This is a genomic window from Streptomyces sp. F001 (genome assembly GCF_004187715.1).
Classification (GTDB): domain Bacteria; phylum Actinomycetota; class Actinomycetes; order Streptomycetales; family Streptomycetaceae; genus Streptomyces; species Streptomyces flavusporus.
This window is the reverse complement of sequence record NZ_QZWF01000003.1, coordinates 283,496-394,933: the sequence shown is the minus strand read 5'-3', so window position 1 is coordinate 394,933 and position 111,438 is coordinate 283,496. Positions and strand designations below refer to the sequence as shown.

At 70.0% G+C, this 111,438-nt stretch carries 110 protein-coding genes, 3 tRNA genes and 8 pseudogenes (2 of these 121 only partly in view); 46 read left to right on the top strand and 75 right to left on the bottom strand.

Annotated features, from left to right (window positions below):
* Window positions 1-511: the 3' portion of a TetR family transcriptional regulator gene (locus StrepF001_RS15075; protein WP_129798742.1), read on the top strand. The gene continues 68 nt to the left of window position 1, outside the view; the window shows 511 of its 579 coding nt (coding positions 69-579); its start codon lies off the left edge, out of view; it ends in the stop codon at window positions 509-511.
* Between the two features lie 34 nt (window positions 512-545).
* Here StrepF001_RS15075 and StrepF001_RS15065 read toward each other — a convergent pair.
* Window positions 546-4,818 (bottom strand): annotated as a pseudogene (locus tag StrepF001_RS15065) (PAS domain-containing protein).
* Between the two features lie 350 nt (window positions 4,819-5,168).
* Complete coding sequence (locus tag StrepF001_RS15060) at window positions 5,169-5,702, bottom strand: SSI family serine proteinase inhibitor (protein ID WP_129798741.1); 534 nt, start codon at window positions 5,700-5,702, stop codon at window positions 5,169-5,171.
* A 180-nt stretch (window positions 5,703-5,882) separates the two neighbouring features.
* Between StrepF001_RS15060 and StrepF001_RS15055 the strand changes: the two genes are divergently transcribed.
* Window positions 5,883-5,973: transfer RNA gene (locus tag StrepF001_RS15055), tRNA-Ser, on the top strand.
* Between the two features lie 63 nt (window positions 5,974-6,036).
* On the opposite strand, the gene StrepF001_RS15050 is transcribed toward StrepF001_RS15055, so the two are convergent.
* Window positions 6,037-7,581 (bottom strand): site-specific integrase, encoded by a 1,545-nt coding sequence (locus StrepF001_RS15050; protein ID WP_129798740.1) that lies wholly within the window; start codon window positions 7,579-7,581, stop codon window positions 6,037-6,039.
* Window positions 7,578-8,162: a hypothetical protein gene (locus StrepF001_RS15045; protein ID WP_206306862.1), complete on the bottom strand. Its 585-nt coding sequence runs from the start codon at window positions 8,160-8,162 to the stop codon at window positions 7,578-7,580. Before StrepF001_RS15045 ends, StrepF001_RS15050 begins: the two co-directional genes overlap by 4 nt.
* A 160-nt stretch (window positions 8,163-8,322) precedes the next feature.
* Here StrepF001_RS15045 and StrepF001_RS15040 point away from each other — a divergent pair, with 160 nt between their 5' ends.
* From StrepF001_RS15040 to StrepF001_RS15000, 10 genes are all read left to right on the top strand, one after another.
* The gene (locus StrepF001_RS15040; RefSeq protein WP_240797511.1) at window positions 8,323-8,562 is read left to right on the top strand and encodes a helix-turn-helix domain-containing protein; all 240 of its coding nucleotides are present in this window, start codon (window positions 8,323-8,325) and stop codon (window positions 8,560-8,562) included.
* Window positions 8,562-8,933, top strand: a complete 372-nt coding sequence (locus StrepF001_RS15035) for a helix-turn-helix domain-containing protein (RefSeq protein ID WP_129798738.1) — start codon at window positions 8,562-8,564, stop codon at window positions 8,931-8,933. Before StrepF001_RS15040 ends, StrepF001_RS15035 begins: the two co-directional genes overlap by 1 nt.
* 68 nt (window positions 8,934-9,001) lie before the next feature.
* Entirely contained in the window at window positions 9,002-9,790 is a 789-nt protein-coding gene (locus tag StrepF001_RS15030; RefSeq protein ID WP_129798737.1) for a phage antirepressor KilAC domain-containing protein, read from the top strand.
* An 85-nt stretch (window positions 9,791-9,875) separates the two neighbouring features.
* Window positions 9,876-10,202, top strand: coding sequence for a hypothetical protein (locus StrepF001_RS15025; protein ID WP_129798736.1), 327 nt, complete (start codon window positions 9,876-9,878; stop codon window positions 10,200-10,202).
* 124 nt (window positions 10,203-10,326) lie between these two features.
* On the top strand, window positions 10,327-11,994 hold the full coding sequence (locus tag StrepF001_RS15020; protein ID WP_129798735.1) for a hypothetical protein: 1,668 nt from the start codon (window positions 10,327-10,329) through the stop codon (window positions 11,992-11,994).
* Between the two features lie 223 nt (window positions 11,995-12,217).
* Entirely contained in the window at window positions 12,218-12,664 is a 447-nt protein-coding gene (locus tag StrepF001_RS15015; RefSeq protein ID WP_129798734.1) for a hypothetical protein, read from the top strand.
* Between the two features lie 138 nt (window positions 12,665-12,802).
* Entirely contained in the window at window positions 12,803-13,597 is a 795-nt protein-coding gene (locus StrepF001_RS15010) for a hypothetical protein (protein WP_129798733.1), read from the top strand.
* A complete protein-coding gene (locus StrepF001_RS15005) occupies window positions 13,587-13,928 on the top strand; it encodes a hypothetical protein (RefSeq protein WP_129798732.1) in 342 nt (113 codons plus the stop codon). The genes StrepF001_RS15010 and StrepF001_RS15005 overlap by 11 nt, the downstream gene beginning before the upstream one ends.
* Window positions 13,925-14,395: a hypothetical protein gene (locus tag StrepF001_RS45615; RefSeq protein ID WP_165396277.1), complete on the top strand. Its 471-nt coding sequence runs from the start codon at window positions 13,925-13,927 to the stop codon at window positions 14,393-14,395. The genes StrepF001_RS15005 and StrepF001_RS45615 overlap by 4 nt, the downstream gene beginning before the upstream one ends.
* A gap of 218 nt (window positions 14,396-14,613) precedes the next feature.
* Complete coding sequence (locus StrepF001_RS15000; RefSeq protein WP_129798731.1) at window positions 14,614-15,018, top strand: hypothetical protein; 405 nt, start codon at window positions 14,614-14,616, stop codon at window positions 15,016-15,018.
* A gap of 188 nt (window positions 15,019-15,206) precedes the next feature.
* Here the strand turns inward: StrepF001_RS15000 and StrepF001_RS14995 are convergent, their stop codons facing one another.
* The 8 genes from StrepF001_RS14995 to StrepF001_RS14960 all read right to left on the bottom strand — a co-directional run bounded on the left by StrepF001_RS14995 (window position 15,207) and on the right by StrepF001_RS14960 (window position 21,928).
* Window positions 15,207-16,358 carry an XRE family transcriptional regulator gene (locus tag StrepF001_RS14995; RefSeq protein WP_129798730.1) on the bottom strand — a complete coding sequence of 384 codons (1,152 nt, stop codon included), beginning with the start codon at window positions 16,356-16,358 and terminating at the stop codon, window positions 15,207-15,209.
* The gene (locus tag StrepF001_RS14990) at window positions 16,348-16,980 is read right to left on the bottom strand and encodes a hypothetical protein (protein ID WP_129798729.1); all 633 of its coding nucleotides are present in this window, start codon (window positions 16,978-16,980) and stop codon (window positions 16,348-16,350) included. The genes StrepF001_RS14995 and StrepF001_RS14990 overlap by 11 nt, the downstream gene beginning before the upstream one ends.
* Window positions 16,981-17,626: 646 nt before the next feature.
* Window positions 17,627-18,751 (bottom strand): hypothetical protein, encoded by a 1,125-nt coding sequence (locus StrepF001_RS14985; RefSeq protein WP_129798728.1) that lies wholly within the window; start codon window positions 18,749-18,751, stop codon window positions 17,627-17,629.
* A gap of 87 nt (window positions 18,752-18,838) precedes the next feature.
* Window positions 18,839-19,945, bottom strand: a complete 1,107-nt coding sequence (locus StrepF001_RS14980) for a methyltransferase domain-containing protein (protein ID WP_129798727.1) — start codon at window positions 19,943-19,945, stop codon at window positions 18,839-18,841.
* Window positions 19,942-20,919 carry an ATP-grasp ribosomal peptide maturase gene (gene tgmB, locus StrepF001_RS14975; protein ID WP_240797510.1) on the bottom strand — a complete coding sequence of 326 codons (978 nt, stop codon included), beginning with the start codon at window positions 20,917-20,919 and terminating at the stop codon, window positions 19,942-19,944. Before tgmB ends, StrepF001_RS14980 begins: the two co-directional genes overlap by 4 nt.
* Window positions 20,916-21,143: a putative ATP-grasp-modified RiPP gene (gene tgmA / locus StrepF001_RS14970; RefSeq protein ID WP_129798726.1), complete on the bottom strand. Its 228-nt coding sequence runs from the start codon at window positions 21,141-21,143 to the stop codon at window positions 20,916-20,918. Before tgmA ends, tgmB begins: the two co-directional genes overlap by 4 nt.
* A 132-nt stretch (window positions 21,144-21,275) precedes the next feature.
* Window positions 21,276-21,524, bottom strand: a complete 249-nt coding sequence (locus StrepF001_RS14965; protein WP_129798725.1) for a hypothetical protein — start codon at window positions 21,522-21,524, stop codon at window positions 21,276-21,278.
* Window positions 21,521-21,928: an ATP-binding protein gene (locus StrepF001_RS14960; RefSeq protein ID WP_129798724.1), complete on the bottom strand. Its 408-nt coding sequence runs from the start codon at window positions 21,926-21,928 to the stop codon at window positions 21,521-21,523. The genes StrepF001_RS14965 and StrepF001_RS14960 overlap by 4 nt, the downstream gene beginning before the upstream one ends.
* Window positions 21,929-22,234: 306 nt before the next feature.
* Here StrepF001_RS14960 and StrepF001_RS14955 point away from each other — a divergent pair, with 306 nt between their 5' ends.
* Both StrepF001_RS14955 and StrepF001_RS14950 read left to right on the top strand, forming a co-directional pair.
* Complete coding sequence (locus tag StrepF001_RS14955; RefSeq protein WP_129798723.1) at window positions 22,235-23,545, top strand: hypothetical protein; 1,311 nt, start codon at window positions 22,235-22,237, stop codon at window positions 23,543-23,545.
* 10 nt (window positions 23,546-23,555) lie between these two features.
* A complete protein-coding gene (locus StrepF001_RS14950) occupies window positions 23,556-24,128 on the top strand; it encodes an N-acetyltransferase (RefSeq protein WP_129798722.1) in 573 nt (190 codons plus the stop codon).
* 128 nt (window positions 24,129-24,256) lie between these two features.
* Here the strand turns inward: StrepF001_RS14950 and StrepF001_RS14945 are convergent, their stop codons facing one another.
* The 10 genes from StrepF001_RS14945 to StrepF001_RS14905 all read right to left on the bottom strand — a co-directional run bounded on the left by StrepF001_RS14945 (window position 24,257) and on the right by StrepF001_RS14905 (window position 30,641).
* Window positions 24,257-24,730 (bottom strand): hypothetical protein, encoded by a 474-nt coding sequence (locus StrepF001_RS14945; protein WP_129798721.1) that lies wholly within the window; start codon window positions 24,728-24,730, stop codon window positions 24,257-24,259.
* A gap of 185 nt (window positions 24,731-24,915) precedes the next feature.
* A complete protein-coding gene (locus StrepF001_RS14940; RefSeq protein WP_240797509.1) occupies window positions 24,916-25,140 on the bottom strand; it encodes a hypothetical protein in 225 nt (74 codons plus the stop codon).
* Window positions 25,141-25,284: 144 nt separating this feature from the next.
* On the bottom strand, window positions 25,285-27,399 hold the full coding sequence (locus StrepF001_RS14935; RefSeq protein ID WP_129798720.1) for an FtsK/SpoIIIE domain-containing protein: 2,115 nt from the start codon (window positions 27,397-27,399) through the stop codon (window positions 25,285-25,287).
* 107 nt (window positions 27,400-27,506) lie between these two features.
* Window positions 27,507-27,824: a hypothetical protein gene (locus StrepF001_RS14930; protein ID WP_129798719.1), complete on the bottom strand. Its 318-nt coding sequence runs from the start codon at window positions 27,822-27,824 to the stop codon at window positions 27,507-27,509.
* On the bottom strand, window positions 27,821-27,997 hold the full coding sequence (locus tag StrepF001_RS14925) for a hypothetical protein (protein WP_129799110.1): 177 nt from the start codon (window positions 27,995-27,997) through the stop codon (window positions 27,821-27,823). Before StrepF001_RS14925 ends, StrepF001_RS14930 begins: the two co-directional genes overlap by 4 nt.
* The gene (locus tag StrepF001_RS14920; protein WP_129798718.1) at window positions 27,994-29,127 is read right to left on the bottom strand and encodes a hypothetical protein; all 1,134 of its coding nucleotides are present in this window, start codon (window positions 29,125-29,127) and stop codon (window positions 27,994-27,996) included. The genes StrepF001_RS14925 and StrepF001_RS14920 overlap by 4 nt, the downstream gene beginning before the upstream one ends.
* Entirely contained in the window at window positions 29,124-29,705 is a 582-nt protein-coding gene (locus StrepF001_RS46440) for a hypothetical protein (protein WP_206306861.1), read from the bottom strand. Before StrepF001_RS46440 ends, StrepF001_RS14920 begins: the two co-directional genes overlap by 4 nt.
* A gap of 104 nt (window positions 29,706-29,809) precedes the next feature.
* A complete protein-coding gene (locus tag StrepF001_RS14910; RefSeq protein ID WP_129798717.1) occupies window positions 29,810-30,001 on the bottom strand; it encodes a hypothetical protein in 192 nt (63 codons plus the stop codon).
* A complete protein-coding gene (locus StrepF001_RS45610) occupies window positions 29,998-30,165 on the bottom strand; it encodes a hypothetical protein (RefSeq protein ID WP_165396275.1) in 168 nt (55 codons plus the stop codon). Before StrepF001_RS45610 ends, StrepF001_RS14910 begins: the two co-directional genes overlap by 4 nt.
* Complete coding sequence (locus StrepF001_RS14905; protein WP_129798716.1) at window positions 30,162-30,641, bottom strand: hypothetical protein; 480 nt, start codon at window positions 30,639-30,641, stop codon at window positions 30,162-30,164. The genes StrepF001_RS45610 and StrepF001_RS14905 overlap by 4 nt, the downstream gene beginning before the upstream one ends.
* Before the next feature lie 191 nt (window positions 30,642-30,832).
* Between StrepF001_RS14905 and StrepF001_RS14900 the strand changes: the two genes are divergently transcribed.
* Window positions 30,833-31,114, top strand: coding sequence for a hypothetical protein (locus StrepF001_RS14900; RefSeq protein ID WP_129798715.1), 282 nt, complete (start codon window positions 30,833-30,835; stop codon window positions 31,112-31,114).
* A gap of 398 nt (window positions 31,115-31,512) precedes the next feature.
* Window positions 31,513-31,585: transfer RNA gene (locus tag StrepF001_RS14895), tRNA-Arg, on the top strand.
* 81 nt (window positions 31,586-31,666) lie between these two features.
* Here StrepF001_RS14895 and StrepF001_RS14890 read toward each other — a convergent pair.
* From StrepF001_RS14890 to StrepF001_RS14830, 13 genes and pseudogenes are all read right to left on the bottom strand, one after another.
* Window positions 31,667-32,911, bottom strand: coding sequence for a site-specific integrase (locus StrepF001_RS14890; RefSeq protein ID WP_206306860.1), 1,245 nt, complete (start codon window positions 32,909-32,911; stop codon window positions 31,667-31,669).
* A complete protein-coding gene (locus StrepF001_RS14885; protein WP_129798713.1) occupies window positions 32,899-33,105 on the bottom strand; it encodes a helix-turn-helix domain-containing protein in 207 nt (68 codons plus the stop codon). Before StrepF001_RS14885 ends, StrepF001_RS14890 begins: the two co-directional genes overlap by 13 nt.
* Entirely contained in the window at window positions 33,102-34,382 is a 1,281-nt protein-coding gene (locus StrepF001_RS14880; protein ID WP_129798712.1) for a replication initiator, read from the bottom strand. Before StrepF001_RS14880 ends, StrepF001_RS14885 begins: the two co-directional genes overlap by 4 nt.
* Before the next feature lie 153 nt (window positions 34,383-34,535).
* Window positions 34,536-34,793 carry a SpdD protein gene (locus tag StrepF001_RS14875; RefSeq protein WP_129798711.1) on the bottom strand — a complete coding sequence of 86 codons (258 nt, stop codon included), beginning with the start codon at window positions 34,791-34,793 and terminating at the stop codon, window positions 34,536-34,538.
* 26 nt (window positions 34,794-34,819) lie between these two features.
* Entirely contained in the window at window positions 34,820-35,014 is a 195-nt protein-coding gene (locus StrepF001_RS14870) for a hypothetical protein (protein ID WP_023588145.1), read from the bottom strand.
* A 9-nt stretch (window positions 35,015-35,023) separates the two neighbouring features.
* Complete coding sequence (locus tag StrepF001_RS14865; RefSeq protein WP_129798710.1) at window positions 35,024-35,215, bottom strand: mobile element transfer protein; 192 nt, start codon at window positions 35,213-35,215, stop codon at window positions 35,024-35,026.
* On the bottom strand, window positions 35,215-35,406 hold the full coding sequence (locus StrepF001_RS14860; protein WP_129798709.1) for a hypothetical protein: 192 nt from the start codon (window positions 35,404-35,406) through the stop codon (window positions 35,215-35,217). The genes StrepF001_RS14865 and StrepF001_RS14860 overlap by 1 nt, the downstream gene beginning before the upstream one ends.
* Window positions 35,407-35,425: 19 nt before the next feature.
* Window positions 35,426-36,082: pseudogene (locus StrepF001_RS14855) on the bottom strand (DUF2637 domain-containing protein).
* A gap of 81 nt (window positions 36,083-36,163) precedes the next feature.
* Entirely contained in the window at window positions 36,164-37,537 is a 1,374-nt protein-coding gene (locus tag StrepF001_RS14850; protein ID WP_129798708.1) for an FtsK/SpoIIIE domain-containing protein, read from the bottom strand.
* A 5-nt stretch (window positions 37,538-37,542) separates the two neighbouring features.
* The gene (locus tag StrepF001_RS14845; protein ID WP_129798707.1) at window positions 37,543-37,893 is read right to left on the bottom strand and encodes a hypothetical protein; all 351 of its coding nucleotides are present in this window, start codon (window positions 37,891-37,893) and stop codon (window positions 37,543-37,545) included.
* A gap of 132 nt (window positions 37,894-38,025) precedes the next feature.
* Window positions 38,026-38,754, bottom strand: a complete 729-nt coding sequence (locus StrepF001_RS14840) for a GntR family transcriptional regulator (RefSeq protein ID WP_129798706.1) — start codon at window positions 38,752-38,754, stop codon at window positions 38,026-38,028.
* A 92-nt stretch (window positions 38,755-38,846) separates the two neighbouring features.
* Entirely contained in the window at window positions 38,847-39,284 is a 438-nt protein-coding gene (locus StrepF001_RS14835) for an ATP-binding protein (RefSeq protein ID WP_129798705.1), read from the bottom strand.
* 280 nt (window positions 39,285-39,564) lie between these two features.
* On the bottom strand, window positions 39,565-40,305 hold the full coding sequence (locus tag StrepF001_RS14830; protein WP_129798704.1) for a GntR family transcriptional regulator: 741 nt from the start codon (window positions 40,303-40,305) through the stop codon (window positions 39,565-39,567).
* A 101-nt stretch (window positions 40,306-40,406) separates the two neighbouring features.
* Between StrepF001_RS14830 and StrepF001_RS14825 the strand changes: the two genes are divergently transcribed.
* A complete protein-coding gene (locus StrepF001_RS14825) occupies window positions 40,407-41,513 on the top strand; it encodes a DUF1152 domain-containing protein (RefSeq protein ID WP_129798703.1) in 1,107 nt (368 codons plus the stop codon).
* Window positions 41,510-41,764 carry a hypothetical protein gene (locus StrepF001_RS14820; RefSeq protein ID WP_129798702.1) on the top strand — a complete coding sequence of 85 codons (255 nt, stop codon included), beginning with the start codon at window positions 41,510-41,512 and terminating at the stop codon, window positions 41,762-41,764. Before StrepF001_RS14825 ends, StrepF001_RS14820 begins: the two co-directional genes overlap by 4 nt.
* A 40-nt stretch (window positions 41,765-41,804) precedes the next feature.
* On the opposite strand, the gene StrepF001_RS14815 is transcribed toward StrepF001_RS14820, so the two are convergent.
* The 4 genes from StrepF001_RS14815 to StrepF001_RS14800 all read right to left on the bottom strand — a co-directional run bounded on the left by StrepF001_RS14815 (window position 41,805) and on the right by StrepF001_RS14800 (window position 47,003).
* A complete protein-coding gene (locus StrepF001_RS14815) occupies window positions 41,805-43,625 on the bottom strand; it encodes an IS481 family transposase (RefSeq protein ID WP_129798701.1) in 1,821 nt (606 codons plus the stop codon).
* A gap of 595 nt (window positions 43,626-44,220) precedes the next feature.
* Complete coding sequence (locus StrepF001_RS14810; RefSeq protein WP_165396274.1) at window positions 44,221-45,144, bottom strand: response regulator; 924 nt, start codon at window positions 45,142-45,144, stop codon at window positions 44,221-44,223.
* A gap of 123 nt (window positions 45,145-45,267) precedes the next feature.
* Window positions 45,268-46,506 (bottom strand): IS701 family transposase, encoded by a 1,239-nt coding sequence (locus tag StrepF001_RS14805; protein WP_129798699.1) that lies wholly within the window; start codon window positions 46,504-46,506, stop codon window positions 45,268-45,270.
* 122 nt (window positions 46,507-46,628) lie between these two features.
* Window positions 46,629-47,003, bottom strand: coding sequence for a VOC family protein (locus StrepF001_RS14800; RefSeq protein WP_129798698.1), 375 nt, complete (start codon window positions 47,001-47,003; stop codon window positions 46,629-46,631).
* A gap of 899 nt (window positions 47,004-47,902) precedes the next feature.
* Between StrepF001_RS14800 and StrepF001_RS14795 the strand changes: the two genes are divergently transcribed.
* From StrepF001_RS14795 to StrepF001_RS14780, 4 genes are all read left to right on the top strand, one after another.
* Window positions 47,903-48,235, top strand: a complete 333-nt coding sequence (locus tag StrepF001_RS14795; protein ID WP_129798697.1) for a trypco2 family protein — start codon at window positions 47,903-47,905, stop codon at window positions 48,233-48,235.
* 569 nt (window positions 48,236-48,804) lie between these two features.
* The gene (locus StrepF001_RS14790) at window positions 48,805-51,765 is read left to right on the top strand and encodes a tetratricopeptide repeat protein (RefSeq protein WP_165396273.1); all 2,961 of its coding nucleotides are present in this window, start codon (window positions 48,805-48,807) and stop codon (window positions 51,763-51,765) included.
* A gap of 397 nt (window positions 51,766-52,162) precedes the next feature.
* Window positions 52,163-52,648, top strand: a complete 486-nt coding sequence (locus StrepF001_RS14785; RefSeq protein WP_129798695.1) for a DUF4265 domain-containing protein — start codon at window positions 52,163-52,165, stop codon at window positions 52,646-52,648.
* Between the two features lie 503 nt (window positions 52,649-53,151).
* The gene (locus tag StrepF001_RS14780) at window positions 53,152-53,619 is read left to right on the top strand and encodes a hypothetical protein (RefSeq protein ID WP_129798694.1); all 468 of its coding nucleotides are present in this window, start codon (window positions 53,152-53,154) and stop codon (window positions 53,617-53,619) included.
* Here the strand turns inward: StrepF001_RS14780 and StrepF001_RS14775 are convergent.
* From StrepF001_RS14775 to StrepF001_RS47905, 5 genes are all read right to left on the bottom strand, one after another.
* Window positions 53,591-54,532, bottom strand: coding sequence for an IS5 family transposase (locus StrepF001_RS14775; RefSeq protein ID WP_206306859.1), 942 nt, complete (start codon window positions 54,530-54,532; stop codon window positions 53,591-53,593). The genes StrepF001_RS14780 and StrepF001_RS14775 overlap by 29 nt on opposite strands.
* A 610-nt stretch (window positions 54,533-55,142) precedes the next feature.
* The gene (locus StrepF001_RS14765; protein ID WP_129798693.1) at window positions 55,143-56,462 is read right to left on the bottom strand and encodes a cupin domain-containing protein; all 1,320 of its coding nucleotides are present in this window, start codon (window positions 56,460-56,462) and stop codon (window positions 55,143-55,145) included.
* 9 nt (window positions 56,463-56,471) lie between these two features.
* Complete coding sequence (locus tag StrepF001_RS14760; RefSeq protein ID WP_129798692.1) at window positions 56,472-56,810, bottom strand: hypothetical protein; 339 nt, start codon at window positions 56,808-56,810, stop codon at window positions 56,472-56,474.
* Window positions 56,811-57,099: 289 nt separating this feature from the next.
* Complete coding sequence (locus tag StrepF001_RS14755; protein ID WP_129798691.1) at window positions 57,100-58,788, bottom strand: ISL3 family transposase; 1,689 nt, start codon at window positions 58,786-58,788, stop codon at window positions 57,100-57,102.
* Window positions 58,789-59,026: 238 nt separating this feature from the next.
* Window positions 59,027-59,152: a DUF5959 family protein gene (locus StrepF001_RS47905; RefSeq protein ID WP_276322827.1), complete on the bottom strand. Its 126-nt coding sequence runs from the start codon at window positions 59,150-59,152 to the stop codon at window positions 59,027-59,029.
* Between the two features lie 263 nt (window positions 59,153-59,415).
* Between StrepF001_RS47905 and StrepF001_RS14750 the strand changes: the two genes are divergently transcribed.
* Window positions 59,416-59,940, top strand: coding sequence for a DUF5959 family protein (locus StrepF001_RS14750; RefSeq protein WP_240797507.1), 525 nt, complete (start codon window positions 59,416-59,418; stop codon window positions 59,938-59,940).
* A gap of 104 nt (window positions 59,941-60,044) precedes the next feature.
* On the opposite strand, the gene StrepF001_RS14745 is transcribed toward StrepF001_RS14750, so the two are convergent.
* A complete protein-coding gene (locus StrepF001_RS14745; protein WP_129798690.1) occupies window positions 60,045-60,881 on the bottom strand; it encodes a protein kinase in 837 nt (278 codons plus the stop codon).
* 114 nt (window positions 60,882-60,995) lie between these two features.
* Between StrepF001_RS14745 and StrepF001_RS14740 the strand changes: the two are divergent.
* Window positions 60,996-61,949, top strand: a pseudogene (locus StrepF001_RS14740) (hypothetical protein); the annotation flags it as partial.
* Here StrepF001_RS14740 and StrepF001_RS14735 read toward each other — a convergent pair.
* The 9 genes and pseudogenes from StrepF001_RS14735 to StrepF001_RS14685 form a co-directional block, all read right to left on the bottom strand.
* Window positions 61,927-62,460 (bottom strand): NUDIX hydrolase, encoded by a 534-nt coding sequence (locus StrepF001_RS14735; protein ID WP_129798689.1) that lies wholly within the window; start codon window positions 62,458-62,460, stop codon window positions 61,927-61,929. The pseudogene StrepF001_RS14740 and the gene StrepF001_RS14735 sit on opposite strands and share 23 nt — an antisense overlap.
* A 241-nt stretch (window positions 62,461-62,701) precedes the next feature.
* On the bottom strand, window positions 62,702-63,685 hold the full coding sequence (locus StrepF001_RS14730) for a tetratricopeptide repeat protein (protein WP_165396272.1): 984 nt from the start codon (window positions 63,683-63,685) through the stop codon (window positions 62,702-62,704).
* Window positions 63,686-64,076: 391 nt separating this feature from the next.
* Window positions 64,077-67,091 carry an FG-GAP-like repeat-containing protein gene (locus StrepF001_RS14725; protein WP_129798688.1) on the bottom strand — a complete coding sequence of 1,005 codons (3,015 nt, stop codon included), beginning with the start codon at window positions 67,089-67,091 and terminating at the stop codon, window positions 64,077-64,079.
* 372 nt (window positions 67,092-67,463) lie between these two features.
* Window positions 67,464-68,195: a ferritin-like domain-containing protein gene (locus StrepF001_RS14720; RefSeq protein WP_129798687.1), complete on the bottom strand. Its 732-nt coding sequence runs from the start codon at window positions 68,193-68,195 to the stop codon at window positions 67,464-67,466.
* Window positions 68,196-68,344: 149 nt separating this feature from the next.
* The gene (locus tag StrepF001_RS14715; RefSeq protein ID WP_129798686.1) at window positions 68,345-69,739 is read right to left on the bottom strand and encodes an FAD-binding oxidoreductase; all 1,395 of its coding nucleotides are present in this window, start codon (window positions 69,737-69,739) and stop codon (window positions 68,345-68,347) included.
* A 307-nt stretch (window positions 69,740-70,046) separates the two neighbouring features.
* On the bottom strand, window positions 70,047-70,304 hold the full coding sequence (locus StrepF001_RS14710) for a hypothetical protein (protein WP_129798685.1): 258 nt from the start codon (window positions 70,302-70,304) through the stop codon (window positions 70,047-70,049).
* 1,087 nt (window positions 70,305-71,391) lie between these two features.
* Window positions 71,392-71,883, bottom strand: a complete 492-nt coding sequence (locus tag StrepF001_RS14695) for an RNA polymerase sigma factor (RefSeq protein WP_129798683.1) — start codon at window positions 71,881-71,883, stop codon at window positions 71,392-71,394.
* 44 nt (window positions 71,884-71,927) lie between these two features.
* Window positions 71,928-72,521: a class F sortase gene (locus StrepF001_RS14690; protein WP_129798682.1), complete on the bottom strand. Its 594-nt coding sequence runs from the start codon at window positions 72,519-72,521 to the stop codon at window positions 71,928-71,930.
* Window positions 72,518-72,933: pseudogene (locus StrepF001_RS14685) on the bottom strand (sortase-dependent protein). The gene StrepF001_RS14690 and the pseudogene StrepF001_RS14685 overlap by 4 nt, the downstream one beginning before the upstream one ends.
* Window positions 72,934-73,103: 170 nt before the next feature.
* On the opposite strand from StrepF001_RS14685, the pseudogene StrepF001_RS14680 reads away from it, so the two are divergent.
* The 7 genes and pseudogenes from StrepF001_RS14680 to StrepF001_RS14650 all read left to right on the top strand — a co-directional run bounded on the left by StrepF001_RS14680 (window position 73,104) and on the right by StrepF001_RS14650 (window position 82,728).
* Window positions 73,104-73,995, top strand: a pseudogene (locus StrepF001_RS14680) (DUF2797 domain-containing protein).
* A gap of 211 nt (window positions 73,996-74,206) precedes the next feature.
* Complete coding sequence (locus StrepF001_RS14675) at window positions 74,207-74,947, top strand: response regulator transcription factor (RefSeq protein ID WP_206306858.1); 741 nt, start codon at window positions 74,207-74,209, stop codon at window positions 74,945-74,947.
* Window positions 74,944-76,527, top strand: coding sequence for a HAMP domain-containing sensor histidine kinase (locus StrepF001_RS14670; RefSeq protein ID WP_206306857.1), 1,584 nt, complete (start codon window positions 74,944-74,946; stop codon window positions 76,525-76,527). Before StrepF001_RS14675 ends, StrepF001_RS14670 begins: the two co-directional genes overlap by 4 nt.
* Window positions 76,528-76,541: 14 nt before the next feature.
* Window positions 76,542-77,987: a bifunctional glycosyltransferase family 2/GtrA family protein gene (locus StrepF001_RS14665; protein WP_129798680.1), complete on the top strand. Its 1,446-nt coding sequence runs from the start codon at window positions 76,542-76,544 to the stop codon at window positions 77,985-77,987.
* Window positions 77,984-80,119, top strand: a complete 2,136-nt coding sequence (locus StrepF001_RS14660; protein WP_129798679.1) for a glycosyltransferase family 39 protein — start codon at window positions 77,984-77,986, stop codon at window positions 80,117-80,119. The genes StrepF001_RS14665 and StrepF001_RS14660 overlap by 4 nt, the downstream gene beginning before the upstream one ends.
* Window positions 80,120-80,217: 98 nt before the next feature.
* Window positions 80,218-81,736, top strand: a pseudogene (locus tag StrepF001_RS14655) (MFS transporter).
* A gap of 230 nt (window positions 81,737-81,966) precedes the next feature.
* Complete coding sequence (locus tag StrepF001_RS14650; RefSeq protein ID WP_129798678.1) at window positions 81,967-82,728, top strand: TetR/AcrR family transcriptional regulator; 762 nt, start codon at window positions 81,967-81,969, stop codon at window positions 82,726-82,728.
* On the opposite strand, the gene StrepF001_RS14645 is transcribed toward StrepF001_RS14650, so the two are convergent.
* On the bottom strand, window positions 82,729-83,199 hold the full coding sequence (locus StrepF001_RS14645) for a PPOX class F420-dependent oxidoreductase (RefSeq protein WP_129798677.1): 471 nt from the start codon (window positions 83,197-83,199) through the stop codon (window positions 82,729-82,731).
* Between the two features lie 88 nt (window positions 83,200-83,287).
* Here StrepF001_RS14645 and StrepF001_RS14640 point away from each other — a divergent pair, with 88 nt between their 5' ends.
* Both StrepF001_RS14640 and StrepF001_RS14635 read left to right on the top strand, forming a co-directional pair.
* Complete coding sequence (locus StrepF001_RS14640) at window positions 83,288-83,590, top strand: metalloregulator ArsR/SmtB family transcription factor (RefSeq protein WP_129798676.1); 303 nt, start codon at window positions 83,288-83,290, stop codon at window positions 83,588-83,590.
* Complete coding sequence (locus tag StrepF001_RS14635; RefSeq protein ID WP_129798675.1) at window positions 83,587-83,979, top strand: VOC family protein; 393 nt, start codon at window positions 83,587-83,589, stop codon at window positions 83,977-83,979. Before StrepF001_RS14640 ends, StrepF001_RS14635 begins: the two co-directional genes overlap by 4 nt.
* A 28-nt stretch (window positions 83,980-84,007) precedes the next feature.
* On the opposite strand, the gene StrepF001_RS14630 is transcribed toward StrepF001_RS14635, so the two are convergent.
* The 3 genes from StrepF001_RS14630 to StrepF001_RS14620 form a co-directional block, all read right to left on the bottom strand.
* Window positions 84,008-84,835, bottom strand: a complete 828-nt coding sequence (locus tag StrepF001_RS14630; protein WP_129798674.1) for a YceI family protein — start codon at window positions 84,833-84,835, stop codon at window positions 84,008-84,010.
* A 91-nt stretch (window positions 84,836-84,926) separates the two neighbouring features.
* On the bottom strand, window positions 84,927-87,449 hold the full coding sequence (locus StrepF001_RS14625) for an MFS transporter (protein WP_129798673.1): 2,523 nt from the start codon (window positions 87,447-87,449) through the stop codon (window positions 84,927-84,929).
* Between the two features lie 27 nt (window positions 87,450-87,476).
* A complete protein-coding gene (locus StrepF001_RS14620) occupies window positions 87,477-87,965 on the bottom strand; it encodes a MarR family transcriptional regulator (protein WP_129798672.1) in 489 nt (162 codons plus the stop codon).
* Window positions 87,966-88,160: 195 nt separating this feature from the next.
* On the opposite strand from StrepF001_RS14620, the gene StrepF001_RS14615 reads away from it, so the two are divergent.
* Complete coding sequence (locus tag StrepF001_RS14615) at window positions 88,161-88,355, top strand: hypothetical protein (protein ID WP_165396270.1); 195 nt, start codon at window positions 88,161-88,163, stop codon at window positions 88,353-88,355.
* Window positions 88,356-88,376: 21 nt separating this feature from the next.
* Here StrepF001_RS14615 and StrepF001_RS14610 read toward each other — a convergent pair whose 3' ends face one another.
* From StrepF001_RS14610 to StrepF001_RS14565, 9 genes are all read right to left on the bottom strand, one after another.
* On the bottom strand, window positions 88,377-89,120 hold the full coding sequence (locus StrepF001_RS14610) for a hypothetical protein (RefSeq protein ID WP_129798671.1): 744 nt from the start codon (window positions 89,118-89,120) through the stop codon (window positions 88,377-88,379).
* Between the two features lie 39 nt (window positions 89,121-89,159).
* Complete coding sequence (locus tag StrepF001_RS14605; RefSeq protein ID WP_129798670.1) at window positions 89,160-90,071, bottom strand: RNA polymerase sigma factor SigF; 912 nt, start codon at window positions 90,069-90,071, stop codon at window positions 89,160-89,162.
* A 502-nt stretch (window positions 90,072-90,573) separates the two neighbouring features.
* The gene (locus tag StrepF001_RS14595) at window positions 90,574-91,419 is read right to left on the bottom strand and encodes an RNA polymerase sigma factor SigF (protein WP_206306856.1); all 846 of its coding nucleotides are present in this window, start codon (window positions 91,417-91,419) and stop codon (window positions 90,574-90,576) included.
* Window positions 91,420-91,567: 148 nt separating this feature from the next.
* Window positions 91,568-91,861 (bottom strand): Dabb family protein, encoded by a 294-nt coding sequence (locus StrepF001_RS14590; RefSeq protein ID WP_129798667.1) that lies wholly within the window; start codon window positions 91,859-91,861, stop codon window positions 91,568-91,570.
* Complete coding sequence (locus StrepF001_RS14585; protein ID WP_129798666.1) at window positions 91,858-92,037, bottom strand: hypothetical protein; 180 nt, start codon at window positions 92,035-92,037, stop codon at window positions 91,858-91,860. Before StrepF001_RS14585 ends, StrepF001_RS14590 begins: the two co-directional genes overlap by 4 nt.
* A gap of 167 nt (window positions 92,038-92,204) precedes the next feature.
* Window positions 92,205-92,289 (bottom strand) — tRNA-Ser (locus StrepF001_RS14580).
* A 67-nt stretch (window positions 92,290-92,356) separates the two neighbouring features.
* On the bottom strand, window positions 92,357-92,842 hold the full coding sequence (locus StrepF001_RS14575; RefSeq protein ID WP_129798665.1) for a nucleoside deaminase: 486 nt from the start codon (window positions 92,840-92,842) through the stop codon (window positions 92,357-92,359).
* A 56-nt stretch (window positions 92,843-92,898) separates the two neighbouring features.
* A complete protein-coding gene (locus StrepF001_RS14570) occupies window positions 92,899-93,438 on the bottom strand; it encodes a hypothetical protein (protein WP_129798664.1) in 540 nt (179 codons plus the stop codon).
* A gap of 303 nt (window positions 93,439-93,741) precedes the next feature.
* Complete coding sequence (locus tag StrepF001_RS14565) at window positions 93,742-93,972, bottom strand: hypothetical protein (RefSeq protein WP_224737178.1); 231 nt, start codon at window positions 93,970-93,972, stop codon at window positions 93,742-93,744.
* A gap of 95 nt (window positions 93,973-94,067) precedes the next feature.
* Here StrepF001_RS14565 and upp point away from each other — a divergent pair, with 95 nt between their 5' ends.
* Window positions 94,068-94,703 (top strand): uracil phosphoribosyltransferase, encoded by a 636-nt coding sequence (gene upp, locus StrepF001_RS14560; RefSeq protein ID WP_129798663.1) that lies wholly within the window; start codon window positions 94,068-94,070, stop codon window positions 94,701-94,703.
* 27 nt (window positions 94,704-94,730) lie between these two features.
* Here upp and StrepF001_RS14555 read toward each other — a convergent pair whose 3' ends face one another.
* The 7 genes and pseudogenes from StrepF001_RS14555 to StrepF001_RS14530 all read right to left on the bottom strand — a co-directional run bounded on the left by StrepF001_RS14555 (window position 94,731) and on the right by StrepF001_RS14530 (window position 98,222).
* The gene (locus tag StrepF001_RS14555; protein WP_129799104.1) at window positions 94,731-95,345 is read right to left on the bottom strand and encodes a LytR C-terminal domain-containing protein; all 615 of its coding nucleotides are present in this window, start codon (window positions 95,343-95,345) and stop codon (window positions 94,731-94,733) included.
* Between the two features lie 134 nt (window positions 95,346-95,479).
* Window positions 95,480-95,776 carry a type II toxin-antitoxin system VapB family antitoxin gene (locus StrepF001_RS14550; protein ID WP_004943146.1) on the bottom strand — a complete coding sequence of 99 codons (297 nt, stop codon included), beginning with the start codon at window positions 95,774-95,776 and terminating at the stop codon, window positions 95,480-95,482.
* A 171-nt stretch (window positions 95,777-95,947) separates the two neighbouring features.
* On the bottom strand, window positions 95,948-96,082 hold the full coding sequence (locus StrepF001_RS49530; RefSeq protein WP_263495087.1) for a hypothetical protein: 135 nt from the start codon (window positions 96,080-96,082) through the stop codon (window positions 95,948-95,950).
* A gap of 70 nt (window positions 96,083-96,152) precedes the next feature.
* Window positions 96,153-96,464, bottom strand: a complete 312-nt coding sequence (locus StrepF001_RS14545; RefSeq protein WP_240797506.1) for a hypothetical protein — start codon at window positions 96,462-96,464, stop codon at window positions 96,153-96,155.
* A gap of 102 nt (window positions 96,465-96,566) precedes the next feature.
* Window positions 96,567-97,244: an HdeD family acid-resistance protein gene (locus tag StrepF001_RS14540; protein WP_129798662.1), complete on the bottom strand. Its 678-nt coding sequence runs from the start codon at window positions 97,242-97,244 to the stop codon at window positions 96,567-96,569.
* Between the two features lie 133 nt (window positions 97,245-97,377).
* Window positions 97,378-97,487 (bottom strand): annotated as a pseudogene (locus StrepF001_RS47900) (Fe-S cluster assembly protein HesB); the annotation flags it as partial.
* 24 nt (window positions 97,488-97,511) lie between these two features.
* A complete protein-coding gene (locus tag StrepF001_RS14530; RefSeq protein WP_129798661.1) occupies window positions 97,512-98,222 on the bottom strand; it encodes a siderophore-interacting protein in 711 nt (236 codons plus the stop codon).
* A gap of 78 nt (window positions 98,223-98,300) precedes the next feature.
* Here StrepF001_RS14530 and StrepF001_RS14525 point away from each other — a divergent pair, with 78 nt between their 5' ends.
* The 10 genes and pseudogenes from StrepF001_RS14525 (at window position 98,301) to StrepF001_RS14480 (ending at window position 111,040) form a co-directional block, all read left to right on the top strand.
* On the top strand, window positions 98,301-100,364 hold the full coding sequence (locus StrepF001_RS14525; protein WP_129798660.1) for a penicillin acylase family protein: 2,064 nt from the start codon (window positions 98,301-98,303) through the stop codon (window positions 100,362-100,364).
* Window positions 100,357-100,965 (top strand): GNAT family N-acetyltransferase, encoded by a 609-nt coding sequence (locus StrepF001_RS14520; RefSeq protein ID WP_129798659.1) that lies wholly within the window; start codon window positions 100,357-100,359, stop codon window positions 100,963-100,965. The genes StrepF001_RS14525 and StrepF001_RS14520 overlap by 8 nt, the downstream gene beginning before the upstream one ends.
* Window positions 100,962-101,435: a cupin domain-containing protein gene (locus tag StrepF001_RS14515; RefSeq protein ID WP_129798658.1), complete on the top strand. Its 474-nt coding sequence runs from the start codon at window positions 100,962-100,964 to the stop codon at window positions 101,433-101,435. The genes StrepF001_RS14520 and StrepF001_RS14515 overlap by 4 nt, the downstream gene beginning before the upstream one ends.
* A gap of 149 nt (window positions 101,436-101,584) precedes the next feature.
* Window positions 101,585-103,400 (top strand): annotated as a pseudogene (locus StrepF001_RS14510) (copper resistance protein CopC).
* 227 nt (window positions 103,401-103,627) lie between these two features.
* On the top strand, window positions 103,628-104,938 hold the full coding sequence (locus tag StrepF001_RS14505) for an ABC transporter substrate-binding protein (protein ID WP_129798657.1): 1,311 nt from the start codon (window positions 103,628-103,630) through the stop codon (window positions 104,936-104,938).
* Window positions 104,935-105,918 carry a sugar ABC transporter permease gene (locus StrepF001_RS14500; RefSeq protein ID WP_129798656.1) on the top strand — a complete coding sequence of 328 codons (984 nt, stop codon included), beginning with the start codon at window positions 104,935-104,937 and terminating at the stop codon, window positions 105,916-105,918. Before StrepF001_RS14505 ends, StrepF001_RS14500 begins: the two co-directional genes overlap by 4 nt.
* Window positions 105,915-106,802: a carbohydrate ABC transporter permease gene (locus tag StrepF001_RS14495; RefSeq protein WP_129798655.1), complete on the top strand. Its 888-nt coding sequence runs from the start codon at window positions 105,915-105,917 to the stop codon at window positions 106,800-106,802. The genes StrepF001_RS14500 and StrepF001_RS14495 overlap by 4 nt, the downstream gene beginning before the upstream one ends.
* Before the next feature lie 27 nt (window positions 106,803-106,829).
* A complete protein-coding gene (locus StrepF001_RS14490; RefSeq protein ID WP_129798654.1) occupies window positions 106,830-108,143 on the top strand; it encodes a glycoside hydrolase family 36 protein in 1,314 nt (437 codons plus the stop codon).
* On the top strand, window positions 108,140-110,161 hold the full coding sequence (locus StrepF001_RS14485) for a beta-galactosidase (RefSeq protein ID WP_129798653.1): 2,022 nt from the start codon (window positions 108,140-108,142) through the stop codon (window positions 110,159-110,161). Before StrepF001_RS14490 ends, StrepF001_RS14485 begins: the two co-directional genes overlap by 4 nt.
* An 84-nt stretch (window positions 110,162-110,245) precedes the next feature.
* Complete coding sequence (locus tag StrepF001_RS14480; protein ID WP_129798652.1) at window positions 110,246-111,040, top strand: DNA-formamidopyrimidine glycosylase family protein; 795 nt, start codon at window positions 110,246-110,248, stop codon at window positions 111,038-111,040.
* On the opposite strand, the gene StrepF001_RS47895 is transcribed toward StrepF001_RS14480, so the two are convergent.
* Entirely contained in the window at window positions 111,024-111,209 is a 186-nt protein-coding gene (locus StrepF001_RS47895; protein WP_240797505.1) for an Lrp/AsnC ligand binding domain-containing protein, read from the bottom strand. The genes StrepF001_RS14480 and StrepF001_RS47895 overlap by 17 nt on opposite strands.
* A gap of 166 nt (window positions 111,210-111,375) precedes the next feature.
* Here StrepF001_RS47895 and StrepF001_RS14470 point away from each other — a divergent pair, with 166 nt between their 5' ends.
* Window positions 111,376-111,438, top strand: the 5' end (the start) of a protein-coding gene (locus tag StrepF001_RS14470) for an AzlD domain-containing protein (RefSeq protein ID WP_129798651.1). Its footprint extends 204 nt past the window's final position; the window shows 63 of its 267 coding nt (coding positions 1-63); its start codon is at window positions 111,376-111,378; the stop codon falls past the right edge of the window.

Below are 111,438 nucleotides of genomic sequence, written 5' to 3'. Positions count from 1 at the left end.
CCACGGGATCGCCGGTGCCCGCATCGACCGCATCGCGAGCGAGGCCAGGGCGAACAAGCAGCTGATCTATGCCTACTACGGCAACAAGGCGGAGCTGTTCGCATACGTCCTCGAGAAGAAGATGCTCGACCTCGCCATCTCCGTCCCCATCGACCCGGACGACATCGAGGGCTGGATCGACCGCCTGATGGACTACCACGCCGCCCACCCCGAGCTGCTGCGCCTGCTCTTCTGGGAGGGCCTGGAGTACGGCACGGCCGAACTCCCCGACGAGGCCGAGCGCCAGGACCACTACATCCGCAAGGTCGCCCTGGTCCGGGACGGCCAGGACCGCGGCGTCATCACCGACGCCATCCCGGCCCCCGACCTGCTCTTCCTGCTGACCGCCCTCGCCAACTGGGCCGTCGTCGTCCCCCAGATCAAGCGCATCGTCGTCGGCGCCGACGACACCGACCGCGACCGCCTGCGCACCTCGATCAAGGAGGCGGCGCGCCGGCTGACGGCACGGTGAAGCCACCGACCCCGCTTCTGGCGAGCCACAAGCCTCAGTTCGTGCCGATCCGTGCCAGCAGGTCCACGATCCGGCTCTGCACCTCGGAGCTGGTGGACCGCTCCGCGAGGAACAGCACCGTCTCGCCCGACGCGAGCCGCGGCAGGTCGGCCTGGTCGACGGCGGCCGTGTAGACGACCAGCGGGGTGCGGTTGAGCTGCCCGTTCGCGCGCAGCCAGTCGACGATCCCGGCCTGGTGCCGGTGCACCTGGAGCAGGTCCATCACAACCAGGTTCGGCCGGAACTGCCCCGCCAGCGTCACCGCGTCCGTGTCGCTCGCCGCCCGCGCCACCTGCATCCCGCGCCGCTCCAGCGTCGCCGTCAGCGCCAGCGCGATCTCCGCGTGCTCCTCGATGAGCAGCACGCGCGGCGGGTGCTGCTCGCTGTCGCGCGGCGCGAGCGCCTTCAGCAGGACGGCGGGATCGGCGCCGTACGCCGCCTCGCGCGTCGCCTGCCCGAGCCCGGCCGTGACCATGACCGGCACCTCGGCGGCCACGGCGGCCTGCCGCAGCGACTGCAGTGCGGTCCGGGTGATCGGCCCGGTCAGCGGGTCGACGAACAGCGCCGCCGGGAACGCGGCGATCTGCGCGTCCACCTCCTCGCGCGAGTGCACGATCACCGGCCGGTAGCCGCGGTCGCTGAGCGCCTGCTGGGTCGACATGTCCGGCGCGGGCCAGACCAGCAGTCGGCGCGGGTTGTCCAGCGGCTCGGGCGGCAGTTCGTCGTCCATCGGCTGCAGCCGCGGGGTGTCGGCGACCTCGACGGCTCCGCCCGGACCGTCCAGCGGTTCCGGTCCCTCGGCGGCGTTCTCGTCCGGTGCGCCTATCGCGTACGAGCGTCCGGCCTCCTCACTGGCCTGAGCCCCCGCCTGCGCGGCGAGCCGGGACTGCCCCGCAAGGGACGGCTGCTGCTGTACGGGGGGCTGCTCGGCCGGCGGATGCGGACGGGCGGACTGCTCCGGGCGCGCGCCGGCCGGGTCCGGCGGCGTACCGAGCTTGCGGCGTCGTCCTCCGCTGGTGGACTGCTGCGGGGGAGGCGTGGCGCCGCCCGACGGCTGCTGCACCTGCGCCGCCTGCCGCGTGAACGGCACACCCTGCCCCAACGTCCGCACACTGATCGCCCGGCCCTGCGTGGAGTTCGGATCCGCGGGCGCGGCGGCGGCCTCGGCGGGCAGCGGCTGCGCGACCCGCGCCTGCTGTGCGGGAGCCGCCTCTGGGGGGAGGGGTGCCGGAGGCGGGGTCTGCGGCGCGGGTTGGGCTGCGCCGTTGGGCGGGTCTGGGGCGGGCTGCGGCCTGAGGCTGAGGGGTCGGCTGCGGAGCGGGGGCGGGGCCGGGGGACGGGGTTTCCGGCGGTGTTTCGGCGGTACGGCGGCGCTCGCGCCCTGCGGAGGTACCGGGGCGCCCGTGCGGCGGTGTCGTCGGAGTCGGCCGTGCCGGGCCACTGCTGCGGGGCCGGGGTGTCGTGCCCGGGGGTCGCCTCGGCGGGAGGGGCCGGCCCTGTGCCGTGCCGTTCTGCGCAGGAGCGGCCTGGCCCGGGAGAGGCTGCGCGACGGGCTGGGCGTCCGGCGCGGCAACGGGTGGGACCGGGGCCTGAGCGGGCGCGTGCTGTGCAGGCACGGCTTGGCGCAGGCCGGCGGGTGCGGTCTGGGTTGCTTGAGCACCCTGGGCTGCAGCTGCAGCCTGGGGCGCCTGTGCCGGAGTCACCTGGCCCGGACTCCCCTGACCTGGGGTCATCTGGGCCGGAATGGCCTGCGGGGACGTCACGGTCGCCGCCTCCGCCGGCTGGGCAACGGCCCGTCGCCGTCGGCCCGTCGGTGCGCTCGCGGGGTGCGGCTGGGGCGGCGTGTGGTCCTCGGACTGGTCGTGCGGCACGGCGTCGTGCCGACCGTGGTCGTCGGCGTACCCGGCACCACCCGGGGTGCCCTGCCCCGGAACCTGCACGGCCTGCGTCTGCGCCTGCGCCTGCGCCTGCGGCTGACCCGGCACCTGGGCGACCGCAGCCGGCTGCTGCTCGCCGGACGACCGGTCCGCCTCCGCCGGCGGCAGCGCGAAGACCGTACGCGGCTCTGCTTCCTGCGCGGCGGCACGTTCCTGGGCGGCGGCGAGAGCGCGCCGACGCTGCCCGGTCGGCTGCTGGTCCTCGACACCTGAGCCGGCCGGGGCCGGTGATGCCGCTGCCGCGGGCAGCGCCGGCGGCAGGGCGTGCTGTTCCCCCGCCGCGCGCCGGGCCCGCCGTCCGCCACCGGGCGCGGGCACGCCCTGCGGCGGAACGGTCCCGCCCAGCCCCGTGCCCACGGCCGCGGCGCCCGCGGCGTGCTCGGCAGCCATGACGACGGCACCCTCGGCAACACCGCCTGCCCCGGCCTCCGGTGCACCGTCCACCACGCCGGCGTCCTCGGCCGGCCGCCCGCGCCTGCGCCCCGTACCGCCGGCGACCTCGCTCGCCTCGACCGGCGCTTCCAGGGCCTGGGGTGCGGCAGCACGCCTGCGCCGCCGCCCGGTGGGCGCGGCCGCCTCCGTCTCGGGCCCGGCTCCCGGTACGTCGCTCTCCAGGAAGGCGTCCACGGAGGCCCGCCGGGCCCGCCGCCGCCCCCCGCCCGAGGTCTGCTCGGACGAACCGGAACCGGCCTCCTCGCCGGCGGCCTCGGGCGCGGCCGGCGCGGACACGGCCCCCGCCCCACCCCCGAGCGGAACCTCCAGGACGTACGCACTGCCGCTCATCCCCGGCACCTCGTGCGTCTGCAGCACACCACCGTGCGCCCGCACGATCCCGCGCACGATCGGCTCGTGCACCGGGTCTCCCCCGGCGTACGGGCCGCGCACCTCGATCCGTACGACCTCACCGCGCTGCGCCGCCGCCACCACGACGGTGTTGTCCATGTAACCGCCCGCCGAGACGGGCGAGTTGCCGGTCGCGTCGACCCCGGCGACATCGGCGACGAGGTGCGCGAGGGCGGTGGCGAGAAGCTTCGGGTCGACCTCGGCCTCGATGGGCGGCGCGTGCACGGCGAACTGCATCCGCCCCGGCCCGATGAGCTCGACGGCCCCGTCGACACCGGCGGCCACGACGCTGTCGAGCATGACCTTCGTACGGGTGATGTCCTCGGTCCCGGCGTCCAGCCGCTGATAGCCGAGGACGTTGTCGATGAGCTGGGTGATCCGCGAGTACCCGGCCGAGAGGTGATGCAGCACCTGGTTGGCCTCGGGCCACAGCTGCCCGGCGTCGTCCGCGGCCAGCGCCGCCAGCTCGCGGCGCAGCTCGTCGAGCGGCCCGCGCAGCGATCCCCCGAGCAGCGTCAGCAACTGATCGTGCCGCCCGGCCAGCGCCTCGTACCGGTCCTTCTCCCGCTCGGCGAGCGCGGCGTACCGGTCCTCACCGGCCGCCAGCTCCTCCTCGTGCCGTTCGCGCAGCTCCTCGAGCTCGGTGACGTGCTGCTGGCGCAGGGCGGTGAGGTCGGAGGCATGCTCCTCGGAGACCCGCTCGAGCTCTTCCGCGTGCTGCTTCTCCGCGGCCGCCTTCTCCTCGGCGAGCGTGTCGTACGGCCGCCGGTCGGTGAACGTCATCACGGCGCCGACCAGCTGGTCGCCGTCGCGAACGGGTGCGGTGGTCAGGTCGACGGCCACCTTGTCGCCGTTCTTGGACCACAGCGCCTGCCCGCGCACCCGGTGCTTGCGCCCGGAACGCAGGGTGTCGGCGAGCGGGGACTCCTCGTACGGGAAGGGCGAGCCGTCGGCCCGCGAGTGCAGGAAGAGCGGGTGCAGTTCCTTGCCGCCGAGCTCGCCGGCGCGGTAGCCCAGTATCTGCGCGGCAGCCGGGTTGACGAGCACGATCCGCCCGTCGGTGTCGGTCCCCACGACGCCCTCGGAGGCGGCCCGCAGGATCATCTCCGTCTGCCGCTGCGAGCGGGCGAGCTCCGCCTCCGTGTCGACGGTCCCGGAAAGATCCCGCACGACGAGCATGAGCAGCTCGTCGCTGCTGTAGCCGTAACTGTCGTAGGCCTGCTGGCCGTTTTCCAGATTCGCGCTGGTGACCTCGACGGGGAACTCGCTCCCGTCCGTCCGCCGGGCGATCATCCGGGTCGGCTTGGTACGCCCGCGGGGATCGATGTGATCGGGCCGCCGCATCGAACCCGGGATGAGCTTCGAGTCGAACTGCGGCAGCAGATCGAGCAGCCCGCGCCCGACGAGCGCGGTGCCCGGCGCCTCGAAGGCCTCGAGCGCGATGGTGTTCGCGTTGACGACGGTCCCGTTGGCGTTGACCAGTACCAACGCGTCGGGCAGCGCGTCGAGTATGGCTGCGAGGCGAGCAGCGCCTCGGGATGGCCTGCTGCTCACGAGACGCTTCCTCCCTGTTACCGCACCTTGCCGACCGCTCGGGCCATCTTGCCAACCTGCCCGCGACGTGTCACGCGAGGGAGTCTAAGGGCTGGGGTTGCGCTCGCGACGCCGGATGAGAGAGAGCTCGCACGACGAGGCGACGTCCGACGGACGACGAACCAGTGCGGATCCCCCGCCCGTGCACGCCCACGGCACGTGCCCTCCGCGAGACCTTTACAGCACTGTCGTTTCCGCCGGTTTCCCCTGCTTCCGCCGACCGGCCCTGCTGCCGGAACCAGCCGCTACGCAGTGCCGCTGGGCCCCGCCTCCGACGGCATCTCCGGCAGCAGCGGCACGAGCCGGTTCCAGCGGGCGATCTCGCACCCGTTGCGGCGGTCGAACGTGGCGTCGACGGGGCGTCCGGCCCACGTTCCGGTGACGTGCGCGGTGGCGGGCCCGCCGTACTGCATGGTGCACACGCTGCCCGACGGCACGGGCGCGAAGGCGCCCACGCCCCACCGCGTCTCCCGGTCGAGGACCCGACACGCCCCGCTCACATCCGGATGACCGCCGCCCTCCGGATGACACCGCAGCTCGTACGTCCCGTCCGCGCGCCCGCCGGAATCCCGGACGGTGACGGTGAGGTGATCACCGTCCCGGCCGCGGTCAGGGACGGGCGGAGGTGCTGCAGGGGAAGGAGCGGCCGGTGTGCCGGGCGGGGCGCCGGCGGCTGCCGGCGCCGCGGCGAGGGCGGTGAGCGCGGCGGGAGGCACGGCGGCGATGGCGAGCCGCCGGAGCCCCGGGCGGGCGGGAGTGAGGGGGGTGACCTGCAACATGACCTGACTAACGCGGTACGCCCCCGGATGTTGCGCACCCGCCGTTGCCCGCCGGACGCGCGGCTAAGCCCTTTGCTCTGCGACCCGCCTGCCTAGTACCGTGGGGGGCGATTGGTGACAGCACGCTCGACTGTGTCATCATCTGCACGAACCACTCGCGCTCGCGCGGGCGGTTGTGCTGGAGGCGTCGCCTAGTCCGGTCTATGGCGCCGCACTGCTAATGCGGTTTGGGTCTTAAAGCCCATCGAGGGTTCAAATCCCTCCGCCTCCGCCCACTGACCAGGGAGTTCGGCTGATTTCGGCTGGACTCCCTGAGTCGCGTTCAGGGCCATTTTCAACCCCCTGATGGCACGGTGATGGCACCAACGGCTGAGAGCGGTGCAGCGGGCACTTCTGCGGCCTGTCCCGAGGCCCGGTTCGCACGCGGGATGAACGCCGCGATCCGACGCGTGGCATCCGCCGCCATCTCCTCGGCGACGACCGCGTACACGTCCTTGGTGAACGCCACGGAGGCGTGCCCCAGGACCTCGCTCACGAACTTGTCGTCGACCCCGGCCGCCAGGAGCATCGTCGCCGCGCCGTGTCGGAGGTCGTGGAAGCGGATGGGCGGCAGCGGCATCAGCAGCGCCACGCGCACCGCGGCCTGTGTCGTCCGGAACTTCCGCGCGATCCGCTCGACCGACCAGCCCTCGCCGGCCTTCTCCCGGATGTTGGCGTGCCGCTCGATCAGAATCCGGTGACGGCTCGACAGATACTCCGGCTTGAGCTCCGCCCCGTCCTCGTAGACGTACACCCGCCCCGAGTCCTGGTACGCCTCGCCCCACTGCAACCGCTCTTCGAGCTTCCGCTTCCGCCACGCCTTGTGGACCCGGACGGTCTCCTCGTCGAGGGGGACCTGTCGCCAACCGGCCTCGGTCTTGGTGTCATCGAGCTCGTCGTCAGCCTGCGCCTGGAGGATGTGCAGCCAACCGCGTTCGAGGCTCAGGTGCTGGTCCTCGGCGCCGACCAGCTCGCTCCGACGCGGCCCGTAGTACGCGGTCAGGTGGAAGGCCGGGTACAACCGCTCCTCGCTCGCCTCGGCGAAGTCGAGGAAGTTGCCGGTCTGCGTCGCCGTCCACACCATGACCTTCGCCGGGACGACGCCCGTGCGCTGCCACTGCTCGACACGCTCGGCCGTCCACAGCAGCGGCTTCGCGCGGCCCTTGCTGCGCTTGCCACCCTTCGACCGCCAGAGGCCCGAGACGGGGTTGTCCGTCCGGATCTTCGAGATCTTCACGGCGTCCGTCAGGGCGCCGTGGAACACCGCATGCACGCGCTTGATGCGGGACTCGGAGATCGGGCGGGAGTGGATCCGCCGGCCATCCCGCGTCGCCCGCGCCTCGACGAGCCGCCGCAAGGTCTCGGACCGGTCGTCCTTCTCCTCCGGCTTGTTGATCTTCCGCATGGCCGCGTACAGCTCGCGGGCGTGCTCGTCGGTGAGATCGACGACCTTGATGTGCCCGAGGCCGGGCTTCAGGTACAGGTCGATCGCCTCGCGCTCGGCCTCCAGCGTCCCCTTCGCCAGACCCTCACCGGTCTCGGCCTCCGCCTTCCGCCAGGCGTAGCGGCGCTCGAGGTACGCCCCGAGCGTGGTGTTCCGCTCCTCGTGCGCCTTCGGGTTGGTGGCCGTGCCGAGCACCTTCGCCAGCTCGGCCTTGCACTCGCGCTCTGTCTCGAACGGGCCGACGCGCGGTTGCCGGCGCTTCCCGTCCGCTGACTTCGGCGCCTCGTACCGCGCGTACCAGCCGCCGTGACCCTTCTTCGACAGCTCCGGGCACTTCTTGCCCAGGAGCCGCTTCGTCTTCGGGTCTCGGCAGCTACATGCCTTGAACGGCTTCATCCGTCCCCCTTCTGTTCGATACGTGCCATCTCGGCCGGGAGGGCGGGAGGAGTGAGTCCATGGGCGCGGATGCTGCGCCGTACTCCTCGGATCGCCTCCTCGGAGTTGCGCAACTCAGTCGCGGCCGCGTCCCACAACCGCTCCTTGTTGAGGGCTTCCGGGCCCGGCTCGGCGCGCTCCAGCTCCTCGCCAACGGCACCAAGAAACGCCTTGATCTTGCGCTGGACTTCGCGCCACTCCTCCACGACCTGATCGTGCTCGCGGTACAAGTGGATCGCTTCCGTGTCCTGCGGTTCCTCGTTATGGCCTGGGATTTCCTCGGACTCGCCGGTGAACCACTTCGAGGCGGACCAGGTGTCGACAGACGTGCCAGGAAGCACTTCCGTCGCGGCCTCTTGGCCCACCGGGAACAGGAGCAGGATCGGCGGCACCCTGAGGATGCGCGCCAAGATCAGGAGCTCTGCCACGCTCAGCGCGGGCCGTCGGCCGGCCTCGAAGTTCGCCAAGACCGTGCGCTTGATCGGAAGGCCGTATTCCTCGGTGCAGATGTCCGCGAGCTTCTGGACGCTCAGCCCTCGCATCAGGCGGTAGTGCCGGACCCTCCGCGCAACACCTCTGGCGAGCTGCGCCCTCCACTCTTCTGCGTCCACGTGCATCCTTCCTCACCCTCATGACCGTTTTCTCAGATGACGATAGCGACCTTCCTTGACACCTACAACACCGACGTGCACCCTTGTGCCCATGATCGATACAGATGACGAATTGGGTGTTAAACGTCATCTCAGTGAACTCAGCGCTGCTGGCGGCATGACCAGCCGTGAGTACGCCGAGCTCGCTGGGGTGCACATCTCCACGGTGAAGCGGTGGGCGCGCAGGAAGATCGGGCCGCAGCCGCACAAGATCGGTCCGCGACTCGTGCGGTATGACCGTGCCGCGGTGCTGGCGTACCTGCGTGGCGGTGAGCGATCGGAGGCCGTGTGATGACGGCTGTGGCTTGGTCGCGCCAGAAGATCGAAGCGCTCGGCCCGACCACGGACGTCCCGACCACCGCGGCGATCGTCGGCGTCGACCCGGACACGCTGTACGCGATGATCCGGCGCAACGAGTGGACAATGACCCGCATCCTCCGCCTCGGCCGGAAGATCAAGATCCCGACCCGGGACCTGGTCGCCTACCTCTACGCCCCCGAGGCCGCCGAGACTGTTCCCGCGCAGACCCCAGCCGTGCCAACCGCGTGCCAACACGCCGCATCGTCGCAGGTCACAGGGCACGAACCGCATGCCTCATGCGGTTGCACCCCTGCCGGGGGTGGGGTGATCCCGCTCCGCCGGACCGTCCTCACGTCCACGTGAGCCGGGGTCACGGCCCCAGAAACGCGACGGCCCCCGGAGGCACCCGGAGGCCGTGCAGAGGAGATGTCATGTTGAGTATCCCCGACGAACCGCAGCCTGCGGTTCACACCTTCCCCGACACCGGTCACAGCGTCCGCAGCGTCATCCGAGACGGTGAGCCCTGGTGGGTCGCCGCTGATGTCTGCGCCGTGCTCGGGTACAGCCGAGTCGCCGATGCGCTCCGCATCCCGGACGCTGATGATCTTGGTACGCACTTTGTGCGTGGCCACGACGGCAGGGAGCGCCCGGCCCAGATCATCAACGAGCCTGGCCTGTACTCGCTCATCCTGCGCAGCCACCGGCCCGAGGCGCACGCCTTCAAGCGCTGGGTGACGCACGAGGTGCTGCCCGAGATCCGGCGCACCGGCCGGTACGCGGTGGCCCGGCAGGAGCCGACCAAGCTGGAACTCGCCCGCGACCTGGTCGCCGCGCTCGAAGCGCAGGAGGCCGCCGAGCAGCGCGCCGCCGAGCTGGAGCCCTCCGCCGCCGCGTGGGACACCCTCGCCGCCGAGGCCGTCGGCGACTACAGCGTCCGCGAGGCCGCGCAGCTCCTCAGCCGTGACGGATGCATCCGCATCGGCCAGAACCGGCTGTTCGCCAAGCTGCGGGAGCTCCGGTGGATCGACGCCCACGGCGAGCCGTACCAGCGCGAGGTGGATGCCGGCCGCCTGGTGCGGCGGACCACCTCATGGACCCACCCGCGCACCGGCGAACCGCGCCTGTCCTGGCAGGTCCGCGTGACGCCCAAGGGACTCGCCGCGCTCCGCGACCGCCTCGGCTGCCCGCGCAGCCTCCTCCCCGCCGCACCAGCGGCATGAAAGCGGCCCGGCTGTCGGTGATTCGAGCACCAGCAGCCGGGCCTAACGCCCTATCCACGCCGAGCCCCGGCACCACGACCAAGCAATGACGGGGCTCGACGAGCGAGAACAGGAACGCAGCTCCATGCTGGCACACACCCGCAAGATCGTTCACGCCACCGACGCTCCGGCCTCGGAGGATGCGCGCCTCACCTTCCCGAACGGCTGGCACGTCGCCGCCGAAATCTCCCGCGAGACCCGTCGTCCCGTCCTCGCCGTATGGGCCGAGGACGGGCACGGCTGGCCGGGCGGTGCCTGCGAACTCGACGTCGCGGGCGCTGACGCACTCCTCGCCCGCCTGCCCGAGTTCGCCGCGCAGCTCCGCGTGCTCCGCGACCAACTCGCCGCCGAGACGCCCGAGGGCGCCCGGTGAAGACGCACACCACCGCTTCGGCGGCCGGGGTTCGTCCCGGCCGCCGTGGCTGTTCCCGCACCCAGCTCCCGCGCGGAGGGGGTGCCCGATGACCCGACGCCCTTCAAACACGCACCGTCCGAGCGTGAGCCGCCCCGGCTCCACCGGCCTCCGGTTCGGCATGTTCGCCGTCTGCATCACCCGGGACCCGGACGCCGAGCTGAACAAGGGCAAGGCCAAGCCGCTGTACGACCTGCTCGTGTCCTTCGCGGACGTCAGCTCACGTGACACCGGCCAGGGCTACCCGTACCGCTCAGTCCTCGCTGACTGCCTCGACTGCTCGAAGCAGACCGTCGACCGAGCCGCGGCGTACCTGGAGAAGGAGATCGGCCTCATCCGGATCGTCCGCCGGAAGGTGGAGGGCAAGGAGGACGAGAACGACGCCAACCTGTACATGATCTTTGATGCGTGGCTGATCCACGGTGTCCCGCCGCCGGGGGACACCCCGCCTCAGCTTGTCGCCCGGTACGGGCGCACCATCCCGGGCTTCGACGTCGCCGCGTGGATGCAGGAGCACGCGCCGGCCTTCGACCTGGCCGGATGGCAGGCCGCCTACGACGAGAAAGTGCGCGTCCAGCAGGCCAAGCGTGAGGAGCAGCGGCGCAAGGAGCGGGCCCGCCGGAAGAAGTCGAAGACGGAGGGTGGCGTCACCGGCGACGCCACCCCTGAGAACTCGGCAAACGAGGGGGGTGACGTCATGGGTGACGCTACCGGTGGCGTCACCGGTGACGTGTCCGGTGACGTCATGGGTGACGCCCTATCTAAAGCCGGTGTTCAAGAGCCTTCTTTCGAGACAGACGATGCGCCTTCGGCGCGTAGCGCCCGTGGCGTGCGTAGCACTTCAACCTCAGGTAGTGGCGCGCGTGAGGCTGCGAGCGGCTCCGCCGCGGCGGGCAAAGCGGGCACGTCGACGGGGAAGAGCAAGGCGTCCGGCGTGCCGGTCCAGCGGGACGGCGAGGCCGGGAAACCGACCCGGGAGCAGGCTGCCGCAGTGCGTGCCGTGGAGGTCCTGCTGCCGCCGCTGCTGGTCCGTGAGCTGCCGTACGGGCACATCCCGACCCGGAACCGCGCGGCCGTCCTGGAAGCCCTGGAGTCGCGCACCCTGGAGCAACTTCGCGAGCGGATTGCCCGCCGGTGGGTCGCCTACGGGTACGAGCCCGCCATCCATGACGGTGAGCTGCGCTCCGCCATCGGCGCGGCCCTGGAGCTGATCATCCCGTCCCGCTATTGCCCCGACCCGGCGTGCGAGGACGGGACGCTGATCGACACTGGCGCGGACTGTCGGGCCTGCATGGAGCGGAAGGCAAAGCGGCTGGCCGACCGCCTCGCCGGGAACACCCCGCCCGCCAGCAAGGGCCGGGCTGCCGCCCCCACGTGCGACGTGTGCGAGCGGCCGTTCCCGGGCGAGATCCCGGCAGACCTGCTGTGCAAGCCGTGCCGCGCGGAGATCGAGCGCGCCAACAGCCGCTTCGCTTCCGGCCCGGCCGCCGATGAGACCGACCGCCAGGAGCGCGAGGAGACCGACCGCCGAGAGGCGGAGGAACTGGAGCACGAGGCACAGCGCCGCCGAGCTCGCCGCGCAACCGAGGCCGCCGGCGCGACGGCCCCGGCCGTCGAGGACATCGACCCGGCGGACGCACAGGCAGCAGCCGAGGAAGACGCCCGGATCCGTGCGGAGTTGCTGGCCGCGCATCCATGGATGGCGGACTACGCGCAGGAACCGGCCGCCCCCCAGGGGCCCGCACCGTTCTGACCGGCCGATCGAGCAGGAGGTGACAATGCGTCACAGCACAGTCAGGGCGGCCCGGCCGCTCCTCGTCCGGCGGAGTGCCGTGCTCGGCCTCGGCCGGGACGGACGAGACCGGTCGGCCGGGCGCCCGGCCGTGCGGCAGCCCGCTGGTTCAGGGCCGGGGCAAGAAGCGCTCGCCGGTCTGGTTGTGGGCCGCGGCGGCGTCGCGACACGTGAGGGCCACCGCATGCCTGCCCCGTCCCCTGACCCCGGCCTGCCCGACCCGTCCCGCCACGAGGCCGCCGCCGCATTCCTCCAGAGCCTCCCCCAGCCGTGGGCACTCGGTCCCATCAGCGCTCACCGCCTGGCGCCCGAGCTGCTGGAGCGCTGCGACGCCACCGGGTGGGCCCTCGACGACCGGCTCCGCCGCAAGCTGACCTCCCGCCCGGGCGGTGTACGGGACTTCGCCGCCGTCCTGGTCGCCCGCGTACGAGATCTGACCCCGCCCGACTCACCGACGGCGCCCAAGCCCCGTACACCGTGCACGAGATGCGGCAGCCTGCGCAGCCTCGTCCACGGACGCACGATCTGCGTCGGCTGCGCTACGGCCTCACCCATACCGCCGGCCTCCAACCCGGCCACACGGAAAGCCGAGGTCGTGGCCGCCCTACGCGGTGCTCGGCGGGCGTCATGATCCCGGCCACCCGCACGGGCCCGTGCGGGTCCGTCTGCCCGCCGTATGCGGCCCGTGACGGCCCGTCACCCGCCGCGCCACAAGATCGGCCGCGTACGGCCCGCACAGCGATTCCCACACCTACGGAAGGACCGACCGATGCCCAATGCCCGTGACGCGTTCCTCGCCCGCGCGAAGGGGTACGCGCGACGGCACCTCGAGGACCAGGTGCAAGCCGAGATCATCGCCAGAATGGACCCGGGATGGGTCGCACCGGTGGTGATCCCGCCCGGCCGCACGCTCGACCTCACCGAGGCCCGCGCCCGCCTCGCAGCGGCCAGCTCGGCCCCGGCCGCCGCCAGCTCGGCCGCCCCGACCGTCCCGGCGCCGGCACCCCGGCCCCGGACGCTGAACGTCGGCGCGGTCCGGGCGCAGCGCGCAGCCGAGGCCGCCGCCCGCCGTCCCCCGCTCGCCCCGCCCGGCGCCATGCGGTTCGTCGCGGATGGGTCCTGGCGTTGGGCGTACGTCGACTCACGGCTCCCCGGAGCCCGGTCGTGGCTGCGGCTGACCGCCTCCCTCGTGTCCGCCGGGCCGCTCCGGTCCCTCGACGTCCGCCAGGGCGAGACCGTGGGCCACGGAGGACACACCAGCTTCCACCAGGGCGACGACGGCGCGGTGTGGGCGTCCATCGCCGTGGACCCCGCGAAGTGCGGGAACGCCCACCACACGGAGCGGGTGCTGCGGCACGAGCTGGCGCACATCGGTGACGAGCTGGCCAAGTTGTCCACGGTGACGGCCACCGCCTGGTGGCGCTCGCTGAACGGGGACGCCCACCGGGAGGCGCAGGCCGAAGCGTTCGCCGTGGCGGCCGAGGACTGGCTACGGTCGGACACCACGGCGGAGGCCCTGATCGCCGCCGCCCGCGCGCACCAGGCGGGCCGCCGTGTCCGATGACCGCGCTTACGCCGTCCTCCTCGGTACCGCCGTCCGCCGGTTCGCCGTCTCCGTCGCGGACCAAGCCCGGGCCGCCGGGAGCTGCGGACACCCCGGCGCCCTGTACGCCTCCGCCCTCGCCCCGGAGGCCGGCCACTGGTGCGCAGCGTGCGGCGCCGCCCACATGGGCGACCTGCTGACCATGCCGTGGTGCTGCATGTGCGACGGCGACACCTTCGCCCGGCCCGGCATCACCGCGGCCCGCGCGGTCCGGCTGGAGATCCTGCTCCGCCTGTGCGACCGCTGCCTGACCCGCGACGCCGACGAGGACCAGGAGGACGGCGAGCGATGACCACCGAGCCACGACCGTGCCCCTCCCCCCCGCAGCGGCTCCGGGAGCACCTGGTCCAGGCGGGCGCCTTCCTGGACATGCTCCGCGCCGTCGCGCAGCTCGCCGCCGCCGGGCACGGGTACCGGCGCCTCGCCCGCTCCCTGCACACCAGCCCGGAGCGCGTCCACGCCATGGCGGAGGCCGGCGCCCGTCTCCTCCTCCGCGAGGGGACCGCCCCCGAGGAGCTGCGCGACGCCCTCGCCGCCCTCCCACCGCTGGAGCCACCACCTCAGCGGAGACCACGCCCACGACGTCCACCGCGCCAACGAACGCCCCCGGCAGCCCTGGCCGACCTCCCGCTCGTCGACCTGGACGCCGTGACGCTCACCGTGGACCTGGAGCACGACCTCGCCGTGCCCCTGGAGGACCTGGAGGCCATCGCCGCGGCCGCCGCCGACGAGGACGACGCCGACCCGTACGAGCCATGACCGCCGTTGCACGGACGTTGAACGAACGTTGATTTTCGTTGACGTCCCGGGCGGTCGCTGAGGGTTACAGAAGTAACCATTTCGCTTACGAACAATGACAAAGATCGCGCCCGGCGGTTCTGTACCGAGACGCATCAGCGCAGGTCAGGGCCGACGGGGCTGCATACACCTCACGGCAACACTGGAAACGACGTGCGAACGCCCCTGGAGGCCCTGCTATGCCCTCTAAGCCCCTCTCCACCCGCATCTCCCCGTTGGTTCATGCCCGGCTGACGGAGATGGCGCAGCGGCGGGGTACGTCCCTCGCGGCCACGGCGGCCGACGTGCTGAGTGCGGCCGTGGCCGATGGCGAGGAGGTGAGCGGAGGGCAGCCGGACGGCGCCCTCGTCGCCGCCGTGCACGCATTGCTGGACGACCTGACTGCGCCGAAGGCGGTCGTGCTCCGGGAGCTATCGGTTCGCCTGGCCCGCACGGTGGAGCGAGGCGAGCGCGGGGCCGTGGCCGCCGCCGACCTGCTGACGTCCTCGATGGAGAAGGCGCTCCAGGCGCAGCGGCACGAGGACAACCCCGGCGGTGACGCGCTCGATCTCCTCATGGGCGGACTGAACGGCTACTGCCTGTAGGTCGGTTCGTTCGTCCAGACCGGGCAGCAGGAGCGGAGCGCAGAGGATGCGCACCGATGCCACGGCCCTCCAGCCATATGCGGAGCAGGACCCCCGTCGGGAGGCTGCGGGCGGGAGGGCCGGGCGTCCGTACCTTACCGGCGCTGCGGGACCGCCGACGTCACGCGTCAACACCGTGTGACGGCACGTCACAGGGCTTGCAGGCTCGGGCGTTTCTGGATCCGGTCACCGAGGCTGATGACGTTGTCGGTCCTCTTCGGTGCGGGGTTGCCCGCGACATCGGGCGCCAGGGAGCGCATCAGGACGGGGTGCAGTCCGAGGTCTTCGGACGACTGAAGTAGCGAGGGAGGCTCGCCGTAGCGGCGGGCAAGCATCGCCCGCATCAGGGCTGGCTGCTCCGGGTGCACGGTCACAGGTTCGTTCGTGCGCCAGCCGCGGGCGCTGAGCTGCTTGTAGAGGCTTTCCTTCCGGTCGTGGTCGATGCGCCCCACGTCACAGGCGCGGTTGATGAGGGCCTGGATGGAGATACCCCAACGCTTCTTGAGTTCGGCCAGGTCGCGGAGCATGAGCGGTCCGTCGAACGCTTCCCGGGCCCGATCGCGCGGCATCAGGAAGGCGCCGGCGAATCGGTGTGCCTCGCTCTCGGCCTCCTTTGGCGTGAGGTTCGCGCGGCGGGCGGGATGCAGGACGAGGTGTCCGAGTTCGTGCCCGGTGGTGAAGCGCTGACGGTCCCCGCTCCCTGCGGAGAAGTAGCTGATCAGCGATGGCTCGGCCGGGCCGCGCCAGCAGGAGACACCAGAATGGCCGACGACGATGTCTTCGCCGTGTCCCTCGCCGTCGACCAGGACGAGCGGCACGACGGGGATGCCGGCGCGCTCGCAGGCCCGGATCACGTGCCCGATGACTCCGTCGCGCGCGATTCCCAGGGCGTCACGGGTCTCGGCGGCCAGGTCCTCGATGTCGTCAACCGACAGGTCGCCTTCGGCACGAGGCAGGGTCGCGCGCCGCACGCGCGTCTCGGTGAGCAGGCGCGCTGCGACGCGGTACGCCTCGCGGACCGTGGCTTCGACCCGGTTCACCTCCTTGACCGAGGTGCTGGCCTTCTTCCGGAAGAGCAGTGTGTCGGTCGGCAGGTCCGTGGGATCGACGTAGAAGAAGGACAGAGGGGTCCCCGTGGCGGCAGCGATGCGCTGCAGCACGTCGTCGGTGACTGCCCGGGTCCCCTTCTGCATCTGCGAGATCAGCGGCTGCGACACCCCTGCGGCTTCGGCCAGCTCCCCCTGGGTCAGCCCCATGAGGAGCCTGAGAGTTCGGATGCGCTCCGCAGGGTCACGCGCCATTGCCTTCGCCCTCTTCGCGCAGGTCTTCGTCGAACTCGAAGGGAAGTTCCAGGCCCTGGTCGTCTGGGATGAACTCCCAGCCCGTGAAGGTCTCGGTGTCGCGGGGGAGTACGAGGTCGAGGTCGAACTTCGGGGGGCGCCCTGGCTTCCACTCACCGATCGGGCGCACGATCCGGATCGAGATCTCGCCTCCCTCTTCGGGAGGACTCAGCCAGATGCCCAGCAGGTTGCTGGCATGTACGCCGAACAGGTCGATGGTCTGGTTCCGATAGAAGCTGATCCGGGCCTTGTTGCGCCCAGGCGCAGGGACGAGGTCGAACGGGGTGGCGTGCAGGACGCGCATGCTCATCATGCCGTGCTGGAGGTGGAGGCGTCCGCTGGCAGATTTGATCGGCTGCCACCCGCCGAGGTCGGCCCCCTCCTCGTGCTGGAGTTCCAAGTGCCGGCGCGCGTGGTCGCGGGTCAGGTCGGTGCGGCCCTTGGAGTAGCCGTCGCCCGTCATACCCATGTCGTCGTAGTGTGCGTGTGCGTTGGTGTAGCCGGCGTCGAAAGCGGCGTGAAGAGGTGAGGCGAGACCCTCCACTGCGGCCGTGATGAACGAGGCGTCCTCTGGTGTGAGCATGGGCGTTATTTTATAACCCGGAATCCCACACCCGCAATGATCAAGAGCGAAGTGTCAGGCGATGGCTCCGCATACGCGAGCCCATCCGTCCGCAGCGGCCGAGAGGCAAGGGTGTAACCGCATATGGGCTGCGATTTGCAGCCCTTGACCTGCTGTTTTCCTGGCCGTTGGCACCGTGCTGGCACGGCCGGGTGGCTCAGTAAACGGAGTACGTCCACTGCTCCCGTCGGCCGAATGGTCCCCGCCAGGTGACGACGACCGCATAGTCCTTCGCCGATCCGTAGGTGGGGGTGACCAAGATCCGGACCACCTCGCCGTGAGCAACCGATGACGCCCGCTCTTCCGCGTCGACATCAGACTCATCTGCGGCTGACCCAGCACGTACATGAACATCCTTGGCGGTCGCTCCGCCAGAGTTGCGCACCAGCGATCTGCCGTGGTCCTTGAGCTCGATGTCCCATCGGACGGAGTCCCGACTCCGCCACCACACCGCTACAGATGCCACGGCTGCAACGGTGGCTGCCGCCGACCCCACCCAGGTTGCCCAGTCCCCTGCCTGCATGGCCGCACCGTAGCGCGATCTCTTATCAGCTGTTCGGTCGGCCTACTGTCCCGGCGCGTTGGTCCTCCGCCGTGCGCTTGGGCCTTATCCGGCGGCGAACTTGAGTAGGAAGTCGGCGTTCGCAGCCATGTCACGGCCGAGGACGACGGAGTGATGGGGCAGCTCGGCCAGGTGCTCGGCGACCGCCGCGCGGGCGTCGGCGGTGCCGCCGCCGTCGACACCGAGCAGGCCGAACACGTCGGGGTAACGGTCCTCGGTCTGCCCGCCCATGAAGTCGCCTTCCCTCAGCGTGCGGCCGTCCTCCTCCTCGGCCGGGGTGGCGCCGGCCTCGATGCGAGGGAACAGCAGCACGGCCGCCTGCCCGCCGGTGGACAGCCCCACGTTGAACCACGTCGGGAACTGGTCGGGGAAGACCTGCGCCTTCAGCTCCCGCTCGCCGTCCCACAGTGGCTCGCGCCGACCGTCCATAAGCGCGTCCGTCACGCGCTGGTCCTGAGTGGGGTGCAGGGACTCACCGGCCTCCAGGCGCTCGCGTGCCAGGTCGTACCAGCCGAGGGCGTCCAGGAGGCCCAGACTGACGGCGGCGGCTGCGGGGCACGGCAGTACGTCAACGCCCCCGGCCGCGTTGACGCGGACGAACACGCGGTCGTTGGCGAGCAGTTCCCAGCCGTGACGGGCGGCCAGGGTCAGGGCGGTGGTGGTCTTGCCCGCCCCCTTGGACCCGAACGTGAGGATCACCCGGCCGCCGAGCGAGACGGCGGAGGCGTGGAGGACCGACCAGCCGCAACGCAGCAACAGCCCGCGCATCATCTCCCGCGCCAGGCGAGCGGCAGCGGTCGCGACAGGTTCGGTGTCCCACCCGTAGAGCGTCAGGCGGCCGGCGGCGGGCTCGGACTGGTAGGCGAGCATCGGCCACTTAGAGACGGCCGTGACGGCGCCCTCTGTCTCGTTACGGGCCACAAGGAGTTGGGTCCTGGCGTACGTGGTGCTCGTGTGAGGGGAACCGATCACCTCCAGGTGCAGGCGCTCGTACTGGTGAAAGTCAACGTTGGCCGCGACCACCGGGGAGGTGCAGACGCTCTCCGGCGATGCCTCCGCAGCGTTCCACCACGGCCCGAAGTAGCGGCGCGACCAGGCGGTGACGTCCGCGCTGTAGGAGGTGACGGCCAGGGAGGCGTCAGCGACGTCCAGACGGGTTGCGTAGGTCATGGAGTCCTCACTATCGAATCCGGATTGGACGAGGCTCCGCGCAACGCCCGGGAGGTCGCGCGGAGCCTCGCATGGGGAGGTACGGGCTCAGGCCGTTTTGGCGGCGACAGGCACCGGGCGAGCCGGCGTGTCCAGCCAGGTGCGCTGTCCCTGGTCGGTCACGGTCACGCCGAAGCGTTCGCGGCCGGGCCGGTCGTGCTCGACGTAGAGCTCGTGTGCGGCCTCCACCGCGTCCCACAGCAGCCGGGGCCCGGCTTGCCGTGCCTTGCCGTCCTCCGTGCGTGCCCAGGCGCCGTCAGCGGCCCACAGCTCCACGGCCGTCACGCTGCCGTCCTCGGCGCGCTCGAAGGCGAACGCGGTGTCGGGGGCGACGAGGGATAGCACGAACCGGAACGCCTCGTCCTCGGCGACGGCGGCCAGGTCCAGGCCGGTGAGTCTGCCGCTCGTCGCCTCCGGCCTGCCGGGGTGGGCCGGAGTGCCGGTAGTGCCGGCGTCGCGCACGGTCATGAAGTGGGAGGGGGCGGGAAGGAACCGGCCCTCGGCGCGGCCGTCATCGGCCACGACCAGGCGCACCGTCCCCCAGCCGAGCGGGCACACGATCAGGCCGGCGGGCCGCACCTGCTCCAGCCACGCGGCCGGGACCGTGCTGAAGCCACAGGTGGCAATGAGCCGGTCGTACGGGGCCCGGCCCGGGTATCCCTCGCGGCCGTCCCCGGCATGGACGAGCGGGGTGTATCCGCTGCGCCGCAGCCGGGAATCCGCCAGCCGCGCCAGCACCGGGTCAACCTCGACGGTGACGACCTGGTGACTGCCCAGCCGCTCCGACAGCAGCGCCGCGTTGTAGCCGGTGCCGGTCGCGATCTCCAGCACCCGGTGACCGTCGGCGACGTCGAGCGCTTGGAGCATGGCGAGCATCAGGCCCGGGGCCGTCGAGGACGAGGTGGCCACGCGGTCGGTGAGCTGCGTCGCCAGCGCGTCATCCGTGTACACCAGGTCAAGCCAGTCCGGATCAGCGGACGTCACCCGTCGCGGCCCCTCGCCCGCCAGGGTCCAGAACTCCGGCACGAACGGGTGGCGCGGAACGGTCTCGAACACCTTGCGCCATGTCGGATCGGTGAGTTGGCCGCTGGCCTCCAGGCCGTCAGCGAGCCCCGCGCGCAGCTGCTCGGCGCGCTCTTCGGTGTGCCTGGTCATGGTCGTCCCTTGGCGAGTAGGTCGGCGATGTGCGCGGCGATGGGCAGGCCCGTGCGGTTCTGGATCCAGGACCACTCTCCGGACGGGTTGCACTCGAACATCACCCAGTCGCCGGCCGGGGTGACAGCGAAGTCGAACGCGCCGAAGTTGAGCCGGAAGTGCTCCATCCAGCCCAGCACGCCCGCCCGTACGTCGTCCGGCACTTTGCCCACGTCGTAGCTGAGTGCGTCGTAGTCGCTGCGCCAGTCCACCCGGGCCGCGTCGCTGCCCGCGTGGATCTCGGCGGCGAACATCTCCGTCCCCACGACGGTCAGCCGCACCTCGTGGCTCTTGGTGATCCACTCCTGGAACAGGTGCGCCGTCAGGGATACGGAGTCGTCGATGGCGTCAGGGTCCACCAGGTGAGTCGGGACCCCGGTGCGGCGGCCGTCCGGGTACTCCAGCGGGCCGCCCATGAGCGGCTTGCAGATCACCCGGCCGCCCACCTGGTGGCAGAACTTCCGCGCCGCCTCCGGGTCCGTGGTGATCAGCGAGCGGGGCGTACGGAGCCCGTGGGCCGCCGCCACCGGGAGCTGTCCCGGCTTGTGGGAGGCCATGCCGTCCACCTCGGGCCGGTTCACCCAGCTCACCGGCAGCGCGTACAGCGTGCCGAGGAGGCCGGCCAGGGCCTGTTCGTTGGCCCACGTGCGGTGAGGCTCCTCCAGTTGCTCGGAGACGGTGGGAAGGCGGGGCCGCCTGTAGTAGACGGCCCTCACCTCCTCCAGCCGCACGGAGCGATACTCGTCAGCCAGGACCCCCACCCAGGGTGCTGCAGCGTGCTCGACGGATAGGGTCATCGTCCGGGGGAAGCCCCCCATGTCGAACCGCATCACCGGCACGTGCCGGGTCGCCAGCTCGTCGACCACCAGGTCCGCCGCGGGGTCCAGTTCCTTGGTGACGACCAGCACCGGGCCGCCGGACAGGTGCTGTGTCACCGCATCAGGTACGGGTCGGCCGTGTCGTCGTTCTTGCTGTCCCAGTTCGTGTTCGTGCAGCTCCCGGCGAGCGACGTGGACCGGCTCCACAGATCGCCGGAGCCGTCGGTCAGGACGTTGACCTGCCGGGCGGGGTCGTACGCGAACGAGCCCGCCTCCAGGGTCACGGTGTACGGGGTGCGCTCGGCGCGGGCACCGAACGGGACGAGTGCTGCCGTGGGCATACATGCCTCCTGTCGTTGCTGTTGCTCGGACTGAACTCCTCCCCGCCCGCGCCCGAGGGCGCCGACGAGGTTCTTGCGGACCCGCTCCACCCCCGGTGGGGAGCCTGCTGTGTGGGAGCGGAGCGGGGTTGTTCACCGCCCGGTGCCGGGCGCTCGGTCTCCGGCACCAGGCGGCGGCTCAAGGGGCGCCGCCTGCGGTATGCGGTCGGCGCAGGGCGGGCAGATCCACAGCCGGAACAACCGGCCGCGGTGGCGCGCATCGCCCCACACACGGCCGGCCAACCCCAACTGGCGGGCGCAGCGCGCGTAGTCGATGGCCATCTGCTGGCGCGGGCTGAGCTGGTCGACGCGCGGCAGCTCGGCCATGGCGGGCCCGCTCACTGCCCGCCGTCCGCGCGCAGCTCGGCCCACACGCGTTTCCCGCCGTGCACCAGCTCACTGCCCCAGTCGTGGGCGAGGGCGCCGACGAGGAGGAGCCCACGTCCGTGCTCGGCATCCGGGGATAGCGTGCCCGGGACGGGTCTGGTGCGGGACGTGTCCGTCACGACGATCCGCGCGGACTCCTCGCCGGTCCGGGTGATCGAAGCACCAACAGTGTCCGCGTCCGTGTGCTCAACCGCGTTCGCCACCAGCTCTGTGACGACCTGCTCCGCGACGTCCACCAGCTGAGGGAGCCCCCAGGTCTCCAGCGCCAGAGCTATATCCCGTCGCGCCTGCCGTGCGGCCTCCAGCTTCGCCGGATAGCGCTCCTGATAGCGCTGTGGCCCTACGTGTGCAGCGGTCATGGTCATCGTCGCGTCCCTCGGTGGTGCTCGCGTTCGATGGGCGGGCTGAGCTGTCAACAGCCGCCCGCTGAAGGGAGGGCAGCCGGTAACCAGACAACTCCCCGTCGCGCCGAGTTGGTGAGTCATCTCGTCACCGTCCACGCAAGCAGCATCGTGGGAGCGGCTGCGACGCCGGAGCGATGTAAGAACGATGAAAGAACGGGCCGTTGGTGGCGTGATCTCTGCCGACGCCGGGGCACGAACAAGGTGGGGACGGTACGGTCCCCCGTACCCGTCCCGTCACATCGGATGCTGCCCGGAGCCGGTATGGCTGACCGCCGCAAGATCCCCAACGCCGTGTTACGCGCGGTGCGCGAGAACGAGTTCCAGATGTCCCGCCAGGAGTTCGCGAAGCTCATCGTGACGACGGGCGAGGAGATGGGCGAGACAGTCGCCTGTACGCCGCGCCTGGTGGCGGCATGGGAGGACAGGGATGTTCAGCTTCCGCGTGCTGTGTACCGGCGTGTGCTCACCCGGCTGACCGGGCGCACCATGGGTGAGTTGGGGTTCCGCCTCAGCAGCCCGGCGCGGCCGGTCGCGCCGGCATCCGTGGCGGACGTGCCAGAACAGGAGCAGGGAGTGGACCGCCGTGCCTTCGTGATGGACGGCGCGGGCGCTGCCCTGTCGCTCATCCCGCTTGGGGCCACCAGGGAGAACCCGCCGGGCCGGATCGGGGTCGGCGACGTGCGGGCCGTCGACCGAGCCGTCAGCCAGATCTACGCACACGACCACGACCACGGCTCCGCCGCCCTGCGCCGCGCTGCCTCCGAGGCGCTGCACACCGCCTACCAGTGGCTCCAAGAGGGGACGTACACGGAGCGGACCGGCAAGCGGCTGCGGTCGGCGACCGGCCATCTGTCGATCGCAGCCGGGTGGCTGTCGTACGACTCCGGCCGCCCGGCCGACGCCCGCAGCCTCTACAACGAAGCGCTGGCCGCCGCCCGGATCGCCGACGACCCGGCCCTCGAAGGGCACGCCTTCGGCTGCCTCTCTCTACTGGCCAAGGCATCGGGCCGCCCCCGCGAGGCCATCTCCGCAGCCCAGGGCGCACAGACGGTAGTGAAGTCGTACGGCTCGGCGCGGATGCTCTCCCTCATGGCGATGCGGGAGGCCGGCGGCTGGGCCCTGCTCGGCGACGCCAGCGCCACGGATCAGGCGATCGTGCGCGCCCACCGCCTCTACGCCAAGGGGCCGACCGACGCGGACCCCGCTTGGCTGGAGTTCTACACGCCCGCCGAACTGGCCGGACTCGAAGCCCTCGCGCGGGCCGACCTCGACCAGCACGAACGGGCCGCAGCCGGAGCGGAGCAGGCCGTGTTGCTTCACGGCGACGCCTTCGCGCGCAACCGCGCCCTGTACACCGCGGACATCGCCATCCAGCATGCGGTGAGGGAACGGCCCGAGCCGGAAGCCGCGGCAGAGGCCGCCAGCCGCGTCCTGGCCTACCTCCCCGAGGTGCGCTCGGACCGGCTGTTGAAGCAACTGCACAACGTCGAGAGCGCGCTTCAGCGGCACGCCGCCGTCCCGGCGGTTGCTGACTGGCTGGAGGAGTACCGCACCAAGACCGGTGTCAGCTGAGGAGGAGACGGTGACCACCCCGAGCACGCGTACCAACGTGGTGATCCGCACCTACGGGCCCGGCAAGGTGCCGCCGATGCTCGACGTGCTCGCCGACATCTGGGCCGACGCCCACCCCGAACTCGTCGACAACCCGAACGCGGAGGCACTCAGCCTGTCCGTGCCCGCCCTGCGCCGCCAGGTCGAAGGCCACCTCAAGCACCCCGGCTTCACCCTCGTCGTCGCGTACGCGGGCGGCACTCCTGTCGGCTTCGGCTACGCCTTCCCCTGCTCCGCCGACTACTGGTTCGGCCCCGGCCTGGTCGACCAGGTCCCCGAGGGCGCCCGCACGGAGCGCCTGATGGGGCTGTGCGAACTGGCCGTGCGCCCACCCTGGCAGTCCCAGGGCATCGGCACACGGCTGCACACCGCGCTGCTCCAGGCCATCAATCCGAAGTGGTCCTCACTGCTCGCACTGCCGTCCAACCAGCGCGGTCAGGACCTCTACGCGCGGCTCGGCTACGCGTATGCGGGCGAGTACAGGAACACACCCGACGGCCCGGCCTTCGATCTGCTGCTTCTCCGTGTCGAAGACGTGGACTGACGGGCGGTCTATGCCGGGGAGCCCAGAGCGGACGTGGTCGGCGACGGACCCCGAGACTGAACACATGTCGTCTCGGGGGCCATCGTCGTTCCGGAAGCGATCAGCTCACTCAGCCGCAGCAGACGGTCTCATGAACTTTCCGGCCCCCGCAGGGGCGCGGCGTTGATCCGTCCGCGGATGAACAATCCGGAGACGTGCCGCAGCTCAGAGATGATGCGGCGCAGGTCGTCCTCTGTCACACGCAAGTTGATGTTTGTCTTGGGGTGCCACAAGACCTTCTCGGGGTCGGGCAGTCCTGGAGCCATGCGCAGCACTTCGACGGCGTGCACCAAGCGGTGTCGCTCCAGGAGCGCGGCAGACATGCGGCTCTCCATCTCGACGAGCCTGGCGTGGTACTCGGTGCTTATGTCACCGGCCTTCTGGCACTCCTGCATGTACTTGCGCAGGGCTGTACGGGCACCTCCAGGCCGAATGAGGATCTCGGCTACCTCCTTATCGCTGCGGTGGCGGGCATAGCTGACGTAGTACGCGGCGGAATACTCCACCACGGACGACTCCACGGTGATCTCGCCGAGGAGTTGGAGGAACGTGTCGTCTGCCATGACGGCAGGCTCGCAGTCCCCGCTACGGCCCACTGGGCTAGTGACCTTCCTGTGACAAGACGGATGCTGCGCTCCAGGTCGGCTACGGCTAACTGAGCGGGTAGGCGCGGACAGCCAACAGCCCCCGACACGGAACACACACCGTCTCGGAGGCTGTTGTCGTACCCGTGCCAGAACCGGGCGGATCAGCGGGTGCCAGCCTGACGGGTACGGTGCCACGCGTTGTGGAGGCGTCGGCCGACGCGCAGCCGGTACTTCTTCCCGCGGCAGCGCGGGCACGTCCGGGCCTTGCCGAAGCGCTCGGTCTTGCCGGTGCCGGCGCACTTGCGGCAGAGGGCGAACGGCCGGGCTGCGCACAACGCGACGTAGCCGAGCAGGCCGACGAGGACGGTGGCCATAGCGGTCAGCACGGGATCTCATCTCCTCGTTCCGGGCGGTTTCCTGCCCCCTGGGGCCGGACCCTGCTAGACGCTAGGTACCTGGTCAGGGACCGGTTTCGCTGCTAGCGGGGGTGCTAGACCTAGCAGGGGCGGGCGCTAGGTCTAGCGGCCGTTCTAGGGCCGGGCGGCGGCCCTGTCGGCGTCCCGGCGGGCGACGGCGGCGGCAACGTCGGCGCGGGTGATGCCGCGCCGGTTGCGGCCCTCGCCGTCGTCGTCCGTGCCCCACACCTGCCCCGTCTCGACTCCCCACGGCTTGAGTGCGCTGGTGACCTGGGCGCCGCCCCATTCGCCGTAGACGTCGGGCCAGCGCTCGCCGAGGCGGGCCGCGATCCGCTCGCACCACACCCGCTCCTCGGCGGCCGGGATGACCGCGAGGACGTCGCCGAGGACGTCCATGCCGGTGCGCGCCTCGGGGCCCTCGCCGATGGCGTGGCCGGTGATGTTGCCGTACTCCTCGCGCAGCGTCCGGGCGCGTGCGACGACCAGCTCGGCCCGGGGAGCGTCGACGAACGCGGAGGCGACGATGCGCGGGTCGTCGCCCTCGCCGCTCATCCAGCAGATACCGAGGTCGGAGCGGCTGAACATGGTGGCGCGGATGCCGGCCTTGTACGCGCCGGTGCCCAGCACCATGTCGTTCGCCTGGTGATTCATGACCTTCAGGCAGAACCGGAGCACCGCGTTCGCGCTGATGCCCGGGGGAAGGGACTTCGCGTCGGGGCGCTGGGTGGCGAACATGCCGATGATGCCCAGGGCCGGGCCACGCTTGGTGATGTCCGTGCAGATGGCTTCGATCTCGGCCCCGTACGTCTCGTGCTCGAACAACACCTGGCACTCGTCGGCGCCGACCACGATGGGGTGCAGCCCGTACCGCCTGTCACTGGCCAGCGCGGGCGTGACCTTCGACTCGGGGCAGATGGAGCGCGGCAGGGACTTGATCACTTTGGCCCGGCGGCGCAGCTCCTCCTTCAGCTCCCGCAGGGCGTGAAGGATGTACTCGACGTCCTCATCTTCCTCCCCGGCCCGGTACCTGTGGCACACGGGCTCCAGGGCGCCGAGGTCGCCGGTGCCCTTCAGGTCGAAGGCGTACAGCGCGGCGCGCGGGTCCAGGGCGGCGATGAGCAGCAGCAACCGGAGCAGGAACGTCTTGCCCATGCGGGGGATGGAGCCGATGACCACGGAGGCGAACATCAGGGTCACGGTGATGTTCCGCATCCGCTCGTCGTTGCCGAACACGACCGGCTTGAAGAGGTCCACGGTGCCGTCGTGCAGCAGCGGCCACGCCGGTTTCTTCGTCTCGTTCATCGGCCGGTCGCCGACGTAGAGGATCATGCGGCCCTGGTGCTCGTTGGGGTCGCCGGACGGCCACACGCAGCCCAGCTTGCGGCGCAGGCCGGAGGCGAGGGCCTCGCGCCGCTCCATGACGTCTTCGGGGACGACGCCGTACGGCAGGTCCAGGTGCGCCTCATAGCCGGGGCCGGAGCGGGCGATCTCGGCGGTGAACCGGAGGCCGTCCATGTCGCCGCCCTTCTTGATGGCGGCGGAGATCTTCGCGTTGCTGATGGAGTCCAGGCCGCGCAGCACGATCGTGCTGGTGAGCCGCTGTACCTCCGTCTTCAGCACGGCCGGGCCGATGACCGGGGCGTCTTGCTGCTGGCCGAGCCAGCCGAGGGTGAGCACGCCGCCGCACGCGAACGCGTACAGGAACGCGGGCGCCATGACGTACAGCCACAGCGCGAAGCCGACGCCGAACACCGCGGCGACGAGGACGACCAGGCCACGCAGCCGCACCCGGCCGGCGCGCAGCCGGGCCAGGCGCATGTACTCCTCGACGTCCTCGTGCCGTACGGCCCAGTCCCGCAGCGGGGCGGCCTCGCGGTCCCACATCCACCGGTTCGTGGTGGTGACGAACCGGCAGGCACCGCGTGGCGCCATGGCGGTGAGCTGGATCCCGTACCAGGGCGCGCGGAGCCCGTGGTAGAGCGACGCGTAGAGCACCCGCCCGGAGGCCCGCTCGACGGTGGCCAGGAGGTCACGGCGGTTGGTCAGCCACGGCGCGATGATCGGCCGCCGCCGGTAGTCGACGACGCCCGGCGCGGGCAGGTCGGGGTTGTCCACAGGGCGCGGCGGCTCCTGTACATCCTCGACGGACGGGACCTCAGCGCCGTCCTTGACGAGCGGAACCGGGATCTCCCCAGCGTCGATTAGGGGGCGGTGAGCGATGTCGGTCATGCTGAGGGCTTCCTGTCTCTTGCTGGAGTCGGGAGCCCGGGGACGGCCCGTGCTTGGCGGCTGGAGGCTGTCCCCGGGGCATGGGTTGTGGGGTTTGTGGCGGGCGGTCAGCGGCCCTTGCGTAGCTCGCGGATGACGAACAGGAACACCAGGGCCGAGCCACTGACCGCGACCGCGGTGACGGCGACGGCGAGGAACACCGCCGCGGCTGCCGTGCACGCGGCGCAGATGCCGGCCGTGATGGCGAGGACCTGGCCGGTCGACCGGCGCGGCCGGGCCGCCTGGTGCCCGTGGTGGCATCCGCAGCCGTTGCCCTGTGCGGGCTGCTGCGCTGCGCGGAGGGCTGCGAGGACGACCGCGTACGTCTCGGATTGGTGGGCTGCCTCGACCGCATCGCGGGATGCCCGGGAGGTCTCGCCGCTCATGGCGTCCACCTCTGGGGCCTGCGCAGGTGAGGGCGGACGGCGAGGCCGAGCGCGAACGCCACGACCACGGGCTGAGAGGCGACCGCCGCGGCGACGGTGACGACGACCCCGAGCAGCGAGGGCCAGAGCAGCAGGACGCCGAGGACGGCGCCGAGGAGGAGCCAGCGCATCACGCGTATCCGCCTTCCATCTTCCGTACGGGGGGCTCGGCCGGGTCGTCCTCGCCCTGTCTCTTGGCCGCGCGGGACAGGGCGGTGCGGACGTAGTTCTCGGTGACGACTAGGCGCCGGTGACGGGCCACGTACTCGGCGATCTCGCGGGCTTTGGCGTCCGGGCCGAGGATGGATGCGGCCTCGATGACGGCGGCCTCCAGCGTGACCGGCTCCAGCCCGTTGACCTGCGGCGCATCAGCCGCATCACCCCGATGCACCTCGTACTCCGGGGGTCGGGTACCGAGGACCAGGGCGACGGCGAGGGCGTCGACGACGACCCCGTATGTGATCAGCAGTGAGGCGAGTTCGGCCGGCGGCATATCCGGGTGCGCATCATGGGCGACCCGGATCGCCTCGGCCGGGTCCATCTCGGCGAACTTCCGGCGCAGGACCTCGCGCGCCGACTGGTACGCGGGCGCGGCCGGGCGCTCGCCGGCGGCCGGGGCGGAGGCAACGGCGTACATCCCGGCCAGCGCCGCATCCGCGCCCTGCCGGAGCCGCTCGCGCTGCACCTCGACGAGGTCGGCGCCGAGCTGCACGTCACCGACGCCGACGCGGCTGACGAGCCGCCATGATGCGCGCGACGAGCGGGCGCGTACGTCCTTGTCTGGGTGGTTGGCAGCGCGGGCCTGGTGGAACGCGAGCCGCTGCACCGTCACGGCGTTGCGCCGCTGCGCCTCGGTGTCGACGCCCGTGCGGTAGACGACGACCCGGCGGGCGAGCAGGCCGAGTCCCTCGGCGGAGGCGCACATGGCGAGTGGGGTGACGCCGTAGACGACGGCCTCGGTGGCGGTGTCCGCCACGGCGACCCCGGTGAGGGCGGCGGCGACCGGGGCCGCCCACAGGCCGAGGCGGACCGGGGCGGGTGCCGTCTGGCCGAGCATGGTGAGTACGAGCATGACCAGGGCGAGGACGAGGGTGACGCCCTCGCCGGCGGCGACGACGCCCACGGCGGTCGCAGCGCGGCCGAACTCGGTGACGACGTTGGAGTAGGTGCCGATGGCACCGGCCACACCGGCGCCGATCATCGGCAGCGTGGCGAGGCCGAGGACGATGCCCTGTCCGATGGTGAGGCGGTTCGGCTCGGTCACCGGGCACCTCCGTAGCGGGCCGGGTCGCAGATCACGCAGACGTGCTCCGCGCTGCCCTCGTGGCAGTTGTCGACGCACGACCGGCACCACGGGGTGGTGCCGTACTGGGCGGCCCCGTCGAACCGGGTGTCGGTCGGGTCGAACGGCTTCCGGCAGCGCCCGCAGGCGGCGGCCTCGTCGTGCTCCTGATCGCTGTCCTCGTCGGCCGGTACGCCTTCCAGGTCGACGCCCAGCGGGGACGTGGCGGAGTGCATCTCGTTGACCGCCGCGCCGAGGCGTCCGGCGTGCTCGCGTGCCCTGTCCAGGGTGTTGAGCAGCCGGGCCATGGCCTGGTCGGGGTCGCCTCCGCCGTCGACCGCCACGCGGCCGTGCTCGTACGTGTGGCGCACGGGGCGGATGGCCTGCTCGATGGCCTGCGGCAGCATGCCCACCAGGCGGGCGAGCGGGCCGAGGGCGTCATAGGCGTGGCCCGGGAACTCCCACCCGGGCCCGATGGGACGCGATACGTGGTTGAACTCCCGGATGAGCTCGGCCGCCTCCGACAGGCAGGCGGCGGGCTCGGTGGTGCGGTCGTGCATGGAACTGGTCTCCCTCGGTCGGAGAAGTCGGAGAAGGATGAGGGATCGGACCCGGGCCCCGGGGCGGGCGGCATGCGCCGGCCTCCGGGACCGGGCCGGGACGGTCAGTGGCTGGCGGCGGCCTCGGCCGCGCGGGCGCGAAGCTCGGCGTCGTCCTGGCCGTCGCGCCGGTTGGCCGCGCCCCGGGCGTAGTCCTCGCCGCACAGCCGGTGCAGCCGGGCCACGCGCGCGGCCGGGAGCTGGTCACGGACGGTGCGAGCGGCTACGCCGTACAGCGGCTCGTCGACGGCGCTCACCGGCCACCCGCCCGGCGGAGGCTGCCGGTGACCCCGGCCGCCGTGACTGCGAGGCGCAGCGTGCGGCCCTGAAGGCGGCGGGCGATGATGCCCGCCGCGATCAGGCGGCGCGGAGCGTCCTCGGCCTGGCGGTCGACGGCCGGGGCTGGGGCGGTCGACGTCATGCCGCCACTTCCAGGGCATCGGCCGAGGCGGAGGCCGGGACGGTCTCGGCGCGGCGGATCTTGAGCGAGGGGGCGCAGGTCTTCATGGGCACGGGCCCGAGGCCGTTCGCCTTGAAGATCTCCCGGATTGCGTCGAGGTCGGCGGTCTGTCGGGAGGAGGTGACGCGCTCGACGATCCACGCGCCGTAGAGGCCAGCGGGGAGCCGGTCGAGGACCTTGCGGGCGGCGCGCTTGCCGCGGTCGGCGCGGCGGGCCTGGTCGGCGGCGCGGTCGTACTCCGCGGCGGCGGCCTCGATGACGCCGGTCTCCGGCATCTCCTCCGGGGCGTAGACGTCGGCCGGGTCCGGCGCGGCGGTCTGCTCCTGCTCCTGGACGAGGGCGGCCGGGGCGAGGACCGAGCGGACCGCGTCGGCGACGGTGCCGAGCAGGCCGCGCACGGTACGGGCGGCGCGAGGGGCCGTGAGAAGGTTCAGCACAGCGGTTCTCCTGTCGTGTCAGGTGTTCCGTGAGGCCCCGACCGGAAGGTGAGAGCTCCGGTCGGGGCCGCTCCGTTTCCGGAGCCGCAAACCGTGTATCTACACAGTACCGCTAAAACCGTGTAGATACACAAGTCGTGCGGGAAATGGCAGAATCCGTGTCGCTACACGGGCAAGGGAGAGGGCGACAGATGGCCGAGCAGCAGGGGGCCGCTCCGAAGCGGCACACCACCCCGCACCCGATCCGGGTGCCTGACCAGCTCTGGCACGCGTACGGGCGCGTCTGCGAGCAGCTCGGCACCGACCGCACCAATGACCTCCTGGACCACATGCGTGCCCAGGTGCGCGAGCATGGCACTGAGGAGGACCTGGCGGACCTCCTCGCCGCGGAGCGCGAGCTCGCCGAACGCCGCTCGCGCAAGGGAGGCCGGCCCCGCCGTACGCCCACGTCGGAGCGCTCCGGGAAGGCGTGAGCTGTCGGCACGGTGATGGCACACGGATGGCACCAAGAGCGCCGGACGCGTTCGGACGCCATCCGCCGCCATCGGTCAACTACCCATGCTGAGCTGGGCACACGGGTCGCCATCGGATGAAGCGGATCATGGCCGGACGAACCCCAGCACACTGCTAATGCGGTTTGGGTCTTAAAGCCCATCGAGGGTTCAAATCCCTCCGCCTCCGCGCGATCACCGAAGCCCCGGTCCACCCCGACCGGGGCTTCGCCGTTTCACCCCCTCAGAGTGCATTTCCGCAGGTCACAAGGGGTACGGCTAACGGATTTCACATGGCGGCGGCAGTCATGTAATGTTCTTCCTGTCGCCGCGAGCGGGCCGGAAGGGCCGGGAGCGGCGGGAAAACAGAACAAAGACAAGCACTCGTAGCTTAACGGATAGAGCATCTGACTACGGATCAGAAGGTTGCAGGTTCGAATCCTGCCGAGTGCGCACAGGTCAAAGGCCCCGGATCTCTCCGGGGCCTTCGGCGTTTCGGGGGAGTACAGCAGCGAAGTACAGCAACGGCTGATGTCAGCCGCCGGAATGGGTGCCGCCCATCGCAGCGGACAGCTTGCCTAGCGCGGACCGCACCTCCTCCTCACTCGCCTCGGCGTAGACCTCCATCGTCATGGTGATCTGCGAATGCCGGAGGATGCGTTGGGCCACCTTCGGGTGCACCTTCAGCGCGACCAGGAGCGAGCTGCACGTGTGCCGGGTGTTCCGCAGCGGGATCACGCGAAGGCCGGCGCGGCGGGCCCGCAGGGCGAACATGCGGGTGAGGTTGCCCGGCTCGATCGGAGTCCCGTACTTCGTCGTGAAGATCAGGCCGCGGGTGTCCTGCCAGAGCTTGCCGGCTGCCTTCCGGTCGCCGGTCTGCTGGGCCCGGCGCATTCGGAGCGCCTTGAGGCAGAACTCAGGGAGCGGCAGGAAGTCGTCCGACTCCTCGGTCTTGGTCTCCCGGTGGAGGATCTGACGGCCCGCCCGCTGGATCTGGTGATCCACGTACAGCTCACCCGTGTCGAAATCGATCGACTTCCAGGTGAGCCCGAGGACCTCACCGCGACGTAGTCCCAGGCACAGCACCAGCACCCAGGCTGCGAACAGCGGGTCTTCACGGGTTAGGGAATCGGCGAGGAAACGCCCCGCCTCGACCACGGACCAGGGCTTGATCCGGCGGCGACGAGGCTTGGGGACCTTGACCAGGGAGGCCACGTTCTTGCTGATCTCCTCCTCGGTCACGGCGTGGGTGAGCGCGGCCCGCAGAGCATCGCGCGCCGCCTGGACCACCCGACGGGACGGGTACGCCTCACAGCACTCTCCGACAGCACAGCAGCGCTGCCGTGACTTCGGCCGCTTGGCGTCCTTGCCCTGCGCGCAGCACTGGCAGATGCCGGCCAGCTTGGTGAGCCACTCCCGTACGTCCCGGACAGTTAGCTTGTCGAGCCGCTTCGCGCCCAGGTGCGGGACGATGTAGAGCCGTACCGAGCCCTCGTACGAGACGTACGACAGCGGGGCGAGGTTCGGCTTCACGATGGACTCAAGCCAGTACGAGAGGAACGCCGCGACCGTGCGGTGCCGGGTCTGAACCGGGCCCTTGCTGGCCTCACCGTGGAGCTTGATCCACTTCTCGTGGGTTTCCTCGCGGGTCTTGCCGTAGACGTACTTCCGCTTGCGGTCACCGTCCGGTGTGGTGACCCAGACGTAGGCGGCGAAGCCGTTCTTGTAGGGGTAGATGGACCCCTCGCCGTTGGCGCGCTTCCCGCTCATGCCGCCCACTCCTCAGCCTCGGAGACGCATCGGTTCACGTACTCGTCGATCCACTCCGGGAGGATGCGGCGGTTGCGGCCCACTTTTACGGAACGGATCTCGCCGCTCAGGACGAGGGCTTTGGTCTTGGACAGGCCGAAGCCGAGCATCTCGGCGACCTCGGCCGTGGTGTGCCACCTGCGTGTGACGGCCACCGTGGTCATGGGGTCGGTTCTCCTTCCGTTCCGGGGGCGGGTTCGAGGGATGCGGCGAGCCAGGCCTCACCGGTGCTCAGGCCGGTTCCGGCGAAGACCCAGTGAGCGAGGACGAGGGTGGTTTCGCCGTCCTGCGGGGTGGGCGGGGTGGCTTGGGCGCGGCGCCATTCGGCGCGGGCGTCGCGGAGGGCGCCGAGGGTGGTGGAGTAGCGGCGGGACTTGGTGGAGAAGTGGCCGCGGAAGCCGAGCATGTGGGCCCACGCGCGAAGCCGGAGCTCTGCCAGCTGGGGGCGCGCGCCGAGGGTCCAGGCGGTGCGGATCATTCGCCGGGCGTGGTCGGTGATCCGGGCCCCGGCCAGCTCGGCGAGGAAGCGGATCGGCCGGTCCAGGGTGCCGGTCGCTGTTTCGGCGCCTTTGGTGGCGTACTTGGCGATGTACGCGGCGACGGCCCGCTCGGTTAGCTCCTGGCCGTCGTCGAAGTCGGCGGATCGGATCGGGCGGACGTCGAGCTGACGACCGAACGTGAAGGTGTGGGCTCGGCCGTCGACTTCCGGTCCGCTGACGCGTGCGGCGGTGGTGGCGGCGCGAATGGCGTCAGTCAGCAGCTCGGCCGTTGCCCAGGCAGGAGGAGCCGTGTCGCCGCCCTCGGGGCCGTCGAGGCGGATGACCGCGTGGAAGTGGACGGCGCCTCGCTTCTGGTACTCGGCCACCTTGGCGAAGGAGATCCGGGCATGGTCGCGGAAGGCACGCTGAGTGAGACCGGCGCGCTTGGCGACCTCCCGGCGCAGGTAGATGGAGAAGCGCCGCCAGAGGGCCCCAGCGTGGGCGTTCCAGAGCACGGCTGCTTCGTAGTCGTAGGTGTCCGGGTCGAGGGGCGTGCCGAGGACCTGGTCTGTGTCGTCGTGCCGGACGCCGCAGCGGCAGGGCCGTCCGCTGGAAGGGCGGTTGTGGACCGGGCCGAAGCTGGGAGCCGTGAAGGTGGCGAACACGCGAGGGTGGACGGCGACCTGTTCGGGCGTGCCCTTGCCGCCGCGCAGTCCGGCGGTGATCAGGTGGTAGGTGTCGCGGCGGTAGGTCTCGGCGCAGGCCGCGCAGCGGGTGGCGCGGCGGTTGTTGCAGCGGACGAGGAGTTGACCGGCGGGGAGGGCGGTGGAGTCGAGGTGGTGCAGGACTCGGCCGATCTCGCCGGTCGTGGTGTCGACGGCGTGTTCGGTGCGGTGGCCGTCGAGGCGTACGGGGCGGGTGCAGCCGCCCAGGGTGGAGAGTTGGCGGGCCAGCTCGGGCATGGTGCCGAGGGAGGCCAGTGTGGAGAGTTCCGCCAGCGGGGGCGGAGTCTGCCGGGTGATGATGAGTCTTCCTTTCGGCTGTTTCGGCGGTTGGGAGGGACGGCCCCGGGGCGGCGGGATGCTTGGCGGCGTTGTTGCCGCCCCGGCGGCCGGTCAGCGCTTGTTCGTGCTGCTGACGAGGGAGCGCAGGACCACGGTGGCGATGGCCACGGAGACGGCCGAGACGGCGACGGCGGCCAGGAGTGCGGTGAGCACGACGCCGACGACAACCACGGCGGCGATTGCGCCGACACCGACCCCCACGAACGGGGTGACCGGGCGGCCGGCGGAGGGGGCCGGGGCGTGGTCCTGCGGGATGTGCGTGGTGATGCTCGGGACGTGCGGGGTGTCGGGCAGCTTGGGGCGGAACATCGCGGGACTCCTTGTCGGTCGGGGTGTCATTCGTGGGTGCCGTTGACGACGTCGACCCCGGAGCGGGTGCCGGACTCGATGGCCGGGGCGAGGAAGGTGTGCGAGAGCCAGAAGCCGAACAGAGCGATCACGACGGCGACCCAGAGACGGACGCCGAGAAACTTGATCGCGGCCCAGGCGATGACGCCCAAGACGAAGACGAGCGGGAGTGAGACGGTCACGGGGCCTCCTCAGCGGGCGGGGCAACGGTGGGTGCGGGCAGCCAGCTCGGCAGCGGCCCGGCTGTCGTAGTCCGTGGAGAAGCCGCAGCGCGGGGCGGTGCAGGCGGCGGTGTGCTTCTCGCGGCCCCGGCCGTCGTAGTAGGTGCCGACCTGCACGGGGCCGATGCGGACGACGCGGCGGAAGCGGCGGTTGGCGGGCATCAGGGGGTCTCCTTTTCGGTCTCGCCGGTGAAGTCGGTGACGTGGTTGGCAAGCCAGCGCAAGATCTCGTCGCCCTCGTAGCTGTCGGCGGCGAGGATCACCGGCTCGGCGATCAGCACGGCTTCGGTCAGGCGGTTTTGTCGGGTCAGCTCGGCAGCGCGCTTGAGCGCGCGGAGCGTGGACGGGCGCACGGGTGAAAGTCCTCCGGGATCAGGTGAGTTGGGTGGCGATGGCTTCGGCGAGCGGCATCGGGACGCCGAGCCGTGCGCGAAGCGTCGAAGTGTCGATGGGCGTTCCGGTCCGGGCGCGGTGTTCGTCGGCGACCTTCCGGGCGAGAGCGACAAGGGCGGGCGGCACTGGGGAAGGCGAGGCCGGAGCCGACTCTGTTTCGGCATCGGGCAGTTCGGACGCCGCCGGGGGCGGTTCGGCTTCTGCGGCGGTAGGTTCCGGCGCTGCGACCGTCGAGGGCGGTTTGGATGCCGTCGCCGGAGCCTCGGTCGGCTTCGGTGCTCCGTGGGCGAGCAGGGTGCCGCCCAGGAAGGCGACCGCGGGCCAGCCCGCTACGAGGATGCGGAGCCAGGCCGGTACGTCGTCCAGGTCGAGCAGTCCGGCGGTGGCGACGTTGGCACCGAGGGACGCGGTCAGCGCGACGAGGAACCAGCACCACCCGGCCGCTTTCGCCTCACCGGAGCGGAGCCGCCGCCAGGCCGCCACCAACAGCAGGTCGACGGAGACCGGATAGGCCTACGCCTTCCAGCCGTCCTGTCCGGCGGCCAGCGCCAGGTCATGCAGGTGAGCGAAGGACAGCGCGGCGGCGATCAGTGCTTGGACGAGTACGGCGTCCACGCGGACGGGCAGGGCGCGCACGGCGACTCCTTCCAGTTCCGGGCATGGGTGGGGTAGGGACTTGGCGCGGGACGGCCGCGCCGACCGTTGGAGCGGGGTGGGCTACTCGGTGACCGGCTGAGGAGTGGCCACGTGGCCGGACTCCTTCACCGGCACGGGCGGGACGTACGGCCGGAACGGCGAGAGCGCCGGGACGTCCGGGGCGAGATCAGCCATGGCGCGGCAGGTGGCCGCAGCGTCGGCGAGGGACAGGTGCGGGGTACGGATACGGGACCAGCCGCCGGAGGTATCGCCGACCACGGCGACTCCCGGCCGCTCGGCGGCGATGGCGCAGGCGGCCATGACGGCTTCGGGGGCGATGTCGCCGAGCGCCATCTTGGCGGAGGCTTCGTCGTTCACGCGGTGGCAGACCCGGCCGGTCAACTGTGCCCGCAGCATGGTTGCGCCCTTGCCCAGTTCGGCCCCGAAGCGCTGCCCGCAGACCTCCAGGTAGATGCCGGCCGCGCGACCGAGCTGGGCGAGGCGGATCAGCTGGGTGACCATCTCGTCGCGCCGCTCCTCCTCCTTCTTCGTGGCCACGAGGAAGAGTTCGGCCACTTCGTCGATGAACAACACGATGGGAGCCGGGCGTTCGTCCTCCGGCAGGCCCCAGATGTCCGAGGTGATCCCCTCCTCGAGGGCGTCCGGGGCGAGACCCTGCCGGGCCTTGATCAGGTCGTATCGATCCTCCATTTCCTTGACGAGCACGGGCAGCAGCTCGGCCGCCTGCTCAGGCTCGGTCGCCAGCGCCGAGAGCCGGGACGTGAACGGCGCCAGTTCCACCCCGCGCTTGCAGTCGATTCCCACGAGAACCACCGGCTGAGGGGCCAGCCCAGCCAGCAGACACCGCAGGTACATGGACTTGCCGGACAGCGTGGCGCCGAGCACGAGTTCATGCGGTACGGCCCGGTAGTCGCGCACGAAGGCAGTCGCGTCTTCCCGCAGAGCCACCGGCACCTGAAGCGGACCGACGTCGATCCGGCGAGGCATCCGCACCTTCCGCAGAACGTCGTAGCCGATGAGCCGCAGTTCCACGACTCCGGGCTTGACGTCCCGCACATACACGGCGTGAACGCCCCAGGCGTGCCGCAGCCGTTCGGCCGAGGCCGCCACGTCCGCCGGTTCCTGCCCAGGAGCCAGCCGCAGACGGAGCCGCAGGCCGGTCGAGGTGGGCCGGATCATGCCCCGGCGCGGGGGTACCGGTCGGACCTCACGGCGAGTGGTTGCCTTGACGGCCAGGGCCTGCCACCGGGACGGTTCGACCGTCAGGCCGCATGCGTCCATGGTCGAGGAGTACGAGGCCAGCAGCCGAGCCACCGAGACCGGTAACCCCACCGTCGACCAGTACGCCGCCGGGTGGGCGTGCCGGGCGTAGGCTGCACCGCCTATCGCAGCGAGCGACCCGCCCAGCTCGGCCCACGTCACCAGGTCCGCCACGACGATCAGCCCGCCTGGTCCATCGAGAAGGCGCCGGGTGCAATGGCGGTGGCCCGGTAGGCGATGCCGTGCCGCTGCTGGCCGTTGAACACGCTCTGCCAGGGCCGGGCGACGAGACCGGGCAGCGAAACCGGGGCGCCAACGGCCAGGCCGTCCGTCACACCGCTCTCGGGGATGGTGACCTGGATCAGCGACGACTCGCCCTCGTCGATGTAGACGACGCCGACGGTCATCAGCGCCTCACCGCTCACTGCGTCCTTGGCAATCTCGCCGGTCTGCCGGTCGCGCACCTTCGGCGCCGGGGCTTCGGTGAGCAGGATCGTGGCGGTCGAGGCGTCAACGCGGATCACACGCACAGATTTCTCCTTCTGAGTCGATCAACTTGCCACCTGACAAGTTGACTTAGCAAGTTCGAAGCTAGAGATGCCAGGTTGACTTGTCAAGCGCGAACCGGATGGGAATCGAGAGCAACTGACCGTGGAACGGGCTCAGTTCAGGCGGTAGGTGTCTTCCAGTTCCTGTCGGTCGGCAGGAAGCAGCACGTCAGAGACTTGCAGCGCCTGTCCAGAAGCGTCGCACGCAATGACCAGGACACTGAGGACGGGAACGCCGTCCGGAAGGTCCAGGAACTCGGCTTCGGCATGCTCGGGCAACCGGGCCGAGACCCGTTCCGTCACGTGGTCGAAGCGGACCTTCTTCCGCCCCTCCAGGTGTGCGCGAGTGCTGCCGCTCAGCACTTCGGCACTCTCCAACTCGGTGCCTTCGACCAGGCCGGCGGGGAAGTACGACGAGATCAGCTCAACCGGTTCGCCGTCCTCCTCAACCAGGAAGCGACGCATGAGGATCTTGGCCCGCTTGGGCAACCCAAGCACCGAGGCGACTCGCGCCGGAACAGGGACGTAGCCGACCTCGACCAACCGCCCTGGAGCTTGCGACTCGTCACGCGCGAGCGCTTCACTCCCCCTGCGGTCCTTCTGCTCCACTACGGCCGGGCGACCCCGCACGATGGTGCCGTACCCCTGCCGGGACTCCAGCCAGCCGTCGCGCTTCAGCAGCTCCAGCGCCCGGACGACGGTCGGGCGGGACATCCCGAAGGCTTGAACCAGTTGGTTCTCGCTGGGCACGCGGGTGCCGGGCGGGTACGTGCCGTCCTCGATGCGACGCTGGATGGTCTGAGCGAGGCGAACGTACTTCGGTGCCTCCACTTCATATGCCATGAATGCCGCCGCCTGTCGAGATTGGCCAAGTCAACTGGTCAACCAGACTAGCGACGATTCCGCCGGCGCAGTACCAGCGGAGCGTATTGCGCTCATGACGGCCAGGCATCGGCCATCTTGAAGGAGACCACCGTTCCGCCGAAGCGGCTGGGCCCGTGGTGCCAGGAGTCGGCGATGGAGTCGACGAGGAGCAGCCCGCGGCCGTGCGCGTCGTTGGCGTCGGGGTGCCGCAGCCGGACGCTCACCGGGAATCCCGGGTTGTGCACCTCGACCCGGAGTGAAGTCCCCTCGCGGAACCACTCCACTCGAACCATCCAGGGGTCGTCGGACCGGCCGTAGGCGATGGCGTTGGTCACCAGCTCCGAGATCATCAGCGCACAGTCGTCGACTGAGCAGGCCGGGTTGTACGGAGCGATGAACTTCCGGAACCAGCGCCGAGCCCGAGGCACGGACTCCGCTACGGGATGGAGGGTCATCGCGCCGAGTCGCGGTGAGTCCTCGGAGGGATAGCGGTCGATCGTGTAGGCCATCCGTGCTCACTCTCTGCCACTGCCGTCGCAGTCGAGGCAGCGCCGCTTCGATGTGGCACGGGTGCGGTCGGCGGCGGTGGCAAGCGCCAGGGTCGTACGCGAGCCGACACGCTTCCATCCGCGCCCACGGCAACCCCGGCAAGGTAAGTGCGTGCCCTGATCCGGCCGCTGACTCGTCACACCGTGCCCCCTTCCGATGAAGTGGCCTTAGCCACTTCCTGGATAGTGGCATTAGCCACTTCGCGACGCAAGCGGTTCGCCTCAACTGACTGGCTATCTGTCAGGAGAGCGGGTAGCCCTGCTCGAACGCCCAACGGTGCGGCGGGTAGGTGGCCTCAGCGAACTCCAGCGGCCGATCCTGGAGGTCGTAGACGACGTGATGCACGACCAAGACGGCAGACCCTGCGTCGAGTTGCAGGTCAGCCGCTTCCTCATCCGTCGCCGTCCGGGCACACATGCGATCCTCGGCGTAGCTCCCCTGACGCCCAGTCATGTTCTCGACGTACATCAGGGTGCCCTCTTGGATCCGCTCCGGCTCCAGCAGCTTGGGCGCCCGCTGCCCGACATCCGGCGCGAACCACGAAATGGACAGCGTGATGGGCCCGTCCTGGTTGTTGGTCACGCGTCGCCGGTGAACAGCCCGCCGGTCCTTCACCAGGCCGAGCGCCTCAGCGACATGATCCGGCGCCTCCAGCCAGCCGGCCGACGTGATGACCGCGTACTCGCCGGGCGTGTAGATCTTCCCCGTCTGTCGGGCACGGCCGTACAACTCACGTGCACGCCGGTTCACTTCGAGGCTCCGCACGTACGTGCCCGACCCCTGCCGCTTCTCGACCAGCCCCTGATGGCTCAGCGCCTCCAGCGAACGAGCCGCCGTCGGCCTGGACACCCCCCAATCTGCCGCCAGTTGCCGCTCCGAGGGGACTTCATCCCCCGGCCGCAGGTCGCCCCGAAGGATCTGATCGCGGATGTAGTGCGCGATCTGGAGATACTTCGGCTGAGCCTCCTCGATCTTGGGCATGCGCCCTCCTCGTTCCGTGCCGCTCCCGGCGGGCAAAGTGGCTATGGCCTCTAGCCACTATAGGGCGAGTGGTCAAGACCGGACCGCGTAGTCTTGGGCTCATGACGCGGTTGATCGTCGCAGCAGGAGGAGGGGGCGACGCAGTCGCCGCCGCAATGCTTGACGCCGCCCTGTACGGCGGCGACAACGGCCGGGCGGTGATCCTCACGTACGCGTGGGACCGCTTGTTGATCGACCCGGTACCGGGCCCCCGAGGGCCCGAGAACTTCACCGGCCTCGAACCAATCACTCCAGCCGTCTGGAAGGTGCCGGCGGAGGCCCGCCCGATCGCCCCGGCAGGCTCTACTCTTCCCCGGCTCGCGGCAGAGCTCCCGCACACGTTCGCGCTGATCGACCCACGACACGGCGCCGAGGGCATCACACGCCAACTCGAAGAGCTGGTGAGCCACTTGGAGCCCCAATCGATCGATCTCCTGGACGTGGGAGGCGATGTACTGGCACGGGGCGACGAGCCGACGCTGAAGAGCCCCCTCGCGGATGCCCTCACGCTGGCGGCTTGCGGCCAAGTGAACGCGCCCATCCGGCTGTTGATCGCAGGGCCGGGCCTGGACGGTGAACTCCCGCTCGAGGACATGCGCGGCATGCTCGGTCCGGTTGTCCAGACCCTCACGGCCAAGGATGTGGAGCCGGTCAGCTCGGTCCTGGGGTGGCACCCTTCCGAGGCGACCGGAATGCTCGCGGCGACGGCCCGAGGAGTACGGGGCACATGCGAGGTCCGGGACGCGGGACTTCCCATCCGCCTGACCGACGAGGGCCCGACGGTCCACGAAGTCGACCTGGACGAGGCGCTGAGCTGCAACAACTTGGCCCGCGCGATCATGACGACAGCCACCTTGGACGAGGTCGAGGCCCTCAGCCGCGAAGTGTGCGGCTTCTCGGAGATCGACTACGAGCGCAACAAAGCCCTGTGGCTCAAGCAGCAGCGGCCGGTGAAGCTGGACGCCGAGTCGGTGCTGTCCCAACTCGACCAGTTCGAGGCTGAGGCACGAAGCCGCGGAGTTACCCACACGACGTTCCGCCGCCTCACAGAGGCACTGAACCTGGGCGGCACTCAGCGCGAGGCCCTGCGCCAGCTGCTTATTAACAGCCGACCTGAGCAGCACGCGGCCCCACTGTGGAGCATCACAGCTACGAGCCCGACATCATGAGTGCGTTCAGGAGCGATCCGGACCTGATCGTGCAGGACAGCACCGGCAACGGCACGGAAATCGACGTTGCCACGAATCTGCTGAACGGCAGCATCAGGCTGTCGATCCTGTGGACGCAAGAGATCTTGCTGTCCGCCGACGCCGCAGAGCAATTGGCGGCCGCTCTGCAACGGGCTGCCGCACAGTCCCGCAGCATCACAGGCGCAACAGCCAACCGACCAGGCACAGCAACCGTGTCGGATCCCAGCTGATGCCTGACGTTCTGGTCCCAGGTGATGCTTGACGTTGGGCCTAGAGAACATGGGAAGCCCCGGGGGGCTTGTTGGCTTTCACGTTACGGACCGGGACGTCGGTGGTGCGCCGGATGACTCGGACCTGGCCGTCCAGGTCGACGGTGATCGTGGAGTCCGACACGTGCACGGTCACGGTCTGCCCTGCGTACGGGCGGCCGAGGGAGACGGTCTGGCGGCAGACCATGACTGTGCCCACCGCGCTGACCCGCCGCTGCACACGCACGGGCTCGATGCCCGGACGCGGCGGCGGTCCGGCCGGACGCAGGCCCCGCAGCCTGCGGACTTCCTCGCTGGTCAGCGGGTTGGGCCGGACCCGCAGCAGTTCCCGTGAGGACGGGTCGAAGAACGACAGTGTCTCGTCGTCGATCCGGATACCCACCTGGCGGCCTCCGAGGATCTCCGCCGCCAGCACCTGGTGCCCGCCCAGGCCCACCAGGCCGCTGTTGTTCACGACCCGGTCCACCTCGAACGCCGCCCGGTCGCCGACCGGAAGCGGCGGTGGTCCGGCCGCACGACCGCCCCGGGCAGCCAGCCGACCCAGATCCGCCACCGACAAATGCGACCGCACGGTCTTGATCCGTGCTCCCGCGATCAGCAGATGGATCACCGAGGTGTCGGCCCAGAAGGTCACCGTCAGCCCTGAGCGGGCCGGTCCGAGCCAGAACTGTTTGCCCGCGACCTGCAGATTCCCACTCGCAGGCACCACCCGCTCGAACTCCACCGGCCCACCGGGCTCCACCGGCACCGCTGCCGGGACCAGCTCGGGCAGGCCGGCCGGCACGGGCGTCTCTTCGGCCGGATCCGGCTCCGCAGGAGGTGTCCGCTGCTGCGGCACCAGCGCGAGCACTCCGGGCACCCTCAGGCCCAGTACGTCCCGCTCCTGCTCGGGCACCGGGGTGAACCGGTCGGCAGGAGACTGCATGTCCAGCGCCTGATGCGGACGCATCGAGTTGTAGTCCTCAACCCACGCATCCAGCGCTGCCTGAGCCGCCCCGATGCTCTCGAACGCGCCGCAGTCGTCGAGAAGTTCACGCCGCAGCGTCTGATGGAACCGCTCGACCTTGCCCGTCGTGGTCGGCGAAGCCGGCTGGGTGAGCCGGTGCGCAATCCCGTTCTCCCGGCAGATCCGGTCGAACAGCACCTCACCGCCCTGCCCGAACCGGTCGGTGAACTGCTTGCCGTTGTCCGTGAGCACCTCCTCCGGCACCCCGAACACCTGCAGAGCCCGGGCGAACGCCGCACACACCGCCCGCCCGGTCGCCCGCTCCACCACCGACGCGATCACGCAATACCGGGAATGGTCATCCACCCCGGTCACGACCTTCGCCTCGGACAACTCCCCGGTCACCGGGTCGACGAGCATCACCCCGCCGACGATGTCCATCTGCCACAACTGCATCGGCCGATCCCGCTGCCAGCGCTTGTAATCCGACCGCTTCCTCCGCCGCACCCCCGGCTCCACCAGCCCATGACGGACCAGGATCCGATACACCGTCATCCGCGACGGCACCGGCGTGACTGTCCCGGACCGCTCCAGCACATGAGCGATCCGCCGCGGACCCCACCGAGGATGTGCACGCCGCAGCTCACACACGGCCGCCTCCACCTCGGCAGATGCCCGATGCGGACACGAGACCGGCCTGCGCGAACGGTCCGCCAGACCCGCCAGACCGGAGGCGGCATACCGCGACTTCCACCCGCTGACCGTCTGCCGCGACACCCCCAACCGGGCGGCGACCTCTGTCACCGTCGCACCCGCCAGCACCGCCAGGACAGCCCGGTATCTCTGCTCGACAACCGACAACTCCACCAGCGCCAATCCCGGCCTCCCCACACGCGCCGCAACGACGCGCACAGAAAAGCCGATCACGGCCACTGTCAACCATCAGCTGGGACCGAACTGTCAAGCATCACCCGGGATCGGACACAGGCACAGCAACCGACTGAGTTACAACCTTCTTCACGGGTTCAAGCCCCGGCTGCGCTCCGCTCCGCCGGGCGCGCTTCCCGGCTTTGGCTGCGCCCGCGCTCCTGCCTTCGGCCCGCTCGGCGCTGCCGCCGCCGACGCGCGCCCACATGTGGATAGGGCCGGAGGCCGTGAGTCGATCACCGCATAGCGCGGCAACGCTCAAAGCAGTGCCTCCGGCGGGGGCGCTCAGGCTCCGAGATGGCGGGGGCACCGTTCGCGAGTGCCGGCGGAGTAGTGGCGTGCGCGGGGAGCTCCCATCCCGTCTGCCATCGCCCCAGGCAGAGCCGAGCAGACGCGGCCCATGGCGTCCAGGTCGTTCGTACAGTGGCGCGCTCCACCTGGACGCCATGAACCACGCCCGCTCCACGGTGTGTGGTCGAGCAGACGGGATGGAGCTGGGAAGGGCAGAAGCAGGTCACTTACAGCGGGTGTCTTTTCCGTGACACTATTCGAATGTACTCTCTATGGCTCTACGCCTCTGCGCTTGCCAGTGCAGTTCGATAAAAACAGCAACTTTTGCTCGCAAGACCCAGGGGTCAACAGGCTTAGAGATATAGTCGACGGCTCCAGCCGCATATCCCCGGAAAGTGTAATGCGGCCCATGCTTCTCGGCAGTGAGAAAAATGATAGGAGTATGACGAGTTCGTATCCGACGCTTGACGTGCGCGGCTACCTCAAAGCCATCCATACCTCGATCCATCTCCGCAGACAAAAGGATTAGAGCTACGTCGTCGATTGAGTTGAGGACACTCAGCGCCTGCTCGCCCGAGCTAGCCTCGAATAGGTCCTGATTAATCGGTTCGAGGATTGATCGCAGAGTCGCAAGATTTTCAGGCTTACTGTCAACCAGCAGGACCCTTGCGGCTTTCGCTTGGGAGCTCCACTCGCCGCTCGCGCCTTCCTCGTCGATGGCGGCCAGTTGCCGTTCCAGCAGTTCACAGCGCTGCTCAGCTTGAAGGTTACGCCTATTGGCTTCCTGAAGCTGTCTTTCAAGCTGTCGGATAGTAGACATGAGCCGATCGCGCTCTGACGCTAGATCGGCGAATTGCGTCTGGTAATCCTCCACCTCAGCTGTCAGCTCTCGAACTTGTCGGTTTCTATCCGCCTCTACATAACTGATCTGCACTTGCAATTCGGCGATGCGCCGCTGGCGCTCCTGCAACGCCTCAGTGAGCACCTGCCGCTCGACAATCGCCGAACGAGCTTCTCGATCCGCTTCGGCAAGCTGATCCTGCAGGAGCAGGATTGCATGGGCAGGTGCATTACTAACCCTCAGTGCATTGCGATGCATATCTTTGAGGACTGCGATAGCCTCTGGAGTTGGTGCACTTCCTCGAACCTCAGAAACATCATTCAGTAGGTCGATCATGAAATCCCAGGATGGAATCCTCGCACCACTCATATAACGAGAGACGGCTCCAGGGTCGCGACTACGTCGGGCGGCGTAGCGGCGCACTGAGACGTCTAGTACTCCAGCTGTAGATCGTGATCTTCATGTCTGGGATGCGGCTTGTCGCCGGTAATGACTGGCTCGTGATCGCGCCTGGTGGCGGCGCCGCCAGGCGGACCAGCTGAGCCGGTGGGCCGGGCCGTGATCGAGTCGGACAGCGACGGCGATGAACAGGCGCTGGATCTCGTTGCAGGTCAGCGGGATCAGGTCGTCCGGCGTGGGGCAGTGTTCGTGTTCGCTGGCGCGGACGACGACGAGGAAGGCGTGGGCGAGCATGGCGAGGGTGACCCAGCGGATCCAGGAGGGGTAGCGGCGGACCTGGTGCTCATCCAGTCCGGCCAGCCCTTTCTCGCTTTGGAAGGTCTCCTCCACCCGCCATCTGGAACCTGCGACCTTGACCAGGGTGGCCAGGGATGCCGGCGTGGTGGAGTGACAGCGGTAGTAGGCGAGTTCGCCGGTGGTGCGGTTGCGGCGGATCAGCAGCTGATGGCCGCCCGGTGCCGGGTCGGTGAGGTCGATGACGGCCCAGTCGTAGAACCGCTGTCCCTTCGCACCGCGTCCGGCCGAGAGCTTCTGCCAGGCCCGCTTGGGCACCTTCTTCGCCAGGGCATCTGCGCGGAACGTGCCCGCGCCGGTGGCCACTTCGGCCGAGCAGGCCACCGCGAGGACGTAACCGATGCCGCGTCTCTCCAACGCCGCCCGCAGTTTCGGGTTGCCGCCGTAGACCTCGTCACCCGTGACCCAGCCCACGTGGTGTCCGGCGTCCAGGAACCGTTCGATCATTATTCGGGCCAGTTCCGGCTTGGTCGCGAAGACGGTGTCCTCGCCGAGCCCTGCCGCCCGACAGCGGTCCGGGTCGCACGTCCACGAGCGCGGGATGTACAGCTCCCGGTCCACCGCCGCGTGCCCGCGCGCGCCCGCGTAGACAAGGTAGACCGCGACCTGGGAGTTCTCGATCCGTCCGGCCGTTCCGGTGTACTGGCGCTGGACACCGACGGTGCGGGTGCCCTTCTTCACGTCCCCGGTCTCGTCCACGACCAGCACCGCGGCCTCGTCATGGAGGTGCTCGACGACGTATTCGCGCACGTCGTCACGGACGGCATCGGCGTCCCAGGAAGCCCGGGACAGCAGATGCTGCATGCCGTGCGGGCTGGTCTCCCCGGCCCACTCCGCGATGGTCCAGCAATTCTTGCGCGGCAGGTCCGACAGCAGACCCAGTACCAACCGTCCCGCCCGCAGGCGGGGTTCGTACCGCGCGAAGCGGCCCGCGATCCGTCCCATGGCCACCTCGAACGCCTCCCGCCAACGGGCGGGATCTATGCTGTGACCTACGGCCACCGTCTCTTCGTAAGTCCACACAACTCACGATGATCAACGGTGGCCGCACCCCTGCGTGTCTCCTGTCAGTGCCGGACGAGACAGAACGGGTGACCTGCCGGATCCGCGAAGATGCGCCAACTCCGCTTTCCGTCCCCCTCATCGAGCAGTGAGGCGCCCAGACTGAGGACGTCTTCCTGAGCTTGGTCCAGGTCCTTGACCCCCAGGTCGAGGTGGAACTGCTGAGGCCGTGCGGGATCCGGCCACCGCGGTGGCTGATGGACTTCCACCCGCTGGAAGGCCAGCACGAGCCCGTCCGTGTGGAGCGTCGCCCAGCCCTCGCCGAGCGACCATCGCGGATCCGGCTGGTTCACCACGCCACCGAGAAGCGACTGGTAGAACCGGGACAACTCAACGACATCGGCACAGTCCAACACCACACACTGCAGCTTGGCGATCATGCAGGGCAGCGTAGAGCAGCACCGCGCACCGGCCTCAAGCGAGCCTGATCACGATCTACAGCTGGAGTACTAGGCTCGCGAACAGATCCCGCAGAGCCCCGCACAGCGCACGCACTTCGGAAGGTAGCCCCTCTGCAAGGGGCAGCAAGTCCCCCACTCACGCCTCCCCAAAACAACGTTGCCGAATCTCCGGCAACACTGATGCACCTGGTGCAACGCCGAGCGCTGCAAGCACTGTTGACCCACCGCAACTCGGCGGACATGCAGAAAGGTACTGCGCAATGCCCTCGCGTCTACGGCGAATCGACTTGATCGTCTTCGTCTCGGTGCTTACGACTGGTGTGGGGCTCGTCATGGTCGACGTGCATCCCGAGGCCGTGGCGACCCTTGCTGTAGGGGTCGCGGGCCTCTACTCAGCCTGGGCCGGTGTCGGCCGCCAGACCGATGAATCCCCCAGGCAGGGAAACGAGCGCTAGCGGATCAGAAGGTCCCGTGCCCCAACCGTGCCCGATCGAACGGGGAACACCGGGGAACGACGGTCACTCACGGGCAGCGAGCAGAACGACAGCCCCTGACCAATTTACCTGGTCAGGGGCTGTCAGGCTGCGGTGGGTGTGGGATTTGAACCCACGGTGACATCGCTGCCACGACGGTTTTCAAGATCGTCGGCGGCGCGCTTTGCCCATTGAGTTCCACCGACCGGGGCAGTACGAGGCACTCACTCCACATCCGTAGCGTTAGCACGCGATCAGGTGTGACGCGCTATCGGACTGTTTCGATCGTTTGTTGTCGTGGGGGGTGGTGCGGGAACTTGCCGACTGGTGGCAGTCGTCTGGGTGGGTGCACTGTCTGGTGAGGACGGTGGCTTGTGCGACGTGGAGTGAGCGGGAGGGGTACGGGTGGCTGAAGAGATCGGGATCGCGGAGGCTGTGGAGCATCTGCGGGCGGAGTTGGCAGCTGCGGCGGCCGGCAGTGGCAGCGGTCCGCGGTTCGAGGTGGGGCCAGTGGAGCTGGAGTTCTCGGTGGAGATGCGCAAGGAGGGCAAGGGCAAGACGGGCGTGAAGGCGTGGGTGGTGTCGGCGGACGCTGAGGCGTTGGTGTCGAAGGCGTCGGTGCACCGGGTGAAGCTGGTGCTGACGCCGAAGGACACCGCGACCAGGGGCGCCTATCACGTGAACACCGACCAGCCGGATGCGACGGGCGAGTTGCTCGGATCCCGCTTCGGCGAGTAACCAGCACAAACTCACGCGCCGCGGGTGCTGGCCCGTGGGCTGGGGATCTGGACCTGGATGCAGGGTCGGGGAGGGTCGGGCAGGGTGGACAGGGCGCGGGCCGGTGGTGCGTTCCGGAGTGCGCTGGGGTCGGGTATGTGCTGGGCGGGCGGCTGGTGCTGACTGCCGCGCATGTGCTCAAGGATCCTGCGCAGTCGGTGCAACTGCCCGGCCGGGCCGGCGGGTGCCTTGTCGGGTGGTGTGGCACCGGTTCGAGGACGGCCGCAGGGGTGGGATGCGGCACTGCTGCTGGCCGCGGAGGATCTGTCGACAGGTCGTTGCCCGCCGTGCGGTGGGGGCGGTTGGTGACCCTGCAGCCCTGTCCCGCGCAGGCCCTGGGCTATCCGGTGGTGGGGCAGGCTGGCGGGGATGCAGTGGCGTGTGCGCAGCGTGTGGGCGGGTGCTGCCGGGAAGCGGCCGGGACCGGGACCGCTACGTCCTGGCCGGGGACATGGGGCCGAACCGCGCGAGGGGGCGTCGCCGTGGGCGGCATGTCGGGGGCGGCCTTGTGGTGCGCCAGCACACAGGGGATGGCGCCGCTGCTGACCGGGGTGGTGGCCGGTGATCCGCCCGGCTGGAGCCACACCCAGCTGGAGGCCGTGCCCGCCTACGTGCTCGCGTCGGATCCGGTGGTGCGCAAGCTGGTCGAGGAGTACACCGGGCGGGCGATGCTGCTGGAGCCAGCCGACTTGCAGCACGTCACCGACCGCATCGCCACCCCCCGCCCGCCGCGTTCCCCAGCCGATCTGCTGCGCCCGGAGCAGGCGGTGGTGTCCTTCATGGGCCGCGACGACCTCCTTAAGGATCTGACCCACTGGTGCCAAGCCCCGGAGCATGAGCAGCCCGGCCCCGACGACGTGGGGCCGGGAGGGATCTGGGGGTGGGACGAGAGCCTGGTGCGGGCGCGGCTGCTGACCGGTGCGGGCGGTGCGGGCAAGACCCGGCTCGCCGCTGAACTCGCCGCCCGGATGTCGGGCCAGGGCTGGACCGCGATCCGCCTGACCACCGACATCACGGTGGCGCTGGACGTCCTGTCCCAGGTGCGCCGGCCGCTGCTGGTCGTCGTCGACTACGCCGAAACCCGCGCACTCCAGCTCCATGCCCTGCTGGAGGCGGTCGACCACGACCAGGTCACTAGCCCGGTGCGTGTTCTGGCCCTGGCCCGCGCCGCGGGCGACTGGTGGACCCGGGCCACCGAACACCCCCACAGCCAGGCCCTGGCCAGCGCCACCGTCACACCGGTCCCCGCCCTGCACCACACCCCCCACCACCGCGGCACCGCCTATCAGCAGGCCGTTGGTGATTTCAGCACCCGGCTGCACCGGCTCTTTCCCGCCATCGACTGGGCGGCCCTGCTGCCCGCCGTTATCGCCCCGGCCGCACGGCCTGTACTGACCGGAGACGAGTTCGACACCCCGCTGTCGGTGCAGATGGCCGCTCTCCTCGCCCTGTTGGAGGCCACCGGCACCCCTCAGCCCACTGGTCGATCCGCCTCGCTGGAAGGCCGGCTCCTGGGACACGAACGTACCTACTGGGACAAGACCGCCAACAGCCCGGAACGAGGCTTGAGCGGGGAACGCAGCGGCACCGAAACCCGCGCTCTCGCCGTCGCCCTGGCCTGCCTGGTCCCCGCAACCGACCGCGACCACGCCCGAACCCTCCTGACCCACCTACCTGGCCTGAAGGACGACAGTGCGGCCGCCGTGCGGGGGGCGCTGGCCACCTGGCTCAAGGATCTGTACCCCGCCCCGGCAGGATCCGAGTGGGGCAGCCTCCAGCCCGACCGGATCGCCGAATACCACCTCGGCACCGAGGCGGGCCGCGAACCGGCCCTGTTCACCCGCATCCTGACCTCCCTCGCCGACACGCAGGCCACGCAGGCCCTGACCGTCCTGGCGCGTACCGGACAGCACCCCCATCACCGCGATGTGATCAGCCGCATCCTGTGCCAGGCCGTCACCACCGCCCCAGCGGTGCTGGGACCGGCCGCCCTGACCACCGCGACCCGCACACCCCACCCCGCACCCTTGATCGCGGCCCTGACGGAGCTGACCCGCACCACGCAGGACATCACCCTGCTGCACCTCCTGAGCGACCAGCAACCGGATGCCACCCTGGCCCTGAGCGAGTGGGCCGCCGACCTCAGCACGGCTCTGGTCAAGCACCACGACACACACGATCCCGACCTGCCCACCCTCGCCATGGCGCTGAACAACCAGTCCGTTCGTCTGGCCGGCGTGGGGCGGCGGGAGGAGGCCCTGGACGCCGTCACCCGCGCCGTCGAGATCCGCCAGACCCTGGCCGAACAGCGGCCCGACGCCTTCCTCCCCGACCTCGCCAGTGCGCTGAACAACCAGTCCGTTCGTCTGGCGGATCTGGGGCGGCGGGAGGAGGCCCTGGACGCCGTCACCCGCGCCGTCGAGATCTACCAGACCCTGGCCGAACAGCGGCCCGACGCCTTCCTCCCCGACCTCGCCAGTGCGCTGAACAACCAGTCCGTTCGTCTGGCGGGCGTGGGGCGGCGGGAGGAGGCCCTGGACGCCGTCACCCGCGCCGTCGAGATCTACCAGACCCTGGCCGAACAGCGGCCCGACGCCTTCCTCCCCAAACTTGCCGGCTCGCTGAACAACCAGTCGAACCGTCTGTCGGATCTGGGGCGGCGGGAGGAGGCCCTGGACGCCGTCACCCGCGCCGTCGAGATCTACCAGACCCTGGCCGAACAGCGGCCCGACGCCTTCCTCCCCGACCTCGCCACCTCGCTGAACAACCAGTCGAACCGTCTGTCGGATCTGGGGCGGCGGGAGGAGGCCCTGGACGCCGTCACCCGCGCCGTCGAGATCTACCAGACCCTGGCCGAACAGTGGCCCGACGCCTTCCTCCCCGACCTCGCCACCTCGCTGAACAACCAGTCCGCCCATCTGGCGGACCTGGGGCGGCGGGAGGAGGCCCTGGACGCCATCACCCGCGCCGTCGAGATCTACCAGCCCCTGGCCGAACAGCGGCCCGACGCCTTCCTCCCCGACCTCGCCATGGCGCTGAACAACCAGTCGAACCGTCTGTCGGATCTGGGGCGGCGGGAGGAGGCCCTGGACGCCATCACCCGCGCCGTCGAGATCCGCGAAGCCCTGGCCGAACAGCGGCCCGACGCCTTCCTCCCCGACCTCGCCGGCTCGCTGAACAACCAGTCCGTTCGTCTGGCGGATCTGGGGCGGCGGGAGGAGGCCCTGGACGCCGTCACCCGCGCCGTCGAGATCCGCGAAGCCCTGGCCGAACAGTGGCCCGACGCCTTCCTCTCCGACCTCGCCGGCTCGCTGAACAACCAGTCCGCCGATCTGGCGGGCCTGGGGCGGCGGGAGGAGGCCCTGGACGCCATCACCCGCGCCGTCGAGATCCGCGAAGCCCTCGCCGAACAGCGGCCCGACGTGTTCACGGAAGACCTGGAGAGGGCACGGGAGCTAAGAGAACGCTTGAGGCAGCATCCAGAAGCCTGACCCGCAGCCAAGCTCCGCACCACAACCGCACCAGATCGAGTGGGGAATAGCGGGGAATCACGGTGAAAGCAGTCGGCCTGGGAAGGTCGCAGCGCAGTCGTTCGCCCATGTCAGCGCCCTGATCGGCCCAGAATGACCGCAGCTTCCCAAGCTGAGGGCTCAGGCACCGTCGTTACGGGTCGGTCGTCACGGCTTGCTCTGGTCGACAACACTGACAGCGTGGCGGAGGACGGTGGGCGTGCAGCGAGGCATACGCGCGCGTGATCGTTCGGGCGTCCTCGCCGTCGTGGCTGACTGTCGTCGGCTGAGGCACAGACGAACCGGCATCCAACTCTGAGCGGACGTCATCTGTCACCCACCTGCGGCCGGCGCGGCAGGGGTGTGCATTCTGGGCACCATGACGAACCCCGAAGGCCCGTACGTGAAGGTGCACTTTCGGCTTGAGATCGAGGACGACTGGCCTCCGGCGTCGGTGGAGAGCCTGTGGGCTATCGACCAGGGCGACGGCACCGTGCAGCTCGACAACATCCCCTGGTTCGTTCGGGGCATTGCCTGCGGGGACATCGTGGCCACCGAGCCCGACGAGGAGGGCGTGCGATGGGCCGGCGAGGTGGTTCGGCGTTCCGAGAACTGCACCATCCGTCTCATCGTGTTCCGTGACGGCGGCTCTGGAGCTGCACGGCAGAGCGTGATCAACGCGTTTCACGAACTCGGAGTGTGCGGCGAGGGCATAGAACGGTTCGGCATGGTCGCCCTGGACGTCCCACCCAGCGCCGATCTCGTCAAGGTGCAAAGGCTGCTCAACCACGGTGTCGCCAAGGAGTGGTGGGACATGGAAGAGGGGTGCATCACCGCGCAGTGGCGGGCTGCTTCCGTCGGCTGAGGCCGTTCATGTGATCCACGGCTGGGCCGTCCCTGGGCCGTCCGAGGCCGCTCAACAGTAGCCAAGGACGACCAACGACGACCGCCAGGCGCACGAGCCCACTACCCCTGACTAGCAAAAACCCAGCTCACCAAGATCCCCGGCAAGACCCAGGGCAAGTAGAAGTAAGCGCCCGCATGGAATGCCCCCGACCTGCGAGTTCTTCACGGGCGGGGGCTTCTTGGCGGGGCAGGGCCGACGCTGGGCGGTCAGTTGCTCGGCCGGGTGGTCAGGCTTTGCCAGCCGGCCGCCACTCGTAGGCACCGGGTGATGTCTCCACGACCTCACGGGGGTAGATCTCGCGCACCCGTGCCAGCAGGTCGCGCTGCTCCCCAACCCATGCCTGAGACGCCATCCGCTTTCCGAACGTGATCTTTTGGTTCGGGGTGGGCGGGCATGAACTCCGTTCGGTGGCGGGAGAGATGAGCGTGTTCGTTGGCTCGTCTCGCTCGTGGAGGTGGCTGGTGTCGTCGGTGCTTGGTCTGCTGGAGGCCCGGGAGAAGAAGGTCCGGGAAGAGGTCGCGCGGTTGCGGGAGGAGGCTGAGCGAGTGCAGGCCGCGCTCAGGGAGGCAGAACGCACGCTTCAGCGGCTGGCGGATGCCCGGATCACAGTGGCCGAGGTACTGGCCGAGCCACCCTCCGCGGTTGCGGAGCCGGTGCGCAGCGCCGTGGCGGGGTCCCTGGTGCCGCACCGGACCGAGGGCATGGCGGCGTCGGTCCTCGCGCCGGACTACCAGCGGATTGTGTCGGTGCTGGAGTCGGAAGCGGGACAGGCGGGCATGCGCTGCCAGCAGCTGGCCACGGCTCTGGGGCTGGAGGCGGTCCCTGCGAAGGTCGAGGGGCTGCGGTCGAAGGCGAAACGCCTGGTGGAGCGGGATGGGCCTCCAGGTGCGGCCCGGGTGTTCACCGCGCTCGCGGTTCCGGCCGGCTGAAGCCACCTCGGCGGCGTCCGGCCAGGCGACCGCTCATGAGCATGGTCATCGACCACAGCACCATGGCCTCGTGCATGGCGGGCAGCGTCTCGACATCGCGCACCAGGCGACGCGAGCGCATCAGCCAGCTCAGCGTTCTCTCCACCACCCACCTGCGCGGGAGCACCACGAAGCCCGTGGTGGTATCGGAGCGTTTGACGATGTCGAGGGTGAGCTGGAGCTTCTCGGCCGCCCAGTCGACGAGCCGGCCTGCATAGCCGCCGTCCGCCCAGACGAGGCGGACGGAGAAGTACAGCTTGCGCAGCCGTTCCAGCAGCGGCACTGCGGCGTCCCGGTCCTGCACGCTCGCCGCGGTCACCAACACCACCAGAACCAGGCCGAGGCAGTCGACCGCCAGGTGCCGCTTGCGGCCGCCCACCTTCTTCCCGCCGTCCCAACCGGATGTCGAGCGCGGGATGTTCGCCGCCGCCCGCAGTGACTGCGAGTCCACGATCGCCGCACTCGGGTCCACCGTGCGGCCCTCCTTCTGCCTGACGCGGTCCCGCAGCCGGTCGTGGAGCTCGGCGAGCAGGCCCGTCACCTGCCAGCGGCGGGCGAAGGCGTGCACCCGTCGATACGGTGGGAAGTCCGTGGGCAGGTTGGCCCACTTGACTCCGTTGTCGACGACGTAGCGGACTGCGTCGATCATCTGCCGGTGGCAGAAGCCCTCCGGCCGCCCGCCCCGCCCCTCCAGCCAGGCCGGGACCGGCAGCACCGCCCGGACGACCTGCCACTCCGCGTCCGTCATGTCGGAGACGTAGCACGGGGTGCGGTCCGGCCGGTCTGCAGCATTGCCGAACCTGTGCGCGAGGCAGTCACACGACGGGGAAGGCGAGTTGGACTCCACACCCGCGAGCGCGAAAGACTGCGACAACAGGGCCTCCTGGTGATCGGTTTGGTTCGCACCCCCGAGCTACCAAGAGGCCCTGCTGTCATGCGCCGGTTCTCGCGCGATCACCCGAACAGGAACCCTGTTCGACCAAACCAGCCCCGTGATCGATAAGCGGATGGCGTCTGAGGCGGTGCGAACAGCGGGATGGTGACAGTGACTCCAGACGACGGCTCGTCGTGAACAGACACCCAGAGCCCGCGGCTCTGGTCGGGCTTGAGCTTCATAGCGGGAGTCCGCCCGGATTCGAGCCACAACGCGAACTGACCGGACTCCAGAGTTGCCAAGGCAGCCTCCCAGTCCTCCAGGTCCTCGGGGAGGAGCGTCACGGTGAGCCGAAGCTCAGGAGTTGTCACCGGCGAAGCCGGATGAGCTGGCGAATGGAACCGGTCGAAGCAGCCTGGTTGTCACAGGCGAGGCACACTGCTTGTCACAAGATCCCGACCGGACCGTCCCGCCGCAGCTCGCCGGGCCGGGCACTCGGTCGGCGGCATCTCTTCCGCGCTCAACTGCTGCCGTTTCCCATGCTTCGCGTTGGCAGCGGAGAGCGAGGAAGAGGTGCCACTTGACGGCGGCCGGGGGCACCGTGGGTCGGTCACACCGGTGATCTACCTCGGTGGTGACTTGGAGGCCGGACGACATCCTGTCGCGCGATGGGCTCCACCACCTCTAGAAGGCCTTCCCTGACCAACCTTCGGACCAGCACCACCAGTCCTGCAGCGTCAATGCCATGGGGAAGCTGGTCTACACGAATGGGATTACCGTCGCACAGAGCCCTAAGGTGCGGCTCGGTGAACGCAGGCAAGCTCAACATCTTCCCAGCAAAGCTCAACATGACTCTGCTCTGAAAGACATCAATGCGTGGATCGCTTGCGGGACTTACCTGCACACAGGATGCCAAGCCAATATCGCCACTCTGGATTGCGGTGCTGAACTGGCCACGTAGGTTTTTTCCGCCGTGGGGCGCTACCGCAGCGGCGTGCCGCTGCGCTGTGCTCCCAACCAGTTCACGATCCAACAATGCACCCGATAGTACGGAAAGGGCAGCCTTGAGTGGATCCTCAACGCTGCAATCGGGTTCGGCAAGGCTCGGGTTAATAGAAGACCTGAGCTTGACGTCATCGACTTCGAGGTCGGTCAAAACGTCACGCATAAGGTCCGCCCAGGTGTACGGGTGCATTCCGATGGTGAGGTGGACTGATGTCTCATCCGATGAAACACCTCGGTGGGGAAACCCGCGAGGCAGGTACAGCAATTCTCCTATTTTGAGGTCGACTCGCTCTACTGGAGCGGTCTGTAGCGAGCTACAGTCTGTGTGCATTCTCCGGATTGGCAGATCAACGATGGGCGAATGCACATCCCAGCCCTTTGAGCCAGCGATCTGCAGGATGAAAACATCGTGAGTGTCGATGTGCAGCGGGAAGCCCTGCGCTCGGGGCGGAGTGATGTAGACGTTGGCGTGGACTTTGCCGCCAAGCTCGTGAGATAGATCCGCACAAAGGTCTGTGACCGGAGGCAGGAGCTCGTGTACTCCAGTGAGGGTGATGGAAGCTCCCGCCCGGAAATGTGTGAGGATCCGAGCCGCATCGAACTCCACAAATGTCCCGACCTGACGGCGCGTGAAATCATCCGCGGAGATCAACTTTCCGTCTCGGCTGAGACGAACCGCTCTCTCCTCGCGGAGACCGACAGTAAAAACTCCCGCGAGGAGAGCATCAAGCTGATCAATGGAGACAAGGGAGTTGATGAGCGATGGCAAGTCCGGATTAGCCGCCTCAGGAACGTAGAGGACCTTTTTCTCCCTGATTTCTGACAGGAAATCTTTCGGTCGATAAGGATGAATAAGTTGACCTAGTGGTGAAGATGACCATAGGCCGGTGCGATTGGGCATGTGGTGCGCCAGGTTGTTGGGCATGAGAAAAGGTCAGTTCCAAGGATCGCCGAAGTCCACGCCGTGCATGGTGAGAGGATTCCAGTCGCCACCGTGCAAAATTCGGTCACCTCGGTCGCCAGTGGCGCCCCGTTCCCGTTCGGAAAAAATGGGATCCATCTCGGTCACCGTTTTATACAAGGCGAGCATGGTTTGACACATTAGCCGCAGGGAGGCGATGGGGACCATCACCTCCTCGTAATCATCCCGGTCCTTGTTCGAGTTCAGCAGGGTCTTTGCTTTGTGTAGCGCCTCACGGAAGTGGTCGTCGTGAACCCTGAAATAATCCAGAATTTCTTCGTCACTCAGGCTGCGTAGCTCAGGCCCGGCCATCGTTGCTCCTGTTCAATCTGAAGGTGTGCTGCCGTCGAGGCAAACGATAAGTCTCCAGTGGCCAAGCAGTGCGTGCTGCCCTGCGACTCGCTGGAAGATGGCCCTAATGGAGTCTCCCAATCGCTGAACGGCGTGCCCTGGGAGCCAGGGCTTCGGCGAGTTCTGCTGCTGCCCGATTCATGTAGCTGTTCAGCTGGGGTTGCGGTCTCGCATGACGGCGGTCGTGGAGGGGCCCACGCATCTCGACGACGGCCGAACCCTGGCTCTGCCAAGATTTCCGTGAAGCCGATCATGGGGCTGCCGTACTCGTGACTCTGTGCTGTCGGCGGTCCGCGGCCACGAGCAGGACGCGTTTACGGAGGAGCGGGTGTGCCGCCCGGCCCGCCATCTGCCGCTTGAGCAGCTTGATGTCCGTCACGCGGCCCTCGACGCAGCCCGAGCTCCACGGCGTGCTCAGGCCGAGGGTCACGGCGTCGAGGTCGGTCATCAGGCCGTCGGCGAAGGCGCGCAGCCCGTGGCCTTCGTCCGCGCGGGCATCGGTGATCCACTGGGGCAGCCGGTCCGCGCTGCGGATGGCCATCATCGCGGCGAAGGACCGGACATGCCCGGTGGCGGCCTCCAACTCGGGGCAGCGGGCCATGATTTCCTTGAGTTTCTGCCGCTCGTCGTCACTCACGCGGTCGGGGTTGGCGGTGATCCAGCCGGTCACTTTGCGCACGCCGGGCGGCCGTGGAGGCGGTACGTCCACCGGCGTGCGACGAAAGCGCCGGAGGTAGTCGCGTACGACGGAGTAGGAGCCGGTGAAACCGCGCTCGCGCAGCTCGGCGTGGAGCCGTGAGGCGTCGGTGTGCCCTTCGTGCCAGCGCCGGTGCAGGTAGGGCTTGTAGGGGTCGAGGATGCTGGGGAGGTTCTGCCAGCGCCGGTGCAGGTAGGGCTTGTAGGGGTCGAGGATGCTGGGGAGGTTCTGCCAGCGGCCGGCGGCCAGTTCCTGCCAGGTGTCGGCCCGGGCGTAGCGCCGGACGGTATTGCGGGCCAGCCCCAGTCGGCGGGCGATGGCCCTCACGCTCATGCCCTCGTCGAGGAGGGCGTGCACGGCCGTGTGATGCTGCTCGACCCGTGCAGCGAGGCGGCCTCCGTGTGAGGCGGGCGGGTGCAGGACCTCGGGCGCCGTGCCCGGAGCGGGTTCGGGGTCAGGTAAACACACACTGTGCTTGCTGACCAGGCGTTTGATGGCCTCGGCGAGGTTGTGCCAGATGTGCCAGAGATCGGCGATCTGGGCGGCGTCGGGGGCTCCGGTGCGGGCGCCGTCGGCGTAGGTGCCGCCGCGGTCGCGGCAGATGATCTCCACGCCGGGGTGCTCGGCGAGCCAGGCGGCGAAGGTGGCCGCGTCCCGCTCGGGCAGCAGGTCGACAGGGGCACGGGTCTCGCAATCGACCAGCACGGTGCCGTAGTTGTGGTGGCCCTTGCGCCAGGCGAACTCGTCGACTCCGAGCACCCGGGGTGTGCCGGTGGGTGGGTCGGGCAGGGCCATGACCAGGGACAGCAGGGTGGTCCGGCTCACCGGCGCCGACAGCCGGGCTGCCAGGCGTTCACCGGCCCGGCCGGCCAGGGCCACCGCGATCGCGCCCAGCAGGTTCCCCAGCTGCGGTGTCCGTCGCCCGTAGCGCACGGTCAGTCCGTCCACCTGCTCGGCGAACGTCACCCGCCCGCACTCCGGTGCATCGCAGAACAGGCGGCGAACCGTCAGCTCGATGCACACCTGTCGGCCGCCGACCGCGCCGTCGGCGAGGCGCCGCCGGTAGCCGCTGTGCCGCCGCCTCGACGGCGTCCCGCAGTCCGGGCACGGCACCGGCACCGACTCGGGAGTTCTGGCCACGATGCGTAACAACCCGCCCTCGGGACTCACGTGCTCCACCAACATCCCGCCCAGGTGCGGCAACACCGTCTGCAGCAGCTCCTCACACTCGGCGAGTGTCACGCCAGGTGTGACGGAGCGTCACCGGCGCACAGGATCACGATCGGCTTCACGGAAATCTTGGCAGAGCCCGAACCCTGACCCTCTGACGGCGAACTCACACGCCCAAAGTGGGTCACGATTCAGCCGCCGCCGACAACGCACCCTCCACGACCCAGCCGGAGCCCGAGAACGCGCGCCTGGGCGAACTTCCCACGGGGTGACAACCAGCCTGCTCATGTGACAACTGTCGCGCCTCGGCTCACACGGGGAAGGAGGCGCTGACCGATTCCCCCATGATGACGATCTCGCAATCGAGGAAGTCGTGGCCTGTCAGAATTCCGGGTTGAAAGCGACCGAGAACGCGCACGGAGACACTGTGGGAGATCTGATCCGCTGCTGTACAGCAGCGAAGTACAGCAACCTCAGCAACCGCCAGCGCCCCACACCGGCCCTCATGGGCATCCCGGCAGCCTGTATGACCTTCAATGACCGATCTCTGTAGAGCTACGGATCAGAAGGTTGCAGGTTCGAATCCTGCCGAGTGCGCACAGGTCGAAGGCCCCGGAGAGATCCGGGGCCTCTGGCGTTGATGGGGAGTACGGCAGCGAAACAGGCGACGGGTGATGTGAGCCGACCGGGGGAGGAACCGTGATCGAGAGCGCCGAGCCGGTCGAATTGAGCCGCCTCGACGACGGGCTGCAGAGCGTCACTGTTCGGTTGCTGTCGACGACTCCGCAGCAGGGCTACTACGACGCAGAGATCGTCATCCGCAGCGACTTCGTGAACGCCGCCGTGCGGACGGGCCTCGACGCCGACGACATCGAGGAGTGGGGAGCGCTCCTCGACGCCATCGAAGGAGCCGACGCCGAGGCCGGCGACGACGACTCCGAGTTCGCGGCGGACTGGCCGAAGGGTGGTCGCACGGCCTACCTCACCTTCGTGGCGCAGGACCCGTACATGGTCGAGGTCCACGACGCCCCCAGCACGCAGGTCACTGTCCGAGTCCCCCTCGACCTCAAGTCCGACTGGCTCGGCAAGGCCCGAGAGCGGCTCAGCACTGCTCGACGAGCGCTGGGAGCGTGGCCGCGTCCTTCCGGAGATCATCGGACGCCTTCACGCACCGATCTGTTGCATGCGTCTGAGGATCTGCCGGTCCGCCCGGTGACCCGGTGATCCACATTCAGTGCCCTGATCAGGCATTTCACGATCGGACTGCCCTCCGGTGCTGTGCCGTCGGCCTCCGCCGTAAGAGGGGCGGATGAATCGAGGCTGCGGGATCAGCTCAGGGCCTTACCCACCTCGTAGATGGTCGGCCGGTCCTCGGGAGCGTGGCTGAGCATTGCGTCGATCAGTTCACCCAGCTCACCGGGCGCCTTCACGGGGCGACGCCTGCCGTTTGCTACGGCCTCTCTCTGCACGGGGCGCGGAGCGTCGTCGGGGTACTCGACCGCCCGCCAGCCTGTGGCGGAGATGAGCAGGGAGGCGCCGAGTGCATAGATGTCGGCTTCCTGCGTCGGCTCGGCTTCTCCGGTGGCGAGCACGCTGCGCGCGATCTCCGGCGCCTCGTAGTGGACGAGGCAGCCGCGGAACGGGAAGTCGTACCCCTCGGGCACGTGCTCGCCTCGGGCAAGGGCGAGGTCGATGAGGTGCGTCCGCTCCGGTCCGATGATGAAGTGGGCGGGCTGCACATCACCGTGGGCCCAGCCCTTGGCGTGGAGTTCGGCCAACGCTTCGACGCATCCCAGGGCCACGCTGGTGTGCGGTTCCATGGACGAGTCGCGCCTGCGGCAGGGCGCCCACAGCCTGTACAGGTCCGGCCCTTCATGCCAGGGCTGGAAGTTCCACGTACCGTGCTCCCACTCGCCGTACGCAATGTCATCGAAGCCGAGGCGATGCAGCACGGCACCCTCGCGTGCGGGCGCGAGCGCGGTCCAGGGCTGGGCAGGCCAGTCAGCCGTGGCCTCGATCGGATAACCGAGCTTCACGGCGTAGTGGCCCCGATGACTCTCCACCTCCCAGACGGTGGAGCCCCGCCGGTTGATGACCAAGTGCTGAGTTGTAGGCATGAGCGCGTCGAGCACCACGATCGGCAGCTCAGGGGTTGAGCCGGACAAGGTCTCTTCTCCTTCCTGGCGAACGCGGCCGACCACGAGTCGAGGCCGGCCGCGTCGCGGTGCCGTGTGCTACGCCTGACCGTACGGTCGGCCGCAGTCCGAGTCGCACTGCGCATCCTGGCCTTGGCCACGTGGATGAGGCTCAGCACAGCGACACTTGACGCCTTTCGCTCCTCCATCGAGGACTACTGGCGACGGGACGACCAGCACGGCGGCGAGGCCCTGAGACCGGCCATCGTCGGCCAGCTCCGGTATGTCGTAGGACTCCTGAAGGAGAACCGGCCACCGTCCATCCACAACGGCCTGTGCGGCATCGCGGCCGAGTTGGCACGCCTCACCGGCTGGACCTACTTCGACGCCCGCCAGTACAACCAGGCCCGCGCGTACTTCACCGAGGCCCTGCAACTGGCCAAGGAAATCGACGACCGCCAGTTCATGGCCAACGTCCTTGCCTGCATGAGCTTGCAAGCCACCTACCAGGACAAGCCCGCGGACTCTCTCGCACTCGTGACCGCCGCCCAGGACCAGGCTCGTTCGGCCCTCGGCAGCACCCCACGTGTCCTGTCGATGCTGTCCATGCGTGAAGCCTTCGCCCATGCCACCCTCGGCAACCGGGACTGCACTCACCGGGCGATCGGAGAAGCGCACCGCCAATTCGAGCAGATCCAGGCGAGTGACCCGGACCCTTCATGGGTGGCCTACTTTGACGAGCCGAAGCTCATCGTGGACACGGGCATTGCGCACGGCCGACTGGGCGAAGCAGCGACTGCCGAGCCCTTGATCGCGGATGCTCTGCGGCGAGAGGACCGCACCAACCAGCGAGGCCGCGCGTTTCACTCGTTCTGGCTGGCTCGTACGCAGCTGGATCAGGGCAAGCTTGATCAGGCGTGCCACACCGCGACGCAAGCTCTGGAGCCTGCTTCGGCAGTGGCCTCCGAGCGTGTGTCGGGGCATCTCCGAGAGTTCTACGACCAGTTGGCCCCGCACCGGCAGGAGCCCGTAGCCCTGGCCTTCGAAGCACGGCTACGGGAACTCCTCCCACCAGTCAGCGGATCGCTTCATCCATGAGCAGGTACAGCAGGCCGACGAGCGATCCACTGCTCACAACCTCCCGGCGGTCGATCATGCCCCGCACCTCCGAGAGGGGTATCCACTCGATGCGGTCGGACTCGTTCTTCTCCGTGGGCGGCCCGGCGTAGGTCGCGCCGTCCACGCGGAAGACGTGGTGCTGCGAGTCGGTGATCCCGTTGGCCGGCTCGGCATAGATCAGAGGTTTGATGGGGCCAGGACGCCAGCCCGTCTCTTCCAGGACTTCCCGGGCCGCCGCCTCCTCCGGGGACTCGCCCTCTTCGACCAAGCCCATGGGCAACTCCCAGGCCCACGAGTCTGTGATGAAGCGGTGCCGCCACATCATCAGGACCTCTTGACGATCATTGATCACGGCGGCCACGGCCAGGTGCCGGAGGCGAACGACGTGGTACTCCCACCTGCGCCCGTCCGGCTGCTGGACGTCAACCAGGCACAGATTCACCCACTTGTTGGTGTAGATCTGTCGCTCACCGTGCGTCTTCCACTCCATACCTGCGGCCCCTCTCGATCGGTCTCCAGGATCTCAGACCGATCCGGAGGTGGACGCAGGTTCGGCCCCTTTCGCGTCAGATTGACGAGATGCTCAGTTGCGTGGGAAGAAGTAGTCGAGGAGAGCCGCGATCGTGCTCGGCTGGTGCCAGTCATCGCGCGAGAATCTTGTAGCGCGGAAGGGCTGTTGCGGACACGAAGTTCCGCTCCGGCCCACGACATCCCTTGCGCAGGGTGCCTGTTCAGTTCTTGCGGATATGGCGGGCCTTGGCCACGAGTCTCCGGGGCAGCTCCGGCCCCGCGCACGCGTAGTCGATCAGCAGGTTCCGGTAGGAGGTGTTCGCGAGCTCCGGCGCCAGGTCGATCAGCGCCCGCAGGTCGTCGGACGAGCCGGACAGACGTGCGCGATAGGCGGCACTCGCCGCGCGCAGGGAGGCTTCGTGGGGTTCGTGTCGCAGGCCCTGTTCGACGAGGGACACCGCTGCGGCGAAGTCGCCCTGCAAGGCACGCACGTCGGCAAGGTCCAGGTAGAGGGACCAGTTGGTGGCGTCCAGCGCCAGGGCCTGTTCGAAGGCCGCCGCAGCCTGGTCCAGGTCTCCCATCGCCCGCCAGGTGCTCGCTCGCGCGACCGCAGTCCACATGACCCGATCGACGGCATCGGCGCGGTCGCAGAGGGCGAAAGCCAGCTCGTAGCGGCCGCAGGCCCGGGGTAGCCGGGCCATAGCAGCCAGCGACTCCGGTACAGGACTGCGGTCGGAGACCACGTCGAGGGCATGGAACCAAGGCGCGAACCGCTTCCGCATCTCTTCGGTGTCCAGGTCGTGGCCGTAGTCCAAAGTCCGCAGACACGCCTCGGCCAGCGCCTCGGCACTCACCACGCCGAGAAAGCGCGCATCGCCGAACCACGGGGCAGTTCCCCACGCCACCTCGGGCCGCACCCCCGTGACCGAGCCAAGGGCCATAACCGCGTCGTCCACGTCCCCGTCGAGGAACAGGAAGTACGCCTGCGCCAGCACCGCGCTCAAGGAGCCGTCCCCTTCGAGGCCCTCCTTCAGCTCCGAGCGCCGGTCCTGCCACAACTCGGCAAGGGCCGCATAGGGCTCCGGGGCAGCCGGCGCGGAGGCTATGACCCCCACCAGAAACTCCACGGCGCCGACCGGGCTTCCGCCGCAGTGCGCCATCACACCGGCGAGAGCGACTCCCGCTGTCACTGACTGATTCGACATCGCCGGAGAATATCCGTGGCCAAAGGTTCTGTGAAACCTTCCGCTTGCACGGCGGTGCAGCCATCAGTGATCCGTAAGTGACGGCAACGACGGCACACAGAGGCCGATGATCACCACCGTCGGCAATCACTCCGGGAGGAGGCGAGCCACCCTCCCAACGAGCTGCCCGATCCTACGGATCAGAAGGTTGCAGGTTCGAATCCTGCCGAGTGCGCACAGGTCGAAGGCCCTGCGGGATGATCCCGCAGGGCCTTTGACATCAGCCGGTGATATCAACGCGGACCACCGGTCTGATGTGGGACTGGGTCAGCAGACCTAACACGACACGGCTACGTAGGCCGAGAGGATGCCCGGAACGCGAAATTCCGGGCATCCCCTCGGTGTCGGCCGGTCAGAACAGGCCCTTGTAGCCCTGCCAGCCGGTCGCGATCTTCACCCGGGTCCCGAACGAGCCCTTGCCGGTGCCGGGGATGCGGTAGAGCACACCGGCGCTGTCGCGCGCGACGAGGTCGGCCGCGCCGTCCCCGGTGATGTCGCCGGCCCCGACGACCGCGTTGTAGGACACGCCCCAGCTCGCGGACAGCTTCACCCGCGAGGAGAAGGTGCCCTGGCCGGTGCCGTAGTAGCGGTACAGCGCGTTGGTCTTGTCCTGGGCGAGGAGGTCGCCGATGCCGTCGCCGTTCAGGTCCCCGGCGCCCACGACCTTCTTGTACGTCTTCCAGTTGTCGTACAGCTTCACACGGGACGACAGCTTGCCGGTGCTGGTGCCCTTGTAGAGGTAGACGGCGCCGGTGGAGGCGGTACGGGCGAGCAGGTCGGGCCGCCCGTCCTTGTTCACGTCACCGGGCGAGGTGAGCACGTCGTACTGGTTCCAGCCGGTGCCCGTCGAGATCGTGGTGTACGGCGTCGACGGCGTCGGCGCGGCGTTGCAGGCCGGCCTGTACAGCCGCACCGTCCCGCTGCTGAACCTGACGAGAACGTCGTTGCAGCGGTCCCCGCTCAGATCACCGACCGGCACCGCCTGCACGCTCGTCGCCCAGCCGCTGCCGGAGACCTTCCCGGAGAACGTGCCCTTGCCCGTGCCCTGCTGGAAGGTCAGGCCGCCGGAGGAGTTGAGGGTGAGCAGGTCGCCGATGCCGTCGGAGCCGACATGGTCGCGTCTCACGGCCGCGCCACCGGTCATCTTCAGCGAGCCGGACGCCGTCGCCGACGTGCCCTGCCCGTCTGCCGGGGTCACCGTCAGCGTCCAGGTGTACGTGCCGTTCGGCACATACGCGCCCGTCGACGTCCTGCCGTTCCAGGACGCCTGGACCGCGTCGTGTGCGGCACCGCCGGACAGGGTACGCACGGTGGCGCCGGTCGCCTTGTTCCTGAGCACCAGCGTCCACGACGCGGCCGGCTTCGACAGCCACCACGTGCCGTCCCACAAGGACGACGAGCTCAGCACGCTGACCGAGGGTTCCGTCTTTGCTCCGAGGACCGCGATGTCTGTGGCGGGCGTGCCGCTCCGTACGACGTGGATGTCCTGGGAGGCGGGGTCCACATAACCGACCAGGCCGGTGTACGGATCGACGTCCCACTTTCCGGTCTTGTCGGCCAGGGGTCGGCTCACCGCGGAGCCGCTTCTGACATCCGTGAGGGTCAGTGCCCCGGACTTGGAGTCACGCGTGACCAGGAAGCCGTCTCCCAGGCGGTTCTCTCCTTCGGCCGGAGCGGCGATGAGTGTCTTCCTGCCGGTGTCGTACACGAAAGCCTTCAACTCGTGCCCTTGAGGAAGATCGCACCAGCCGGACCAGTACACCCAGCGCCCCACCGCCTGCAAGCTCCCAGGGCTGCAGGTGTTGCCCACCCGGAACGACGTGATCGCGTCGCCCGAACGCACTTCCGTGGCCGTCGCACCACCGCCGGTGGACCACGTCCACAGCGTCTGGCCCCACAGGGCGGTGGGGACCGCACCGGCTGCGCCCGTGCGGGTGAGCACGGGTTTCCGTGTGTCCAGATCTGTCACCGTCAGGCCGTCTCCCGTGGGCGTGGGTCCCCGCCAGCTCGCATACCGGCCTTCGACGTCCACGAGACCATGGTTGTCCTGGAGGCCGGAGGCGAACACGGTGCCGGGGAGCGACTGACCCCCGTCCAGGACGTGGAGCTCCCCGTCCCAGGTCCGGTAGACCGTCCGTCCGTCACCCGTACCCAGGAGCTGGGGACAGGCCCCGTGGTCCCCGGCCATGACCCCGCACCTTGGGGTCCGTCCCCGGTCTGTGCGCGTGCCCGCCGTCAGGGTCCCGTCCGTGACCAGCGAGCGGCTGTACAGGTGCGTCGCGCCATCGCCGGACTCGTAGGTCATCAGCTCACCGCCGCTCAGATCGAGCGACTCGATTCCCATCGGCACGGCCGGAAGGTCCACGATGCGGTGCATCCGGGGCAGACCGTCGGCCCCCGCCTCGACCTTGGCGATGCCGTAGTCCAGGGAGGACTCTCCGCCGGCAAGGAGCAGGCCGCCGTCGGGGGTGACGAGGGCCGCGGGGTCCGCCCGCTTGACCAGGGGCAGCTCCGCGGAGCCGTCGAAGGGCAGCGCGGACACACTCCAGACGGAGGAGTCGCTGCGCCGCGCGACGACGAGCGAGTCACCGACGACGCCGAGGATCTTGTTCGCGGAGTTGCGGGGGAACGGAACCTTGTGCGCGGGCGCGTCGTAGGCACCCTTGGCGTACACCCGCACCTGGGACGTGGAGTACCAGCTGGCCAGATAATCGGAGCCCACCACGGTGTCCATGCTCGCCACCTGAGAAGGCAAGAGCGTGGCGGTGCCGGTCTCCAAATCCACCCAGGCGTAGTGCAAAACCCGGTCCGGACCGTAGAAGTTGACGAAGATGCCGGAAGCGGTACCCGTGGGGTAAAAGGGGAAGACCGTCCCGTCCGGGAAACCGGTGATGGGCTTCTGCACCGTGCTGCCGTTCTCGTCGTGCAGCAGGAACAGCCGAGTGCGTTCCCCACCCGTGGAAGTGCCGGTCAGGACAGTGCGCCCGTACGTCCGTATATAGCTCTGGTCCGCCGGAATCGTCACGGTCTCCGTCGTGCCCGTTCCCATGTCCCGGAGCAGGACTTGCCCACCACTGCTCTGGGACGGGCGAAGGGCGACGACGTCCGAACCGGTGCCGTATGCACCCGGAGTGCGCGGCTCGAGTCGCTCACCTCCTTCCACCGGCTTTCGGCTGCCGTCGTAGCCGGTCCACCAGAGGCCGGAGCCCTCGGCGGTGGAACGGTACTCGAGGAAGCCGGAGGCCCCCGCACTCTGCAGATATGCCGTGCGCGGAGTCGTGCGCATGGTGGCGGGAACGATGATCTCCGTTGCGGTCTCCGCGTGCGCAGGCGCTACCAGCGGCACGGCGGACACAGAGAGCGCCAACCCGGTGATGGTGGCAAGGGAGCCACGCACGAAAGTATGACGAGTCACTTGGTTCCCCTCCCTGCGGAGGGCCCCACCCCCCCCGAACAAGTGCGCGGATCCTAGCAGTTGTCCAAGACGGATGACCTTGCTGAGCCGGTCGGCCGGCCTGTGTGTACGGCGCGGCCCCGCCCGCGCGTACAAGTGAGTAGACGTGGCCAACGAAGACGGACGCCACGGTACGCAGCGGTATGTCACGGGCCGTCGACGTTGGTCGTTTGTCGGGCCGGAAGCCGATGAACTCCGCACGATCAACTCGCCTGAAGAGCGGAAGGCCGCCCGAACTGCAGGGGGGAGGCCCCGCCAGGAGGTGGCAGGCAGGGCTGTCGGTCGTCAACCCACGCTCGACCATGCATCGGGGTGGGGCACCAGCACCGCGGAGACCACCGCGTCGGACGATGCCATGACATCGAGCACAAAACGAAGGCGCCCGAGGTCGAGCCGGCGCAACGCCGGGCCGTGGTCAGCAGCAACGACGAGGGAGACCGCGAGCAGGAGAAGTTGCCACAGGGCCATCACCGGGCGGCGCATTGTGCGGGGCAGTTCTGCCAGGGAAGCATGCAGCCGCTCGCAGTGGAACGGGACGTGGCGCTGCTCGTCAGACAGAATCCGTCCCGCCACATCCGAGGTGAGCTCGTCCCGGGCGCCATCGCGCAGGGCCCGGTAATAACGCAGCGCCACCACTTCCGCGATCATCAGCACCAGCAGTTCCATGCGCAGGCCCATGAGACGCCGCAACCGTACGAAGACCGTGTCGCTCCAGTGGCCGGTCAACGGCGGTATGCCCCCCGCAGCCAGCAGTCGAGCGAGTAGACGGGCGTGGTTTTGTTCCTCGGCGACGAAGAGCCGGACCGCCTGCGCATAGTCGGCGTCGCCGGCCTGGTCCGCTTTGCCGACCAGGTTCGCGCCGTCACCGTCCTCGCCGACCTGGAAGCGCTGAATACTGGCCCACACCGCCGGATGCAGCGTCGCCCCGCGCCCCCAGTCCGGGTCACTCCGGGCGTGCCTGCGCTCCCGCTCGTCCTCGAACCGCTGTGTCCACTTGGCGAACTCGCCCGTATGCACCCGGTCACCCCTCTCCGGGGACACGGCCACCGTGCCCCTGGAGAGGGACGACGCCGGCAGACACCAAACCGTTCCGCTGCCGCCGGACAGGCCCTGGCCGGTACGCGTTCACTGACGCCACCGAGGCAAGGCCGCATGGCGGCGGTGCTTCAAGCGGATTCCGGTTGTGCGGCCGGGGTGATGTTCTGGTTGGCGTGGAAGATGTTGTCCGGGTCGTATGTGCGCTTGACCTGGGCGAGGCGGTCGTAGTGGTTGCGGTATGTGGCACGGACCCGGCCCGGGGCCTCGCCCTCGCCGAGGAAGTTCACGTACGAGCCGCCCATGGAGTACGGGTGCATCTCCTCCCAGTAGTCGACACACCACCGCCTGATGGTCTCGGCGTTGGCCGGATCGGGGTCGACACCGGCGAAGACGCCGGACCAGACGGCGTCCCGGTAGCCCCATGCGGTGTCGTCGGGGCCCACTCGGTGGGCGGCGCCGTCGACGGGGTACAGGTGCATCAGCGACAGCGGGGTGGGGAGGTTCTCGCCGTGTTTGAGGTGTACGTCGACGGCGGCGTCCGGGATGCTGTCGAAGAAGTCGCCGCGCCAGTACCACTGGTATCCGGTGGGGATCAGTTCGTCGAGAGTGCTCTGCAGCGCGGGGTACGGCACCGGTGACGTGAAGTGGAAGGCAGGCGGTCCCGGCTCGTGCGCCGGCGTGAGCGCCTCTTCGAAGCGGCTCAGGTCACCGGTGTGACACCACACGACGCCGCACACCTTCAGGCCGTGGATCTCCTCCGGGAACGGCGGGGCCGGCGGGATGGTGAAGATCGTCAGGAAGCCGTAGACGTCCTCCGGTGCCTGCGGAAGGAAGTCGCGGTACCACGTCAGCACCTCAGGGGCCCGGTCGACCGGCCACACGGTGATTCCGAACCCGATCGTGTCCACCGGGTGGAGGCGGTACGTGAACGAGGTCACGACCCCGAAGTTGCCGCCGCCACCGCGCAGGGCCCAGAACAGGTCCGGGTGTTCGGTCTCGCTCGCGGTGACGAAGCTGCCGTCGGCCAGTACGACGTCGGCTGCGAGCAGATTGTCCACCGTCAGGCCGTACTTGCGTGTGAGGTAGCCGTGGCCGCCGCCCAGTGTCAGGCCCCCGACGCCCGTCATGGAGATGATGCCCGAGGGTGTCGCGAGCCCGAAGGCGTGGGTGGCGTGATCGAGGTCGCCGAGCTGGGTGCCGCCGCCGACCTGGGCGGTCCTGGCGGCAGGGTCGACGCGTACCCACCGCATCGGGGACAGGTCGACGGTGACACCGTCGTCCACGAGGCAGAGGCCGGGGCCGCTGTGCCCTCCGCCACGGACGGCCAGTTCCAGGCCCTGGTCGCGGATGACCTTGATGGCGGCCATGACATCCCCGGCATCGACGCAGTGGGCGATCGCGGCCGGACGCTTGTCGATCATCGCGTTGTAGACCTTGCGGTCCTGGTCGTAGTCGGGGTCCTGGGGTCCTGTGACCGGGCCGCGCAGCGCGGTCCTCAGGGTTTCCAGAGTTGAGGTGTTCATGGAGATCTCCCACCCGGCTCACTGGTTGGTCGGCCGCCACAGCCCCGGCATCCGCCCGCCGCACACCGCGGTGCTCACATGACCAGCGTCCCGCCGGCTCGGGTGCCCCGCAATCCGTACGCCCAGCAGGGGGTCGGCACGCCCAGCAGGGGGTCGGCTTCCGTTGTCGTCTCTCGTGAAGGTCATCCGACCGGAGCGGGAGAGGGGCCGGTGATGCTCGCAGGTGATGAGCCGTCAGTCACCGGGGTGGGAGTAGGAGATCCGCGATGACACCAGTGCAAGTCGACTGGCCGTCCCTGCTGTTCGGTCAGCGCTCGGTGCAGGCAGGGTAGGAAGAGCCGCGATAGCAGGTGTCGTAGTCGTGGCGGGTCACGAAGAACGTCTCCTCCTCGCCGTCCGGCGTGCGTACGGTGAGCTCGTTGATCTCGGCTCCCATGCCCGTGTATGCGCGTTCCTTGTCGATGACGCGTCCTGGCGGTCCCTCCTCGTAGCCGCAGGCGGTCACGAGGGCGAGGAGGGCGGCGGCGAAGAGGGCCGTAGGGGCAGTGGCGGTGCGGTGCTTCATCGGGTCAGCTCCCGTCGCGGGCCGTTGTCTCCACAGCGGACAGGCGCGGTCTCCTCCGGCTCGCGGATCCGCAGAGGCATCGTCCCATTGCGAGCCCGGGACGGGTCCCCATCAGACGCGTCGTTCCGCGGCAACTCGGCACGCAAGGATCACCCGTCTGGCACCGGTTGCGTACCCCATATGGGTGATTACAGTGGGATTTGACCGTATGTGAATTCCGCCCAAGAGGGGGTAGGTATGCCCGCTGCGAACAGACGACGGGTCGTCGCCCTGAGCTCGGCTCTTATCGCCGCAACCGTCGTCCTCACTCCGGTCAGCGTTCAGCAAGCAGCTGCGGCCACACCGAGCCAGACTCAGGTCAGTACAGCCTCCGCCGTCCCTGAGCAGTACCGGGACCGGGACTACCGGCGGGGCTTCAGGGACGGCTTCCGATTCGGATTCCGCGTGGGCCTGCGGGACTGCCATCGGTACGACCGGCATGACTGGCGCGACCGGTACGACGACAACTACCGACGAGCCGCCGCTGTTCCGGATCGGTACCAGGACTATCGGGACTACCGGCGGGGCTTCAGGGACGGCTTCAGAGCGGGATACCGCCAGGGTATGCGGGTGTGCTGAATCCGCCGTGCCGGCCCAGGGAGGTCCTGGGCCGGCACGCTCACGGTTCGACCCGCGCTGCGGTCGGTGTCACCGACGGTTCCTGAGTGGGGAGTGCCGGGCTGGTCGGGGTGCCGGGCTCGTCGGGCAGAGGGCTTGTGGTGGGGCGGGGGGTGGCGGCTCGGGCCGCGTTGACGGGGTGCGGGACGGCGAGGGAGTGGAGGGAGGCGGCGTCGCAGGCCGCTCGCGGGTGGGGCGCGAGAGGGACCGTCGGGGATCGGGGTGTCTCGGGTGTCGCCAGGTGAGGGGGAGTGCGATGAGGGCGGCGACCGCGCAGGACACGCCGACCCCGGCGGCGGTGCGGAGCAGGCGGCGGCGGGTCGCGGCGCGGCGGATCGCCTCGTATCGGCCCGGGGGTGGGCCGAGATGGTCGGAGGGGGGCCGCAGGAGCACCGCGAGGGGGTCGTCGGGGTCGAACTCCGGGCCGTCGTCAAAGCGTGTGGTCAAGGCTTCTCCTCAGGTGGGCGCGGAGCAGTTCGCGGGCCGCGTGGAGGTCGGCCTTGACGGTTCCTTCCTTGCGTCCGGTCAGCACGGACACCTCCCGGATCGGCATGTCAGCGTAGTAGTGGAGGAGGATCGGGACGCGGAGTCGTTCCGGCAGGGACTGCACGAGCAGGCGTACGGAGGGGTCGGCCTGTTCGGGGTGGGGGCGGACGGCGGCTTCCGTGGTCGCACGGCGCATGGCCCTGCGCTCGCGCTCCAGCTTGCGCCAGTGGTCCCGGACGAGGTTGGCCGCGGTGACGTAGAGGAAGCCGCGGGGTTCCTCCACGGACGTCCAGCGGGCCCAGAGCCGGGTGAACGCCTCCGAGGCGATCTCGTGGGCCGTCTCGTCGTCGTCGACGAGACGGCGGCACCAGCCGGCGAGACGCGGGTAGAGGGCGGCGAACAGCTCGGACGCTGCCTTGTCGCGGGACCGTTTCAACGCTCTCCATGGTCGTGAGGGCACGTCGTTGTGGGCAGGCGTGCTCAGGAAGTCGTGGCACTCAGCGTGGCGAAGGCGATCACGTTGTCGCGGTACTCGTCGCCGGTACGGGGGCCGCCGCACGTGATCAGACGTAGTTCCGGACGGTTTACGTTCCCGTAGACGTCGTCGGCCGGGAAGTCCGACTTGGCCACCATCCGTACGGTGCTGATGGTGAACACCGCCGCCGTGCCGTTCTCCAGCCGCGCGACGATCCGGTCGCCCCGGTGCAGGCGTGCGAGGTGACGGAAGACCCCGTCCCCGTAGGGGCCGACCGTGACATGGCCGAGGATGACCGACGGGCCGACCTGACCCGGTGTCGGCGAGTGCCGGTACCAGCCCGCCCGGTCGTCCGCCGTGATGGGCGGCACCTGCACACTGCCGTCCGGCGCCAACCCCAGCTGCATGACCGGGGTGTCGACGCCGATGGCCGGGATCCGCAGCCTGACCGGGGCCGAACGCCCCAGCGCCTGCGCCGGCTTCACGGTGGGCTGCTGCTGCGGGCTCCGGGGGCTTGCGGTCGTGGCCCGGCCGCTGCAGCCCATGAGCAGCGAGGCCGTCGCGGCGGTGGCGAACGCGCGCCTGGAGAGCGGGGTCATGCTCCGGTCGCCCGGCGGCGACGTACGACGAAGAACGCGGCGCCGCCGACGCCGAGCACCGCGGCAGCGGCGCCGCTGATCACCCCGCCATCGGTCCCGGACCGCTTGGAGGCCGCCGTCACTCCGGTGTCGGGCGCGCCGCTCGGTACGACGGAGACCTGGCTCTCGGCCGGCGCCGGGTGGGGCGTGGTGGCCGGGGGGGCGGGTCGGTTCGGCGGTGGGGGTCGGGTCGGTGGTGGTCGGGGGCGGGTCGGTTCGGCGGTGGGGCCGGGGCGGCGGTGGTGGTCGGGGCGGCGGTGGTGGTCGGGTGGGCTGTGGGGGCCGGGGACGGCCCGTCGGCGAACGCGGGTGCGGTGCTCGCCAGTACCGCGGTGCACGCAAGTGCCATGGCGCTGAGGACAGTTCGGCGCATTGAATCGCTCTCAATCGTCGGGCCGCCCGGGATGCGGCGGGGTGAGTGACGGATCGAGCGGAGAGACGAGGCGGCGGCGGGCAGGTTGTAAAGAGCTGGCAAAGCGGTTACTTGGCTGGTCAGAGGCGTAACAGGGGCATTGTCAGTGGCTGCCCCTACGCTCGGAGGCAATGGCACAGATGTGGCGGTGCTCGGGGCTGCGGTGGGCGGCCGGTGGGCCCGAGTTGGTGTGGAGCGGGGGGCGCGCAAGCGCGCTGGCCTGGGGGAAACGGGTGGCCTTCGGGGTCGTGGAGGGGGGTGTGCGGACGTGTGTGGGTGCGCGGGGGCATGCGTGTCCGGGGAGGCCGGCGTGCCGGGGCGCAGTACGGGGGCGCGGTGCGAGGAGTGTGCGCGGTTGGATCGGGCGCACTCCGTGGCGGCCGATGCGGTTCCCGACGATCCGCGGCCGTATCACGTGTACCTCGCGTGGTTCGGGCCGGGGATGGTGAAGGTGGGGATCACTGCTGTCGAGCGGGGGTCGGCCCGGTTGCTGGAGCAGGGGGCGGTCTGTTTCAGCTGGCTCGGTGCCGGGCCGTTGATGGCGGCGCGGCGGGCCGAGGAGCTGTTGCGCGCCGCGCTGCGGGTGCCGGACCGGATTCCGTACGCCGAGAAGCGGGCGGTACGGGCCGTGTTGCCGGGGACGGAGGCAGAACGGGCGGCGGAGATCGAAGAGTTGCACGGGCGGGCGGTGGCGCTCGGTGGGTGGCCGGAGTCGCTGGCGCGGGAGCCGTTCCGAGCGGTGGATCATGTGCGGGCGTTCGGGCTGGAGGGGGCGCCGCGCGCGGTCGGGGAGGTGAGCGAGCTCGTCGCCGGTGGGGTGGTGAGTGGGGAGCTGGTGGCTGCCGCGGGCCTGATCTGCATCTGGCGACCGGAGGGAGGGGCGTCGTCGTTCTGGACACGCGGCTGATGACCGGGTGGGAGCTGGTTCCGGTCGGTGGCGGGGGCGCGGGCGGGGAGACGTCCGTGCCGGTGCGGGAGCTCAAGGGAGGGGGCGGGGGCGGGGTGCAGGACGGGTTGTTCTGATGCGGGCGGACTGTGATGGCGCAGACGTACTGTGATGGCGCAGGTGGGCCGTGATGGCCTGTGGTGATCCGCTCGCAAGCGGTCTCCGCGGTCCCTCCCGCGCCCCGCCTCGGCGTTCCCAGGAGCCTCCTGAGAGGCGCCTGTGTGTTTCTCAGGGAAATCACAGGTTGTCGAAAGGGCGCTCTCAGAGCGCGCCTTCATGGTGTCCATCATGACCACGACCTCGCCCCAAGGGCGCACCGAACTGCTGAGGCCGGACGGGAGCCCCGTCCGGGTGCTTGTTGTGGACGACGAGCTGTCGATCACCGAGCTGCTGTCCATGGCCCTGCGTTACGAGGGCTGGCAGATCCGGAGCGCGGGGGACGGCCAGGGTGCCGTCCAGGCCGCGCGTGAGTTCCGGCCCGATGCCGTCGTCCTCGACATGATGCTGCCCGACATGGACGGGCTGGCCGTTCTCGGGCGGCTTCGGCGGGAGCTGCCGGACGTGCCGGTGCTGTTCCTGACTGCCAAGGACGCCGTCGAGGACCGCATCGCCGGGCTCACCGCCGGAGGCGACGACTACGTCACCAAGCCGTTCTCCCTCGAGGAGGTCGTCGCACGGCTGCGCGGGCTGATACGCCGGTCCGGTGCCGCCGACCGGCGGTCCGACTCCATGCTCGTCGTCGGTGACCTCACCCTCGACGAGGACAGTCACGAGGTGACCAGGGCCGGTGAGAGCATCCACCTCACCGCCACCGAGTTCGAGCTGCTGCGCTTCCTCATGCGCAATCCGCGGCGCGTGCTGAGCAAGGCGCAGATCCTCGACCGGGTCTGGTCGTACGACTTCGGCGGGCAGGCCAATGTCGTCGAGCTGTACATCTCGTACCTGCGCAGGAAGATCGACGCCGGGCGCGAGCCGATGATCCACACCCGGCGTGGGGCGGGCTATCTGATCAAGCCTGCGGCGTCATGAGCCGGCGACGACGGCCGCGGGCGGGCAAGCGCGCAGGCAAGCCGCGCACGCTGCGGACGCGGCTCGTCGTCGCGTCGTTGGTGCTGATCGCCGTGGTCTGCTCGGTGATCGGCACGGTGACCACGCTGGCGCTGCGGTCCCATCTGTACGACCAGCTGAACGGGCAGGTCGTCGAGGCCGGAAAGCGGCTCTCGGGGCCCCCGCCCGGAAAACTGGACAAGGAGCTCGCCCTGGGCCAGGACCGGCTCGACGGCTTCATCACCAACGGCCCGACGCAGCCGGACACCGTGGCTGTGCAGGTCGGTGCGAACGGCGCGATCACCAGGGCGGTGGTCGCCGAGCAGGAGTCCGACGGCTTCAAGCGGATGAAGGCCACCGAGCTGACCGCGGCCCAGCGGGCCGTGTTCGCCGACGTACCCACGACGGGCCACCACACCGTGACGGTCCCCGGCCTCGGTGAGTATCTGGTGCAGTACGTCCAGGGCAACGACGGCAACAACTACTACATCGCCCTGCCGACCGAAACGGTCGACGGCACCATCAACACCCTGATCCTCGTCGAGGTCAGCGTCACCGCCGCCGGTCTCGGCGCGGCCGTCATCGCCGGGTACCTGCTCGTCGGTGTCGCGACCCGGCCCCTGCGCAAGGTCGCCGCCACCGCCACCCGCGTCTCCGAACTCCCCCTGCACACCGGCGAGGTCAACCTCAGCGAGCGCGTCCCCGAGTCCGAGACCGACCCGCACACCGAGGTCGGCCAGGTCGGCGCCGCGCTCAACCGGATGCTGGACCACGTCCACGGAGCGCTGCACGCACGGCAGCAGAGCGAGACGCGGGTACGGCAGTTCGTCGCGGACGCCAGTCATGAGCTGCGCACGCCGCTGGCATCCATCCGCGGGTACGCCGAACTCACCAGACGTGGAAGGGAACAGGTCGGTCCCGACACCCGGCACGCGCTCGGCCGTATCGAGTCCGAGGCCGGCCGGATGACCCTCCTCGTCGAGGACCTGCTGCTGCTCGCCCGCCTCGACGCCGGCCGTCCGCTGCAGTTCGAGCAGACCGATCTCGTACCGCTCGTCGTGGACACCATCAGCGACGCCCGTGCGGCCGGCATGGAGCACAACTGGCGTCTCGACCTGCCCGACGAACCGGCCCTGGTCTCCGGGGACGCGGCACGGCTCCAGCAGGTGCTCATCAACCTGCTCGGCAACGCCCGCAAACACACCCCGCCGGGTACGACGGTCACCGCGCGCGTGCAGCGGCGCGGCCCCTGGATGTGCGTCGACGTCGAGGACAACGGCCAGGGCATCCCGGCCGACCTGCTCCCGCACGTCTTCGAACGGTTCGCGCGCGGCGACTCCGCGCGCTCCCGCGCCACCGGTTCGACCGGTCTGGGCCTTGCCATCGTGCAGGCGGTGGCGAGCGCGCACGGCGGTGCGGTGACCGTGGACAGCGTGCCCGGACGGACCGTGTTCACGGTGTATCTGCCGACGTCGGCGCCCCAGCCGGTCGCCGAAATGAACTGGCAGTCGCACTCACAGGCACAGCACAGCGTCAGCACACGGGTGCAACAGGGGGCTTGACAAGAGTCGTTCCCATGCGAACCGACTCTTCTCCCGGCACCCTGCCGGCGCGGGAGCACCTCCCGGCCGCACCAGCCGGTACGCCTGTCCTGGACGTAGTGATTCCCGTCTACAACGAGGAGAAGGACCTCCAGCCGTGTGTGCTGCGGCTGCACCAGCACCTTGCGCGCACCTTCCCGTACCCCTTCCGCATCACGATCGCGGACAACGCGTCGACGGACACCACACCTCAGGTGTCGGCACGGCTGGAGGCGCAGCTTGCGGAGGTCCGGTCCTTCCGGCTGGAGCAGAAGGGCCGCGGGCGCGCACTGCGCACCGTCTGGTCGGCCTCGGACGCCCCGATCCTCGCGTACATGGACGTCGACCTGTCCACCGACCTCAACGCGCTGCTGCCGCTGGTGGCGCCGCTGATCTCCGGCCACTCGGACCTGGCGATCGGCTCCCGGCTGGCCCGCTCCTCACGCGTGGTGCGCGGCGCGAAGCGGGAGTTCATCTCCCGCTCGTACAACCTCATCCTGCGCGGCTCGCTCCAGGCCCGCTTCTCGGACGCGCAGTGCGGCTTCAAGGCGATTCGCAGGGATGTCGCCCAGGTGCTGCTGCCGCTGGTGGAGGACACCGACTGGTTCTTCGACACCGAGCTGCTGGTGCTCGCCGAGCGGGCAGGCCTGCGGATCCACGAGGTGCCCGTCGACTGGGTCGACGACCCCGACTCGACCGTGCACATCGTGAAGACGGCGACCGACGACCTCAAGGGCGTGTGGCGGGTGGGCAGGGCGCTGGCCACCGGTTCGCTGCCGCTGGACCGGCTCACCCGCCCCTTCGGTGACGACCCGCGCGACCGCGAGCTGCCCGACGTCCCCGGGGGACTGGCCCGCCAGCTGCTCGGTTTCTGTGTCGTCGGCGGTCTGTCCACCCTCTTCTACCTGCTGCTCTACACCGCCTTCCGCGGCTTCACCGGTTCGCAGCTCGCCAACGCGCTCGCGCTGCTGGTCTCCGCGATCGCCAACACCGCGGCCAACCGGCGGCTCACCTTCGGCGTGCGCGGCCGCGGCGGTGCGGTCAAGCACCAGGCACAGGGCCTGGTCGTCTTCGGTATCGGCCTGGTCCTGACCAGCGGTTCCCTCGCCGCCCTGAACGCGGCGACCTCCCACCCCGGTCACTCCACGGAGCTGGCCGTCCTGATCGCCGCCAACCTCGCGGCGACGGTGCTGCGGTTCCTGCTCTTCCGGGCGTGGGTCTTCTCGGACCGGCGTGAGCAGGACGCGTCGACGGCCGTCGCCTCGCCCACCCCGCACCCGCCGCACCCGCCGCTGCCCCACCGCTCGGCCAGGGCCCACCAGCCGTACGGCACAGACCACTTCCGCGCCGGTTCCGCCGCGGACCGCACCACCTGGGGGGACGCAACGGTGCAGCTGCAGCCAGTGCGCCCGAACGACACCGACCCGAGGGACTTCCGATGACGACAACGACCGTGCCGGCTCCGCCGGCCGACACACCGACGCCGCCCGCGCCCGACGAACCCGGGCAGAACTTCGTACGACGGCTCTGGCGCGGTCGGCCCGAGGATCCGCGCTGGATCCGCCCCGCCTTCCTGGCCACCCTGCTCGCCATCGGCGCGTTGTACACCTACAACCTCACCGCCTCCGGCTACGCCAACTCCTTCTACTCCGCGGCCGTCCAGGCCGGCAGCCAGTCGTGGAAGGCGTTCTTCTTCGGCTCGCTGGACGCGGCGAACGCCATCACCGTCGACAAGCCCCCCGCCTCGCTGTGGCCCATGGCCCTGTCGGTGCGGCTCTTCGGACTGAACTCGTTCGCGATCCTGTTCCCGCAGGTGCTGATGGCGATCGCGACGGCGGGCGTGCTGTACGCGTCCGTGCGCCGCCGGTTCTCCGCCGGCGCCGGGTTCGTCACGATGGCGGTGCTCGCGCTCACGCCGGTCGCCGCGCTGATGTTCCGGTTCAACAACCCGGACGCGGCCCTCGCCCTGCTGATGGCGACCGCCGTGTACTGCACCCAGCGCGCCCTGGAGAAGGCGCAGACGAAGTGGCTGGTGTGGGCGGGCACCGCGATCGGTCTCGCCTTCCTGGTCAAGACGCTGCAGGCGTTCCTGATCCTGCCGGTGCTCGCCCTGGTGTACGTCGTCCTCGCGCCGACGACCCTGAGGAAGCGCATCGGGCAGGTGCTCCTCGCCGGTCTCGCCATGGTCGTCGCCGGCGGCTGGTGGGTGGCGATCGTCGAGCTGTGGCCGGCGTCCTCCCGCCCGTACATCGGCGGCTCGCAGAACAACTCCTTCCTGGAGCTGACCTTCGGCTACAACGGCCTCGGCCGCATCAACGGCGAGGAGACCGGCAGCGTCGGAGGCGGCGGCCAGGGCGGCGGCTGGGGTGAGACCGGCTGGGACCGGATGTTCAGCTCGTCCATCGGCGGCCAGATCTCGTGGCTGATTCCGGCCGCGCTGATCCTGTTGGTGGCGGCCCTGGTCCTGACGCGGAAGTTCCAGCGGACGGACACCACCCGCGCCACCTTCCTCCTCTGGGGCGGCTCGCTGCTGATCACCATGGTGGTCTTCAGCTTCATGCAGGGCATCTTCCACGAGTACTACACCGTCGCCCTCGCCCCCTACATCGCCCCGCTGATCGGCATGGGCGCCGCGCTGCTCTGGCAGGAACGCGGCCGGATGTGGGTGTCGCTGACGCTGGCGGCCGCGATGACGGCCACCGCGGCCTGGGGGTACGTCCTGCTCAACCGCTCCTCCGACTACTATCCGTGGCTGAAGTGGCTCGTTCTCGTCGGTGGCCTGGTTGCGGCCCTCGGCCTGGTCTTCGTGGGTCGGCTCGGGCGGCAACTCGCCCTGGCTGTCGTCGCGTTGGGCTTCAGCGCCGGGCTGGCCGGACCGACCGCGTACACGCTCACCACGCTGGGCGAGGGCCACACCGGGTCGATCGTGACCGCGGGCCCGTCCGTTCAGGGCGGCATGGGCGGCGGCCGGCCGGGCGGCGGTGGCATGGGCGGCGGCCCCGGTGGCGGCGGCATGCCGGGTCAGCAGAACCAGCAGAACGGACAGAACCAGCAGGGCGGCGGCATGGCCCAGCCCCCGACCGGCGGCTTCCCCGGCCAGAACCAGCGGGGTCAGCAGGGCCAGGGCCAGCAGGGCGGTCCGGGCCGGCAGAACGGGACCGGTGACGGCGGCGGCATGGGTGGCGCCGGCGGCATGGGCGGCCTGCTCAACGGAGCCTCCGTCAGCGACGAGGCCAAGGAGCTGCTGGAGGAGAACTCCGGTGACTACACCTGGGTCGCCGCCGCCATCGGCGCCCAGAACGCCGCGAGCTACCAGCTGTCCACCGGCGACCCGGTGATGTCGATCGGCGGCTTCAACGGCACCGACCCGTCGCCGACGCTGGCCGAGTTCAAGGAGTACGTGGCGAACGGCAGGATCCACTACTTCATCGCCGGCGGCGGCATGGGCGGCGGCTCCGGCAGCGGTACGTCCTCGCAGATCACCTCGTGGGTCGAGGAGAACTTCAAGGAGGTCACGGTGGGATCCGCCACCTTCTACGACCTGACGCAGCCGACGAGTTCGAGCAGCAGCTGACCCACGCAACACCGATTCCCGCCGTACGGGCTCTGTCATCTCCGTACGGCGGGAATCCGTGTTGTACACCGTATGGGAACTGTTCTACGGTGTACAACATGTCGACGACCTCCCAGGCGCAGTCCCCGCAGCAAGCCCCGGGCGGCCACCCGCAGCGCTGGCTGATCCTCGGTGTCGTCTGTCTCGCGCAGCTCACCGTGCTGCTCGACAACACCGTTCTGAACGTGGCGATCCCCTCCCTCACCGAGGAGTTGGGCGCGGCCACCTCCGACATCCAGTGGATGATCAACGCATACTCGCTGGTCCAGTCGGGTCTGCTGCTCACCGCAGGCAGCGCCGCCGACCTCCCCCACGCCTAAAGGGCGCGGGGGGACCCCCATCGGCCGTAAGAAAATGCTGATCACGGGCCTGGCCCTGTTCGGCATCGGCTCGCTGGTGGCCGGACTGGCCGACTCCACCGGGCAGTTGATCGCCGCCCGGGCGGGTATGGGCGTCGGCGGTGCGCTGCTGCTGACCACCACTCTCGCCGTCGCGATGCAGATCTTCGCGCCGGAGGAGCACGCCAAGGCGATCGGCATCTGGAGCGCGGTCAACGCGCTGGGCTTCGCATGCGGTCCGCTGATCGGCGGCTTCATGCTGGACCACTTCTGGTGGGGCGCGATCTTCCTGATCAACCTGCCGGTCGTGGCGCTCGGCCTGGCCGCGGTCGTGGCGCTCGTACCGGAGTCGAAAAATCCGCAGGGCGACCGGCCCGACCTGCTCGGTGCGCTGCTGTCCACCATCGGCATGTCGTCACTGGTGTTCGCGATCATCTCCGGGCCCGAGCACGGCTGGGCGTCCGGCCAGGTGCTGGTGAGCGGGGCCGTCGCGGTCGTGGTGCTGGCCGCGTTCGCCTACTGGGAGAGCCGGATCCCGTATCCCATGCTCGACCTGCACTTCTTCCGCAACCAGCGGTTCACGGGCGCGGTCGCCGGCGCGGTGCTGATCACCTTCGGGATGGGCGGGGCGCTGTTCCTGCTCACCCAGCATCTGCAGTTCGTGCTCGGCTACGGCCCTCTGGAGGCGGGGCTGCGGACGGCGCCCCTGGCGCTGACCGTGGTGGCGTTGAACTTCACCGGTGTGGCGGCCAAGTGGACGACGAAGCTCGGCATGCCGGTGTCGATCGCGCTGGGCATGGTGCTGATGTCCGGCGGCCTGGTGTCGATCGCGACGCTCGCCTCCGGCGGATATGCCGGCACGCTGCTCGGACTGCTGCTCATCGGCGCGGGGTGCGCCATCGCCAACCCGGCCATGGCGCACGCCATCATGAGCGCGATTCCGCCGGCCAAGGCGGGTGTCGGCGCGGGGATCAACGGCACGCTGGCGGAGTTCGGGAACGGGCTGGGCGTTGCGGTGCTCGGCGCGGTGCTCAACTCGCGGTTCGCCGCGTTGATTCCAGTGGCGGCGAGTTCGTTGCCGGCCGCTGTGTCCGCGGCGGACGGCGAGGCGGAGCGGGGCCGGATCCTGGACGCGTTCTCCTCCGGACTGCAGAGCAGTCAGTTGGTGGGGGCGGTGGCTGTGTTGCTGGGTGGGTTGCTTGCGGCGGTACTGCTGCGCAGGGCGGAGCGGGACGCGTGAGAGCTCGGGTGGCATCGTTGTCTTGCGGGTGCGGAATCGTTGTGGCTTGTCGCTCCCCCACTCTCGGCTCCTCCCCCACGCTCGGCTTCGCTCGCGCGGGGGGACCCCCATGAGCGGGGGGACCCCCATCGCGGCAGAGCCGCACATCGATGCAGCCCCGCGCCCCTCTTCACGGCGTTGCAGCCTAGCCTTGTGACCAGTTGGCGGAGTGTGTCCAGGAAGGTGCGCCCATGGCGAAGGCAGCGGCCGGTCGGCCGGCGCGGAGCAGTGTCTGGCTGGAGGGCAAGGCACCCCGCGGCGGACGTGGGGGCGGGCAGCCGTCGGGACTGGACCGGGAGCGGATCACTGCGGTGACGGTGCGGCTGCTGGACGCCGAGGGGCTGGCGAAGTTCTCGATGCGCCGGCTCGCCGCCGAGCTGAACGTCACCGCGATGAGTGTCTACTGGTACGTCGACACCAAGGACGACCTCCTCGAACTCGCCCTCGACGCCGCCTACGGGGAGCTCCGGCTGCCCGACCCGGACGCCGACGAGGACTGGCGCGACCAGCTGCGCGCGCTCGCCACCGAGTACCGTGCGCTGCTGGTGCGCCACCCCTGGCTGTCGCCGCTGGCCGGGACGTACCTCAACATCGGCCCCAACAGCCTCGCCTTCTCCCGCGTCGTCCAGCGGGTGATCCGCAGGACCGGGCTGCCCGCGCGCGGCGTCACGGGCGCCATCTCGGCCGTCTTCCAGTTCGTGTACGGGTACGGCACGATCGAGGGCCACTTCTTCGCCCGGGTCGCGGACGCCGGCATGACGCCGGACGACTACTTCCAGCACGCCATGAGCTCGGTGACCGAGGTGCCGGAGACCGCCGAGGTCATCCAGGAGTCCAAGGACATCATGGCGGCCCGCGGCGGCGACACGGTCGCGGAGATGCTGGACCGGGACTTCACCTTCGCCCTGGATCTGCTGGTGGCCGGCATCGAGGCCATGGTCGAACGCGGCTGACTAGTCCCCTTGGACCAGCCGCGCCGGAAAGCCCCCCGTCGCCACCGGACCCCACCGCTCCGGTGTGACCCGGATGATCGACTTGCCCTGCTTGACCATGGCCTGCCGGTACTCGTCCCAGTCCGGGTGCTCACCGGCGATGTTCCGGTAGTACTCCACGAGCGGCTCGACCGAGTCGGGCGTGTCGATGACCTCGGCCGTCCCGTCGATCTGCACCCACGGCCCGTTCCAGTCGTCGCTCAGGACGAGAACGCCGACCCGCGGATCCCGCTTGGCGTTGCGGGTCTTGGCCCGCTCCGGGTAGGTCGAGACCACGATCCGCCCCGAGTCGTCGACGCCGCAGGTCAGCGGGGATGCCTGCGGACTGCCGTCGGCCCGCCGGGTGAACAGGATGGCCCGGTGCCGGGGACGTACGAACTCCAGCAGTTCGTCCAGGGAGACACGGGTGTTGGTCGCGATGTTCGGTGCCATGGCGTCAGCTTAGGCTCCCCTCGTGCCTGCGCCGGCGGAAGAATTCCCGGACTTGATAGGCAAGTGTGCACTTGCCTATGGTGGGGTCGTGGCCGACGATCTGTTCAAAGCCCTGGCCGACCCCACCCGCCGCACCATCCTCGACGAGCTCACGGAGAAGTCCGGACAGACACTGTTCGAGATCTGCTCACGGCTGAGCATGAAGCATCAGCTCGGCATCTCGCGCCAGGCCGTCTCCCAGCACCTCGCCGTGCTGGAGGCCGCCGGGCTCGTCGAGACCAGGCGGGAGGGCCGCTACAAGTTCCACGACCTGAACACAGCCCCGCTGCGGCAGATCGCCGAGCGATGGCACGTGCCCGGCACATCCGGACCGGAGGAGAGCACCCCATGAGGATCCATCTGACCAGCGTCTTCGTCGACGACCAGGCCAAGGCCCTGCGCTTCTACACCGAGATCCTCGGCTTCGTGAAGAAGCACGACGTCCCGGTGGGCGAGAAGGACCGGTGGCTGACCGTCGTCTCGCCCGAGGAGCCCGGCGGCACCGAACTCCTCCTGGAGCCCGCCGGCCACCCGGCCGTCAAGACCTACCGCGACACGCTCGTCGAGGACGGCATCCCGCTCGCCCAGTTCGCCGTCGACGACGTGCAGGCGGAGTACGAGCGCCTGCGCGGCCTCGGCGTCCGATTCACCCAGGAGCCCGTGGAGATGGGCCCCGTCACCACCGCCGTCTTCGACGACACCTGCGGCAACCTGATCCAGATCGCGACACAGCCGCAGTAGGCGGCCTGGCGAACAGCTGTGCCGTCCGTCAGCTCCCTGCCTGCAGGGAGACCTCCCCCTGCACCGCCTGGACGTCCAGCTCCACCTTCAGCGTCGCACCGATCGCGGCGATGCCCGCCTGGACGACCTGGTTGTAGTTCATGGCGAAGTCCTCCCGCCGCAGCTCCGTCGTCGCCCGGAAGGCGGCGCGGGTGCCGCCCCAGGGGTCGGGGCCCGTGCCGAGGTAGGCGAGGTCCAGGTCCACCGGGCGTACGACCCCGTGCATGCCCAGCTCGCCGTGCACGGTCCAGCGGTCGGGGCCGTTCGCCGTCAGCCCCGTCGACCGGTAGGTGATCTCGGGATGGTTCTCCACGTCCAGGAAGTCCGGCGACTTCAGGTGTCCGTCCCGCATCGCGTTCCCCGTGTCGATGGAGGCGGCCCGGATGACCGCCTCCACCCGGGACTTGGCGATGTCGTCCGGGGCGATCTCGATCGCGCCGGTGAAGTCGGTGAACCGGCCGTGCACGCTGGAGATCCCCAGATGCTGGGCGACGGCACCCACGCTGGAGTGTGTCGGATCGATCGTCCACGGCCCCGGCGGGGGCAGCTCGGCCCCGCCCTGCCGGGCCAGCGTCACCGTGCCGATCTCGGCCCGGCCGCTCGCCGTGACGATCGCGCTCGCGGCAGTGGGCGCGTAGCCGACGGCCGTGACGATGACGGTGTACGCCCCCGGCTCCAGCGGGGTCGCATCCCGTACGGTTCCCTCCGCGTCCGCCTCCGCCCGCAGCACCTGCGTTCCGGTCATGTCGGTCACCGTGACGACCGCGTGCGACACGGCCCATCCGTCCCGGGTACGGATCCTCGCGGTCAGTCCCATCTCACGTACTCCTCAGAAGCTCAAAGAAACCGGCCCGTGGCGGGGCGCACCTCCGCTCAGAGCGCGCCGCCCGCCACGGGCCGGGGTCCAACTACTCGCCAGGGTGGGCAAGTTCGATGTCGTGGCCGTCGACGCCGGTGCCGGTGACCGTCAGTGCCATCGCCGCCGGCGGGTAGCCGGTCGCGATGACCGTGTAGTCGCCGCTGTCGAGATCGGTGAAGGCGTACGCCCCGTCCGTCCCGGTGGTGGCGGTGCCGACGACGTTGCCCGCCGCGTCGACCAGCGTCACCCGGGCGTCGGCCAGCGGCCCGTGCGGCGCCCGTACGACGCCCTGCACCTGGGCGCCCGCGTCCAGGTCGACCTCGATGCGGGTGACGCCCGTGCCGCCCACCTCGACGGGCAGTGCACGCGGCCGGTAGCCGGCGGCGTTCACCGCGACGGTCACCGTCCCCGGCACCAGCTCGGCGAAGCCGAACTCGCCGTACTCACCGGTGGTCTGGCTGGCCAGCAGGTCGCCGCGCACATCGGTCACGATGACCATCGCGTCCTTCACGGGCAGCGCGTTGCCGACGGCCCGCACGACACCGGTCAGCCCGCTGGTGCCGCTGAGCAGGATGTCGTACGTGAGCGGCTCACCGTTCACGACGATCGTCGACGCCTGCGGCTGGAACCCGTCGGCGGAGGCGATCAGGACGTACGAGCCCGTGCCCGGCGCGTCCACCGCGTAGAAGCCGTCGGCCTGCGCGACCGCCCGGCCCAGCTGGCGGCCCGAGAGGGAGATCAGCGTGATCGCGGCCTGCGGGACGGGCGCGCTCTCGGCGCCGCGGACCTGGCCGCGGACCGGGATGCCGTCGCCGGCGGGACCCGGCTCGGCTGCCGTGGTGGCGACCGCCGCGAGCCGCTGCGTCCCCTCGGGACCGGCCGGCGGCGCCGCGGCGACGAGGGCCGGGACCCGCTCCTGCGCGCCGGCCGGCGCGGGCACGTCGGCGGGCGTCTCCGCCTGGGTGGACTGCTGGGTGGACTGTGCCAGCGCCCCCTGGGTCTTCAGCGGAACCTCCTTGATGAACAGGGAGAACAGCAGAGCGAGCAGCGCGACCGGCGCGGCGTAGAGGAACACGTCCGCGATGCCGTGGCCGTAGGCGCTCTCCAAGAGGGTGCGGATCGGGCCGGGCAGGGCGTCCATGTCCGGGATGCTGCCGGAGGAGCTGGACTCGGAGAGCGCGGACGCGTACTTCCGGGGGAGGTCGGACGCCCCTTCCTCGACGTAGTGCGTGATGCGGGTGCTCAGGACCGCGCCCAGCGCGGAGACGCCCACCGCACCGCCGAGGGACCGGAAGAAGTTCACCACCGAGCTGGCCGCGCCCAGGTCGCCCGGGGCCACCTGGTTCTGCGTGGCGAGCACCAGGTTCTGCATCATCATGCCGACGCCGAGGCCCAGCAGCGCCATGTAGCAGGCCACGTGCCAGTACTCGGTGTCGTAGCGGATCGTGCCGAGCAGGCCGAGACCGCCGGTCACCAGCACACCACCGGCCACCAGCCAGGCCTTCCAGCGTCCGGTGCGGGTGATGACCTGGCCGGAGACGGTGGAGGAGAGGAACAGACCGCCGATCAGCGGGATGGTCAGGACGCCGGACATGGTCGGCGACTCGTTCCGGGCCAGCTGGAAGTACTGGCTGAAGTAGATCGTGCCGGCGAACATCGCGATGCCGACGAACAGCGAGGCGAGCGAGGCCAGCGTGATGGTGCGGTTGCGGAACAGCCGCAGCGGGATGATCGGCTCGGACGCCTTGGACTCGACGATCAGGAAGATCACCAGCAGCGCGAGCGTGCCGCCGAGTATGGCGTACGTCTCGGTGGACACCCAGTCGTACTTGTCACCGGCGAAGGTCACCCAGATCAGCAGCAGGCAGACCGCGGCCGTGATGAAGAAGGCGCCTGCCCAGTCGACCTTGACCTTCCGCTTGACGACCGGGAGGTGCAGGGTGCGCTGGAGCACGATCAGGGCTATGACGGCGAAGGGTACGCCGACGTAGAAGCACCAGCGCCAGCCCAGCCAGTCGGTGTCGGTGATGACACCGCCGATCAGCGGGCCGCCGACCATCGCGGTCGCGAACGTGGCGCCGAGGTAGCCGTTGTACCGGCCGCGCTCACGCGGCGAGATCATCGCCGCCAGGATGATCTGGGCCAGCGAGGACAGACCACCCATGCCGATGCCCTGGACGGCGCGGAACGTGATCAGCGTCTCCGGGTTCTGGGACAGACCGGCGGCCGCCGAGCCCACCACGAAGATCACCAGAGCCAGCTGGATCAGCAGCTTCTTGGAGAAGAGGTCGGCGAGCTTGCCCCACAGCGGAGTGGACGCGGTCATCGCCAGCAGCGACGCGGTCACCACCCAGGTGTAGGCGCTCTGGCCGCCGCCGAGGTCGCTGATGATGTCGGGCAGCGCGTTGGAGACGATCGTCGACGACAGGATCGCGACGAACATGCCGAGCAGCAGGCCGGTCAGTGCCTCCATGATCTGCCGGTGCGACATCGCAGCGCCGTCGGCGGAGCCGTGCGAGCCTCCCCCGTGCTTGGCGTGGGCCCGCACACCGGCTGGTGTGGTCGTTGCCATGGGCTTCCTATCTCTTACGTGCATCTCTTAGGTGCGTGCGGGTGTGCGGGTGGTCGGGTCGGCAGGAGGGGCGGACCGGGCGGTGGACCGGCAGTCGTCGAAGCTGGTCCGGAGCCGGGTCATGAGCCGGGTGAGTTCACCGACCTCGTCGTCGGTCCAGTCGCTCAGCCGGTCGGCCAGCAGCTCTGTGGTCCGCCGGGTCAGCTCGTCGAGCTTGGCGCGGCCGGTCGGGGTCAGGCGCAGGATGCGCGAGCGCTTGTCCGCCGGGTCGGGGGAGCGTTCGATCCAGCCCCGCTCGGCGACATGGGTGACATGGCGGCTGGTGACCGACATGTCGACGGCCAGCAGCTCGGCGAGCCTGCCGATGCGCATGTCGCCGTGCCGGTCGAGCAGCGTCAGCACGGCGACCGAGCCGCCCGGGCAGTCGGTCGGCAGAATCCGGGCCATCTCCCGCTTCACGGCCCCGACGCCACTGAGCTGGCGGGCCAGCTCCTCGTACTGCGCCTGTTCGGCCATGGCATCTCCCGTGTTTGTTGCTTAGGGCAACCATAGATTTATTGGTTGCTACAGGCAAACTAAATCGGGTGTACCGGGCATAAAAACTTGGCAAAGGCAAGTATTGGCGGATGTAAAGGTGCAGGTCGGGCCTGCCGGTGCCGTGACGAACCCCGCACTTGGGCAGCCCCGACGTTTTCGCTAGGGTCTCGGGCCATGGCCAACACCCAGAACCCCCAGGGCAACCACGACCCCGCCGGCAGCACCCAGATGTTCCGCGCGTTCGTCGACGAGGCCCCTCAGGCCCGGCAGCAGGCGGCCGCCCCGGCGGGTCCCCGCCTCGGCCTGATCGTCGGCATCGTGGCCGCCGTCGTGATCGTCGCCGCGGTCGCCTGGCTCGCGCTGAAGTAGCTCACCTGCACGGGAAGCAGCTCACTCCCACCGGACGTCGACGTCCCGCGTCTCGATGTGCATGCCGAGCGGCACGCGCCACGCGTCGACGCACACCGTCCAGGACTCTTCCTTCCGCGCGCCGGCTGCGATCGGCGCCGGAAGTTTCCCGCTGGACTCGACCGTTCCCCAGTCGATGCCGAGCGCGCCGATGATGTGCGTCCCGAAGGTCACCGTGCCCGAACGCACCGCGGTTTCCCCGGTGTTGTGCAGGGGGAGGGTCACCTTCTCGCACCAGCGTTTGTCGGTGGGCTCCCGCACGGGCTCGCCCACACTCAGCGCGGCCGGCCCCTGAGGTGCCGTACGCGTGGGGGAGGGCGTCGGAGCCGGCGAATCCGCCTCCGCAGGAGCGGAATCCGTGCCCGAGGGCTCGTCGGCGGCCGGCCTGCTGTGATCGCCGCTCGTGGGGGCGGAGCCGCTGCCTGCGCTCGGTGTGCCGTCCGGCGACGGCTGACCTGAACTTCCCCTGTCGGCAGAAGAGTTGGCCGAGGGGCTGCCCTCGCCTTCGCCCGCCGCTTCCGCTCCGTCGAGGGGCACCAGCCGCACGCCACCCGTCGGCTCCGCCGCCGTACGCCCGGACGGGCCTGCGCCCGCGCCGACCGCGACGTATCCGCCGTCCGCGCCGCCGCCTCCGTACCCGGCGAGTACCGCACCGAGGCAGACGACGGCCGCCGACGCACCGATCACGGCACCCCGGCGGCCACGGGTCCAGGTCGTTGGAAGCATCGCGCCATAGTGGCTGACGCTCCGTCAGATAGGAAGCCTTCAGTCGGAGATGAGCCCCTCACGCAGCTGGGCCAGGGTCCGGGTGAGGAGCCGGGAGACATGCATCTGGGAGATGCCGACCTCCTCGCCGATCTGCGACTGGGTCATGTTGGCGAAGAAGCGCAGCATGATGATCCGCCGCTCCCGGGGCGGGAGCTTGGCCAGTAGCGGCTTCAGGGATTCGCGGTACTCCACGCCCTCCAGCGCCGTGTCCTCGTAGCCGAGCCGGTCCGCCAGCGAGCCCTCGCCGCCGTCGTCCTCCGGGGCCGGGGAGTCCAGGGACGAGGCGGTGTAGGCGTTGCCCACCGCGAGGCCGTCGACGACATCCTCCTCGGAGACACCGAGGACGGCGGCGAGTTCGGTCACGGTCGGGGAGCGGTCCAGCTTCTGGGACAGCTCGTCGCTGGCCTTCGTCAGGGCCAGGCGCAGCTCCTGGAGACGGCGCGGCACACGCACCGACCACGACGTGTCCCGGAAGAACCGCTTGATCTCACCGACGACCGTGGGCATCGCGAACGTCGGGAACTCCACGCCCCGTTCGCAGTCGAACCGGTCGATGGCCTTGATCAGGCCGATCGTGCCGACCTGGACGATGTCCTCCATCGGCTCGTTGCGGGAGCGGAAGCGGGCGGCCGCGTAGCGCACGAGGGGGAGATTGAGCTCGATCAGGGTGTCCCGGACGTACGCGCGCTCCGGGCTGTCCTCGTCGAGCGCGGCGAGCCGCAGGAACAGGGAGCGGGAGAGGGTGCGGGTGTCGATGGACTCCGAGGCCGGCGGGGCCGGGGTGGGCGTGGCCTCGAGGGCCGATACGTCGTTGAGGGCGCCGATGGCGTCGAGCGCGTCGAGAGCCTCCGGCGCTGCCTCGCTCTTCGTGAGCGTCAGCACCTTCGAGCTGCCCTGGTCTGCGGACATGCCACCCCCTTTGGGTCGCGGGACGGTCGCGGCGAACGCTCCCGATGAGGAACGTCAGCCTTCACCTGAATACCGGCGCCTGGGCACCGGCAAACGCTCTTCCCGCAGAATGTCACATGTCGGCAACACGCTGTAGAGACATGTCGACACGTGAGATGCGAATCCGTCCTGGAAGAAGGGGGTCTGACGGTCCTTCGGCACAAATTCGACGGCAACGGCCCTGGTGAGCGATTCGCCCGTGCTGGTGATGCCTCGACCTCTCATTCGGTTGTGCGCCGGTTCGATTCGCGGTGGCAGGGCGATCCGCCTGAGCGGGTTCGGCGCACTCAGGTGCGGTTCGGCGGCGCCCCAAAGGGGCGCGGGGCTGTATCGATATGCGGCTCCGCCGCGATGGGGGTCCCCCCCCCGCGCGAGCGAAGCCGAGCGTGGGGGAGGAGCCGAGAGTGGGGGAGCGACCAGCCACAACGCACCCGCAGATGGCTACCGCACCCCCGGCGGAGCGCTACGCCTCGATCCGGTTCGCCGAACGCAGCCGCTGAAAGCTCCGCGCAAGCAGCCGCGACACATGCATCTGCGAGACCCCGAGTTCCGCACTGATCTGCGACTGGGTGAGGTTGCTGTAATAGCGCAGCAGCAGAATCCGCTGCTCGCGTTCCGGGAGCTGGACGAGCAGATGCCGGACCAGGTCGCGGTGCTCGACCCCGTCGAGGGCGGGGTCCTCGTAGCCGAGCCGGTCGAGGAGGCCGGGCAGGCCGTCGCCCTCCTGGGCCGCCTCCAGCGAGGTCGCGTGGTAGGACCGTCCGGCCTCGATGCAGGACAGCACCTCGTCCTCGGTGATGCGCAGCCGCTCGGCGATCTCGGCGGTCGTCGGGGTGCGCCCGAAGGCGGTGGTCAGATCCTCGGTCGCGCTGTTGACCTGCACCCACAGCTCGTGCAGTCGGCGCGGTACGTGGACCGTGCGGACGTTGTCGCGGAAGTACCGCTTGATCTCCCCGACGACGGTCGGCATCGCGAAGGTCGGGAACTGTACGCCCCGGTCCGGGTCGAAACGGTCGATGGCGTTGATGAGCCCGATGGTGCCGACCTGGACGACGTCCTCCATGGGTTCGTTGCGGGAGCGGAAACGGGCGGCCGCGTAGCGTACGAGCGGAAGGTTGGCCTCGATCAGCGCCCCCCGCACCCGGGTGTGTTCCGGCGTGCCCGGCTCCAGCTTCTTGAGCTCGGCGAACAGGACCTGGGTGAGTGCCCGTGTGTCGGCGCCCCGGCTGCGCTGCGGCGCGGCCTCCTCCTCGGGGGGTGCTTGAGGCGCAGTACTGGCCGACACGGTCAACTCCACCTCATGGTCCATCAACACATCCGTCAAAAGCGGTCATAGCATCACAAGACATGTGCACCGTGTGCAAGCACCGCATAACGCCGTGTTGAAGGCAAGTTGGGGCGTAAGACGCATGAAAGCCCCCCGCCGTTCCGGCGGAGGGCTCGGGAGTCCGTGGGCCTCAGATCTCGTAGTCGGCGATCACCCAAGTGGCGAACTCCCGCCAGGGGGCGACGCCCGCCTGGTGCGCCGGATGCTCCAGATAGCGCTTGAGGGCGTCCTGGTCGTCGACGGCCGAGTTGATCGCGAAGTCGTACGCGACGGGCCGGTCGCTGACGTTCCAGCCGAGCTCCCAGAAGCGCAGCTCCTCGATCTGGTCGCCGAGGGCCCGAAAGGCCTCGACGCCCTGCACGACGCGCGGGTCGTCACGCTCGACACCCTCGTTGAGCTTGAACAGGACCAGGTGGCGGATCATGACTCTCCTCCGTTGGCGACCCAGGTCATGAAGTCACCGATGGCCTTGGCGGCGTCCGATATGCCCTCGAACCCTATCTGGACGTAGTCGGCGGCCTTGGACGGGTCCGTGATGATCACGTAGAGCGCGAAGACCACAAGCACATAGACGGCGATCTTCTTCGAATTCACCGCCACTGCGGCCTCCCCTGTGCCTGCTGCGCCTGATGGGACCCCTGTTGCCGGCGGTGAGTGTAACTTCACGTCGTATTTGACGACCAACGCCTCGCCGGGCGGGATCCGTTGTCCCGGCATGTCCCGGCATGCACGAAGGGCCCCGTCTGACGACGGGGCCCTTTCTCGAGCGGTAGCGGAGGGATTTGAACCCTCGGTGACTTGCGCCACACTCGCTTTCGAGGCGAGCTCCTTCGGCCGCTCGGACACGCTACCGAGGGAGACCTTACAGCAAGGTGGGGCATGGTCCGAAATCGGTATTCGCGCCTGCCACGGTGGCCGGTCAGCGGTCGCGGAAGAAGTCGGTGAGCAGCCGGGCGCACTCCTCGGCGAGCACGCCCTCGATCACCTCGGGGCGGTGGTTGAGCCGCCGGTCGCGTATGACGTCCCAGAGGGAGCCGGCCGCGCCCGCCTTGTCGTCGCGGGCGCCGTAGACGACGCGGTCCACGCGGGACTGGACGATCGCGCCCGCGCACATCGTGCAGGGTTCGAGGGTGACGACGAGGGTGCAGCCGGCCAGCCGCCACTCGCCCGCCCGTCTCCCACCGCCATCCTTGCCGGAGGCGCTTCGCGCCGCTGATTCTCTCAGCTTCGCCGCCGCGCGGCGGATGGCGAGGACCTCGGCGTGCGCGGTCGGGTCGCCGGTGGCCTCGCGTTCGTTGTGCCCGGTGGCCAGCACGGTCGTACCGTCGCCGGACAGCACGACCGCGCCGACGGGGACGTCGCCGCCGCGGACGGCCCGTTCGGCCTCGTCCAGGGCGTGCCGCATCGCGGCCCGCCAGCGGTCGCGTACCGGGTCGGGGGACCGTGCGGTGCCGGGCGGGGTCAGCGGACGGTCTCCAGGACGTCCGAGGCGCCCAGGGACTCGGCGATCGAGGTGAGGGCGTCCTCCGAGAGCGACAGCAGCTCCTTCTCGCTGACGCCCAGGTCGTCGAGGACGGCGGTGTCGCCGACCGGGCCGTGCGGCACGGCCTCGGCGGAGCCGCCGTCGCCGGCGTCCGCGTCGGCGTCGTCGTCGGCGGGTTCACCGTCCTCGGTGCCGTCGAGGTCCAGGGAGTCCAGGTCGGCGCTGTCGTCGCCGGGCTCCCTGCCGAGCAGCTCGTCGGTGAGCAGGATCTCGCCGTAGCTGCTGCGGGCAGCCGCGGCGGCGTCCGAGACGTAGATCCGAGGGTCGTCCTCGCCATCGATGCGGACGACGCCGAACCAGGCGTCCTCCTGCTCGATCAGGACGAGCACCGTGTCGTCGTCGGGAGAGGCTTCCCGGGCCAGGTCGGCCAGATCCGACAGGGTCTCCACATCGTCGAGCTCTGTGTCGCTCGCTTCCCACCCGTCTTCGGTGCGCGCGAGCAGTGCGGCGAAGTACACCGTGACTCTCCCACTGGTCAGAGGCGTGCCGGTTGGGGGTCCCCCCGGCGGAGGCTGCGGGCGGGGAGAGCTCGGGCTCCGAGTCCCACCCACTCGGAATCGTGGCAGAAACAAGGCGCTCAGGGGACGTCTTCGGCTCCCTGTGTCCGGCAGTTTTGATCGCACGTACGCGAACGACTCACCAGCGCACTCGTTGCCGCCACCTGCGGATCGTACGCGGCTTTCGAGGCCGGCCCCGCACGTCCACTCCCACAACGACCGTTTGGGGCGCAGATCTTCCCGCCGCCGGCCCGGGCGGTGGATCTACCAGCGGAACGTTCGCATGCGCATGGCGTGGCGCAGCCGGGCCGTCTTGGCGCGCCGGGGCTGGACGCGGTCACGAAGTTCTCGCGCTTCGGCGAGTTCGCGCAGGAACCGGGCCCGGCGCCGCCTCCGCTCGGCGTCGGTCTCCTGCGGCGTCGCGGCTGTGCGCCGTCCGGCGGAATCCCGGTCCCCCGGAGTGTCGCCCTCGGGCAGGTCAGGCAGGTCAGGCATAGGCAACCACCCCTATCCGTCACTCCCACCTTCCCCCGGACGGGGGGTTTGACGCCAGGGCGTGGCGGCCACGAAGCGCGGCTACTGTGGGGGGCATGCGTCTCCACGTCGTCGACCACCCCCTGGTCGCCCACAAGCTCACCACGCTGCGCGACCAGCGCACCGACTCCGCGACCTTCCGCCGTCTCGCCGACGAGCTGGTCACCCTGCTCGCCTACGAGGCCACGCGCGACGTGCGCACCGAGCAGGTCGACATCACGACCCCGGTCGCCTCCACCACCGGCGTGAAGCTCTCCCACCCGCGCCCGCTGGTGGTGCCGATCCTGCGGGCCGGCCTCGGCATGCTGGACGGCATGGTCCGGCTGCTGCCGACCGCCGAGGTGGGCTTCCTGGGCATGATCCGCAACGAGGAGACGCTGCAGGCGTCCACGTATGCCACCCGCATGCCGGAGGACCTCTCCGGGCGGCAGGTGTACGTCCTGGACCCGATGCTCGCCACCGGCGGCACGCTGGTCGCGGCGATCCAGGAGCTGATCAAGCGCGGCGCCGACGATGTGACCGCGGTGGTGCTGCTGGCCGCCCCGGAGGGCGTCGAGCTCATGGAGCGCGAACTGGCGGGCACCCCGGTGACGGTGGTGACGGCATCGGTCGACGAGCGCCTCAACGAGAACGGCTACATCGTGCCGGGCCTGGGCGACGCCGGGGACCGGATGTACGGGGCGGCCGAATAGGGCCCTGCTGAAGCCTCGTGCGAGGCTTCAGCAGCTCTTCTTCGACGCGGTGGGCGTCGGCTCCGGCTCGGCCAGTGCGGCCAGCGCCGCGGCGGCGTCCGCCTGCTTCGTCAGCCCCTTGAAGCCGTTGCCGAGGATCAGGTCGACGGCCGGACCCTTGCGTTTGGCGTCGGTGCGGCGTTCGGCGGTGGTGAGCTGGGTGGCGAGGACGGGCAGCGAGGTGTTCAGGGACGCGGTGGGGCCGAGGAGTATGCCGGTGCCGCGGACCTTCTTGTCGAACTCCTTCGGCGCGTTGCCCACGTCGCCGATCCTGAAGCCACGTTTCTTCAGTTCGTCGGCGGTCTGCTTGGCGAGGCCGCTGCGGGTCGTGGCGTTGAGCACGTTGACGGTGATCGCGCGGGGCTCGGGCAGGTCCCTGGCCGCGCTGGGCGAGGGGCTCGCCTTGGTCGCGCAGTCCGCCTTGGAGCCGGCGGCCGAGGCCTTGTCGCCGCCGGTGAAGACGTCGACGAGCTGGAGGGTTCCCCAGCCGAGGACGCCGAGCACGGCGACGGAGGCGGTGACGAGGAGTACGAGCCTGCCGCGCCGCCGGGGCGGGCGCATCCGCGGGTACTTGTCCCCCGTGATGCGGTACTGGCCGCCCATGCCGGGGGGAGTCAGCATGCTCATGGGCGCAGCGTAGTGCGCCCGGGCGGCAATGCCTACTAGATGATCATTCGACGCCGCTCAGGAGAACCCGAAAGGGCCAAGCCGTTGCCGACGGGTGCCTCGGGCGGGCCTCAGTCCAGCTCGAGCACGCGGGCGTGCAGCACCTGGCGTTGCTGGAGGGCCGCCCGCACCGCGCGGTGGAGGCCGTCCTCCAGATACAGGTCTCCCTGCCACTTCACGACGTGCGCGAAGAGGTCGCCGTAGAACGTCGAGTCCTCGGCCAGCAGGGTCTCGAGGTCGAGCTGCTGCTTGGTCGTCACGAGCTGATCGAGGCGGACCGGGCGCGGCGCGACGTCCGCCCACTGCCGGGTGCTTTCCCGGCCGTGGTCGGGGTACGGCCGGCCGTTTCCGATGCGCTTGAAGATCACACGGAAAGCCTACCGGTCAAGCCTCCCTGGCCGCAGCTTCCCGGCTCGGGCCGTGCTGGTCAAGTGCGCGCACATCATGGTCAATATCGGTCAAAGGGGGTGGGTGTGGATGAGGTCGCTCGCAGAAAGCGGTGAGCCGGACGCCCCGTGCGGGGGCGTCCGGGCTTCACGTCAACCGCGCCGCCGCTCCCCGACGTGGCCGGGCTGTTGCTGCGGCTTGGCTTCCTTCGCTTCCGGTTTCGGGGCACTGCGGGCGGCCTCCGCGCGCACCAGGGCGCGCAGCACCGCGTAGGGATCTGAGGGCATGGCTGCTTCTTCCTTGCGTCCGTCTGTCTTCCTTGCGTCGTACTGACCGGCCTGGGGGAGGACGGGTGCATCAGCAGCGCAGGACCACGGAACGCAGGGCGCTTGGGGTGTACGGCGGCCAGGACGGGGCCGGGCAGGGGCGGGCCGGCATCCCGTGGAGCGCCGGGGCCGGTGCGCGGACCGGCCGCTGCGGCAGTGCGGGCTGGTGCACGGCCCGCCCCGGCGGCCGTACGGCGGTGTCCAGCAGGTCGCCCTCGGTCACCTCGCCCACCACGGTCACGGCGGGCACGGCGACCGCGTCGGTGTGCGCCGCCGGCACGAGCAGGGCGAGCAACAGCACGACCACCCGAGCCCAGCGACCCGGAGACGGGACGGCATTCACGGCTGCTCACCTCCCCGGCGGGCGGACGAGGCCCTTGGGGCCTGCGCTGTTCGCTCGCTCGGCGTACCGGGCTCGGGTATGACGGGCATGAGGTTCTCCCGGTCACAGCTCGCGGGGGACGTGGCGGGTGAGGGCGCGGATGCGCAGCGCCGTGAGGAGTTCGACGATGCCCACCGCGACCAGCCAGCAGCCGCCGACGATCGTGAGGACGGCGACCGACTCGAACGGGGAGACGATCAGAACGACGCCGGCGAGGACGGTGACGATGCCGAGGAGGATCTGCCAGCCGCGGGCGGGCACCGCCGGGTCGGACGCGGCGGCCAGGGTCTGGGTGATCCCGCGGAACAGCCAGCCGATGCCGATCCACAGCGCGAGCAGCAGGATCGACTGCATGGCGCCGCGGAAGCAGAACAGGCCGAGCAGGATCGACAGGGCGCCGCTGATGAAGGCCAGCACACGCAGCGAGGTCGTCTTGTGGGTGCCGAAGGCGGAGGCGAGCTGGAGGACGCCGCTGACGAGGAGGTAGAGGCCGAAGAGGATGCCGGCGGCCAGCAGCGTGGCGTCCGGCCAGAACAGGACCAGGATGCCCAGGGCCAGCGAGGCGATCCCGGTGACCAGCACGACCTGCCAGGCGGCGCGGGAGATCAGGTGCAGCGGTCCCTCGAAGGGCGGTTCGGGTCCGTCGTACGGCGGGCGCGGCGCGTGCGGGTCACGGGTGGCGTGCACGCGCCGGTCGTCGTACTCGGGACCCCAGGGGGAGCCGCTCGGTGGCTCGGTCATGCTCCATGCTGGGAACGCCGACGAGTGGCCCGCATCCCGGAGCGGGCCACTCGGCTGACAGCTGCTTCTTCGCGGCCTTGGCCGCTGCCGACGCCCTGCCGGACGCCGCTCACATCACCGGCGTAGTGCTCGACTCCATCGGAATCTGCTGGTCCGGCAGCATCCCGGCCGGTGCGGCGAGCGGGGAGCGCCCGAGCAGTTCATCGGCCTCGGGGCCTGGGCGAGGTGAAGGGGGACGTCCATGAGCCGATGGTCCCGCGTCCGGTGTCAGGCCGCGCGCCAGTACCCCAGCGCGTGCACACGGTCCTTCGGCACGGACAGGTCCTTGCGGACGTACGCCGCCAGCGTGCGGGTCGTCGCGGTGTCGCAGGCGATCCAGACGTACGGGTGCGGGGTGGCCGCCAGGAGTTCGGGCAGCGTCGTCTTCACGTCGTCGACCAGGTGTCCGCGGGGGAGCGTGCGCAGCTCGTGGCGGTCGTTGTCTCCCCGGTACGGCAGTCCGGCCGGCTCGCCCTCGAACCAGACCGTCGCCGGCGCCGAACCCATTTCGTCGAGGAGGGAGTTGAGCGCGGGCAGCGAGGCCGGGTCGCCGATCGCGAAGACGTGCGAGGGCTCGGGCTGGGGCCGCTGGAAACCCGTCCCCTGCACCGTCGCCTCGATCGTGTCCCCTGGTTTCGCCGCCCGCGCCCAGTCACTGGCGCACCCCTCGTGGAGTGCGAACTCGAGGCTGAAGGTGCCGGCCGCCGGATCCGGGTCGACCAGCGTGTACGCCCGCTGGTGCGGCTTTCCCGCGTTGTCGAACCACAGCCGGACCCACATCGTCGGGTGGACGCCGGTCGCCGCGAGCATCCCGCCGTCGGTGAGGTGGAGCCGCCGGTACTCGGCGGTGACGTCCTCGGCGCCCGTCACGGTGAACACGAAGTCCTTCGCCCGCAGCAGCCTGAGGACCGTGCCCTCCCAACCCCGCCCCTGCCCCATCGCGCCTTCACCCTTCGCGTACGATTCCGCCACGACTCACTTAGGTGAGCCTAACCTAAAGCACAGGAGGGCGACAGGGTGACCACCGAGATCCACCGCGATGCCTGGGGCATCCCGCATCTGCGCGCTTCCGGCGCCCGCGAACTCGCCCGCGCCCAGGGCCGGGTCACCGCCCTCGACCGCGCCTGGCAACTGGAGGTCGAACGCCACCGCGCCCAGGGCACCTCGGCGTCCTTCCTCGGTCCGGACGCCGTGGCCTGGGACGTCTTCGCGAGACGGGCGCGACTGGACGACACGGCGAGACGTTGCTTCGACGCGCTGGACCCCGGCACGTCCGACTGGGTCCGCGCCTACGTCGACGGCGTCAACGAGGGCCTCTCCGAAGGCGCCCGCCGTACGCCCGAGTTCGCCGCGACCGGACTGGCCCCCGGCCACTGGGAGCCCTGGACCCCGCTCGGTGTCTGGCTCGCCACGCACATCCTGTTCGCGGGCTTCCCGGCGAAGCTCTGGCGCGAGCAGGTCGTACGGCACCTGGGACCGCAGGCGGTGGGGCTGTTCGCCACCGACGGTCCCGGCACCTCCGGCAGCAACGGCTGGCTGGTCGCCGGCAAACGCACCGTCACCGGGCAGGCCGTCATCGCGGGCGACCCGCACCGGTTCATCGAGGACCCCGGTGTGTACCAGCAGATCCGCCTGTGCTGCCCGGAGTTCGACGTCGTCGGCCTCGCCGTCCCCGGTGTCCCCGGCATCGCCCACTTCGGCCACACCGGCACGGTCGCCTGGGCCATCACCAACGCCATGGCCGACTACCAGGACCTCTACCGGGAGCGGCTGCGGCGCACCGGCGCCGGTGTCGAGGCGCTCGGCCCGGACGGGCGCTGGCAACGGGCCGTGCGGCACACGGAGTTCGTCGAGGTCGGCGGTGCGGAGCGGGTGCCGGTCGAGGTGATCGAGACCGAACGGGGACCGGTCGTCGCCGGTGGACCCGAGGGGCTCGACGACGGCACCCCCCTCGCCCTCAGCCTCCGCTACCCGCCCCGCGTCACCGGCGACCTCGGCTTCGCCGCCCTGCTGCCGCTGCTGCGGGCCCGCACGGTCGCCGACGTCGACCGTGCCTTCGACGTATGGGCCGAGCCGGTCAACGTCGTCCAGGCCGCCGACACCGAGGGCGGGACCCTGCACCGGGTCGCGGGGCGGGTACCGGTGCGTGCCGAGGCCAACCGCATCCGGCTGGTCCCCGCCTGGGAGCCCGGCCACGAGTGGCGCGGCTGGCACGAGATGCCCCGGGCGGGCCTGACCGACGGCATCGCGGTGATGGCCAACCAGCGCGGCCCCGCCACCCCCCTCGGCGTCGAGTTCGCCGCGCCGCACCGCGCCGGCCGGATCGCCGCGCTGCTGGGCGAGAAGGACCAGTGGTCGGCAGCCGACATGCCCGCGATCCACACCGACACCCACCTCGCCTCCGCCGGGCCCCTCCTCGCCCACCTCGAGGCCCTCGACGACCTGTCCCCCGACGCCGCCGCCCTGCGCGAGAGCCTCCTGCGCTGGGACCGTCGGATGGACGCGGCCAGCCCCGAGGCCGCCGCCTACGCGGCGCTGCGCGGCGCGGTGGTCCGCCGGCTCGCCGCCCACCCGGCGTTCACCCCGCTGACCGAGCCGCCCGCCTACCCGGAGGTCCTGCTTCCGTGGCTCGCGCCCGTCCCGCGCATCGGCTTCGCCCTGGAACATCTGCTGAGCGCGGAGGAGTTGTACGGCATCGACCGCGCGGCGATCGTCCGGGACGCGGTCCTGGAGGTCGCCGGGCAGCCGCAGCGCACCTGGGGCGACACCCACCGTCTCGCTCCGTGGCGGGCCCTGGCCGGCCCGTCGGACGACGAGCCCGGCCTGTCCGGCGACCACGACTGTGTGCTGTGCACCTCCGCCGTCCCCGGCCTCACCGACCGCGCCGCACGCGGCCCGGCCGCCCGTTACGTGTGGGACCTGGCCCGCCGCGAGGACAGCCTGTGGGTGGTGCCCTTCGGCGCGTCCGGCGTCCCCGGCTCGCCCCACCATCGCGACCAACTCCCCTTGTGGCTCAAGGGAGATCTCGTGCCGGTCGTCACCGACTGGGCCCGTCTGACGAAGGAGACCGACGATGTCTGACCCGTACGCCGCCCGCACCGCCGTCCACGAACAGGCGGTCGACGGATTCGGCACCGTCCGCATCCTGCCCCTGGACGCGAAGGGCGACGCCGAGGTGATCCACGGCTGGGTCAGCGAGGAACGGGCCGCCTTCTGGGGCATGAACGGCCTCACGCGGGACCAGGTCGCCGACATCTACGCGCACATGGACACCCTCGACACCCACCACGCCCACCTGGTCGTGCGGGACGGCGCACCGGTCGCGCTGCTCCAGACGTACGAGCCCGGCGCGGACCGGGTCGGCGAGTGCTACGAGGTCCGCCCCGGCGACATCGGCATCCACCTGCTGCTCGCGCCCACCGGACCGGGCGGCGCACGCCCCGGCTGGACGGCGCTGCTGGTGTCCGCCATCACCTCGTACGTGCTGCTCACCCTGGACCGGCAGCGGATCGTGGTCGACCCCGACGTGCGCAACGACAGGGCGATCGCCCGTTTCGTGCGGCAGGGCTTCGAAGCGGGGCCGAGGGTCGTGCTGCCGGAGATCGACCTGCCCGATGTGTACCTGCCGGAGAAGCAGGCTCAACTCGCCTTCCTCGACCGGGCGGTAGCCTTCCCGGCGTGACCCCAGAAGACCTCGTCGCGCACTACGCCATGGAGCCGATCCCCCGCGAGGGCGGCCTCTTCCGAGAGACCTGGGCGGGGCCCCGGCGGCCCGACGGGCGCCCGGAAGGCACCGCCATCGTCGCCCTGCTCAAGCGGGACGACTACTCCGCCCTGCACCGCCTGCCCACCGACGAGGTCTGGCACTTCTACCTCGGCGACCCGCTGGAGCTCCTGCTGCTCGCCCCCGACGGCACCTCCCGCACCGCCGTGCTCGGACCGGACGTACTCGCCGGCCAGCACCCCCAGTTCACCGTGCCGGCCGGCACCTGGATGGGCGGGCGGGTCGTCGAGGGCGGCGCCTGGACGTTCTTCGGCTGCACGATGGCACCCGGATTCACCTTCGAGGGATACGAACACGGGGACGCCGCCGACCTCACCGCCCGTTACCCGGACCGGGCCGACCGGATCGTGGACCTCTGCCGCCCGTGAAGCGTGTGCGTGAGCACACCGGCGCCCGTGTCCGTACGTATCGCGGAGACACATCCGACGACGGAGAAGCGATGGGGCTGCGCGATGGCGGACAACGGGACGACGGCGACCACGGAGCGCACGGACACCCCCGGCGACCTCACCGGCTGGTGCTGCTGGGCGCCGTGCTGGTCCTGCTCCTCCTCGGCGGGGCCGGCCCCGCGTCGGCCCACGCCGGACTCGGCAGCACCGACCCCCGCGACGGCACCGTCCTGGACGCCGCCCCCCGGCACATCACCCTGACCTTCACCGAGTCCGTCGGCCTGCTCGACGACTCGGTCCGGGTCATCGCCCCCGACAACCGCCCGCTGCGCACCAGCGGGGCCGCACACGTGGACGGCAGCTCCGACACGGTCCGGCTGCGGCTGCCCGCCGGCCTGGAGGACGGCACGTACACCGTGGCCTGGCGCGTGGTCTCCGCGGACAGCCACCCCGTCTCCGGCGCGTTCATCTTCTCCGTCGGCGAACCCTCCGCGACCACCGTCGCCGTCACCGCCCCGGCCGAGGACCCGGCCGCGACCTCGCTGTACAACATCGCCCGCTACTGCGCGTACGGCGGGCTGGCCCTGCTCATCGGCGTCCTCGTGTTCACGGCCGCGGTCCTCGGCGGCCCCTCGAAGGCCCTGCGCCGGCTGATCCCCGCGGCCTGTCTCACCCTGCTGGTGTCCACCACCGCCCTGCTCCTCCTGCGCGGCCCCTACGAGCGCGGCACCGGTCTCGCCGACGCCCTCGACCCGGCCGTCCTGCGCGCCACGCTCACCAGCAGGCCGGGACTGGCGCTGCTGGCCCGGCTGGCACTGCTGGCGGGGGCGTTCCTCCTCATACGACGGTCCTGGCGCCGTCCGCACGCCGTGCTCGGCGTCCCCCTCGCCCTCGGCCTCGCCCTCACCTGGGCCGCCGCCGAGCACGCCTCCGCCGGTATCCAGGTGCCCGTGGCGATCACCTCCTCGGTGCTGCACCTGCTCGCCATGGCCGTCTGGCTGGGCGGTCTGACCGCCCTGCTCACCGTGCTGTACCGCGCCCCGCAGGACCTCACCGCCCCCGCCGTCACCCGCTTCTCCCGGCTGGCCTTCGCCTGCGTGGCCGTCCTGACCCTCACCGGCGTCTACCAGTCCTGGCGCGGCGTCGGCTCCTTCGACGCCCTCACCGGCACGACGTACGGCCGCCTCCTGCTCGTCAAGCTGGCCGCGGTGACCCTGCTGCTCGCGGCCGCGGCCGTCTCCCGCCGCTGGACGTCCCACTGGGCGGCACAGCCGGTGCGGACCGCTGCCGCGGAGAGGGTGCCGGAGCTGGTAGGGGGCCGGGCGGTGGGCGTGAGTGGTCCGACGGACGGCGCGAGCGGACCGGCGGTGGCCGTGAGCGAACCGGTGGACGGCGCGAGCGGACCGGCGGAGGGCGCACCCACCCCGACCCCACCCCACCCCCGACGGCGACCCGCACCGCCGCGCCCTGCGGCGCTCCGTCCTCGTCGAGTTCGTGACCGGAGTGCTCGTCCTGGTGATTACCACGCTCCTCACGGTCACCCTGCCGGGCCGGGTCGCGAGCGAGAGTGCCGCCGCTCAGGCGGCCCCGGCAGGCGGGGCCGCCGCCGCGTCCAGCACGGTGGTCCCCTTCGACGTCGGCACGCCGAACGGGCGGGGCAAGGTGCAAATCGAGCTCTCCCCCGGCCGCGTGGGCCGGAACCAGGTGCAGGCCGTGGTCTACGGCTCCGACGACGGTTTCGCCACCGTTCCCGAGTTGCGCATCACGTTCACCCTGCGCGCGCAGGACGTCGGCCCGATCGACGCCCGGCTGGAGGACCGCGGCGGCTACTGGGTGACGGACGCGCTCCGGCTCCCGCTGGCGGGCACCTGGACGATGCGGATCACCGTCCGGACCACGGAGATCGACCAGGTCACGGTGGAGAAGGACGTCCGCGTCGGCTAGGACAGGCCTGGGGCCCTGACCGGTTGTGTTGGTTTCTGTGACAGCCTGTTTGTGGTCACCGTGGTGCCCGAGTGTGACGATTACGTTTCAACAAAGAGTGACGTCCACCCTTGACGTATGACCGGACATGCGGCTGTTATTACGCCACCCTCGTGTTCGGTCAGGTTGTTTTCTGATTGGTTTCGACCAATTTTCGGACCGGACCCTGTGCCCCCTCAGGAGCCGCTATGCACACAACTCCCTCCGGTCTCACGCTCCCTGGCCCGAGCCGCCGCACCCTGCTGCGCGGCGTCGGTGGCGCCGCCGTTCTCGGCGCCGGCATACCCCTGCTCAGCGCCTGCGGCGGCAGCGGCACGGCAGCCGACCCGAAGACGGTCACCCTGGGCTCCAAGGCATCCGACCCGGTGCCGAAGAAGGCGTTCGCCGACATCTACGCGGCCTACAAGAAGAAGTCCGGCATCACGGTCGACGTGAACACCAAGGACTCGAACACCTTCCAGGAGCAGATCAACTCCTACCTCCAGGGCACGCCGGACGACGTGTTCACCTGGTTCGCCGGGTACCGGATGCAGTTCTTCGCGGCCAAGGGCCTCGCCACCCCGATCGACGACGTGTGGCAGAAGATCAGCGGCAACTTCCCCGCGGCGATGCAGAAGCTCAGCAAGGGCGAGGACGGCAAGTACTACTTCGTGCCGCTCTACACGTACCCCTGGGCCGTCTTCTACCGGAAGAGCGTCTTCGCGGAGAAGGGCTACGAAGTCCCCACCACCTGGGACGACTTCATCGCCCTGTGCAAGCAGATGCAGAAGGACGACCTGGTCCCGATCGCCTTCGGCGACAAGGACGCCTGGCCCGCGCTCGGCACCTTCGACCAGATCAACTTCCGTAAGAACGGCTACGACTTCCACGTCGACCTGATGGCCGGCAAGGCCTCCTGGACCGACGCCAAGGTGCGCGCCGCCTTCGACCTGTGGGCCGAGATCCTCCCCTACCACCAGGAGGGTGCCGTCGGCCGCACCTGGCAGGACGCGGCCCAGACGCTGGTGTCGAAGAAGGCCGGCATGTACCTCCTGGGCTCCTTCGTGGCCCAGCAGTTCACCAACCCGGACGACCTCGAGGACCTCGACTTCTTCGCCTTCCCCGAGATCGACCCGGCCTACGGCCAGGACACCGTCGAGGCGCCGACCGACGGCTTCATGATGAGCAAGAACCCGAAGAACAAGGCCGAGGCGGTCAAGCTCCTGGAGTACCTGGGCACCCCGGAGGCCGAGGACATCTACCTCAAGTCCGACCCGAGCTCGGTCCACGCCTCCAGCAAGGCCGACACCTCGTCGTACAGCGCCCTGCAGAAGAAGGCGTACGACATGATCAGCGGCGCCAAGAGCCTCACCCAGTTCATGGACCGCGACAGCCGGCCGGACTTCACCTCCACGGTGATGCAGCCCGCGCTGCAGAAGTTCATCCGCGATCCCAAGGGCGTCGACAGCCTGCTGTCCTCGATCGAGCGCCAGAAGAAGACGATCTTCGCGTCCTCATGAGCACCGACATCACCAAGGAGATCCCGGAGGCGGCCGCCGTGCCGCCTCCGGGCGCCGCCCCCGCCCGGCAGAAGAAGGTGCCCCAGGGGCACCGCCGCCTGCTCACCCGCCGCGACCGGCTCACGCTCGGTCTGATGGCGACCCTGCCGACGATCCTGCACATCGCCCTGGTGTGGGTGACCGCGCTCGCCTCGATCGCCCTCGCGTTCACCACCTGGGACGGCATCGGCTTCGACTCGATCCAGTGGGTCGGGCTGCAGAACTTCAAGGAACTGTTCGAGCAGAACCCGCAGTTCTGGCCCGCCGTGCAGCACAACGTCATCTGGTTCGTCGTGCTGATCGTGATCCCGACGCCGCTCGGCCTCTTCCTGGCCGTGCAGCTGGACAAGAAGATCAAGTTCAGCCGCTTCTACCAGACGGCGTTCTTCCTGCCGGTCGTGCTGTCCATGGCCGTCATCGGTTTCGTCTGGCAGCTCGTCTACAACCCCGACACCGGCCTGATCAACAGCATCATCGGGGCCAACGAGCCCGGCAAGTACATCGACTGGATCGGCGACCCGGACCTCAACCTGTGGGCGATCCTCGTCGCCGCGTCCTGGCGGCACGCCGGCTACATGATGATCCTCTACCTGGCCGGCCTGAAGGGCGTCGACCCGTCCCTGCGCGAGGCCTCCGCGATCGACGGGGCCAGTGAGTGGCAGACGTTCAAGAACGTCGTCTTCCCGACCCTGCGTCCCACCAACACCATCGTCCTGGTCGTCACCATCATCGAGGCGCTGCGCTGCTTCGACCTCGTCTACGTCTTCAACGGCGGCGCCGAGGGCACCGAGCTGCTGTCGATCCTCGTGACCAACAACATCGTCGGTGAGTCGAGCCGTATCGGATACGGATCCGCGATTGCGGTCGTGCTGCTGCTGATCTCCCTCGTCGTGATCATTCCTTACCTGGTGAGCACCTTCCGGAAGGAGCGGCGAGCATGAGCACCGCGACTGTTGCCGTGAAGAAACGCACGCCGGTCCGCCCCGCCCGGGTCCTGCTGCACGTCGTCCTCGGCAGCATGGCGCTGGCCTGGCTGGCGCCGCTGCTGTGGGCGATCTACGCGGCCCTGCGCCCGTACGCCGAGACCAGCGAGAAGGGCTATGTGTCCCTCCCGGACACGCTGAACTTCGACAACTTCACCAACGCGTTCACGCAGTCGGACATGACGCACTACTTCGGGAACACGCTGCTGATCGCCGTCCCGGCGGTGCTGCTGACGCTGTTCCTGTCGTCGATGGTCGCCTTCTACGTCAGCCGCTTCGACTTCCGGATCAACCTGTTCCTGCTGCTGCTCTTCACGGCCGGCAACCTGCTGCCGCAGCAGGTCATCATCACCCCGCTGTACCGCATGTACCTGCTCATCGACCTGCCCGGCATCACGATGAGCGGCAAGCTGTACGACTCCGCCCTCGGCCTCGTCCTCATCCACGTGGCGTTCCAGTCCGGGTTCTGCGCCTTCGTGCTGAGCAACTACATGAAGATGCTGCCGCACGAGCTGACCGAGGCCGCGCTGGTCGACGGCGCCTCGGTGTGGCGGCTGTACTGGCAGATCACCCTGCCGCTGTGCCGTCCGGCGATGGCCGCCCTGGCGACGTTGCTGTCCATCTGGATCTACAACGACTTCTTCTGGGCCCTCGTCCTGATCTCCACCGGCGAGAACATGCCGATCACCTCGGCGCTGAACAACCTCTCCGGCCAGTACTTCACCGACCCCAACCTGGTCGCCGCCGGCGCCCTGCTCACCGCGATCCCGACGCTGATCGTCTACTTCCTGCTCCAGCGGCAGTTCGTCAGCGGCCTCACGCTCGGCGCCAACAAGGGCTGACGCCCGCCTTTTCGAAAGAGAACCACCGTGCCCCACCCCTTCACGCCGCTCGCCTCCGTGCCCGTGGACGTCCGTACCGCCCGCGTCCACGAGGAGGGCTGGCAGTCCTGGAGCCCCAGCGGCGCCTACGCCCTCGGCGACAAGCCGTACCGCCCGACCAACGACAACTGGGCGACGGTCTGCTACCGCCCCGGCCACACCGTCCCGGACGACACCTTCCAGGGCGAGGGCCTGCTCGCCCTCGACCCCGGGGACGGCTCCCCGGTCCGCCTGTGGGCGGCGGCCGACCCCACCCGCGAGGTGCCGTCGATCCGGCTGGTCGTGAGGGACGGCACCGCGGAGGTGAGCGCGAACGGCCCGGTGAAGGAGTGGACGGGCGCGGACATCCAGTCGACGCTGGCGGACTGGGCCTCGGGTCTCGGCCTCGAAGCCCCGCGCACCGCACCCACCGTCTGGTGCTCCTGGTACGAGTACTTCACCGCCGTCACCGAGGACGACATCCACGAGAACCTCCGTGCGATGGACATCCTCGACCTGCCCATCGACGTCGTCCAGATCGACGACGGCTACCAGAAGGCCCTCGGCGACTGGCTCACCCTGTCCGGCCGCTTCCGATCCCGTGCCGGGATCGCGGACGCCATCCGCGCCCGGGGCCGCCGGGCGGGCATCTGGACGGCGCCGTTCCTGGTCGACCCGGCGAGCGAACTGGCCGCCGAGCACCCCGACTGGCTCGTCCGGTCGTCCGACGGCGCCCCGCTGCACGCGGGCCGCAACTGGGGCCACGACCTGTACGTCCTCGACACCACCCACCCGGACGCGGCGGCGTACCTGACGGAGGTCTTCACGACCCTGCGCTCCGAGGGCTACGACTACTTCAAGGTCGACTTCCTCTACGCGGGCGCCCTGGAGGGCGTACGGCACACGTCGGTGGACGCGCTCACCGCGTACCGCTCCGGGATCGAGCTGATCCGCGCGGCGATCGGCCCGGACGCGTACCTGCTGGGCTGCGGCGCGCCGATGCTGGCGTCGATCGGCCTGTTCGACGCGATGCGGGTCAGCCCGGACACCGCACCCCACCGCCGCCCCGAGGCCGACGACTACAGCCAGCCCGGCCAGGACCCCGCCGAGTTCACCGGCGTCGGACGCCAGTGGCAGCACGGCCGCCTCTGGATCAACGACCCCGACTGCCTGATGGCCCGCCCGGCCGTGGAGACCCGCGAACGCTGGGCCGCCCACGTCGAGGCGACCGGCGGCCTGATGGCCTCCAGCGACCGCCTGCTGTCGCTGGACGAGTGGGGCGTGGCCACCACCCGCCGTCTGCTGGGCGGAGGTGCCCGATGAAGCGTGTGCCGAACGTCCCCGGTATCGCCTACGGCGGCGACTACAACCCCGAGCAGTGGCCCGAGGAGGTCTGGGCCGAGGACATGCGCCTGATGCGCGAGGCCGGGGTCACCATGGTCAGCGTCGGCATCTTCTCCTGGGCGCTGCTGGAGCCGGCCGAGGGGGAGTTCGACTTCTCCCGCATGGACAGGATCCTCGCCCTGCTCCACGAGAACGGCATCGCCGCCGACCTGGCCACCCCGACGGCCGCGCCGCCGGCCTGGTTCTTCCGCGCCCACCCCGAGGCGCTCCCGGTGGACAGGGACGGCCGCGGACTGTCGTACGGCAGCCGCCAGACGTTCTGCCCGAGCAGCCCGGCGTACCGCAGGGCTGCCCTGCGGATCACCCGCGCCCTCGCCGACCGCTACGCCGACCACCCGGCGGTGGCGATGTGGCACGTCCACAACGAGTACGGCTGCCACAACGCGGAGTGCTACTGCGACACGAGCGCGGCGGCGTTCAGGGGCTGGCTGCGCAACCGCTACGAGGACCTGGCTGCCCTGAACCACGCCTGGGGTACCACCTTCTGGAGCCAGTGGTACTACGACTGGGACGAGATCCTGCCGCCCCGCGCCACCGGAGCCGTCCCCAACCCGACGCACCAGCTGGACTGGCGCCGCTTCTGCTCCGACGAGCTGCTGTCGCTGTACGCCGCCGAACGCGACGTACTTCGCGAGGCGGCCCCGTCGATCCCCGCCACCACCAACTTCATGGTGATGCAGAACTTCGACGCGCTGGACTACTGGCGCTGGGCGCCCGAGCTGGACGTCGTCTCCAACGACCACTACCTGATGTCCACCGACCCCGAGTCGGAGATCGACATCGCGCTCAGCGGCGATCTGATGCGCTCGCTGGCGGGCGGCCCGTGGCTGCTGATGGAGCACTCGACGGGCGCGGTCAACTGGCAGCCCGTCAACCGCGCCAAGCGCCCCGGCGAACTGCGCCGCAACGCGCTGGCCCATGTCGCCCGCGGCGCGGACGGCATCGCGTACTTCCAGTGGCGGGCGGCGAAAGCGGGCGCCGAGCAGTGGCACTCAGCGATGCTGCCGCACACCGGCACCGACAGCCGGATCTGGCAGGACGTCGTCCAGCTGGGCGCGGATCTGCAGGCGCTGTCGGAGGTCCGCGGCAGCACCGGCACTGCCGAGGTGGCCGTCGTCTGGGACTGGAACGCCCGCTGGGCCCTGGAACTGCCCTCCCAGCCGAACGGCGAACTCCGCTTCCAGGACCTGGTGCGGGACTGGTACGAGCCACTGTGGCGCGCGGGCATCGCCGTCGACTTCGTCCGCCCGGACGCGGACCTGTCGTCGTACCGCCTGGTCCTGGCCCCGAACCTGTACCTGGTCGACGACACGGGCGCCGACAACCTCACCGCCTTCGCCCGCCGCGGCGGCACCCTCGCGGTCGGCTTCCACAGCGGCGCGGTCGACGAGAACTGCCACGTACGGCTGGGCGGCTACCCCGGCGCGTTCCGCGAGGCGCTCGGCGTCCGCAGCGACGAACTCTTCCCGCTCCTCCCGGAAGAGACGGTCGGCCTGACCGGCGAGGTGCCGCCGGGCGCGAGCGGGACCCTGTGGTCGGAGCGGGTGCGCACCGAAGGCGCCCAGGTCGTGGCCTCGTACACGGACGGCCCCCTGACCGGCCGCCCGGCGGTGACCCGCCACACCTTCGGCGAGGGCACGACGTGGTACCTGGCCACCCGTCCCGACCCGGCGACCCTCGGTTCGCTGCTCGGCCGCATCCGCTCGGAAGCGGGCGTGGCGCCGGTCCGCACGACACCGGACGGGATCGAGGCGGTGCTGCGCCGCGGCCCGGACGCCGACTACCTCTTCCTGATCGACCACACGGGCCGGGGCGCGGAGGTCTCCGTGTCGGCAGCGGCGACGGAACTGCTCACCGGCAAGCCGGCCGAGGACGGTTCGGTCACGGTCCCTGCGGGGGGCGTGGCGGTGGTACGGGAGCCGCGGGAGCAGCCCTGACACCGGGAACGCATTGCCCAGAGGGAGCCACCATGGAGGTGAGCGTGCTCACCGTGCCCGGCCGACCGCTGGGGGGCTCCCTCCATGCCCGAACTGCCAGACGTCGAGGCATTCCGGAAAGTGTTCGAGTCCTGCGCGCTGCGCAGGGTCGTCCGACGCGTCGACGTGCGTGACGCCGGCGTGCTGCACGGGGTGAGCGCGCGGGGGCTGCGCGACGCGCTCGAGGGCCGGCGGTTCACCGGCCTCGAGCGCCACGGCAAGTGGCTCCTCGCCCGTACCGGCGGCGGCCACACCCTCATGCTGCACTTCGGCATGACCGGTCGACTGGTCTGCGGCCGTCCCGACGACGCCGCCGAACCCCACGACCGTGTCCTGTTCACCCTGGGCCGGGACCGTCAGCTCCGCTACCGCGACCAGCGCAAGCTCCAGGGCCTCTGGCTGGCCGACGACGCGGATGTCGCACGGTTGCTGGCCCGTCAGGGCCCCGACGCGATGGCGGTGGACCGCAAGGAGTTCGAGGCCGCGCTGTCCTCCCGCCGCGGCGCCCTCAAGACCGCTCTCACCGACCAGTCCGTCCTGGCCGGACTCGGCAATCTGCTCGCCGACGAGATCCTCTGGCGGGCGCGACTGCGCCCCACCGGCCGGGCGAGCGAGCTCACCGAGGCCGACCGTCGGCGCCTGTACACACAGATGCGCCGCACCCTGCACTCCTCGGTCACGGCCGGCTGCGTACCACCGCGTGACTCCTGGCTCACCGGCCACCGCGACGACCCCGACCCGCACTGCCCACGCTGCGGCATCCCCCTGCGCCGGTCCCGCCTGGCAGGCCGGACCACGATGTGGTGCCCGCGGTGCCAGCCACTCAGGCGTCAGCCTTGATCTTCTTCATGGTGAGGTGGGACTCGAGGCGATGTACCGCGGCCAGGCCCATGAGCTTCTCGGTGACGAAGGCCTCGTAGGCGGCGTGGTCGGCGACGGCGACGCGGACGAAATAGTCGGGGCGTCCGTACATGCGACGGAGTTCGATGACCTTTTCATAGGAGGCCACGGTGTCCTCGAACTCCTCGACGGTTCTGCGGTCCTGGGCGTAGATCTCGACGTCGACGAGGACTTCCAGCCCGCGTCCAGGGCCTCGGGATCGATGACGGCCCGGTAGCCGGCGATGACGCCGGCCTCTTCCAGACGCTTGACCCGACGCAGACAGGGCGGCCCCCATGCGGGCGGCCTTCGTGGCCCTCGCCCCCCTCCGCGCGAGCGGCACCGTCCAGTACCTCAGC

What these genes read in the sequence shown, in the direction of transcription:
- StrepF001_RS15060 (WP_129798741.1), bottom strand. Translation starts at nt 5,702, where the DNA reads ATGTTGCAGGTCACCCCCCTCACTCCCGCCCGCCCGGGGCTCCGGCGG.
- StrepF001_RS15050 (WP_129798740.1), bottom strand. Translation starts at nt 7,581, where the DNA reads ATGAAGCCGTTCAAGGCATGTAGCTGCCGAGACCCGAAGACGAAGCGG.
- StrepF001_RS15045 (WP_206306862.1), bottom strand. Translation starts at nt 8,162, where the DNA reads ATGCGAGGGCTGAGCGTCCAGAAGCTCGCGGACATCTGCACCGAGGAA.
- StrepF001_RS15040 (WP_240797511.1), top strand. Translation starts at nt 8,323, where the DNA reads ATGATCGATACAGATGACGAATTGGGTGTTAAACGTCATCTCAGTGAA.
- StrepF001_RS15035 (WP_129798738.1), top strand. Translation starts at nt 8,562, where the DNA reads ATGACGGCTGTGGCTTGGTCGCGCCAGAAGATCGAAGCGCTCGGCCCG.
- StrepF001_RS15030 (WP_129798737.1), top strand. Translation starts at nt 9,002, where the DNA reads ATGTTGAGTATCCCCGACGAACCGCAGCCTGCGGTTCACACCTTCCCC.
- StrepF001_RS15025 (WP_129798736.1), top strand. Translation starts at nt 9,876, where the DNA reads ATGACGGGGCTCGACGAGCGAGAACAGGAACGCAGCTCCATGCTGGCA.
- StrepF001_RS15015 (WP_129798734.1), top strand. Translation starts at nt 12,218, where the DNA reads ATGCCTGCCCCGTCCCCTGACCCCGGCCTGCCCGACCCGTCCCGCCAC.
- StrepF001_RS15010 (WP_129798733.1), top strand. Translation starts at nt 12,803, where the DNA reads ATGCCCAATGCCCGTGACGCGTTCCTCGCCCGCGCGAAGGGGTACGCG.
- StrepF001_RS45615 (WP_165396277.1), top strand. Translation starts at nt 13,925, where the DNA reads ATGACCACCGAGCCACGACCGTGCCCCTCCCCCCCGCAGCGGCTCCGG.
- StrepF001_RS15000 (WP_129798731.1), top strand. Translation starts at nt 14,614, where the DNA reads ATGCCCTCTAAGCCCCTCTCCACCCGCATCTCCCCGTTGGTTCATGCC.
- StrepF001_RS14995 (WP_129798730.1), bottom strand. Translation starts at nt 16,358, where the DNA reads ATGGCGCGTGACCCTGCGGAGCGCATCCGAACTCTCAGGCTCCTCATG.
- StrepF001_RS14990 (WP_129798729.1), bottom strand. Translation starts at nt 16,980, where the DNA reads ATGCTCACACCAGAGGACGCCTCGTTCATCACGGCCGCAGTGGAGGGT.
- StrepF001_RS14985 (WP_129798728.1), bottom strand. Translation starts at nt 18,751, where the DNA reads ATGACCTACGCAACCCGTCTGGACGTCGCTGACGCCTCCCTGGCCGTC.
- StrepF001_RS14980 (WP_129798727.1), bottom strand. Translation starts at nt 19,945, where the DNA reads ATGACCAGGCACACCGAAGAGCGCGCCGAGCAGCTGCGCGCGGGGCTC.
- tgmA (WP_129798726.1), bottom strand. Translation starts at nt 21,143, where the DNA reads ATGCCCACGGCAGCACTCGTCCCGTTCGGTGCCCGCGCCGAGCGCACC.
- StrepF001_RS14960 (WP_129798724.1), bottom strand. Translation starts at nt 21,928, where the DNA reads ATGACCGCTGCACACGTAGGGCCACAGCGCTATCAGGAGCGCTATCCG.
- StrepF001_RS14955 (WP_129798723.1), top strand. Translation starts at nt 22,235, where the DNA reads ATGGCTGACCGCCGCAAGATCCCCAACGCCGTGTTACGCGCGGTGCGC.
- StrepF001_RS14945 (WP_129798721.1), bottom strand. Translation starts at nt 24,730, where the DNA reads ATGGCAGACGACACGTTCCTCCAACTCCTCGGCGAGATCACCGTGGAG.
- StrepF001_RS14935 (WP_129798720.1), bottom strand. Translation starts at nt 27,399, where the DNA reads ATGACCGACATCGCTCACCGCCCCCTAATCGACGCTGGGGAGATCCCG.
- StrepF001_RS14930 (WP_129798719.1), bottom strand. Translation starts at nt 27,824, where the DNA reads ATGAGCGGCGAGACCTCCCGGGCATCCCGCGATGCGGTCGAGGCAGCC.
- StrepF001_RS46440 (WP_206306861.1), bottom strand. Translation starts at nt 29,705, where the DNA reads ATGCACGACCGCACCACCGAGCCCGCCGCCTGCCTGTCGGAGGCGGCC.
- StrepF001_RS45610 (WP_165396275.1), bottom strand. Translation starts at nt 30,165, where the DNA reads ATGACGTCGACCGCCCCAGCCCCGGCCGTCGACCGCCAGGCCGAGGAC.
- StrepF001_RS14900 (WP_129798715.1), top strand. Translation starts at nt 30,833, where the DNA reads ATGGCCGAGCAGCAGGGGGCCGCTCCGAAGCGGCACACCACCCCGCAC.
- StrepF001_RS14885 (WP_129798713.1), bottom strand. Translation starts at nt 33,105, where the DNA reads ATGACCACGGTGGCCGTCACACGCAGGTGGCACACCACGGCCGAGGTC.
- StrepF001_RS14880 (WP_129798712.1), bottom strand. Translation starts at nt 34,382, where the DNA reads ATGCCCGAGCTGGCCCGCCAACTCTCCACCCTGGGCGGCTGCACCCGC.
- StrepF001_RS14875 (WP_129798711.1), bottom strand. Translation starts at nt 34,793, where the DNA reads ATGTTCCGCCCCAAGCTGCCCGACACCCCGCACGTCCCGAGCATCACC.
- StrepF001_RS14865 (WP_129798710.1), bottom strand. Translation starts at nt 35,215, where the DNA reads ATGCCCGCCAACCGCCGCTTCCGCCGCGTCGTCCGCATCGGCCCCGTG.
- StrepF001_RS14840 (WP_129798706.1), bottom strand. Translation starts at nt 38,754, where the DNA reads ATGGCATATGAAGTGGAGGCACCGAAGTACGTTCGCCTCGCTCAGACC.
- StrepF001_RS14835 (WP_129798705.1), bottom strand. Translation starts at nt 39,284, where the DNA reads ATGGCCTACACGATCGACCGCTATCCCTCCGAGGACTCACCGCGACTC.
- StrepF001_RS14830 (WP_129798704.1), bottom strand. Translation starts at nt 40,305, where the DNA reads ATGCCCAAGATCGAGGAGGCTCAGCCGAAGTATCTCCAGATCGCGCAC.
- StrepF001_RS14825 (WP_129798703.1), top strand. Translation starts at nt 40,407, where the DNA reads ATGACGCGGTTGATCGTCGCAGCAGGAGGAGGGGGCGACGCAGTCGCC.
- StrepF001_RS14820 (WP_129798702.1), top strand. Translation starts at nt 41,510, where the DNA reads ATGAGTGCGTTCAGGAGCGATCCGGACCTGATCGTGCAGGACAGCACC.
- StrepF001_RS14810 (WP_165396274.1), bottom strand. Translation starts at nt 45,144, where the DNA reads ATGATCGACCTACTGAATGATGTTTCTGAGGTTCGAGGAAGTGCACCA.
- StrepF001_RS14805 (WP_129798699.1), bottom strand. Translation starts at nt 46,506, where the DNA reads ATGGGACGGATCGCGGGCCGCTTCGCGCGGTACGAACCCCGCCTGCGG.
- StrepF001_RS14800 (WP_129798698.1), bottom strand. Translation starts at nt 47,003, where the DNA reads ATGATCGCCAAGCTGCAGTGTGTGGTGTTGGACTGTGCCGATGTCGTT.
- StrepF001_RS14790 (WP_165396273.1), top strand. Translation starts at nt 48,805, where the DNA reads ATGGCGCCGCTGCTGACCGGGGTGGTGGCCGGTGATCCGCCCGGCTGG.
- StrepF001_RS14785 (WP_129798695.1), top strand. Translation starts at nt 52,163, where the DNA reads ATGACGAACCCCGAAGGCCCGTACGTGAAGGTGCACTTTCGGCTTGAG.
- StrepF001_RS14765 (WP_129798693.1), bottom strand. Translation starts at nt 56,462, where the DNA reads ATGCCCAACAACCTGGCGCACCACATGCCCAATCGCACCGGCCTATGG.
- StrepF001_RS14760 (WP_129798692.1), bottom strand. Translation starts at nt 56,810, where the DNA reads ATGGCCGGGCCTGAGCTACGCAGCCTGAGTGACGAAGAAATTCTGGAT.
- StrepF001_RS14735 (WP_129798689.1), bottom strand. Translation starts at nt 62,460, where the DNA reads ATGGAGTGGAAGACGCACGGTGAGCGACAGATCTACACCAACAAGTGG.
- StrepF001_RS14730 (WP_165396272.1), bottom strand. Translation starts at nt 63,685, where the DNA reads ATGTCGAATCAGTCAGTGACAGCGGGAGTCGCTCTCGCCGGTGTGATG.
- StrepF001_RS14715 (WP_129798686.1), bottom strand. Translation starts at nt 69,739, where the DNA reads ATGAACACCTCAACTCTGGAAACCCTGAGGACCGCGCTGCGCGGCCCG.
- StrepF001_RS14710 (WP_129798685.1), bottom strand. Translation starts at nt 70,304, where the DNA reads ATGAAGCACCGCACCGCCACTGCCCCTACGGCCCTCTTCGCCGCCGCC.
- StrepF001_RS14690 (WP_129798682.1), bottom strand. Translation starts at nt 72,521, where the DNA reads ATGACCCCGCTCTCCAGGCGCGCGTTCGCCACCGCCGCGACGGCCTCG.
- StrepF001_RS14675 (WP_206306858.1), top strand. Translation starts at nt 74,207, where the DNA reads ATGACCACGACCTCGCCCCAAGGGCGCACCGAACTGCTGAGGCCGGAC.
- StrepF001_RS14670 (WP_206306857.1), top strand. Translation starts at nt 74,944, where the DNA reads ATGAGCCGGCGACGACGGCCGCGGGCGGGCAAGCGCGCAGGCAAGCCG.
- StrepF001_RS14665 (WP_129798680.1), top strand. Translation starts at nt 76,542, where the DNA reads ATGCGAACCGACTCTTCTCCCGGCACCCTGCCGGCGCGGGAGCACCTC.
- StrepF001_RS14660 (WP_129798679.1), top strand. Translation starts at nt 77,984, where the DNA reads ATGACGACAACGACCGTGCCGGCTCCGCCGGCCGACACACCGACGCCG.
- StrepF001_RS14650 (WP_129798678.1), top strand. Translation starts at nt 81,967, where the DNA reads ATGGCGAAGGCAGCGGCCGGTCGGCCGGCGCGGAGCAGTGTCTGGCTG.
- StrepF001_RS14645 (WP_129798677.1), bottom strand. Translation starts at nt 83,199, where the DNA reads ATGGCACCGAACATCGCGACCAACACCCGTGTCTCCCTGGACGAACTG.
- StrepF001_RS14635 (WP_129798675.1), top strand. Translation starts at nt 83,587, where the DNA reads ATGAGGATCCATCTGACCAGCGTCTTCGTCGACGACCAGGCCAAGGCC.
- StrepF001_RS14630 (WP_129798674.1), bottom strand. Translation starts at nt 84,835, where the DNA reads ATGGGACTGACCGCGAGGATCCGTACCCGGGACGGATGGGCCGTGTCG.
- StrepF001_RS14625 (WP_129798673.1), bottom strand. Translation starts at nt 87,449, where the DNA reads ATGGCAACGACCACACCAGCCGGTGTGCGGGCCCACGCCAAGCACGGG.
- StrepF001_RS14620 (WP_129798672.1), bottom strand. Translation starts at nt 87,965, where the DNA reads ATGGCCGAACAGGCGCAGTACGAGGAGCTGGCCCGCCAGCTCAGTGGC.
- StrepF001_RS14615 (WP_165396270.1), top strand. Translation starts at nt 88,161, where the DNA reads ATGGCCAACACCCAGAACCCCCAGGGCAACCACGACCCCGCCGGCAGC.
- StrepF001_RS14610 (WP_129798671.1), bottom strand. Translation starts at nt 89,120, where the DNA reads ATGCTTCCAACGACCTGGACCCGTGGCCGCCGGGGTGCCGTGATCGGT.
- StrepF001_RS14605 (WP_129798670.1), bottom strand. Translation starts at nt 90,071, where the DNA reads ATGTCCGCAGACCAGGGCAGCTCGAAGGTGCTGACGCTCACGAAGAGC.
- StrepF001_RS14595 (WP_206306856.1), bottom strand. Translation starts at nt 91,419, where the DNA reads ATGGACCATGAGGTGGAGTTGACCGTGTCGGCCAGTACTGCGCCTCAA.
- StrepF001_RS14590 (WP_129798667.1), bottom strand. Translation starts at nt 91,861, where the DNA reads ATGATCCGCCACCTGGTCCTGTTCAAGCTCAACGAGGGTGTCGAGCGT.
- StrepF001_RS14575 (WP_129798665.1), bottom strand. Translation starts at nt 92,842, where the DNA reads ATGCGGCACGCCCTGGACGAGGCCGAACGGGCCGTCCGCGGCGGCGAC.
- StrepF001_RS14565 (WP_224737178.1), bottom strand. Translation starts at nt 93,972, where the DNA reads ATGCCTGACCTGCCTGACCTGCCCGAGGGCGACACTCCGGGGGACCGG.
- upp (WP_129798663.1), top strand. Translation starts at nt 94,068, where the DNA reads ATGCGTCTCCACGTCGTCGACCACCCCCTGGTCGCCCACAAGCTCACC.
- StrepF001_RS14555 (WP_129799104.1), bottom strand. Translation starts at nt 95,345, where the DNA reads ATGGGCGGCCAGTACCGCATCACGGGGGACAAGTACCCGCGGATGCGC.
- StrepF001_RS49530 (WP_263495087.1), bottom strand. Translation starts at nt 96,082, where the DNA reads ATGCCCTCAGATCCCTACGCGGTGCTGCGCGCCCTGGTGCGCGCGGAG.
- StrepF001_RS14540 (WP_129798662.1), bottom strand. Translation starts at nt 97,244, where the DNA reads ATGACCGAGCCACCGAGCGGCTCCCCCTGGGGTCCCGAGTACGACGAC.
- StrepF001_RS14530 (WP_129798661.1), bottom strand. Translation starts at nt 98,222, where the DNA reads ATGGGGCAGGGGCGGGGTTGGGAGGGCACGGTCCTCAGGCTGCTGCGG.
- StrepF001_RS14520 (WP_129798659.1), top strand. Translation starts at nt 100,357, where the DNA reads ATGTCTGACCCGTACGCCGCCCGCACCGCCGTCCACGAACAGGCGGTC.
- StrepF001_RS14505 (WP_129798657.1), top strand. Translation starts at nt 103,628, where the DNA reads ATGCACACAACTCCCTCCGGTCTCACGCTCCCTGGCCCGAGCCGCCGC.
- StrepF001_RS14500 (WP_129798656.1), top strand. Translation starts at nt 104,935, where the DNA reads ATGAGCACCGACATCACCAAGGAGATCCCGGAGGCGGCCGCCGTGCCG.
- StrepF001_RS14495 (WP_129798655.1), top strand. Translation starts at nt 105,915, where the DNA reads ATGAGCACCGCGACTGTTGCCGTGAAGAAACGCACGCCGGTCCGCCCC.
- StrepF001_RS14485 (WP_129798653.1), top strand. Translation starts at nt 108,140, where the DNA reads ATGAAGCGTGTGCCGAACGTCCCCGGTATCGCCTACGGCGGCGACTAC.
- StrepF001_RS14480 (WP_129798652.1), top strand. Translation starts at nt 110,246, where the DNA reads ATGCCCGAACTGCCAGACGTCGAGGCATTCCGGAAAGTGTTCGAGTCC.